General features: G+C 64.6%; 105 protein-coding genes, 1 tRNA gene, 6 pseudogenes and 3 riboswitches. Of the genes and pseudogenes, 45 read left to right on the plus strand and 67 right to left on the minus strand.

Annotated features, from left to right (window positions below; translation table 11 throughout):
* Nucleotides 1–2 precede the first annotated feature (2 nt).
* The 5 genes from NVV79_RS00240 to gcvPB all read left to right on the plus strand — a co-directional run bounded on the left by NVV79_RS00240 (nucleotide 3) and on the right by gcvPB (nucleotide 5287).
* Nucleotides 3–467: an ATP F0F1 synthase subunit B gene (locus tag NVV79_RS00240; protein WP_303985089.1), complete on the plus strand. Its 465-nt coding sequence runs from the start codon at nucleotides 3–5 to the stop codon at nucleotides 465–467.
* A gap of 132 nt (nucleotides 468–599) precedes the next feature.
* A riboswitch (glycine riboswitch) is annotated at nucleotides 600–688 on the plus strand.
* Nucleotides 689–786: riboswitch (glycine riboswitch) on the plus strand. It abuts the riboswitch before it with no gap.
* A gap of 59 nt (nucleotides 787–845) precedes the next feature.
* On the plus strand, nucleotides 846–2015 hold the full coding sequence (gcvT, locus tag NVV79_RS00245; RefSeq protein WP_303985092.1) for a glycine cleavage system aminomethyltransferase GcvT: 1170 nt from the start codon (nucleotides 846–848) through the stop codon (nucleotides 2013–2015).
* Nucleotides 2016–2025: 10 nt separating this feature from the next.
* Nucleotides 2026–2391 (plus strand): glycine cleavage system protein GcvH, encoded by a 366-nt coding sequence (gcvH, locus tag NVV79_RS00250; RefSeq protein WP_303985094.1) that lies wholly within the window; start codon nucleotides 2026–2028, stop codon nucleotides 2389–2391.
* A gap of 8 nt (nucleotides 2392–2399) precedes the next feature.
* Entirely contained in the window at nucleotides 2400–3743 is a 1344-nt protein-coding gene (gene gcvPA / locus NVV79_RS00255; protein ID WP_303985096.1) for an aminomethyl-transferring glycine dehydrogenase subunit GcvPA, read from the plus strand.
* Nucleotides 3740–5287, plus strand: coding sequence for an aminomethyl-transferring glycine dehydrogenase subunit GcvPB (gene gcvPB, locus NVV79_RS00260; protein ID WP_303985098.1), 1548 nt, complete (start codon nucleotides 3740–3742; stop codon nucleotides 5285–5287). The genes gcvPA and gcvPB overlap by 4 nt, the downstream gene beginning before the upstream one ends.
* Nucleotides 5288–5396: 109 nt before the next feature.
* Here the strand turns inward: gcvPB and NVV79_RS00265 are convergent, their stop codons facing one another.
* The 4 genes from NVV79_RS00265 to NVV79_RS00280 form a co-directional block, all read right to left on the minus strand.
* A complete protein-coding gene (locus tag NVV79_RS00265; protein WP_303985100.1) occupies nucleotides 5397–6089 on the minus strand; it encodes a class I SAM-dependent methyltransferase in 693 nt (230 codons plus the stop codon).
* 231 nt (nucleotides 6090–6320) lie between these two features.
* Nucleotides 6321–6908: a hypothetical protein gene (locus NVV79_RS00270; protein ID WP_303985102.1), complete on the minus strand. Its 588-nt coding sequence runs from the start codon at nucleotides 6906–6908 to the stop codon at nucleotides 6321–6323.
* A 23-nt stretch (nucleotides 6909–6931) separates the two neighbouring features.
* Nucleotides 6932–7426 (minus strand): peroxiredoxin, encoded by a 495-nt coding sequence (locus tag NVV79_RS00275; protein ID WP_303985104.1) that lies wholly within the window; start codon nucleotides 7424–7426, stop codon nucleotides 6932–6934.
* Between the two features lie 123 nt (nucleotides 7427–7549).
* Nucleotides 7550–8365, minus strand: a complete 816-nt coding sequence (locus NVV79_RS00280) for a protein-disulfide reductase DsbD domain-containing protein (RefSeq protein WP_303985106.1) — start codon at nucleotides 8363–8365, stop codon at nucleotides 7550–7552.
* Nucleotides 8366–8489: 124 nt separating this feature from the next.
* Between NVV79_RS00280 and NVV79_RS00285 the strand changes: the two genes are divergently transcribed.
* A complete protein-coding gene (locus NVV79_RS00285) occupies nucleotides 8490–9065 on the plus strand; it encodes a YqgE/AlgH family protein (protein WP_303985108.1) in 576 nt (191 codons plus the stop codon).
* On the opposite strand, the gene NVV79_RS00290 is transcribed toward NVV79_RS00285, so the two are convergent.
* The 13 genes from NVV79_RS00290 to coxB form a co-directional block, all read right to left on the minus strand.
* A complete protein-coding gene (locus NVV79_RS00290) occupies nucleotides 9062–10078 on the minus strand; it encodes a bifunctional diguanylate cyclase/phosphodiesterase (protein ID WP_303985110.1) in 1017 nt (338 codons plus the stop codon). The genes NVV79_RS00285 and NVV79_RS00290 overlap by 4 nt on opposite strands.
* Complete coding sequence (locus NVV79_RS00295; RefSeq protein ID WP_303985112.1) at nucleotides 9975–11942, minus strand: diguanylate cyclase; 1968 nt, start codon at nucleotides 11940–11942, stop codon at nucleotides 9975–9977. Before NVV79_RS00295 ends, NVV79_RS00290 begins: the two co-directional genes overlap by 104 nt.
* A gap of 754 nt (nucleotides 11943–12696) precedes the next feature.
* On the minus strand, nucleotides 12697–13275 hold the full coding sequence (locus NVV79_RS00300) for a GNAT family N-acetyltransferase (protein WP_303985113.1): 579 nt from the start codon (nucleotides 13273–13275) through the stop codon (nucleotides 12697–12699).
* A gap of 43 nt (nucleotides 13276–13318) precedes the next feature.
* Nucleotides 13319–14548: a pitrilysin family protein gene (locus tag NVV79_RS00305; protein ID WP_303985286.1), complete on the minus strand. Its 1230-nt coding sequence runs from the start codon at nucleotides 14546–14548 to the stop codon at nucleotides 13319–13321.
* An 87-nt stretch (nucleotides 14549–14635) separates the two neighbouring features.
* Nucleotides 14636–16027, minus strand: coding sequence for a threonine synthase (gene thrC / locus NVV79_RS00310; RefSeq protein WP_303985115.1), 1392 nt, complete (start codon nucleotides 16025–16027; stop codon nucleotides 14636–14638).
* Nucleotides 16028–16096: 69 nt separating this feature from the next.
* Nucleotides 16097–16855: an SURF1 family protein gene (locus NVV79_RS00315; protein WP_303985118.1), complete on the minus strand. Its 759-nt coding sequence runs from the start codon at nucleotides 16853–16855 to the stop codon at nucleotides 16097–16099.
* The gene (locus tag NVV79_RS00320) at nucleotides 16852–17205 is read right to left on the minus strand and encodes a DUF983 domain-containing protein (RefSeq protein ID WP_303985119.1); all 354 of its coding nucleotides are present in this window, start codon (nucleotides 17203–17205) and stop codon (nucleotides 16852–16854) included. Before NVV79_RS00320 ends, NVV79_RS00315 begins: the two co-directional genes overlap by 4 nt.
* Before the next feature lie 65 nt (nucleotides 17206–17270).
* The gene (locus tag NVV79_RS00325) at nucleotides 17271–18104 is read right to left on the minus strand and encodes a cytochrome c oxidase subunit 3 (RefSeq protein WP_303985123.1); all 834 of its coding nucleotides are present in this window, start codon (nucleotides 18102–18104) and stop codon (nucleotides 17271–17273) included.
* 2 nt (nucleotides 18105–18106) lie between these two features.
* On the minus strand, nucleotides 18107–18673 hold the full coding sequence (locus NVV79_RS00330; RefSeq protein ID WP_303985125.1) for a cytochrome c oxidase assembly protein: 567 nt from the start codon (nucleotides 18671–18673) through the stop codon (nucleotides 18107–18109).
* Complete coding sequence (locus tag NVV79_RS00335; RefSeq protein ID WP_303985127.1) at nucleotides 18673–18855, minus strand: hypothetical protein; 183 nt, start codon at nucleotides 18853–18855, stop codon at nucleotides 18673–18675. Before NVV79_RS00335 ends, NVV79_RS00330 begins: the two co-directional genes overlap by 1 nt.
* On the minus strand, nucleotides 18855–19751 hold the full coding sequence (locus tag NVV79_RS00340) for a heme o synthase (RefSeq protein ID WP_303985289.1): 897 nt from the start codon (nucleotides 19749–19751) through the stop codon (nucleotides 18855–18857). The genes NVV79_RS00335 and NVV79_RS00340 overlap by 1 nt, the downstream gene beginning before the upstream one ends.
* A gap of 89 nt (nucleotides 19752–19840) precedes the next feature.
* Nucleotides 19841–21538, minus strand: coding sequence for a cytochrome c oxidase subunit I (gene ctaD / locus NVV79_RS00345; protein ID WP_303985129.1), 1698 nt, complete (start codon nucleotides 21536–21538; stop codon nucleotides 19841–19843).
* 21 nt (nucleotides 21539–21559) lie between these two features.
* Entirely contained in the window at nucleotides 21560–22435 is an 876-nt protein-coding gene (coxB, locus tag NVV79_RS00350; RefSeq protein WP_303985131.1) for a cytochrome c oxidase subunit II, read from the minus strand.
* Between the two features lie 435 nt (nucleotides 22436–22870).
* Between coxB and NVV79_RS00355 the strand changes: the two genes are divergently transcribed.
* Both NVV79_RS00355 and NVV79_RS00360 read left to right on the plus strand, forming a co-directional pair.
* Nucleotides 22871–23320, plus strand: coding sequence for an invasion associated locus B family protein (locus tag NVV79_RS00355; protein WP_303985291.1), 450 nt, complete (start codon nucleotides 22871–22873; stop codon nucleotides 23318–23320).
* Between the two features lie 18 nt (nucleotides 23321–23338).
* Nucleotides 23339–23593 carry a PilZ domain-containing protein gene (locus NVV79_RS00360; protein ID WP_303985133.1) on the plus strand — a complete coding sequence of 85 codons (255 nt, stop codon included), beginning with the start codon at nucleotides 23339–23341 and terminating at the stop codon, nucleotides 23591–23593.
* Between the two features lie 221 nt (nucleotides 23594–23814).
* Here the strand turns inward: NVV79_RS00360 and NVV79_RS00365 are convergent, their stop codons facing one another.
* Complete coding sequence (locus NVV79_RS00365; protein WP_303985135.1) at nucleotides 23815–24072, minus strand: DUF1127 domain-containing protein; 258 nt, start codon at nucleotides 24070–24072, stop codon at nucleotides 23815–23817.
* Between the two features lie 149 nt (nucleotides 24073–24221).
* Here NVV79_RS00365 and NVV79_RS00370 point away from each other — a divergent pair, with 149 nt between their 5' ends.
* The 4 genes from NVV79_RS00370 (at nucleotide 24222) to NVV79_RS00385 (ending at nucleotide 28313) form a co-directional block, all read left to right on the plus strand.
* The gene (locus tag NVV79_RS00370) at nucleotides 24222–25109 is read left to right on the plus strand and encodes a LysR family transcriptional regulator (RefSeq protein ID WP_303985136.1); all 888 of its coding nucleotides are present in this window, start codon (nucleotides 24222–24224) and stop codon (nucleotides 25107–25109) included.
* A gap of 168 nt (nucleotides 25110–25277) precedes the next feature.
* Entirely contained in the window at nucleotides 25278–26891 is a 1614-nt protein-coding gene (gene xseA / locus NVV79_RS00375) for an exodeoxyribonuclease VII large subunit (RefSeq protein ID WP_303985138.1), read from the plus strand.
* 49 nt (nucleotides 26892–26940) lie between these two features.
* Nucleotides 26941–27162, plus strand: a complete 222-nt coding sequence (locus tag NVV79_RS00380) for a DUF2093 domain-containing protein (RefSeq protein WP_146288209.1) — start codon at nucleotides 26941–26943, stop codon at nucleotides 27160–27162.
* 2 nt (nucleotides 27163–27164) lie between these two features.
* Entirely contained in the window at nucleotides 27165–28313 is a 1149-nt protein-coding gene (locus NVV79_RS00385; RefSeq protein ID WP_303985144.1) for a hypothetical protein, read from the plus strand.
* 140 nt (nucleotides 28314–28453) lie between these two features.
* Here the strand turns inward: NVV79_RS00385 and NVV79_RS00390 are convergent, their stop codons facing one another.
* Both NVV79_RS00390 and NVV79_RS00395 read right to left on the minus strand, forming a co-directional pair.
* Nucleotides 28454–28699 (minus strand): DUF4170 domain-containing protein, encoded by a 246-nt coding sequence (locus tag NVV79_RS00390; protein ID WP_303985146.1) that lies wholly within the window; start codon nucleotides 28697–28699, stop codon nucleotides 28454–28456.
* Nucleotides 28692–29552 (minus strand): 3'(2'),5'-bisphosphate nucleotidase CysQ, encoded by an 861-nt coding sequence (locus NVV79_RS00395; RefSeq protein ID WP_303985148.1) that lies wholly within the window; start codon nucleotides 29550–29552, stop codon nucleotides 28692–28694. The genes NVV79_RS00390 and NVV79_RS00395 overlap by 8 nt, the downstream gene beginning before the upstream one ends.
* Nucleotides 29553–29820: 268 nt before the next feature.
* On the opposite strand from NVV79_RS00395, the gene NVV79_RS00400 reads away from it, so the two are divergent.
* Nucleotides 29821–30336, plus strand: a complete 516-nt coding sequence (locus NVV79_RS00400; RefSeq protein ID WP_303985150.1) for a DUF6101 family protein — start codon at nucleotides 29821–29823, stop codon at nucleotides 30334–30336.
* A 142-nt stretch (nucleotides 30337–30478) separates the two neighbouring features.
* Here NVV79_RS00400 and ubiA read toward each other — a convergent pair whose 3' ends face one another.
* Nucleotides 30479–31417, minus strand: coding sequence for a 4-hydroxybenzoate octaprenyltransferase (ubiA, locus tag NVV79_RS00405; RefSeq protein ID WP_303985152.1), 939 nt, complete (start codon nucleotides 31415–31417; stop codon nucleotides 30479–30481).
* A 155-nt stretch (nucleotides 31418–31572) separates the two neighbouring features.
* Between ubiA and NVV79_RS00410 the strand changes: the two genes are divergently transcribed.
* Both NVV79_RS00410 and NVV79_RS00415 read left to right on the plus strand, forming a co-directional pair.
* Entirely contained in the window at nucleotides 31573–32313 is a 741-nt protein-coding gene (locus tag NVV79_RS00410) for a 16S rRNA (uracil(1498)-N(3))-methyltransferase (protein ID WP_303985155.1), read from the plus strand.
* Between the two features lie 63 nt (nucleotides 32314–32376).
* The gene (locus tag NVV79_RS00415; protein ID WP_303985157.1) at nucleotides 32377–33747 is read left to right on the plus strand and encodes a glutamate--cysteine ligase; all 1371 of its coding nucleotides are present in this window, start codon (nucleotides 32377–32379) and stop codon (nucleotides 33745–33747) included.
* Nucleotides 33748–33756: 9 nt separating this feature from the next.
* On the opposite strand, the gene dmeF is transcribed toward NVV79_RS00415, so the two are convergent.
* Both dmeF and NVV79_RS00425 read right to left on the minus strand, forming a co-directional pair.
* A complete protein-coding gene (gene dmeF, locus NVV79_RS00420; RefSeq protein WP_303985159.1) occupies nucleotides 33757–34743 on the minus strand; it encodes a CDF family Co(II)/Ni(II) efflux transporter DmeF in 987 nt (328 codons plus the stop codon).
* Nucleotides 34740–35018, minus strand: coding sequence for a metal/formaldehyde-sensitive transcriptional repressor (locus NVV79_RS00425; RefSeq protein ID WP_303985161.1), 279 nt, complete (start codon nucleotides 35016–35018; stop codon nucleotides 34740–34742). The genes dmeF and NVV79_RS00425 overlap by 4 nt, the downstream gene beginning before the upstream one ends.
* Nucleotides 35019–35175: 157 nt before the next feature.
* On the opposite strand from NVV79_RS00425, the gene purD reads away from it, so the two are divergent.
* From purD to NVV79_RS00440, 3 genes are all read left to right on the plus strand, one after another.
* The gene (gene purD / locus NVV79_RS00430) at nucleotides 35176–36480 is read left to right on the plus strand and encodes a phosphoribosylamine--glycine ligase (RefSeq protein ID WP_303985293.1); all 1305 of its coding nucleotides are present in this window, start codon (nucleotides 35176–35178) and stop codon (nucleotides 36478–36480) included.
* Nucleotides 36413–37501: a patatin-like phospholipase family protein gene (locus NVV79_RS00435; RefSeq protein WP_303985163.1), complete on the plus strand. Its 1089-nt coding sequence runs from the start codon at nucleotides 36413–36415 to the stop codon at nucleotides 37499–37501. Before purD ends, NVV79_RS00435 begins: the two co-directional genes overlap by 68 nt.
* Before the next feature lie 62 nt (nucleotides 37502–37563).
* Nucleotides 37564–38070 (plus strand): GFA family protein, encoded by a 507-nt coding sequence (locus NVV79_RS00440; protein ID WP_303985165.1) that lies wholly within the window; start codon nucleotides 37564–37566, stop codon nucleotides 38068–38070.
* Here NVV79_RS00440 and NVV79_RS00445 read toward each other — a convergent pair.
* Nucleotides 38067–38513, minus strand: a complete 447-nt coding sequence (locus tag NVV79_RS00445; RefSeq protein WP_303985295.1) for a nucleoside deaminase — start codon at nucleotides 38511–38513, stop codon at nucleotides 38067–38069. The genes NVV79_RS00440 and NVV79_RS00445 overlap by 4 nt on opposite strands.
* Before the next feature lie 318 nt (nucleotides 38514–38831).
* On the opposite strand from NVV79_RS00445, the gene mutL reads away from it, so the two are divergent.
* Together mutL and NVV79_RS00455 are read left to right on the plus strand one after the other, a co-directional pair.
* Nucleotides 38832–40652 carry a DNA mismatch repair endonuclease MutL gene (gene mutL / locus NVV79_RS00450; protein WP_303985167.1) on the plus strand — a complete coding sequence of 607 codons (1821 nt, stop codon included), beginning with the start codon at nucleotides 38832–38834 and terminating at the stop codon, nucleotides 40650–40652.
* Between the two features lie 230 nt (nucleotides 40653–40882).
* Nucleotides 40883–41188, plus strand: coding sequence for a HigA family addiction module antitoxin (locus NVV79_RS00455; protein WP_303985169.1), 306 nt, complete (start codon nucleotides 40883–40885; stop codon nucleotides 41186–41188).
* A 130-nt stretch (nucleotides 41189–41318) separates the two neighbouring features.
* Here NVV79_RS00455 and edd read toward each other — a convergent pair whose 3' ends face one another.
* The 4 genes from edd to NVV79_RS00475 all read right to left on the minus strand — a co-directional run bounded on the left by edd (nucleotide 41319) and on the right by NVV79_RS00475 (nucleotide 46683).
* Complete coding sequence (gene edd, locus NVV79_RS00460; protein WP_303985170.1) at nucleotides 41319–43133, minus strand: phosphogluconate dehydratase; 1815 nt, start codon at nucleotides 43131–43133, stop codon at nucleotides 41319–41321.
* A gap of 269 nt (nucleotides 43134–43402) precedes the next feature.
* A complete protein-coding gene (pgl, locus tag NVV79_RS00465; protein WP_303985172.1) occupies nucleotides 43403–44098 on the minus strand; it encodes a 6-phosphogluconolactonase in 696 nt (231 codons plus the stop codon).
* A 149-nt stretch (nucleotides 44099–44247) separates the two neighbouring features.
* Nucleotides 44248–45729: a glucose-6-phosphate dehydrogenase gene (gene zwf / locus NVV79_RS00470; protein ID WP_303985173.1), complete on the minus strand. Its 1482-nt coding sequence runs from the start codon at nucleotides 45727–45729 to the stop codon at nucleotides 44248–44250.
* A 12-nt stretch (nucleotides 45730–45741) separates the two neighbouring features.
* Entirely contained in the window at nucleotides 45742–46683 is a 942-nt protein-coding gene (locus NVV79_RS00475; protein WP_303985176.1) for a BadF/BadG/BcrA/BcrD ATPase family protein, read from the minus strand.
* Nucleotides 46684–46894: 211 nt separating this feature from the next.
* Here NVV79_RS00475 and cobU point away from each other — a divergent pair, with 211 nt between their 5' ends.
* The gene (cobU, locus tag NVV79_RS00480) at nucleotides 46895–47446 is read left to right on the plus strand and encodes a bifunctional adenosylcobinamide kinase/adenosylcobinamide-phosphate guanylyltransferase (RefSeq protein WP_303985179.1); all 552 of its coding nucleotides are present in this window, start codon (nucleotides 46895–46897) and stop codon (nucleotides 47444–47446) included.
* A 340-nt stretch (nucleotides 47447–47786) separates the two neighbouring features.
* Here cobU and NVV79_RS00485 read toward each other — a convergent pair whose 3' ends face one another.
* The 5 genes and pseudogenes from NVV79_RS00485 to cobA form a co-directional block, all read right to left on the minus strand.
* Nucleotides 47787–48446 (minus strand): TylF/MycF/NovP-related O-methyltransferase, encoded by a 660-nt coding sequence (locus NVV79_RS00485; protein ID WP_303985182.1) that lies wholly within the window; start codon nucleotides 48444–48446, stop codon nucleotides 47787–47789.
* Between the two features lie 104 nt (nucleotides 48447–48550).
* The gene (gene cbiB, locus NVV79_RS00490) at nucleotides 48551–49516 is read right to left on the minus strand and encodes an adenosylcobinamide-phosphate synthase CbiB (protein WP_303985184.1); all 966 of its coding nucleotides are present in this window, start codon (nucleotides 49514–49516) and stop codon (nucleotides 48551–48553) included.
* 219 nt (nucleotides 49517–49735) lie between these two features.
* Entirely contained in the window at nucleotides 49736–51169 is a 1434-nt protein-coding gene (locus NVV79_RS00495) for a cobyric acid synthase (RefSeq protein ID WP_303985297.1), read from the minus strand.
* Between the two features lie 79 nt (nucleotides 51170–51248).
* Nucleotides 51249–52543, minus strand: a pseudogene (locus tag NVV79_RS00500) (cobyrinate a,c-diamide synthase).
* Nucleotides 52530–53339, minus strand: a complete 810-nt coding sequence (gene cobA / locus NVV79_RS00505) for a uroporphyrinogen-III C-methyltransferase (protein ID WP_303985186.1) — start codon at nucleotides 53337–53339, stop codon at nucleotides 52530–52532. The pseudogene NVV79_RS00500 and the gene cobA overlap by 14 nt, the downstream one beginning before the upstream one ends.
* A 261-nt stretch (nucleotides 53340–53600) precedes the next feature.
* Here cobA and NVV79_RS00510 point away from each other — a divergent pair, with 261 nt between their 5' ends.
* A complete protein-coding gene (locus NVV79_RS00510; RefSeq protein ID WP_303985188.1) occupies nucleotides 53601–54329 on the plus strand; it encodes a cobalt-precorrin-6A reductase in 729 nt (242 codons plus the stop codon).
* Here the strand turns inward: NVV79_RS00510 and NVV79_RS00515 are convergent.
* Complete coding sequence (locus tag NVV79_RS00515; RefSeq protein ID WP_303985190.1) at nucleotides 54263–54682, minus strand: cobalamin biosynthesis protein; 420 nt, start codon at nucleotides 54680–54682, stop codon at nucleotides 54263–54265. The two genes, NVV79_RS00510 and NVV79_RS00515, sit on opposite strands and share 67 nt — an antisense overlap.
* A 245-nt stretch (nucleotides 54683–54927) precedes the next feature.
* Between NVV79_RS00515 and NVV79_RS00520 the strand changes: the two genes are divergently transcribed.
* Together NVV79_RS00520 and NVV79_RS00525 are read left to right on the plus strand one after the other, a co-directional pair.
* Complete coding sequence (locus NVV79_RS00520) at nucleotides 54928–55827, plus strand: cation diffusion facilitator family transporter (protein WP_303985192.1); 900 nt, start codon at nucleotides 54928–54930, stop codon at nucleotides 55825–55827.
* A gap of 184 nt (nucleotides 55828–56011) precedes the next feature.
* On the plus strand, nucleotides 56012–56479 hold the full coding sequence (locus NVV79_RS00525; RefSeq protein ID WP_303985194.1) for a hypothetical protein: 468 nt from the start codon (nucleotides 56012–56014) through the stop codon (nucleotides 56477–56479).
* 248 nt (nucleotides 56480–56727) lie between these two features.
* On the opposite strand, the gene cobO is transcribed toward NVV79_RS00525, so the two are convergent.
* The 7 genes and pseudogenes from cobO to NVV79_RS00560 all read right to left on the minus strand — a co-directional run bounded on the left by cobO (nucleotide 56728) and on the right by NVV79_RS00560 (nucleotide 64803).
* On the minus strand, nucleotides 56728–57369 hold the full coding sequence (gene cobO, locus NVV79_RS00530) for a cob(I)yrinic acid a,c-diamide adenosyltransferase (protein WP_303985196.1): 642 nt from the start codon (nucleotides 57367–57369) through the stop codon (nucleotides 56728–56730).
* A pseudogene (gene cobN, locus NVV79_RS00535) lies at nucleotides 57366–59842 on the minus strand (cobaltochelatase subunit CobN); the annotation flags it as partial. The gene cobO and the pseudogene cobN, both read right to left, overlap by 4 nt.
* A gap of 159 nt (nucleotides 59843–60001) precedes the next feature.
* Nucleotides 60002–60982, minus strand: a pseudogene (locus tag NVV79_RS00540) (cobaltochelatase subunit CobN); the annotation flags it as partial.
* A gap of 908 nt (nucleotides 60983–61890) precedes the next feature.
* Nucleotides 61891–62946, minus strand: coding sequence for a cobalamin biosynthesis protein CobW (cobW, locus tag NVV79_RS00545; protein WP_303985198.1), 1056 nt, complete (start codon nucleotides 62944–62946; stop codon nucleotides 61891–61893).
* Complete coding sequence (locus NVV79_RS00550; RefSeq protein WP_303985200.1) at nucleotides 62943–63710, minus strand: CbtA family protein; 768 nt, start codon at nucleotides 63708–63710, stop codon at nucleotides 62943–62945. The genes cobW and NVV79_RS00550 overlap by 4 nt, the downstream gene beginning before the upstream one ends.
* A gap of 24 nt (nucleotides 63711–63734) precedes the next feature.
* Entirely contained in the window at nucleotides 63735–63917 is a 183-nt protein-coding gene (locus NVV79_RS00555) for a CbtB domain-containing protein (RefSeq protein ID WP_303985202.1), read from the minus strand.
* A 55-nt stretch (nucleotides 63918–63972) separates the two neighbouring features.
* Nucleotides 63973–64183: riboswitch (cobalamin riboswitch) on the minus strand.
* Between the two features lie 20 nt (nucleotides 64184–64203).
* The gene (locus tag NVV79_RS00560; protein WP_303985203.1) at nucleotides 64204–64803 is read right to left on the minus strand and encodes a hypothetical protein; all 600 of its coding nucleotides are present in this window, start codon (nucleotides 64801–64803) and stop codon (nucleotides 64204–64206) included.
* A 92-nt stretch (nucleotides 64804–64895) separates the two neighbouring features.
* On the opposite strand from NVV79_RS00560, the gene NVV79_RS00565 reads away from it, so the two are divergent.
* The gene (locus NVV79_RS00565) at nucleotides 64896–65150 is read left to right on the plus strand and encodes a DUF2164 domain-containing protein (RefSeq protein WP_303985205.1); all 255 of its coding nucleotides are present in this window, start codon (nucleotides 64896–64898) and stop codon (nucleotides 65148–65150) included.
* Nucleotides 65151–65252: 102 nt separating this feature from the next.
* Nucleotides 65253–65609, plus strand: a complete 357-nt coding sequence (locus NVV79_RS00570; RefSeq protein WP_303985207.1) for a DMT family protein — start codon at nucleotides 65253–65255, stop codon at nucleotides 65607–65609.
* Between the two features lie 142 nt (nucleotides 65610–65751).
* Here NVV79_RS00570 and NVV79_RS00575 read toward each other — a convergent pair whose 3' ends face one another.
* Nucleotides 65752–66720, minus strand: coding sequence for a zinc ABC transporter substrate-binding protein (locus tag NVV79_RS00575; protein WP_303985209.1), 969 nt, complete (start codon nucleotides 66718–66720; stop codon nucleotides 65752–65754).
* A gap of 161 nt (nucleotides 66721–66881) precedes the next feature.
* Between NVV79_RS00575 and NVV79_RS00580 the strand changes: the two genes are divergently transcribed.
* The 3 genes from NVV79_RS00580 to NVV79_RS00590 are packed head-to-tail and all read left to right on the plus strand — an operon-like array spanning nucleotide 66882 to nucleotide 68905.
* The gene (locus NVV79_RS00580; protein WP_303985212.1) at nucleotides 66882–67691 is read left to right on the plus strand and encodes a metal ABC transporter ATP-binding protein; all 810 of its coding nucleotides are present in this window, start codon (nucleotides 66882–66884) and stop codon (nucleotides 67689–67691) included.
* Nucleotides 67681–68499 (plus strand): metal ABC transporter permease, encoded by an 819-nt coding sequence (locus tag NVV79_RS00585; RefSeq protein WP_303985299.1) that lies wholly within the window; start codon nucleotides 67681–67683, stop codon nucleotides 68497–68499. The genes NVV79_RS00580 and NVV79_RS00585 overlap by 11 nt, the downstream gene beginning before the upstream one ends.
* The gene (locus NVV79_RS00590) at nucleotides 68489–68905 is read left to right on the plus strand and encodes a Fur family transcriptional regulator (RefSeq protein WP_303985214.1); all 417 of its coding nucleotides are present in this window, start codon (nucleotides 68489–68491) and stop codon (nucleotides 68903–68905) included. Before NVV79_RS00585 ends, NVV79_RS00590 begins: the two co-directional genes overlap by 11 nt.
* A 119-nt stretch (nucleotides 68906–69024) precedes the next feature.
* On the opposite strand, the gene rsmD is transcribed toward NVV79_RS00590, so the two are convergent.
* The 10 genes and pseudogenes from rsmD to NVV79_RS00640 all read right to left on the minus strand — a co-directional run bounded on the left by rsmD (nucleotide 69025) and on the right by NVV79_RS00640 (nucleotide 80720).
* On the minus strand, nucleotides 69025–69588 hold the full coding sequence (gene rsmD, locus NVV79_RS00595) for a 16S rRNA (guanine(966)-N(2))-methyltransferase RsmD (protein ID WP_303985216.1): 564 nt from the start codon (nucleotides 69586–69588) through the stop codon (nucleotides 69025–69027).
* Nucleotides 69589–69591: 3 nt separating this feature from the next.
* Nucleotides 69592–71325: a pseudouridine synthase gene (locus tag NVV79_RS00600; RefSeq protein WP_303985217.1), complete on the minus strand. Its 1734-nt coding sequence runs from the start codon at nucleotides 71323–71325 to the stop codon at nucleotides 69592–69594.
* Nucleotides 71326–71425: 100 nt separating this feature from the next.
* Nucleotides 71426–72142, minus strand: a complete 717-nt coding sequence (locus NVV79_RS00605) for a hypothetical protein (RefSeq protein ID WP_303985219.1) — start codon at nucleotides 72140–72142, stop codon at nucleotides 71426–71428.
* Between the two features lie 82 nt (nucleotides 72143–72224).
* Nucleotides 72225–72785 carry a signal peptidase II gene (gene lspA / locus NVV79_RS00610; RefSeq protein ID WP_303985221.1) on the minus strand — a complete coding sequence of 187 codons (561 nt, stop codon included), beginning with the start codon at nucleotides 72783–72785 and terminating at the stop codon, nucleotides 72225–72227.
* Between the two features lie 181 nt (nucleotides 72786–72966).
* On the minus strand, nucleotides 72967–75951 hold the full coding sequence (gene ileS / locus NVV79_RS00615; RefSeq protein ID WP_303985223.1) for an isoleucine--tRNA ligase: 2985 nt from the start codon (nucleotides 75949–75951) through the stop codon (nucleotides 72967–72969).
* Nucleotides 75952–76196: 245 nt separating this feature from the next.
* Complete coding sequence (gene ribF, locus NVV79_RS00620; RefSeq protein WP_303985224.1) at nucleotides 76197–76946, minus strand: riboflavin biosynthesis protein RibF; 750 nt, start codon at nucleotides 76944–76946, stop codon at nucleotides 76197–76199.
* Between the two features lie 31 nt (nucleotides 76947–76977).
* Nucleotides 76978–77271: pseudogene (locus tag NVV79_RS22475) on the minus strand (hypothetical protein); the annotation flags it as partial.
* The gene (locus NVV79_RS00630; RefSeq protein ID WP_303985227.1) at nucleotides 77177–78043 is read right to left on the minus strand and encodes a TIGR01459 family HAD-type hydrolase; all 867 of its coding nucleotides are present in this window, start codon (nucleotides 78041–78043) and stop codon (nucleotides 77177–77179) included. The gene NVV79_RS00630 and the pseudogene NVV79_RS22475, both read right to left, overlap by 95 nt.
* Before the next feature lie 176 nt (nucleotides 78044–78219).
* A complete protein-coding gene (locus NVV79_RS00635) occupies nucleotides 78220–79446 on the minus strand; it encodes an EAL domain-containing protein (protein WP_303985229.1) in 1227 nt (408 codons plus the stop codon).
* A 101-nt stretch (nucleotides 79447–79547) separates the two neighbouring features.
* Nucleotides 79548–80720, minus strand: coding sequence for an ROK family transcriptional regulator (locus NVV79_RS00640; RefSeq protein ID WP_303985231.1), 1173 nt, complete (start codon nucleotides 80718–80720; stop codon nucleotides 79548–79550).
* Nucleotides 80721–80940: 220 nt separating this feature from the next.
* Between NVV79_RS00640 and NVV79_RS00645 the strand changes: the two genes are divergently transcribed.
* Nucleotides 80941–82368 carry a sigma-54 dependent transcriptional regulator gene (locus tag NVV79_RS00645; protein ID WP_303985232.1) on the plus strand — a complete coding sequence of 476 codons (1428 nt, stop codon included), beginning with the start codon at nucleotides 80941–80943 and terminating at the stop codon, nucleotides 82366–82368.
* Nucleotides 82369–82502: 134 nt separating this feature from the next.
* On the opposite strand, the gene NVV79_RS00650 is transcribed toward NVV79_RS00645, so the two are convergent.
* From NVV79_RS00650 to NVV79_RS00660, 3 genes are all read right to left on the minus strand, one after another.
* Complete coding sequence (locus NVV79_RS00650; protein WP_303985234.1) at nucleotides 82503–83468, minus strand: DMT family transporter; 966 nt, start codon at nucleotides 83466–83468, stop codon at nucleotides 82503–82505.
* A 24-nt stretch (nucleotides 83469–83492) separates the two neighbouring features.
* On the minus strand, nucleotides 83493–83687 hold the full coding sequence (locus tag NVV79_RS00655; RefSeq protein WP_303985236.1) for a hypothetical protein: 195 nt from the start codon (nucleotides 83685–83687) through the stop codon (nucleotides 83493–83495).
* A 265-nt stretch (nucleotides 83688–83952) separates the two neighbouring features.
* Nucleotides 83953–84315, minus strand: coding sequence for a DUF427 domain-containing protein (locus NVV79_RS00660; protein ID WP_303985238.1), 363 nt, complete (start codon nucleotides 84313–84315; stop codon nucleotides 83953–83955).
* A gap of 180 nt (nucleotides 84316–84495) precedes the next feature.
* Between NVV79_RS00660 and NVV79_RS00665 the strand changes: the two genes are divergently transcribed.
* The 4 genes from NVV79_RS00665 (at nucleotide 84496) to NVV79_RS00680 (ending at nucleotide 87939) form a co-directional block, all read left to right on the plus strand.
* A complete protein-coding gene (locus tag NVV79_RS00665; protein WP_303985240.1) occupies nucleotides 84496–84786 on the plus strand; it encodes a co-chaperone GroES in 291 nt (96 codons plus the stop codon).
* 51 nt (nucleotides 84787–84837) lie between these two features.
* On the plus strand, nucleotides 84838–86478 hold the full coding sequence (gene groL / locus NVV79_RS00670) for a chaperonin GroEL (RefSeq protein WP_303985242.1): 1641 nt from the start codon (nucleotides 84838–84840) through the stop codon (nucleotides 86476–86478).
* A gap of 263 nt (nucleotides 86479–86741) precedes the next feature.
* Nucleotides 86742–86975 carry a BrnA antitoxin family protein gene (locus tag NVV79_RS00675; protein WP_303985244.1) on the plus strand — a complete coding sequence of 78 codons (234 nt, stop codon included), beginning with the start codon at nucleotides 86742–86744 and terminating at the stop codon, nucleotides 86973–86975.
* Nucleotides 86976–87066: 91 nt separating this feature from the next.
* A complete protein-coding gene (locus NVV79_RS00680; RefSeq protein ID WP_303985246.1) occupies nucleotides 87067–87939 on the plus strand; it encodes an SEL1-like repeat protein in 873 nt (290 codons plus the stop codon).
* Between the two features lies 1 nt (nucleotide 87940).
* On the opposite strand, the gene NVV79_RS00685 is transcribed toward NVV79_RS00680, so the two are convergent.
* The 9 genes from NVV79_RS00685 to NVV79_RS00725 form a co-directional block, all read right to left on the minus strand.
* Nucleotides 87941–88690 carry a TSUP family transporter gene (locus NVV79_RS00685; protein WP_303985248.1) on the minus strand — a complete coding sequence of 250 codons (750 nt, stop codon included), beginning with the start codon at nucleotides 88688–88690 and terminating at the stop codon, nucleotides 87941–87943.
* A gap of 14 nt (nucleotides 88691–88704) precedes the next feature.
* A complete protein-coding gene (locus tag NVV79_RS00690) occupies nucleotides 88705–89904 on the minus strand; it encodes a glycosyltransferase family 2 protein (RefSeq protein WP_303985250.1) in 1200 nt (399 codons plus the stop codon).
* A 65-nt stretch (nucleotides 89905–89969) separates the two neighbouring features.
* Nucleotides 89970–90191, minus strand: a complete 222-nt coding sequence (locus NVV79_RS00695; protein WP_303985252.1) for a hypothetical protein — start codon at nucleotides 90189–90191, stop codon at nucleotides 89970–89972.
* Between the two features lie 13 nt (nucleotides 90192–90204).
* Nucleotides 90205–90912, minus strand: a complete 708-nt coding sequence (hisG, locus tag NVV79_RS00700) for an ATP phosphoribosyltransferase (protein ID WP_303985253.1) — start codon at nucleotides 90910–90912, stop codon at nucleotides 90205–90207.
* The gene (locus NVV79_RS00705) at nucleotides 90909–91973 is read right to left on the minus strand and encodes an ATP phosphoribosyltransferase regulatory subunit (RefSeq protein ID WP_303985255.1); all 1065 of its coding nucleotides are present in this window, start codon (nucleotides 91971–91973) and stop codon (nucleotides 90909–90911) included. The genes hisG and NVV79_RS00705 overlap by 4 nt, the downstream gene beginning before the upstream one ends.
* Entirely contained in the window at nucleotides 91970–93466 is a 1497-nt protein-coding gene (gene hisS / locus NVV79_RS00710; RefSeq protein ID WP_303985257.1) for a histidine--tRNA ligase, read from the minus strand. The genes NVV79_RS00705 and hisS overlap by 4 nt, the downstream gene beginning before the upstream one ends.
* Before the next feature lie 102 nt (nucleotides 93467–93568).
* Nucleotides 93569–93829, minus strand: coding sequence for a hypothetical protein (locus NVV79_RS00715; RefSeq protein WP_303985259.1), 261 nt, complete (start codon nucleotides 93827–93829; stop codon nucleotides 93569–93571).
* A gap of 103 nt (nucleotides 93830–93932) precedes the next feature.
* Nucleotides 93933–94193, minus strand: a complete 261-nt coding sequence (locus NVV79_RS00720) for a hypothetical protein (protein ID WP_303985261.1) — start codon at nucleotides 94191–94193, stop codon at nucleotides 93933–93935.
* 342 nt (nucleotides 94194–94535) lie between these two features.
* Complete coding sequence (locus NVV79_RS00725) at nucleotides 94536–95162, minus strand: DNA-3-methyladenine glycosylase I (protein WP_303985263.1); 627 nt, start codon at nucleotides 95160–95162, stop codon at nucleotides 94536–94538.
* A gap of 175 nt (nucleotides 95163–95337) precedes the next feature.
* Between NVV79_RS00725 and NVV79_RS00730 the strand changes: the two genes are divergently transcribed.
* From NVV79_RS00730 to NVV79_RS00745, 4 genes and pseudogenes are all read left to right on the plus strand, one after another.
* Nucleotides 95338–95754, plus strand: a complete 417-nt coding sequence (locus NVV79_RS00730) for a response regulator (RefSeq protein ID WP_303985264.1) — start codon at nucleotides 95338–95340, stop codon at nucleotides 95752–95754.
* 296 nt (nucleotides 95755–96050) lie between these two features.
* Nucleotides 96051–96500 (plus strand): annotated as a pseudogene (locus NVV79_RS00735) (L,D-transpeptidase); the annotation flags it as partial.
* Nucleotides 96501–96566: 66 nt separating this feature from the next.
* Nucleotides 96567–97775, plus strand: a complete 1209-nt coding sequence (locus tag NVV79_RS00740) for a pilus assembly protein TadG-related protein (protein WP_303985266.1) — start codon at nucleotides 96567–96569, stop codon at nucleotides 97773–97775.
* A gap of 41 nt (nucleotides 97776–97816) precedes the next feature.
* Nucleotides 97817–98356 carry a hypothetical protein gene (locus tag NVV79_RS00745; RefSeq protein ID WP_303985268.1) on the plus strand — a complete coding sequence of 180 codons (540 nt, stop codon included), beginning with the start codon at nucleotides 97817–97819 and terminating at the stop codon, nucleotides 98354–98356.
* Between the two features lie 20 nt (nucleotides 98357–98376).
* On the opposite strand, the gene NVV79_RS00750 is transcribed toward NVV79_RS00745, so the two are convergent.
* A tRNA-His gene (locus NVV79_RS00750) sits at nucleotides 98377–98453 on the minus strand.
* A gap of 279 nt (nucleotides 98454–98732) precedes the next feature.
* Here NVV79_RS00750 and NVV79_RS00755 point away from each other — a divergent pair.
* The 7 genes from NVV79_RS00755 to NVV79_RS00785 all read left to right on the plus strand — a co-directional run bounded on the left by NVV79_RS00755 (nucleotide 98733) and on the right by NVV79_RS00785 (nucleotide 109502).
* Nucleotides 98733–101294: a histidine kinase dimerization/phospho-acceptor domain-containing protein gene (locus NVV79_RS00755; protein WP_303985270.1), complete on the plus strand. Its 2562-nt coding sequence runs from the start codon at nucleotides 98733–98735 to the stop codon at nucleotides 101292–101294.
* A 199-nt stretch (nucleotides 101295–101493) separates the two neighbouring features.
* The gene (locus tag NVV79_RS00760; RefSeq protein WP_303985272.1) at nucleotides 101494–102540 is read left to right on the plus strand and encodes an extracellular solute-binding protein; all 1047 of its coding nucleotides are present in this window, start codon (nucleotides 101494–101496) and stop codon (nucleotides 102538–102540) included.
* 207 nt (nucleotides 102541–102747) lie between these two features.
* Nucleotides 102748–104319, plus strand: a complete 1572-nt coding sequence (locus NVV79_RS00765) for an iron ABC transporter permease (protein WP_303985274.1) — start codon at nucleotides 102748–102750, stop codon at nucleotides 104317–104319.
* A 156-nt stretch (nucleotides 104320–104475) separates the two neighbouring features.
* Nucleotides 104476–105957, plus strand: coding sequence for an ABC transporter substrate-binding protein (locus tag NVV79_RS00770; protein ID WP_303985276.1), 1482 nt, complete (start codon nucleotides 104476–104478; stop codon nucleotides 105955–105957).
* Nucleotides 105958–106127: 170 nt separating this feature from the next.
* Nucleotides 106128–107081 (plus strand): ABC transporter permease, encoded by a 954-nt coding sequence (locus tag NVV79_RS00775; RefSeq protein WP_303985278.1) that lies wholly within the window; start codon nucleotides 106128–106130, stop codon nucleotides 107079–107081.
* Nucleotides 107078–107917 (plus strand): ABC transporter permease, encoded by an 840-nt coding sequence (locus tag NVV79_RS00780; RefSeq protein ID WP_303985280.1) that lies wholly within the window; start codon nucleotides 107078–107080, stop codon nucleotides 107915–107917. Before NVV79_RS00775 ends, NVV79_RS00780 begins: the two co-directional genes overlap by 4 nt.
* Nucleotides 107904–109502, plus strand: coding sequence for an ABC transporter ATP-binding protein (locus NVV79_RS00785; RefSeq protein WP_303985282.1), 1599 nt, complete (start codon nucleotides 107904–107906; stop codon nucleotides 109500–109502). Before NVV79_RS00780 ends, NVV79_RS00785 begins: the two co-directional genes overlap by 14 nt.
* 107 nt (nucleotides 109503–109609) lie before the next feature.
* Here the strand turns inward: NVV79_RS00785 and NVV79_RS00790 are convergent.
* Nucleotides 109610–111261, minus strand: a pseudogene (locus NVV79_RS00790) (alpha-glucosidase family protein).
* A 79-nt stretch (nucleotides 111262–111340) separates the two neighbouring features.
* A complete protein-coding gene (locus tag NVV79_RS00795; RefSeq protein WP_303985284.1) occupies nucleotides 111341–112654 on the minus strand; it encodes a GH1 family beta-glucosidase in 1314 nt (437 codons plus the stop codon).
* Nucleotides 112655–112871 lie beyond the last annotated feature (217 nt).

Consider the following 112871-nt stretch of genomic DNA (forward strand, 5'->3'; position numbering starts at 1 on the left):
CGATCTGGGCGACCATTTCGCTGGTTATCTTCATCGGTATCGTCATCTATTTCGGCGTGCCGAAGATGATCACCAAGATGCTCGACCAGCGCATCGCGCAGATCGAAACCGACCTGGCCGAAGCCAAACGCCTGCGTGAAGAAGCCGAAGCCCTGCTGGTCGAATATGAGCGCAAGCGCGTCAGCGCCGAGGGCGAGGCCGAAAGCATCGTCACCGCCGCCAGGGAAGAAGCCAAGCGCCTGGCCGACGACGCCAGCGTCAAGCTGGCCGACCTGATCGCCCGCCGGACCAAGGCCGTCGAGGACAAGATCGCCCAGGCCGAGGCTCAGGCACTCGGTGAAGTGCGCGCCAGCGCCGCCGAACTCACCGTCTCGGCTGCCCGCATCGTGCTGAACCAGCAGATGGCCAGCAAGGGTGACGACCTCGTCGCCAAGGCCATCGAGGATGTCGGCGCCAAGCTCAACTGAGCGGCAACGCAGAACAGATCAAAGGGCGGGCATTTATGCCCGCCCTTTTCGTTTGCGCTACAATCGCCGTCGAGCGCCGCAAGGGGACAAGCATAAAGGCACGTTGACGCGCCCCGGAATCTCGACCATGTTGCGGCCACTGCGGGAGAGATTGGATTTTCTCCAGCGCCGAAGGAGCAACCGCCCCGGAAACTCTCAGGCAAAAGGACCGCAGCACACTACAACTCTGGAAAGCGGACCGGCACGTTGCACGGTCCCACCGAAGGAGCAACCGGCGCTCAGCCGGGAAATCTCTCAGGTGAGGAGGACAGAGGGGGCACGATTTCGCCGTATGGCGAAACCAGTCGTGTCGCCTTGTTCAGTTTCCAGGATGTGTTGATGGCCGAAACCTCAGCCGAAAACCTCAAGACCACCCCGCTTTTCGAGCGCCATCAGGCTGCAGGCGGCCGCATGGTGCCGTTCGGGGGCTATTCGCTCCCCGTGCAATATCCGTCCGGCATCATGGCCGAACACAAATGGACCCGCGAACAGGCCGGCCTGTTCGACGTCTCCCATATGGGACCGAGCTTCCTGGTACTCGACAATCCCAGCGGCAACGCCGAGGCCGATCATGCCGCCATATCAGCCGTCATCGAACCGCTGATTTCAAGCGACATTGCCGGCCTCAAGCCTGGCCAGATCCGCTATTCGCTGCTGCTCAACGACAATGGCGGCGTGCTGGACGACCTGATGGTCGCCCGTTCGCCGCTGGTCGCAGGAGGGCTCTATATCGTTGTCAATGCCGGCACCAAGGATGCCGATTTTGCACGCATCGAAGCGGCGGCGGTCGGCAAGGCCCGCCTGATCCGGGCCGATAGCAATTATGCCCTGCTCGCCCTGCAGGGGCCGGAAGCGGTCAATGTCATGGCGCAGATCGCGCCCGGCGCGACCGATCTCGGCTTCATGACCTACAATGCCTTCGACTGGGGCAGCGACAAGATCGTGGTCTCGCGTTGCGGCTATACCGGCGAAGACGGGTTCGAAATTCTGGTCGTCTCGCGTGACGCCGTCGCGCTGTGGGATGCCCTGCTCGCCGATCCTCGCGTCAAGCCGGTCGGGCTCGGCGCCCGCGACAGCCTGCGACTCGAGGCTGGCCTGCCGCTCTATGGCCACGACCTGGACGAAACCGTCTCCCCCGTCGAAGCCGATCTCGGCTTCGCCATCTCCAAGCGCCGCCGCGAGGTCGGTGATTTCCCCGGCGCCGCCAGAATTCTCGCCGAACGCGAAAACGGCCCGTCGCGCATCCGCATCGGGCTGATCGTCGAAGGCGCCCCGGCCCGCGAAGGCGCCGAAATCCTCGATGCCTCGGGCAATGCCATCGGCGTCGTCACCAGCGGTGGTTTCGCCCCGTCGCTGGGCAAGGCCATTGCGCTGGGCTTCGTGCCACCCGCCCATTCCACCCAGGGCAGCAAACTCCAGGTGTCGGTCCGTGGCCGCGCCCAGCCGGCCGAAGTGGTTCCCACCCCCTTCGTGCCGCATCGCTATTTCCGCAAAGCCAAAGCCAGTTGAGAGGCCAGCCATGACCACCAAATTCACCCCTGACCACGAATATATCCGCGTCGAGGGCTCGACCGGCATTGTCGGTATCACCAATTATGCCCAGGAAGCCCTGGGCGACATCGTCTTCGTCGAGCTGCCCAGCGTCGGCAAGGTGCTGAAGAAGGGCGACGAAGCTGCCGTGGTTGAAAGCGTCAAGGCTGCCTCGGAAATCTATGCCCCCGTCGCCGGCACCGTGACCGAGGTCAACGAAGCCCTTTCGAGCGAACCAGGCCTCATCAATGCCGATCCGGAAGCCGGCGGCTGGATCTACAAGATCGCCATATCAAATGCCGGCGAGCTCGATGGCCTGCTCGACGCCGCCGGCTATGCGGACCTGACGAAGTAAGAGGCATCATGCGCTACCTCCCCCATTCCGACCATGAACGCGCCGAAATGCTCGGCGTCATCGGCGCTGCCGATATCGACGCACTGTTCAGTGCCGTCCCCAAATCGGCGCTCAAGAGCTTCGATCTCGGCCTGCCCGCCCATAGCCCCGAATTCCTGGTCGAAGCCCATATGCGGGCTCTGGCCGGCAAGAACCGCGCGGGCGCCGATGGCCCGTTCTTCGTCGGTGCCGGCGCCTATCGCCACCATGTGCCGGCCACGGTCGATCACCTGATTCAGCGCTCGGAATGGCTCACCGCCTATACGCCCTACCAGCCGGAAATCTCGCAGGGCACCCTGCAGATGCTGTTCGAGTTCCAGACCCAGGTAGCCAAACTCACCGGCATGGATGTGGCCAATGCCTCCATGTATGACGGCTCCACCGGAACGGCCGAGGCCGTGCTGATGGCCCGCCGCCTGACGCGCCGCAACAAGATCGTGCTGTCGGGCGGTCTCCATCCGCATTACCGCGACGTGGTTCGCGCCTATCTCAAGGACGATGCCGATCTGCAATGTCTTTCCGCCTCGCCGGAAGGCCAGGGCGACATTCTCGACCATATCGACGAACAGACCGCTGCCATCGTCATCCAGACACCGGACTTCTATGGCCATCTGCGCAATCTCAAGGTCGCGGCCGATGCCGCCCATGCCAAGGGCGCGCTGCTGATCGTGGTCATCACCGAAGTGGTGTCGCTCGGCCTGCTCGAGGCGCCGGGCGCCTATGGCGCCGATATCGTGGTGGCCGAGGGGCAGTCCATCGGCAATGCACTCAATTTCGGCGGGCCCTATCTCGGCCTCATGGCGACCCGCAAGGAATTCATCCGCCAGATGCCAGGCCGGCTCTGCGGGGAAACCGTCGATGCCGAAGGCCAGCGCGGCTTTGTGCTGACGCTCTCGACCCGTGAGCAGCATATCCGCCGCGAGAAGGCGACATCAAATATCTGCACCAATTCGGGCCTCTGCGCCCTCGCCTTCTCCATCCATATGGCGCTGCTGGGCGAAGCCGGCTTCACCCGCCTCGCCCGCCTCAATCATGAGCGCGCCTGCAAGCTGGCCGATGCGCTGGCCGCGGTACCGGGCGTCACCCTGCTCAACAAGAGCTTCTTCAACGAGATGACCATCCGCGTGGCCAAGCCGGCGGTGGAGGTTGTCGAAGCGCTTGCCGCCCGCGGCATCCTGGCCGGTGTGCCCGCCAGCCGCCTTGAGCCTGACGACCAGAACACCGCCAACCTCATCATTCTGGCCGCCACCGAACTCACCACCGATGCCGACATCGCCGCGCTCTGCGCCGCCCTTGCGGAGGAACTGCAATGAGCATGAACAATCAGGGCCGCCCCACTGGCACCGGCACATCGAGCTTTGCGGCCTCTACCGGATCGGCCCTGCTGCCCAACGAACCGCTGCTGTTCGAAATCGGCGACACCGAGCATTCGGGCGTCGATCTACCGGATGTCAGCATCTCGACCAGCCGTCTCGGCGGCTTCGAACGCAAGATGCAGCTCGACCTGGCCGGGCTCACCGAGCCCGAGGCGATGCGCCATTATGTGCGCCTGTCGCGCCTCAACCACTCGATCGACAGCGGCATGTATCCGCTCGGCTCGTGCACGATGAAACACAATCCGCGCCTCAACGAGAAGATGGCCCGCCTGCCCGGCTTTGCCGATATCCATCCGCTACAGCCGGTTTCGACCGTGCAGGGTGCGCTGGAGTTGATGGAGCAACTCAGCCACTGGCTGATGACGCTCACCAATACGGCCGCCGTGGCGTTGACGCCCAAGGCCGGCGCCCATGGCGAGCTGCTGGGCATGATGGCCATCAAGGCGGCGCAGGATGCGGCCGGCCAGGCCCACCGCAGGATCGTGTTGGTGCCGGAAAGCGCCCATGGCACCAATCCGGCCACCGCAGCTTTCCTCGGCTATACCGTGAAGGCCATCCCCGCCCGTGACGACGGTACGGTGGATGTGCAAGCCGTCAAGGATGCGCTGTCATCAGACGTGGCGGCGATCATGCTGACCAATCCCAATACCTGCGGCCTGTTCGAGCCTCAGGTGATCGAGATTGCCGAGGCGGTGCATGCGGCCGGGGCGTTCTTCTACTGCGATGGCGCCAATTTCAACGCCATCATGGGTGTCGTCCGCCCGGGCGATCTCGGCATCGACGCCATGCATATCAATCTGCACAAGACCTTCTCGACGCCCCATGGCGGCGGCGGTCCCGGTGCCGGCCCAGTGGTGCTGTCGAAAGCGCTGGCGCCATTCGCGCCGGTTCCGTTCGTCCGCAAGGGCGATAACGGCCTCGAACTGGTCGAGCATGCCGAGGGCGATGCGTTGGGCCGTATCACCGCCTTCCAGGGCCAGATGGGCATGTATGTCCGTGCGTTAACCTACATGCTCAGCCATGGCGGCGACGGGCTGGCCCAGGCGGCGCAGGATGCGGTGCTCAACGCCAACTATATCAAGGCCCGCCTCGCCCACGCCTTCTCGGTGCCCTTTGGCGATTATCCGACCATGCATGAAGCCCTGTTCGATGACAGTTTCCTTGCCGGGACTGGAGTCACCACGCTCGACTTCGCCAAAGCGCTGATCGACGAGGGCTTCCACCCGATGACCATGTATTTCCCGCTGGTCGTGCATGGCGCCATGCTGATCGAACCCACCGAAAGCGAGAGCAAACAGACGCTCGACCACTTCTGTGCCGTGATGGAAGAGCTGGCCGCCGACGCCAAGGCCGGCAATGCCGCGCGTTTCACCTCGGCCCCGCTCAAGGCGCCACGGCGCCGGCTGGACGAAACCCGCGCCGCGCGCTCGCCGATCCTGAAATGGGAGCGGGTGGAGGAATTGCCGCAGGCAGCGGAATAGTTCGAAGGGCGGCAGGTGACTGCCGCCCTTCTCCCTTCAAGCCAGCTTCACCGCCTGTAGCCCCAGGAACAGCGGAAATTCCCCCGCTGCGCGCCTGTCGGCCTTGCTCTCACCCTGCGCCGGCAAGTCGCCGATCTCTCTTATCCCCGTCAGCGCCATCCCTGCCATACTCAACGCCTCGGCATAGGCACCGAGCGGCCGGTGGTAGCTGCGCGTGGTGCCCTTGCCATGGCTCTGCATCGGCACGGCCAGCGGTGTCAGATAGGAGTCGAGCCTGCGGAACTTGAGCCCCCCTGCCCTCGTCCCAGCCCCAGCCGCTCTGCCGCGGCACGCGGAAGCAGGGATGCAGCATCACGATGGCCAGCCGCCCGCCGGGCTTCAGCAGGCTCGCGGCACTGGCCATAGCTGCATCGAGCGGATTGATATCCTGGATCGAGAGCAGGAAGCAGGCCGCGTCGAACCCGCTCGCCGGCAGATTGGCGTGGCGCGGCAGGCGCGTCACGTCGCCCACCAGAAAGCGGCCGCTGTCGCCATGGTTCTTCCGCGCCTCGGCGATCAGCCGGGGCGACAGGTCCACGCCGACGAAGCGGGCGCCCCGTTCCGCGACCGGCGGCGCCAGTATGCCCGGCCCGCAGCCCAGGTCGGCGATATGCTCGCCGGCTCGCGGATCGAGCATTTCCAGCAGCAAGGGCACGGCGAGGGTGCGGTGGTAGCGGCTGCCATTGCTGCCGGTCCAGCCGGCATACCAGTGCGCCACGGCGTCCCAGCTCTGCGAGCGGGCACGATTGATGTTTCGTTTCATGATTGGTCTCGGTGTCTCGAAAGCTGTTTCGAGAAGCGAGACGGCGTCGGTTTCGGAGATCGGCCTCACAGCCTTGCGGCCGGAACCCCGCATGCGCGCTCACACCGGCTGCACGGCAGCCGGATCAGCGGTCATGGATCGACACCGCCCTCAGGCGGTGCGGATACGAATGAAGTAGATCGCGGTTCTGGTCATACCGGCTCCATAGCCTGCCTAAGGCGGCAAACGCAACTAGCCCCTGGTATCGAAGCCAACCCAGATGGTGATTTCTTCGCCGCCCAGATAAGGAATGGCGACGTTTTCGATGACCTTGACGAATTCGGCCGAGCGGGCCGGCGCGGTAATGGAAACCGGCAGAGTGTATTTCTCGGAGAACACCGCCTGCCCGTCACGCTCGACGGCAAAGCGGATCGGGGCATTGACCGAGGACTGGTTGCCGGCAGGGCCGAGCAGCACACGGCCGACGACGCCCATATTGACCGTGATCAGCCCGTTGGACACCACGCAATTGCGCGAGGTTTCGTCGATCACACCCTGATATTGCAGCGTCCGGGCGTCGCCCACGCGACCGCTGCCATAGTAGAACATGGCCTCGCCGCCAGGGCGGATACGGATCGGGGGGCACTGCGTGGCGATGGCGGGCAAGGCGCTGCTTTGCGCCTGGGCCACCGCGGCCGGCGTGGCCGTAGCGTTCTGCAATTGCTGGTTCTGCGTGGCATTACCGCCGCCAAACAGGCCGCCCATCGAGCATGCTGCTAGCAGCGTCGCGGTGGCGCAGGCGGCAGTCAGACGCAGCGTCAGGGAAAGGAACTGGTTCATGAGGCTATCTCCTGACGCAAACACTAGCTTCTGGCGGCTTCGAGCGCCATGAGAATGGCGGGCGCACCGCTGGCATTCACGCCCGGCGCGTCTTCGACGAAAACGGCATCGACGACGCCGTTGCGGATCAACATGGCCGAGCGCGCGAAGCGCTTGCCCATGCCGGAGCCCGACATGTCCTTGGCGAGCCCGAGGGCTTCGGCGAATTCGGCATTGCCATCGGCGATGAAGTCGATCTTGCCCAGTGCGCCGGAGGCTTCCGCCCAGGCTTTGATCACATGATGATCGTTGGCCGCGGCGCAGACAATGCGATCGACGCCGGCGGCGCGCAGCTTGGCCTCGTTGGCGATGAAGCCGGGGAGATGATTGACATGGCAGGTGGGCGTGAAGGCGCCCGGCACGGCGAAGAATACCACGAGCCCCGTTCCGAGAACGGCATCGCTGGTCGTGTCCGTCGCCCCTTCGGCATCTACAAGCTTTACCCGCACGGACGGAACCGGACTGCCGCGTTCGATCATAAAAGGATGCGCCCCATGATTCAGGCCACCGGGCGGCGGCCATTGCTCGGTCTCAAGTGCAATCGGGATAAGCGGCTTTGGCGCCGCCGACAAGGCCTATTGCCCCTTTCCCCCTCACACCGTTCAGTCGGCCCGGGGTACCGCAATGGTACGCCTGACCTCGAAAGCCCCCATATCCGTCAGGAATGTGAGCTGAACAGCCTGGTTTTCCAAGTCAAATTCATCGGCCTTGCCCAGGATGGGAATGAGCACTAGGTGCGGTTCCGGGCTTTTTTGCGGCGTGCCGAACAGCGGCTCGCCACCATCCGTCGCGGCGATCAGCGAGGCGGGGTCGACGCCGGGATCGTCAATCCGCACCGCCAGCATGCCGGCGTCGCTCCACAATTCGACATCGCCAATGGGCTGCCGGTCCTCCGCCCATTCCATAGGCGTCGTAGCCAGGGCCTGGCGAAGGCGCAGCCCATTGGGACGATCCGGCGCGGCATCGGCCAGCGGCAGGGAGAAACGCGCCTGGGCCGGCACGCAGATATCCGAGCAAATGCCAAGGACGGCGCTGAGTTCGGCATTGGGCGACCCCGGCTGCACCGTCAGTTCCACCGGCAGGACGGTGGGGCCGAAATAGGCGTAGTCGAGATAGTCGGCGGTTTCCTGCCGGGTCGGGTAAGGCCAGAGAATCCGGTTGCCGAGCACGCCCGTCGAGCCGGCAAAGTCCAGTTCGGTCGGCAGGCCCGTATCGCCGGGAACGCGCCAATAGGTCTTGTCGGTCTCGGGCATGTCGATTTCGAGCCCAATCAGCGTCGTGCCATCGGGCTTGATTTGCCCGGTGCTGATCAACCGCAACTTCACGCCGGGCGCGACCTCCTGCCAGGCGGTTTCGCCCGCATGGACGGGACCGGCAAGCAAGGCAAGGCTGAGGGCAAGCAATATGGGATGACGCATGGGAAAGGGATTAGCGCAGGAACGGGTTTAGAAATAGCTGATGGTCCATCATGCCTTCGTGAAGCGCGGCCCGATCAGGCCAACGTAACTTGGCAGGGGAGCCGACCATGCCTACAATTAGCGCATGAATTCGCTCGAAGGACAATTTCTTGTCGCCATGCCTGACATGAGTGACGAGCGCTTCGCGGAAAGCGTCATCCTGCTCGTCGGCCATGGCGACGAGGGCGCCATGGGTATCGTGGTCAATCAGGAACTGGCCAATCTGCGCTTTGCCGACATTCTGGACGAGCTCGACCTGGGCGATCCCGATGCGGTCATCCGCCTGCCCGATTCCATCCGCCAGCGCATGGTTATGCGTGGCGGGCCGGTGGAAAAGGGCCGCGGCTTCGTGCTGCATTCGCCGGACTATCGCAGCGGCAATACCTATCCGGTGACCGAGGGCATCTGCCTTACCGCGACGCTCGATATTCTCAAGGCCATGGCCTTCGGGCCGGCGCCGCGCGCGTCGCTGTTCGCCCTGGGCTGCTGCGGCTGGAGCGCCGGCCAGCTCGAAGGCGAGATCGGCGACAATGGCTGGCTGACCGCGCCGTTCAGCCCGGCTTTGCTGTTCGAAACCCCGGTGGAAGAGCGCTATGATGCGGCCCTGGCCAGCCTGCGGATCACCCGGGCGAGCCTGAGCCCCGACGCTGGCCACGCCTAGCGACCGAGCTGGGTCGCCAGCTTCTTGCCGAACTCGGCTCCGGTCATGGCCGCGCCGAAGGCGAAGCCCTGGGCATAGCGGCAGTTGAGCTGGCGCAGCCGTTCGATCTCGTCCAGCGTCTCGACGCCTTCGGCAATCACCATCAGGTCGAGGTCGGCAGCCAGCGCCACCACCGCCTTGATGATCGGCCCCTGCGTATGGGCAATGCCGGTCGTGCCGCCCATGCTGACGAAAGCCGCTGGAATCTTGATGGTGTCGAACGGGAAGCGGTGCAGGTAGCTCAGCGACGAGTGGCCGGTGCCGAAATCGTCGAGCGCCAGGCCCAGGCCCAGATTGCGCAGGGCCTGCAGCATATAGGCGGAATGCTCGGGATTGGTCATCACCTGGCTCTCGGTAATTTCGAGCTTGAGGTGGCTGGCCAGTTCCTTGTCCTGGCTGACCAGGCTGCGCATGTCGTTGAGCAGGGTCTCGGTCGCCAGTTGGGTGGGCGACAGGTTGACCGAGATGAAGAATTCCTCGGGCAGGCCAAAGGTGGTCATCCAGTCCTTTGCCTGTGCCGCCGATTGCTCGAAGGCCAGCCGGCCGAGCTTCTCGATCTGACCCGACCGTTCGGCCAGCGGCACGAATTCATCGGGATTGACCACGCCACGCGTCGGATGAATCCAGCGCATCAGCGCTTCCGCCCCGGCGATCTGGCCGGTCTGGATATCGGTCACCGGCTGGAACTGCACATGCAGTTCGCCCTGCTTCATGCCGCGCTCGAGATCTTCCTCGCTGGCGCGGTTATAGGCCGCGATGGAGCGGGCCGAGGCGCGATAGGCCTCGATACGGTCGCCGCCCAGGCGCTTGGCATAGTACATGGCCAGTTCGGCATCGCGCAGTACATCGGCCGCCTCGGCCGGATTGCTGTCATAGATGGTGACGCCGATGGAGGCCGACAGCGATAGATCGTGGTCGCCGAAGTTGAACGGGGCCTTCAGCGCCTTGCGAGATCTGTTCGGCGGTTTCGGCAATCTTGCCGGCGGCCTGTTCGGAGGCGAGAATCACCGCGAACTGATCGCCGGTGATACGGGCCACCGTATCGAGCGGACGCATGATGCGGGCGATGCGGCGGGATATGGCGAGCAGCACCGAATCGGCGGCCGAATGGCCGATACGCTCTTCGAGCTCCATGAAACGGTCGATATCGATGAGGAACACTGCCGGTTTGGTGCCACCCGGCGTCCGCGCCCGGACAAGGGCGCGCTCTAGCCGATCGAGGAAGAGTTGTCGATTGGGCAGGCCGGTCAGGCTGTCATGCACGGCGTCATGCAACAGGCGCTCGCGGGCCGCGCGATCCTCGGTCACGTCCTGCAGAGTGCCGACGATGCGGTTGACCTGACCGTCGCCGCCCAGCACCGGTTTCACCCGCATGCGGAAGCTGCGATAGCTGCCATCGTGTCCGGCCACGCGCATATCGGCCGAAACCTTGCCACGGCGCAGTTCGACCAGTGTGTCGAAGGCGGTGCGGAAGCGGTCGCGGTCATCGGGATGCACGCGATCGAGCCAGCGCTTGATGGCGCCGCGCAGCGCGCCGCGCTTTTCGCCGAGGCGGGTGGCCAGTTCGTCGCTGACCGAGACGCGGTCGCGCTCGATATTCCAGTCGAAAACGAAGTCGCCCGAACCGGTGAGGGCCAAAGCGCGCCGCTCCACCTCGGACAAGGTGCCGATAGAGACCTGCCCCTCCGAAAAGGCGTGCTGCACGGCGGTAAAGCCGAGCAGCATGACGATGAGTACGAGGCCACCGCCCACGGCCGGCTGCGCCACGTCATTGGAGACCTGCCCCGTCACTACCAGCCAGGAATAGAACAGCCAGGAAATCAGGATGATCCAGGTGGGCACCAGCAGCACGGCGCGGTCATAGCCGCGCAAAGCCAGCAGCAGGATGAGGAAGAAGCCGGAGACGCCGAGCAAAGCCAGCACGAGCCGGGCGATGGTTGCGGCTATGGCGGGCTGGAAGAAGGCAAAGGCGAACAAGGCCAGGAACAAGGCTGCAAGGCCGAGCGCCAGATGGATGAAGCGCAGGTGCCAGCGATGCAGGTTCAGATAAATGAACAGGAACCCCGCTAACGTCGTCGCTATGCCCGCCTCCGCTGCGGCGCGCAATGGCTGCATACCGCCCGCCGGCAGGCCGAGGACGCGTCCGAGCACACCGAAATCGATCAGCAGGTAAATGAGCACCGCCCAGGCAAAGGCGGCAGTGGCCGGAAAGATGCCGCGTCCCTTGACCACGAACATGATGGTGAGGAAGACCGCCGCGAGCGAAGCGACACCCAGCACCACGCCACGGAACAGGGTGAAGGAGTTCACGTAGTCGCGGTAGCCGTTGGGCTGCCACAGATAGAGTTCGGGCAGTTGCGCGCCTGCCAGTTCGGCCACGAAGGTCACGGTGGCGCCGGGGTCCAGCGTCACTTCGAAAACGTCGGCCTCGCTGTCGGTGAGGCGGACGGGACGAATGCCGGCGCTCGGCGTCAGCGCCTTGAGGCGGTCATCGCCGAGATCGGGCTGGAAAATGCCCGAGCCCGGCAAGCGGAAAAAGGGCGCCACAAGCAGGCGCTCGATCTGCTGGTCACTCTCGTTGCGCAGCGCAAACAGCGCGAAATTCGGGTTGGTGTCCTGCTCGCTCGCCAGCACCTCGATGCGGCGAATGATGCCATCTTCCCCCGGGGCGGTGGACAATTGCACACGACCGTTGGTGCCCGGCTGGATCTCGATCACCTCGGACAGATTGACAGCATTGACGTCTTCGGGGACCGAAATGACTTCGAAGGCGGCGGACGGAGCAAGGGTGGTCAGCGCGAAGGCAAGCCACACCGCGAGTGCAAAGAGATGACGCATCAGGGGCGATTATATCCTGCGGTAGGCTTCATTGTGGCAGCGTTCCGGCGAAAGAGTGCAAGCGCATCAGACGCTGAACGGCATCCTCTTGGCGGGAGCGCCCTTTGGTAGCGGGGAATGGCCCGTGCGACAAGGCTGGCGGCATGTTGCTGAACCGCAACAGTTATGACGGCGGGACACGCGAAAGCGCCGCCTGCAATGCGGTTTTCACGGGAGATGGGCGGCCTTTGGACCAAGAACTGTCGACATAGAACGGACCAAAGGCCGCCCATCACGGGTCTGGAGTTTCCTCACCGGGTCCGGACTCAGGTGGGACTGTATCGCAAGCCCAGCTGCCGACTTTCTGCCCGGCCAAACGGGCGCCCCCGTCTCCAGCCTCCCCGCCCGGCCCTGCGTCGGGGCCGCGTGAATGGTGGGGATGGGTGGCAGTATGCAGCAGGTTTTGGGGGCGGGGATAAGATGGATAAGTCGGGGCGCCCTCGACACCCCCACCCTGCTCGATTCAACGGACTTAGCGAAGGGCTAAGTCCTATCTCGCTTCCCTCCCCACAAGGGGGAGGGTGGGGCCGGTGGACGCTGAAGCACTGAGCGACGCACGGAATGTGGTCATGCGCCTCCCTCCCCCTTGTGGCGAGGGAATGAGGGTGGGTGTTTGGCCCGACCTACCTTGCGGCCGTGGCGCGATCTCGGGATGGATCCCGGTTCGAGGTCGGGATGACGTCGGGCGGGATCGTGCCTTTCCCAATCACGCCGCCTATACCCGGCGCAGGTAACGGTCCATTTCGTAGCGTTCCTTGGTCAGACCGAACAGGACATGGTCTTCCCAGCGGCCGTTGATCTGCAGATATTTTTCGGCAAAACCTTCTTCGGCAAAGCCATTTTTCTCCAGCACGCGGCGGGAGGCGGTGTTGCCGGGCAGGAAGGCGGCGTGGACACGGTGCAGGTCCAGCGTATCGAATATGAAAGGCAGGCTGACGCCCACCGCCTCGCTCATCAGGCCCTGGCCGGCGAATTGCTGGCCCATCCAATAGCCGAGATTGACGAATTGCGCGGCGCGACGGCGGATGTTGGACAGCGTAATTCCGCCCACCAGGGTCTCGCGCTGGCCATCCGCGAGGAAGATGAAGAAGGAGTAATCGGTGCCCTCCTCCGCCTCCTCTCGGGCCCGCTTCACACGGGTCACGAAAACGCGGCGGCCCAGATCGGCCTCGGTCCAGCGCGGCTCGAACGGCCGCAGGAAATCCCGGCTGGAGTGGCGCAAAGTGTACCAGGGCTCAAAATCGGCCATCTGCGGCAGGCGCAGCAGCACGCGCGGCCCACGCAAAGCGATCAAAGGAGCGGGGGATGTCCAGGGCCACAGCATGGCGTTCCGGGCCTCAACGCTTGAGATGGTCGCCAATGGCACCGACATCGGCCAGATTGCCGATCGGCCCGATGCCCGCCAGCGTGGGCGTGCCCTGCGTGAAGATCTGTTCGGCTACATCCTGCACGCGCCTCGCGGTGATGGCATTGATGCGATCCACCGTCTCCTGCATGGGAATGGGGCGGCCCCACAGGATTTGCTGGCGCGCCAGTTGACCGGCGCGGGCGGACGGACTTTCCAGCGACATGAGCAGGCCGGCCCTGATCTGATTGCGGACGCGGATCACCTCGTCATCGGTGATGCTCTCAGTGGCGCGCTTCAGCTCGTCCAGCACGACGGGCACCAGTTCGCCCACTTCATCCTCGCCGGTGGCCGCGGCAACGCCGAACACGCCGCTATCGGCGAAAGCCCAGTGGAAGGAATAGACCGAATAGCAGAGGCCACGCTTCTCGCGGATTTCCTGGAACAGGCGCGAACTCATGCCGCCGCCCAGAATCGAGGCCAGGACCTGCGCGGCATAGAAACCATCAGCATTATAGGCGCGACCCTCGAAGCCGACGACGATATGGGCCTGTTCGTGGTCGGAGATCAGCCGTTCCTCGCCGCCGTGATATTCGGCGCGCTGCGGCGCCGGGGCGCCATTGGGCTTGAGGTCGGCAAAGCGCTGGCGGGCGACATCGACCAGTTCGTCATGGTCCACATTGCCCGCCGCTGCCATGACCATATGGTCGCCGACATAGTTGCGGCCCATATATTTGCGGATGGTGTCGGGATTGAATTCGCGCACCGAATCCACCGTACCGAGAATGGTGCGGCCGATGGGTTGCACGGGAAAGGCTGCGGCCTGGAACAGGTCGAAGACGTGATCGTCAGGATTGTCGCGTGCGGCGCCGATCTCCTGGACGATGACCTGTTTCTCGCGGGCGAGTTCGTCATCCTCGAACAGGGAATTCTGCAGGATGTCCGCCAGAATATCGGCCGCGAGAACCACGTCTTCCTTGAGGACGCGGGCGAAATAGCCGGTATGTTCGATGGAGGTGGCGGCGTTGAGATCGCCCCCGACATTCTCGATAGCCTCGGCAATCTGCAGCGCCGTCCGCGAGGTGGTGCCCTTGAAGGCCATGTGTTCAAGCAGGTGCGAGATGCCGTGCTCGGCCTTGCGCTCGCTGCGCGCCCCGGCCTTGACCCAGACGCCAAGAGAAGCACTTTCGAGATGCGGCATGTCGTCAGTCAGGACCACCATGCCGTTATCAAGGGTTGTCGATCGTACGCTCACGCTAGGCTCCTCCAAGAGGCCTGGCGGTCGGGCGACCACCTGGCCCCCGTTTCGTCAGGCAGCGCGCGTACGCGCTGCAATGAAGTCTTCGACCGCATTCTGGTCGTTGGCAAGGACGCTGAGGCGCTCCTCGCGGGAATGAAGATCGGCCAGCCAGGCCGGCAAAGCCGGTTCCACGCCGGCCGCATCCTTGACGGCGGCGGGGAATTTGGCCGGGTGGGCCGTGGCCAGCGTCACCATGGGCGTGGCGCCGAGATGCGCGCGCGCCACATGAACGCCGACGGCGGTATGCGGATCGAGCAGGTAGCCGGACGCCTTGAGCGTGGCGGCGATGGTCGTCCTGGTTTCGGCTTCGCCCGTGGTGCCGGCGGCAAAATCGCGGCGGATGGCGCTGAGAGTATTGTCCGGCAAGGCGAAGCCGCCTGACTGCTTGAGGCCATCCATCATGCGGACCACGGCGCCGGCATCGCGCCCCGCGCTCTCGAACAGCAGGCGTTCGAAATTGGACGAAATCTGGATATCCATGGAGGGGCTGATGGTGGGGGCAACGCCGTCCATTTCGTAGCGACCGGTATCCATGGTCCGCCGCAGGATGTCATTGGCGTTGGTGGCAATGATCAGCCGGTCGATCGGCAGGCCCATGGCCTTGGCGCAATAGCCGGCGAAGATGTCGCCGAAATTGCCTGTCGGCACGGTGAAGCTGACCTTGCGGTGCGGACTGCCGAGGGAAACGGCGGCGGTGAAGTAATAGACGATCTGCGCGACGATGCGGCCCCAATTGATGGAGTTGACGCCCGACAGGCGCACGCCATCGCGGAATTTGTGATTGTTGAACAGCGCCTTGACGATGTTCTGGCAGTCATCGAACGTGCCTTCGAGAGCGATATTGTAGACATTGGCGTCGAGCACGGTCGTCATCTGCAGGCGCTGCACCGGCGAGGTGCGGCCCTGCGGGTGCAGGATGAAGATGTCCGTCGTGTCGCGGCCGCGGAAGGCCTCGATGGCGGCCGAGCCGGTGTCGCCCGAGGTGGCGCCGACAATGGTGGCCCGGAGGCCGCGTTCGGCCAGGATATGATCCATCACCCGGCTCAGGAACTGCATGGCCACGTCCTTGAAGGCCAAAGTGGGCCCGTGGAACAGTTCCAGCACGAAATGATTGGGCTCGATTTCGAGCAAAGGCGTCACCGAGGGGTGGCGGAAGGCGGCATATGCCTCGTCCACGATGGCCTTGAGCTTGCGCGGCGCAATCTCGTCGCCGGTGAAGCGGCTGATGATGGCATAGGCGACATCGGCATAGGGCTTGCCGGCGAAACCCGATATCTCGGCGGGGCTGACCTGGGGCCAGCTCTGCGGCACGTAAAGCCCACCATCGGAAGCCAGGCCAGCGAGAACCGCGTCAGAGAAGCCGAGCACGGGCGCCTGGCCGCGCGTTGAAACAAACTGCATTCGGGGGAAGAGCCCTTTTAGAATTGTTGCAACCTAGTCAAACAGGGACCGAACCGCAAGTTTGCCGGCTCAGCCCTTGGTGCCGGCGCGCTGGCGGGCGAACCAGAAGCCGAGCATGACGACGGCCACGATGGCAAAGCCGTACCAGGTATAGGCATAGCCGAGATGGTTGTTGGGAAATTCGACCACGGTTTCGCCGCCCTGGGGCAGTTCGCCGGCGGGGCCGGCCGGCAGGTCGATATAGAAGGGCGCGATAGGCGCCAAAGCCGGATCGACCATGGCGGCGAGCCGGGCCGGATCGCGCACCCAGTCGATGCGGTCGGACATGTTGGGGTCCGGCGTCATGAAGCCGGCCGCTTCGCCGGGGCGCAGCAGACCGGTAATGGTGACCTGGCTTTCGTCGCCCTCCCCGTCGGTAACCGCCGCTTCCTGGAAATCCTGCGGGATGAAGCCGCGATTGACGAAGACGGTGCCGCCATCGGCCAGCACGAAGGGCGTCACGACCCAATAGCCGGGACCGGAGGCCGGGCCGCGCGCATTGGCGAGGCTGGTGAAGACCGTGACTGTCTGGTTGTAACGAAAGGCGCCGGTCAGCGAGAAGGGCTGGAAATTGAGTGCCTGCAGGTCGAGCGTGGCCCATTGGTCGGCGGGCGGGACGGGAACCGGATCGGCGCCGAGCCGGGCATCCACCGCAGCGATCAAGGCTTCCTTTTCGCCGAGCCGCTGCAATTGCCACGTGCCCAGCCAGACGCAGACGACGGCCAGGGCCAGCATCAGCACCACGAAGGACCAGGTCATGATCGGCCCGAGGCTGCGACGCTCGCTCATTGATGGCCCTCATGCGCATCGTGCCGGTATTGCTGGGACACCAGCACGCCCTTGAACGGCGGCAGCAATGCCAGCGACAGGACCAGGGTCGTGGGGATCCACAGGATCAGGTGGATATAGGGCGGCGGATTGAACAGCGCGCCGACCAGCAGGGCCAAAGCGATGACGATGGGCGCAACGATGAAGATGACAAAGACCGCCGGGCCGTCACCACTATCGGCAAATTTCAGATCGAGCCCGCAGACCGGGCAGGCAGGCGCCACTTTCAGGTAACCGGCGAACAGCTTGCCCTTGCCGCAGCGTGGGCAGCGGCACAGCAGGCCGGTCAATATGGGCGACGACTGGGCCAATCCGGGCTCCAAAAAAGTCGGGGCGCAGCTTGCGGCCGCGCCCCGAGAAAAATGTCCGGGCGACCCTAGTGGTGGATCGCCACGCCCCAGCTGCCCCAGACATAGATCGAGGCAAACAGGAACAGCCAGACCACGTCCACGAAGTGCCAGTACCAGGCGGCGAATTCGAAGCCGATATGGCGTTCGGGGGTAAAATCACCGCGCATCGCACGCAGCAGGCAGACCAGCAGGAAGATGGTACCGATCAGCACGTGGAAGCCATGCAGGCCCGTGGCCATGAAGAAGGTGGCGCCATACATGTTGCCGGCGAAGCTGAAGCCGGCTTCCATATATTCGATGGCCTGGACGCAGGTGAAAACAGCGCCCAGCAGCACGGTAAGGATCAGGCCCCACTTGAGGCCTTCGCGATCGCCTTCGAGCAGCGCATGGTGCGCCCAGGTGACGGTCGTGCCCGAGGTCAGCAGCAGCAGCGTATTGAACAGCGGCAGATGGAACGGGTCGAACAGCTCCACGCCGGTCGGCGGCCAGATGCCGCCGGTGGCGGCGACGCGGGCATATTGCTCGACGTCATCGAGGCGGAAGAAGCCATCGAAATAGGCCCAGAAGAAGCCGAAGAACACCATCACCTCGGAGGCGATGAACAGCATCATGCCGTAACGGTGGTGCATCTGCACGACGGGCGTGTGATCGCCGCCGTTAGCTTCCTTGATGACGTCGCTCCACCACGCATACATGGTGTAGAGCACACCGGCCAGGCCGATGAAGAACACGAACGGAGTCCAGTGGTGCATCCAGGAGATGATGCCTATGGCAAGCACGAGTACGGCGACCGACATAACGAACGGCCACGGGCTCGGTTCGACCATGTGGTAATCGTGGTTCTTGGCTATTCCGGCCATGGTCAGCTTCCCTCATTGTCTGAAGCGTAGAAAGTGTAAGAGAGCGTGATCTCTTTGATGGTGTCGAGCTCTTGGTTATCGTCGAGCTCGGGATCGACGAAGAACACGATCGGCATGTCCACGGTTTCGCCGGGCTGCAGCGTCTGCTCGGTGAAGCAGAAGCATTCGATCTTGTTGAAATAGACGCCGGCCCGCTCGGGCGAGACGTTGAACACGGCCATGCCGGTGATCGGCCTGTCCGAATTGTTGGTCGCCACATAGCTGACGGTATCGACCTTGCCGATGTTGTCGGTGACAAGCGCGGCGGGCGTTACCGTCCAGGCCAGATCATTGGCGACGTTGGAGTCGAAGCGTACCGTCATCTGCCGGTCGATAAAGCCCTTGGGGGCTTCGCTGGCGGTCTGCGGCGTGCCACCAAAGCCGGTCACCTGGCAGAACAACTGGTAGAGCGGCACCGAGGCATAGGCCAGCCCCACCATGCCAGCGGCGACGAACATGCCGATAAGGGCGACCCGCCGGTTGCGGCGGGCCATTGCGGGGTCAATGCCGGGATGGTGCAATTCAGTCATCAGAGAGCCCGATCAAATAGAGCCGGACCCATCTTGATGATGGTCAGCACGTAGAAGGTAAGGGCGAAAAGCGCCAGGGCGACACCAAGCGCGATAGAGCGGCGGCGGCGGACCTTTGCCCGCGCAGCAGCAATCTCGGCCGACTCCGTCTCGACGCTGCGGATTTCGTCCGGGGCGCTCATCAGGCAAAACTCCCGAAGCGGGTCAGCAGGTTGTCGGTCATGAAGGCGAAAAACACGATGAACAGATAGCTCAGCGAGTAGTTGAAGAGCGTGCGGGCGGCCTTGCGCATGGCTACGTCCTCATCCGTCCGCAGCAGCCGCCAGGCCAGCAACACGAAGGATGCGCCAGTAATCACGGCAACGGTGGTGTAGATCCAGCCGGCGAAACCGAACCAGGTCGGCAGCATGGCGGATGCAGCCAGGATCAGGGTGTAGACGAAGATCTGAACCTTGGTCGATGCATTGCCCACGACATTGGGCATCATCGGCACGCCGGCAGCGCCATAGTCGGACTGCTTGTAGAGCGCCAGCGCCCAGAAATGCGGCGGGGTCCACAGGAAGATGATGAGGAACAGCACGACGCTCTCGAAGGAGACCGTGCCGGTAACAGCGGCCCAGCCGACGACCGGCGGGAAGGCGCCGGCAGCGCCGCCGATGACGATGTTCTGCGGCGTCGAGCGCTTGAGCCACATCGTATAGATGACGGCATAGAAGAAAATGGTGAAGGCCAGGAGGCCCGCAGCGACCCAGTTGGTCGCCAGGCCCAGCAGCGCTACCGAGAAGACCGACAGCACCAGGCCGAAAACCAGTGCCTCTTCCTTGGCCATGCGGCCGGCCGGAATGGGGCGGTTCTGGGTGCGGCTCATGATGGCGTCGATATCGGCGTCGTACCACATGTTCAGCGCGCCGGAGGCGCCGGCACCGATGGCGATGCAGGCGATGGCGATGATGCCGATAAACGGATTGATGCCACCAGGCGCCACCACCAGACCGACGATGGCGGTAAACACGACCAGCTGCATGACCGATGGCTTCAGCAGCGCAAGGTAATCCTCCACGCGTGCTTCGCCGGCCATGCCGGGCAGGTTCCTGCTATCGTCGATCAGAGCCAATGGGCTTGCTTTCCTGCTGGTTGGCGGGCCGCGCGGACGCGGCCCGGATGGTCTTAATGCGCGTTGGTCGAGTCGATCCTGGGCAGAGTGGTGAACTGGTGGAACGGCGGCGGGCTGGACAGGGTCCATTCCAGCGTGGTCGCACCTTCACCCCACGGATTGTCACCGGCCGGGCGCTTCTTACGGGCGGCTTCCCAGGTCGCGTAGAAGAAGATGACCATGGCGACAAAGGTGATGTAGTAGCCGATCGAAGACACGCGATTGAACATGCCGAACGCGTCGGGATAGTCGATGTAACGACGCGGCATGCCGGCGAGGCCGAGGAAGTGCTGCGGGAAGAAGATCAGGTTCACACCAACGAACATGATCCAGAAATGCGCCTGGGCCAGGAACTCGTTGTACATGTAGCCGAACATCTTGGGGTACCAGTAGTACCAACCCGCAAAGATCGAGAACACGGCGCCCAGCGACAGCACGTAGTGGAAGTGGGCAACCACATAATAGGTGTCGTGCAGGGCACGGTCGGCACCGGCATTGGCGAGCACCACACCGGTCACACCACCAACGGTGAACAGGAAGATGAAGCCGATGGCCCAGAGCATGGGCGACTTGAAGGTGATCGAGCCGCCCCACATGGTGGCGATCCAACTGAAGATCTTGATGCCGGTCGGCACCGCGATCACCATGGTGGCAGCCACGAAGTAGCGCTGCACATCAAGGCTGAGGCCGGTCGTGTACATGTGGTGCGCCCACACGACGAAACCGACGAAGCCGATGGCCACCATGGCATAGGCCATGGCCATGTAGCCGAAGATCGGCTTGCGGCTGAAGGTCGACACGATGTGGCTGACCATGCCGAAGCCCGGCAGGATCATGATGTACACTTCGGGGTGACCGAAGAACCAGAACAGGTGCTGGAACAGTACCGGATCACCACCCTCGGCCGGCCGGAAGAAGGCCGTGCCGAAATTGCGGTCGGTCAGCAGCATGGTGATGCCACCAGCCAGAACAGGCAGCGACAGCAGCAGCAGGAAGGCCGTGACCAGCACGGACCAGGCAAAGAGCGGCATCTTGTGCAGCGTCATGCCCGGCGCGCGCATATTGAAGATGGTGGTGATCAGGTTGATCGACCCCAGGATCGAGCTGATACCCGCGATGTGCAGCGACAGGATGACGAAATCCATGGCCGGGCCGGGATGGCCGGTGGTCGACAGCGGCGGATAGGCCGTCCAGCCGCCACCGAAGCCCAGCGCGCCGGGGCCAGCGCCCTCGAAGAACATGGAGGCGATCAGCAGGAGGAAGGACGGAGGCAGCAGCCAGAACGCGATATTGTTGATACGCGGGAAGGCCGTATCCGGCGCACCGATCATCAGCGGCGCGAAATAGTTGGCAAAGCCGCCCATAGTGGCAGGCATCACCGCGAAGAAGATCATGATCAGGGCGTGCGCACTGGTGAACACATTGTACATGTGCTTGCCGGCGTCGAGCGCTTCGCCGCCTTCCACGCCATAGGCCATGCTGGCCAGGCCATGGAAAATCTGGATGCCGGGCTCCTGCAGCTCCATGCGCATGAAGCCGGACAGGATGCCGCCAACCACCCCCGCCACGATGGCGAAGATCAGGTACATCACGCCGATGTCCTTGTGATTGGTCGAATAGACCCAGCGGCGCCAGCCAGTGGGCTCGTGAGCATGCGCGGCGTGGTCGTGTCCAGTCGCGTGGGCTTCGAGGTGAGCGGTAGTATCAGCCATGATTAAGTCCCCTGACCCTTCTTACTGCACAGCCGCGAGGGTGGCGTTGGCAGCGTCGTAGTCGCCGCCCTCGAACGCCGCCATGTAGGTTGCGAATTCTTCCTTGGTGACGACGCGCACGGCGATCGGCATGAAGGCATGATCCTTGCCGCAAAGCTCGGAGCACTGACCGTAATAGATGCCGGTCTCGCGGGCGTTGAACCAGGTTTCGTTCAGGCGGCCGGGCACGGCATCGATCTTGATGCCGAAGGACGGAACGGCAAAGGCATGGATAACGCCGGTCGGATCGGCGGTGATCTGCATGCGCACGGTAGTATCGACCGGCACGACGAGCTCGTTATCGACGGCCAACAGGCGCGGCTGGCCCGGCTTGCTGGCAGCACGATCTTCTTCGTTCAGCATCAGCGAGGTCAGGGCCACGCCCTGGTCGACATATTCATAGTCCCAATACCACTGCTGGCCGGTGGCCTTGACGGTGAGTTCGGGGGCAGGAACCTCGACTTCGCCGAAGGAGAAGATGTTCGAGCCGAGATATTTGCGCTCGCCATCGGGCGTCGTGAGCTGGTCGCTCAACACGCCGAAAGAGGGGATGGCGATGATGATGAGGATAACGACAGGCAGGACCGTCCAGACGATCTCGACCAGGGTATTGTGGGTGAAGGCAGCCGGCACCGGGTTCCGCTTGGCATTGTAGCGGAAGACGATCCACAGGATCAGCGCCAGCACGAGGATGACGATGAAGCTGATGGTCCACATCAGGATGCCATCATGGAAGACCGTGATGGAGTCCATGATCGGCGTCACCGAACGCTGCAGGTGGAACTGCCCGGGAAGCGGATGGCCGGCGGTGTAGCCGGCTTCTTCCTGCGCGACGGCCAGAGCCGGACTCAGCGCCATTGCGGCCGCCGAAAGAGCCCCCATCTTTTTCAAGAACTGCCCGGTCACCTAAACCCCCTGTCGACTTCAATTGGTGCATCCACACCGGGATTGAGGGGCAAAAACAGCGGCATAGCAAACGCCGCCCCGACTCAACCTCGGAGCGAAAAACTCTTCTCCGACCTAAATCACATCGGAAACGCCAAGTCCATTGCAGCAAGCGGGGCGGCAACTGCGTCATATTGCGCGGCCCTATCTGGCCCATGCCTCACCGCTGCCGCAGTTTGGCCGGCATATCCCCAGCAAATCCGGGCCTTGGTTGACTTGGTCCCCTGCCTGTCGGAAACAGGAAAAGCCTCGCGTTGGCGCGCGATTCGTCGGGAGAATTGTAGAGTGAAGCGGATTGTGAAGCACTGTCTGGCCGGGCTGGGCCTTGCCCTGGCGGTTGTCGGGACAATGGCCGGTACCAGCTCCGGCCAGGGCGTGGTGCGCGCCCAGTATGGTGACTGGCAGATGAGCTGCGATACGCCGCCCGGCGCCAGTTTCGAGCAATGCGCCATCATCCAGAATGTGATGGCGGAAGATCAGCCCAATGTGGGCCTGTCGGTCATCGTGCTGCGCACGGCCGACCGCGAGGCGCGCCTGCTGCGCGTGCTGGCGCCGCTCGGCGTGCTGCTGCCCAACGGGCTCGGACTTAATGTCGACGGACAGGATATGGGGCGCGTCGCCTTCGTGCGCTGCCTGCCCAATGGCTGCATCGCCGAGGTCGTGCTGGATGACAGCCTGATCGAGACACTGTCCAATGGCACCGACGCGATCTTCGTCGTGTTCAAGACGCCGGAGGAAGGCATCGGCATTCCGGTGTCGCTCAATGGCTTCAAGGACGGGTTTGCCCAGCTCCCCTGATCGCGGAGGGATTGTCCATTGACCGAGGAAGAACGTCGCGCCGTCATTCGCCACCGCACCCTCAAGGGCGGGCGTATCGTCACCAATGGCGGCTTTTCAACGCTGCAATGCACCGTCCGCAACCTGTCCGAAGCCGGAGCAAGACTGCGGATAGCCAGCATTATCGGCATTCCCGATACGTTCGAGCTGCTGCTGGATGACGGCCAGAAATTTGCCTGCCGGGCGATCTGGAAGACCGAGACCGAGATGGGCGTCAGTTTCGAGCAAACCTGACAAAAAAGCCGGACAAGCGCGCAAGGCGCCGGTCCGGCAAGTCATCAGGAAACGGGATCGGCAGAAGGCCGACCCAGGGGACCGGCGGCAAACCGGTCCGAACGGGATCGACCACGGGTCGACCCGGGAGATGGCACGAGCGCTCGCAAGGATTGTCCGTACCAACAAGAAAGCGCCAGCTGGAGGTCGGGCCGGCGCAAGCTCGAAATTCGTGGCGCCGATCAGGCGTAGGCGTTGCGGGCGCGCGCAGCGTTGAGGATCGGGCCGGCATGGGCTCCGGAGGCCAGTGCGGCGACCACATCGTCGCGCGAGACGCCCAGATCGTTCAGTTGTTCATGATCGAGGTCCAGCAAGGCCGACAACGCTGCCCGACGGGCACGAGCGGCCTGCGCCTTGGCGATCCAGCGCGCGAAGGCGACAAATGGATTGGCGGGCGTGGCGGGCGCAAGTGACCGCTCGCCGGGAAGCGAGAGAGCCATGATAGTCTCCAGTCATGTGGTTGTGCCGAAGGGAGGTCGGCGGGATTCGACGCTATTGCGCCGATGCTGTTGAGTTAGCGCTCTGGACATCCATTCGTCCAACAAATAGATTTCATTCGCTCTATCAATTTGGGTGATGGAAGAACGCCATGACGGCCCCCCTCGATCTCGACCAGCTCCAGAGCTTCTGTGCCATCGCCGATTGCGGCAGCTTCACCGAGGCCGCGCGGCGCGTGAACAAGACCCAGTCCGCCGTGTCGATGCAGATCAAGCGGCTTGAGGAACGGCTCGGCCAAGCCCTGCTGACCCGCGACGGGCGCAGCGTGACGCTGACCCTGCATGGCGAGGCGCTCTATTCCCGCGCCCGCAAGATGCTGCGCACCAATGCCGAGATTCTCGACCATTTCTCTGATGGCGACCTGGCGGGTTCGATCCGCTTCGGCGTGCCTGACGATTATGCGGTGCGCCTGCTGCCGGTGATCCTGTCCAGCTTCCAGCGCACGCATCCGAAAATCGCGGTCGACGTGGCCTGCATGGCCTCCGAGCACCTGCTCGAGGGCATGCGCGCCGGGCGCTATGACCTGATCGTCTTCACGCAGGGGACCGAGCAGAATTACGGTGAGCTGTTCCGCACCGAAAAGATGTTCTGGGTGGCCAGCCATGGCGGACGGGCGTTGGCGAGCGAGCCGTTGGCGATTGCCTGCGGGCCGCAATATTGCATCTGGCGCAAGGACGCGATGGAAGCGCTGGACCGCAGCAACAAGGACTATCGCGTGGCCTATACCTCGTCCAACGCCACGGCCATATCGAGCGCCGTGCTGTCCGACCTGGCCGTGGGCTTTCTGCCGGAAAGCGCCTTGCAGCCGGGGATGCGCGTGGTCAATGACGAAATCGGCCTGCCCCGGCTCGACGATGCCCAGATCGCGCTCAAGCGCGCCAGCCATGCCTATGGCGGCATCTATGATGCGCTGGCCAACCATATCGTGCAGTCGATGGGGAACCTGGATACGCCCAAGTCGGCGGAAGCGGCGGAGTAGATCCTTACCCAAACTCGATCGTCACCCTCGGGCTTGACCCGAGGGCTCTTCACTTATGGAGCCCCCGGTAAGTATAGAGCCCTCGGGTCAAGCCCGAGGGTGACGGCCGGTGGGTATAGCGAGGCACCCGGCCCTTGACCGGACTCAGCAATTGCCGCACCAGAGGGCATGGCCGATACCCTGACCAATGCCGCCGAATTTTCCGTCAGCGAGATCGCTCAGGCGGTCAAGCGCACGGTCGAGGACGAATTCGGCCATGTGCGCGTGCGCGGCGAGATTTCGGGCTTTCGCGGCCAGCACGCCTCGGGCCACGCCTATTTCACGCTGAAGGACGAGAATGCGGCGATCGACGCCGTGGTGTGGAAGACCAGCTATGCCCGCCTGACCTTCAAGCCGCAGGAAGGGCTCGAAGTCATTGCCACCGGACGACTGACAACCTTTCCACGCTCGTCGAAATACCAGATCGTCATCGACAATATCGAGCCGGCCGGCGCCGGGGCGCTCATGGCGCTGCTGGAAGAGCGGCGGCGCAAGCTTCATGCCGAGGGACTGTTCGCCCGCGAGCGCAAGCGGCCCCTGCCCTATCTGCCGCGCGTCATCGGGGTGATCACCTCGCCGACCGGGGCCGTCATCCGCGATATCCTCCATCGCCTGGCGGACCGCTTTCCCAGCCATGTGCTCGTGTGGCCGGTGCGGGTGCAGGGCGATACCTGTGCGCCCGAAGTGGTCAATGCCATCGAGGGCTTCAACGCGCTGCTGCCCGATGGGCCGATCCCCCGGCCCGACCTGCTGATCGTGGCGCGCGGGGGCGGCTCCATCGAGGACCTCTGGGGCTTCAATGAGGAAGCGGTGGTGCGGGCGGTTGCGGCCAGCGGCATTCCCATCATTTCCGCCGTGGGGCACGAGACCGACACGACGCTGGTGGACTATGCCTCGGATATGCGGGCACCGACGCCGACGGCTGCCGCCGAGGCGGCGGTGCCGGTGCGTATCGAGCTGATCGGCTATGTCGATGACCTTGGCTCGCGTCAGCGGCAGGGCGCGCGGCGCATTGCCGGCAGCGCCCGCGACCGGCTGCGTGCCGCCAGTGCCGGCCTGCCGCGGCCGGCCGACCTGGTGTCCACCCAACGCCAGCGGCTCGACCATGCGGCGAGCAATCTCTTTGCCGGGCTGCGCCATTCGGTGCAGGACCACCGCGTGCGGCTGTCGCGCGTCGAACCGCGGCTGGCGCCGCAATTGCTGGCGCGGCGGCAGTCGGAATTCGGCGAGCGGCTGGCCAACCTCTCGCTGCGCGCCGATGCTGGCCTGCGCAAGACGGTGGACCGGGCGCGGCTGACCTATGATCCGCGCGCCGAACGGCTGGGGAACTCGGCGCTTCGGCTGGTTGAGCGCAAGCGCGCGCAGCTCGACGCCGTCGGACCGAAGCTGTCGGCCAATACGCTGCGGGCGGAACTGCGCCACGGGCAGACGCGGCTGGGACCGCTAGGGACACGGCTTTACGCGAGCATGTTGCAAGGGCTGAGCCTGCGCGGGGCGGCTCTCGCCCAGGCCGGCAAGCTGCTCGACTCGCTCAGCTACAAGAGCGTGCTGGCGCGGGGCTATGCCGTCATCAAGGATGCCGAAGGCAACCTGGTGCATGAACGGGCCGGCCTGCTGCCGGGCGCGCCCATCGCCATCGAATTTGCCGATGGCGAGGTCGGGGCGACGATTTCGGGCAGCCCCGTCATAAAGAAGAAGCCACGTCCGCAATCGGACAGCGACGCGCAGGAAAGCCTCTTTTGATCTGACCCGTAGATCGCTATATCGGGGCGAAGGTTGAAGGGATGCCAGAATGAACATCTTCGACAAAGGCTTTGCACCCACCGAGGCGGTCATCCGTTATCTCGACGGCGACTATGTGGTGCTCAAACCCGGCAGTTTCGTGCGCTGCGCCATCACGCAGAAGCCCATTCCGCTCGATGAGCTGTTCTACTGGAGCGTCGACCGACAGGAACCCTATGCCGATGCCGTGGCGGCCCATACCGCCTTCGAGCGCTTCGGCCGCGGAGCCTGACGGTGGAGGCCGAAGCGTCGGGCCCAAGCCGGTTCCTGTTCATTTCCAATGGCCATGGCGAGGACGCCATTGCGGCCGCCATCGTGGCCAAGATGCCCAAGACGGTCGTGGTGGAAGCCTATCCGATGATCGGGGCGGGCAATGCCTATGCCGGTATCTGCCCTGTCGTGGGGCCACGGGCCACCCTGGCCTCGGAAGGCTGGCGCAACGTCAAGGGGTCGCTGCGGCGTGACATCATCACCGGAGGGCTCGGCACGGTGCCGCCGGCCCTCAATTTCCTGCGCAGGATCAACGGCAAGTATGATCGCGTGGTGGTGGTGGGCGACATGGTGGGCGTGCTGGCATGCTATTTCACCGGGCATCGCGGGCTCTATTATCTGGATGTCTACAAGACGGGCTCGGCACGGCTCTATTCCGCCGCCGAGCGCTGGACCATCAAGCAGGCCTGCAAGACCGTGTTCTGCCGCGCCGACAACCTGGCGCGCTCGCTCGAGCATATCGGCGTCGATGCCCGCTCGGCCGGCAATGTAATGATGGATGCCATTCCCCACGGGGATTATGACGCGCAGGCGCGGCGGCAGCGGCCGCTGGCGGTGACGCTGCTGCCGGGCAGCCGGGCGCTGACATCAGAGAGCTTTGCGCTGCAGGTGGCGGCCCTGCGCGCCCTGCCCGCCGAGCTGCGGCCCGACATGTTCCTGGCGGTTGCCGGCAGTATCAGTGTCGACGAGCTGGCCCGGAAGGCCGGGCTCAAGCGCACCACCATGCTGAGCGTCGAATCCGCCGATCTGGGGGAATTGTCGGATGGAGACATCACCATCCACATGGCCCGGGGCGGAGCGATGGGCAATCTGCTGGCGGTTTCCGACCTGGTGCTGTCGCAGGCCGGCACGGCCACGGTGCAGGCGCTGGGGCTGGGCAAGCCCGCCATCACCTTCGTCAATCCGCGCGACCGCCGCTCCCGCTTCAACGATGAGCAGATGCTGTTCGGGGACGCGCGGACGGTGGTTGCGGCAGAGGCTCCGGCCGTTGGGGCGGCGTTGCGCAAGCTGCTTGATGATGACGAGGAACGGCGGCGGCTGGCCAATATCGGGCGTCAGAGGATTGGCGGGCCGGGGGCGATGGCCGCGATTGTCGAGACGCTGGCGGGGTAAGTGCCACGCCCTCGTGGTTCGAGGCTCGCAAGAGCTCGCACCTCACCATGAGGGCTACTGGGAGTGCTGAGTTTACAGTAGCCCTCATGGTGAGGTGCGCTTCTTCAGCGCCTCGAACCACGAGGGCGTGGCATGATGCCTTACGGCTTGTGGGTTTCGGGCTCCAGCAGGCGGTGCAGGTGGACGATGAAGTAGCGTGTCTGGGCGCTGTCCACGGTCATCTGGGCCTTCTGCTTCCACACCGCATAGGCCGCGGCATAGTTGGGATAGAGGCCGACGATATCGACCTTGTCGAGGTCGGTGAAGGTCACGCCTTCGAGGCTCGACAGCTCGCCGCCGATGACGAGATGCAGCAACTGCTTGGAGGGAACTTCTTTTTCAGCCATCGGTCAGGTCCGTGTGTGAAGGAGCAATCAGTTCGGCGTCCGCATCTGCAGCCGGGCAGCCGTAGACCTTGATCAGCGCCGCGTGGACAAGGGGTTTTAGGCTCATGTCACCAAGCGCCGCAAGCGCCCCGTGGCGCACATCTCGTCTGTTGAAAAGGGGGAACCCGGTGCAGACATCGGCGAAATCGATGCCGGCTTCCTCGAGGATCACGGCGGCCCCGGCAATATCCCAGTCCTGGCTGCCACGGCGGGCGACGGCGCCGTCGAGCTTGCCGGTGGCCACCTGTACCAGCCGATAGGCCAGCGAGGGATAGGCCGGGCCGCGGGTATAGTGGAGGCCGGCCGCCTGCATTTCCTGATGCACGGCCCCGGGCGCGGGGATCAGCGGGGCAGCGCCGGCGCGGCGGCTGCGCTGGAGCGGCCGACCGTTAAGGCGGGCGCCCTCGCCGCGGGCGGCCTCATACATTTCATCGCGCACGGGGGCGTAGACCACCCCGGCGACGGGAATGCCATGTTCGACTACGGCCAGCGATACGGTCCAGCTATCCTCGCCGCGCAGGAAGCCGCGGGTGCCATCGATTGGGTCGACGACGAAGACGCGGTCGCAATCGAGGCGGCTGGGATTGTCGGCGGTTTCCTCGCTGAGCCAGCCATAGTCGGGGCGGGCCTGCAGGAGGGAAGAGGCCAGGTAACGGTCGACCAGGATATCGGCTTCGCTGACCGGGGAGGCATTGTCCTTGGTCCAGCTCTTGACGTCGCGGCGGAAGAAGCCGCTGGCAATGATGCCGGCCGCAACCGCCGAGGAGCGGAGCAGTTCGAGATCATCGCTATAGGTCGTTGCGGGCGCTGGCATAGGCGCGCCTTTTAGGCTTGGCGCCGGTCTTGGGCAAGGGCTGCGCCGGATGGCGTGATCGCGGGAGCAAATATGGCAGGGTTAATGCCCCCGCACCGGGCGCGGTTAACCGGTCCCTACCCTATGCAAGACCCTGCTAACCCTCTCGGAAAACAAGATAAACTTAACCGAACCGATTAAGGGGGCAGGTAAGGCGGGCGGGTATGGTGGACCTACAAAAGAGAGCGCCAAAAATCAGCTCTCGAAGTTGACAGGAAGGCGAATTCAAATGGTTCATGGTGTCGCGATGGAAGGAACCTCGGTCGTACTCGCATTCGGCCGCCCGACGCTGGCAGACCGCCGCTTCGTGGCGGCGAACGACAACGGTCCCAAGGATCCCGTCAAGACCGTTACCGTGCGCCGCATGCTCGAACAGAGCGGCGTGGCCATCAAGGTGAAGGTGCCGGTGACCGAATTCATCGGTGTCGCCGTGGCGACGCGGATTTCCGAGGACGGCGTGCTGGTCAGCTCGATCGAACTGGTCCATTCGGACAGCGAATTGAACTACCGGGTGTTCGAGGAAGAGGGCAATCACAACGTCGTTGCCGAGTGGCAGAACTGGGGCAAGAAGCTCCGTTTGCCGCTGTTCATCAAGGCCGGCGACGGCGCCTATATGCCCTATAGCCAGCAGGTCGACGGGGTGATGGTGGGCCATACGCAGAGCCGCCGCAAGCTGGTGGCCGAGGCCGGTCGTCGCCCGCGTTTCCTCAATCGCCGCAAGCCGGGCATGCAGCCCGAAGCGTAAGTTTCTGCTCTCCAAAGCACGTTTGAGGGGTCGACCGGTGGTGCGGTCGGCCCTTTTGACGTTTGGGCGTGAACTGGTTGGCGGACTGTTAGCATCTGGCGTCACCAACAGGGCGAAAGCCACAGCATTTCGCTAGCGCGAACTACCAGACCCACTCAGCCAGGAGCGCGAGGGCCAGGACTATTCCGACATATTTGTTGCTGTCGAAGCGGAAGCGGGGATTATCCGGCACGGCGGCATCGACGGTCCAGACCTGCCAGGCCAGCATGGCCGCGGCCACGAGGGACAGGGTGGCGAAGACGAGGCCACCGCCCGCCAGCAAGGCCGCCGCATTCCAGAGCACGAAGGCCCCGGCATAGAGCGTGGCGACCGCGGGCTTCACCTGGTCGCCGAACAGGCGCGCCGTGGATTTGACGCCGACCAGCGCGTCATCCTCGATATCCTGCAGGGCGTAGATGGTATCATAGCCGATGACCCAGAGGATTGTTCCGGCATAGAGCAGGACGGGCGGCCAGGCGAGACCGCCGGTCTGGCTGGTCCAGCCGACCAGGGCGCCATAGGAGAAGGCGAGGCCCAAAAAGGCCTGCGGCCACCAGGTGACGCGCTTCATGAACGGATAGATGGCGACCAGGACCAGCGAGGCGACACCGGCCCAGACGGTGAAGCGGTTGAACTGGAACAGGATGACCGAGCCGAGCAGGGCCTGCGCGACGAGGAAGGCCAATGCATCGCGCGCGGTGACAGCGCCTGACGGAATCGGACGGAGGCGGGTGCGGGCGACCTGCATGTCGATGTCGCGATCGACAATGTCGTTGAAGGTGCAGCCGGCGCCGCGCATGAGGATGGCGCCTGCCAACATGAGCACCGCGCCCCACCAGTCGAAGCCCTGGGCCGGGTTGGCGACGGCGGCGAGGCCGAGGCCCCAGGCGCAGGGCCAGAACAGCAGGTAGAAACCGATGGGGCGGTCCCAGCGGGCGAGACGCCCATAGGGCTTGAGCCAGGCGGGGGCGTAGCGATCGAGCCAGTTGCCCTGCTTGGCGTCGGGGACGGTGGCGGAGGGGGATTGGTTCATATCGGACATGGTGCCACGACCTCGTGGTTCGACAGGCTCACCATGAGGTCTACTCTAAACGCCGGACAGCTAGTAGACCTCTTCTCGACCGCAATTGTCACAGTCGACACCCTTCCCCTCGCGGGGAGGGTTGCGCAAGATAGTGCCGCAAACTGGAAGTTCCCATGCCCCGCACCCATGCCGCCCTGCCCCGTCTGTTCGTCGAACCCGATCTGGCTGGGGGTGGCCAGGTTGCGCTGGGCAAGGAGCAGTCGCTTTATCTGGCGGCCGTGCTGCGCAAGGCGGTGGGCGACGAGGTGGTGCTGTTCAATGGGCGGGATGGGGCGTGGCTGGCGCGGCTGGTCAGCGACGCCAAGAAATCGGTGGTGCTGGAGCCGGTGGAGAGAATCGCTGTCCAGACGCCGGTTTCGGACCTCTGGTATGGCTTTGCGCCATTGAAAACCGAGCGGCTGGATTATGTGATCCAGAAAGCAGTGGAAATGGGGGTCGGCACGATCCAGCCGGTGCTGACGCGGTTTACCCAGGTCGGCCGGCTCAAGCATGAGCGGCTGGTGGCCAATGCCGTGGAGGCGGCCGAACAATGCGAGGTGCTCAGCGTACCCAAGGTGGAGCAGGAAGTGACGCTGGAGCGGCTGCTCGATGCCTGGCCGGCGGAGCGGGCGCTGATTTTTGCCGATGAGGGCGAGGCCTCGTCGTCGCCAGTCGCGGCGCTGGAAAAGCTCAAGGGAAGGAAGGTGGGTCTGTTGATCGGACCGGAGGGCGGATTTTCCGATGAGGAACGCGCCAGATTGCGCGCCCTGCCCTATGTGGTGCCGATCAGTCTGGGGCCACGAATCCTGCGGGCAGACACGGCCGCGGTGGCTGCGCTGGCCGTGATTCAGGCTACCATCGGCGATTGGCGATAAAACGCGATTGCTTTCGGCTCGCGCAACGTTATGTTCCCCGCCAGTATTTCCAGAGGACTGCCTATGGCCGGTGCCGACACCTATTCGCCCCTGATCGAGACGCGGGCTGACCTGATCGAGGCCATGGCGCGCGGGGCCAAGCCCGAGAGCGAATGGCGCATCGGCACCGAGCATGAAAAGCATGTGTTCCACACCAACCCACTGCGGCCGGTGGCCTATGAGGGGCCGGATGGCATCCGCGCGCTGATCGAAGGCATCGAGAAGGAAACCGGCTGGCACCCCTTCTATGACGGCGACAACCCGATCGGGCTGCGCAATGACGAAGTGGCCGGCGGGATTTCGCTGGAACCCGGCGGGCAGTTTGAACTGTCGGGCTCGCCGCAGGTGGACCTGCATGGCACCGCGGCAGAGCTGGCCGAGCATATGCGCGTCAGCAAGAAGGTGGCGGCGCCGCTCGATATTCATTTCCTCGGGCTGGGCGTGACGCCGCTATGGTCGGTGGACCAGATCTGCGCCATGCCGAAATCGCGCTACGGCATCATGAAGCCCTATATGGAAAAGGTCGGCACGCTGGGCACGTCGATGATGTTCCGCTCGGCGACGGTGCAGGCCAATCTCGATTTTTCCAGCGAAGCCGACATGGTCAGGAAGCTGCGCGTAGCGGTGGCGCTGCAGCCGGTGGCGACGGCTTTGTTTGCCAATTCGCCCTTCTCGGAAGGCCGGGACAGCGGCTATCTGAGTTTCCGCAGCCATATCTGGCTCAACACCGATGATGACCGCACCGGCATGCTGCCCTTTGCCTTCGACGAGGGGTTCGGCTTCGAGCAATATGCCGACTATGCGCTTGATGTGCCGATGTATTTCGTCATCCGCAACAAGCAATATGTGAACGTGGCGGGCGAGAGCTTCCGGGCCTTCCTGCGCGGGGAACTGCCGCAATTGCCGGGCGAGAAACCCACGATCAAGGACTGGGAAGACCACCTGTCGACGATTTTCCCGGAAGTGCGGCTGAAACAGTTCCTGGAAATGCGCGGCGCCGATATGGGCGACGAAAAGTCGGTGACGGCGCTGTCGGCCTTCTGGACCGGGCTGCTCTATGACTCGGTGTCGCTGGAAGCGGCCTATGAGCTGATCGAGCCCTGGACGCGCGAGGAGCGCGACGAGATGCGCCGCGAAGTGCCCCGGCTGGCGCTGATGACGCCGCATGACCGGTCCAACCTCTATGACGTGGCGGCGCAGGCCGTGGGCATTGCCGAGGCCGGGTTGGTGCGGCGGGGCCGCCGCAATGCACAGAGCAAGGACGAAACCATCCACCTCGCCCCGCTGGAAGAGACGATCAGGCTGGCCAAATCGCCGGCCCAGCGCTGGGTCGACAAGTTCCGTGGGGAGTGGAACGGGGATGTGACGCGGGTGTTCAAGGAAGCCGAGATGTAGTTGCTTGCCTCACCCGGCACTACGCCGACCTTCCCCCAGGGGAGCAGTCTGTTCGACCTCGATCGTTACGTGCGAGAGATCGTGGATGTGAGCCAGCCTGGCGCGATAGGCGGCGGGGTCCTGCGGGGCGGGCGAGGCGATGGATATGATGGCGCCGTGGTGGCCAGGACCGAGTTGCCAGACATGCAGGTCGGTGATGGTGTCGCCGCCCACCGCGATAGCGGAGCGGATTTCATCCGGCAGATCTTCGCCGGCAGGGACGTAATCGACCAGCACGCCGCCGGCATCGCGGATCAGACCCCATGACCAGCGGGCGATGACAAGGCCGCCGACAATGCCCATGGCCGGGTCCATCCAGTTCCAGCCATAGAGGCCGCCGAGAACCAGCGCGACGATGGCCAGCACCGATGTCAGGGCATCTGCCAGGACATGCAGATAGGCGGCACGGAGATTGTTGTCGCCGGTATGGTGGGCATGGTCGTGGCCGTGAGCATGGTCATGGCTGTGGGCGTGACGGTGATGGCCATGGTGACTGTGTTCGTCGCGCAGTAGCCAGGCACAAACCAGGTTGACCGCAAGCCCGAGCACGGCAACGGTGACGGCTTGCTGGAAATTGATGGTCACAGGATTAGCGAAGCGGAGCAGGCTTTCCCAGCCAATGAGCAGCGCGATCAGTGCCAGAACGACCGCGCTGGCGAAGGCGGCCAAATCCCCGAACTTGCCGGTGCCGAAGGTGAAGCGCGGATTGTTGGCCTGGCGACGGGCGAACATGTAGGCCAGAGCCGCAATCAGCATGGCGGCGGCGTGGGTCGACATATGCCAGCCGTCGGCAACCAGTGCCATGGAACCATAAATGGTTCCGGCCGCAATCTCGATGACCATCATGGTCGCCGTGATGGCGATGACGAGCCAGGTACGGCGCTCGTTGCGCGCATGGTCCTGGCCAAGGAAGACATGCGCGTAGGGGCTGGACAGTCGGGCGGCGGCATCACTCATTTCAGATACATCCTGACTGCTTCAATCAATTCGGCAGCGCCTTGTGCCCGGGCTGGATCATGGTCCTTGTCCGGGTTGGAGATGTGTTCGCGGATATGATCCTCGATCAGCTCAGCCGTCAGGCCGGTGATGGCGCCGCGAACCGACGCCGTGAGGTTCAAAATCTCCCCGCAGGGCGCCTCCGCCTCGAGCGCCCGCTCGATCGCTTCGACCTGGCCCTTGAGGCGGCGAATACGGGCAAGGAGTTTGGTCTTGTTTCTGGTGAGATGGGACATAGTATAGGGGGGTATCCTATCTTAAAGTCTGTCGCAAGATCCAAATCGCTCTCCTGCCGCGCTCGGCCGCGCTCCGATGCTTGCGTATAAAGCGGCGCCCCCTCCTCGCCTGAAGAGCGATATGAGAAGAGCCTTGCCTCTCCTGCCTCACTCGTGCATCACGCCTTCACAAGCACGGAGGGCGGTTCATGCGGGTTCTGGTGATCGGGTCGGGGGGCGTGAGCATGCGCTGGCGTGGAAGATCGCGCAGTCGCCTAAGCTGACCAAGCTGTTCATCGCGCCGGGCAATGGCGGGACCGGGGCGGTGGCGGAGAATGTCGTGATCGACATTACCGACCATAAGGCGGTGGTGGATTTCTGCAGGCTGATGGCCATCGATTTCGTGGTGGTGGGACCCGATGCGCAGGTGGTGGCGGGGCTGGGCGACGACGTGCGCGCAGCCGGGATCGCCTGCTTCTGCCCGAGCAAGGCGGCGGGGCAATTGGAGGGGTCGAAGGGCTTTACCAAGGCGCTGTGCGACGAGATGGGCATTCCCACCGCCGGTTACGGGCGCTTCAACAATGAGGCGGCGGCTTTGGCGTATCTTTATACGCAGGGCGCACCCATCGTCATCAAGGCGGATGGGCTGGCGGCGGGCAAGGGCGTGACCGTGGCGATGAGCGTGGAAGAGGCCGAGGAGGCTATTGTCGACTGCTTTGCCGGGGCGTTCGGGGCGTCGGGCGCCGAAGTGGTGGTCGAGGAGTTCATGGAAGGCGAGGAGGTGAGCCTGTTCGTGCTCTGCGACGGCACCAGCATCCTGCCGCTGACCACGGCGCAGGATCACAAGCGCGCCTTCGATGGCGATACCGGGCCCAATACCGGGGGGATGGGCGCCTATTCGCCGGCGCCGGTGATGACGCGCGAGATTTACGAGGATGTGCTGGAACGGGTGATCTGGCCGACGGTGCGGGGGCTGGCGGCGCGGGGAACGCCGTATCAGGGCGTGCTTTATGCCGGGCTGATGCTGACCGCGGATGGGCCGAAACTGGTGGAATATAATGCGCGGTTCGGGGACCCGGAAACGCAGGTGATGATGCTGCGCATAGAGAGCGACCTGCTGCCGCTGCTGCATGCCACGGCGACCGGGTCGCTTGCGGGGCATGACGTGGCCTGGAAGGACCAATATGCGCTGACGGTCATCATGGCGACCGAGGGTTATCCGGGCAGCTATGACAAGGGCAGCGAAATCCGCGGCGCCGAGGGACTGGATAGCGACATATTGCAGGTGTTTCATGCCGGAACGCGTCGGGAGGGTGCGCGTTTACTTGCTGCCGGCGGGCGCGTGCTCAACGTCACCGCGCTGGGCGGAAGTGTGAAAGAGGCGCAAAGCCGTGCTTACGCAGGCGTGGACCAGATTGTTTGGCCAGAAGGCTTTTGCCGCCGAGACATCGGCTGGCGCGAAATCGCCCGAACAGCGTCCTGAACCCTTCCTAAACCTGGCCGGCGTACCCTTCCTCAAGACCGTCTTTGACGAGACGCCGCCGCAACGCCCGCTGACGCCGCTGCAACTGCGCGGCCAGGCGCTGGCCGACCGGCTGCGCTCGAAAGGCAAGGAGCGGGGCGGGATGGAGACGATATCTGGACCTCGGATCGGTGTGGCACTGGGCGGCGGCTCGGCGCGCGGGCTGACGCATATTCCCTATATCGAGGCCATGGACGAGCTGGGGCTGAAGCCTTCGGTCATCGCGGGCACGTCCATCGGCGCGCTGATCGGTTCGGGCTGGGCCGCGGGCATGACAGGCAAGGAATTGCGCGAGCATTCCTACGAGGTGCTGGGGACGATGCGCATCATCGCCACCAAGCTGTGGGCGACGCAGATCCGCGGCATCAGCGGGATATTGAAGAACGGCATCTCGATGCAGCTCGACGCGACCAGCATCGTCGACACATTCACGCCGGAGAATTTTCCGCTCGAATTTGCGGATCTCAAGGTGCCGCTCTATGTGGTGGCGACCGATTTCCAGAGCTGGCACCAGGTGGTGTTCAATTCGGGATTGCTGCGGCCAGCCATCGCCGGGTCGATCGCCATTCCGAGCCTGTTCAAGCCGGTGGTCTATGCCAACCACATCCTGGTCGATGGCGGGGTGGTCAATCCGCTGCCGCTGGACCAGGCCGATATCGACACCGACTTCCTGATCGGCATCGACGTCAATGGCGACCCGTCGGAAGGCATTTCCAAGACCGACCACAAGGCGATCGACATCTGGTTCGGCTCGGCCCAGATCATGATGCATTCGCTGACGGCGCATATGATGGCGGCCTATCCGCCCGACATCTACGTGCGGCCGCATGTCGCCAATTTCGGGGCGCTGGAATTCTGGCGCGTGCGCGAGATCGTGGCGCATGCCGAGGCGGAAAAGGAGCGCTTCAAGCGTATCCTGGCCGACAAGGTGGAGGCCTATATCGCCGGCAAGGTGCCTGTGGTGGAGAGCAATCCGGACTAACTGACGATTGGCTTGTCGAATCCCCGTCGATCCGTTCGTCTGGCCTGTAACAAGGAGGCCGGATGAAGGACAAACAGGTGATGGCACGCTGCAGTTGCGGGCAGGTGGAAATCGAGGCGTGGGGCAAGCCGATTGCCAGCGTGATCTGCCATTGCGACGATTGCCAGGCGGCGGGACGGGCGCTGGGCGCCCTGCCCGAGGCGCCGCCGCTGCTCGATGCGGCGGGCGGCACGGGTAACGTGCTTTATCGCAAGGACCGGGTGAAGCCGATCAGGGGTTGGCACCTGCTGGAGGCGCACAAGCTGACGCCGGATTCCAAGACCAACCGCATGGTGGCGACCTGCTGCAATACGCCCATGGCCATCACCTTCAACGATGCGCGGCACTGGGTGCCGCTCTATCGCGACCGGCTGGAGGGCGCGGTGCCACCGGTGCAGTGGCGCATCTGCACGAAGTTCGTACCGGAGGGCGTGGCGCTGCCGGACGACACGCCGAGATATGAGATGTATCCCTTCGGCATGATGGCGGGGCTGGCGCTGTCGGCGGTGGCGATGCTGGTGGAGCGTTAGCGCAGGGCGCGGAAGAAGGTGCGCAGCAGGGCCTCCGACCGGGAGGCGCCGAGGCCGGAAATGACTTCGGGGGCGTGATGGCAGGTAGGCTGCGTGAAAAGGCGGATGCCGTTTTCGACGGCGCCGGCCTTGATATCCTCGGCGGCGAAATAGATGCGGCGCAGGCGCGTATGGGCGATGGCGCCGGCGCACATGGCGCAGGGTTCGAGCGTGACATAGAGGTCGCAGCCATCGAGGCGGCCGGTGGCGCGGGTTTTCAGTGCGGTGCGGATGGCCAGCATTTCGGCATGGGCGGTGGGATCGGCGAGCGCCTTCATGCGGTTGCGCTCGGCGGCGAGGATGGTGTCGCCTTCCATGACCACGGCGCCCACCGGGGCTTCGCCATTGGCGGCGGCCTCTTCGGCGAGGGTGAGGGCGAGATCCATGGGGGACTGGCTGGGCATGGGGGAGATGTAGCGCTGCCGGGTGGATAGGGGCAACCGGGTTTTGTGGGCGGCGCAACCTCAGTCGTCTCCCTCCCCTTGTTGGGAGGGATCAAGGGTGGGGATGTTCGCGGCTCCAACTGCATCGGATTCAGGGAGGGTCCGACACCCCCACCCGGCTCGATCACGGACTTAGCAAGCTAAGTCCTATCTCGCTTCCCTCCCCACAAGGGGGAGGGAGGCAGACTGAGAGATTGGCGCAGAGCATTGCAAAAGCGCAGGAATCGGGTCGGAAACCGGCCTCCCCTCCCCTATATTGCTCCCTCAGGAGAATCGCCCTTGCCCATCCGCCAGCTACCCGAAGACCTGATCAACCGCATCGCCGCCGGCGAGGTGGTGGAGCGGCCTGCCAGCGTGGTCAAGGAACTGGTGGAGAATGCCATCGACGCGGGGGCGAGCCGGATCGTCGTCACCACGGCGGCGGGCGGCAAGGGGCTTGTTCGTATCGAGGATGACGGGCACGGCATGGACCGGGCCGACCTGGTGCTGTCGGTGGAGCGGCATGCGACATCCAAGCTCAGCGAGGATGAGCTGGATGATATCCGTACGCTGGGATTCCGGGGCGAGGCTTTGGCCTCGATCGGATCGGTGGCGGAGCTGAGCATTGCCTCGCGGACGGCAGAGGCGGAGAGTGGGCTGCGGATCGACGTGCGCAATGGCGTGCGCGCGGGGCCGGTGCCGCAGGCGATGAACCGGGGCACGATCGTGGAGGTGAAGAACCTCTTCGCCAAGGTGCCGGCACGGCTGAAATTCCTCAAGAGCGACCGGGCCGAGGCCGGGGCAATCACCGATGTGGTCAAGCGCCTCGCCATGGCCAATCCTTCCGTGCATTTCGTGCTCAACGGCAGCGACCGGACGGCGAGCAACTGGCCTGCGGTGACGGGGACCGGGGCGCTGCAGGCGCGGCTGGGCCAGGTGATCGGGGACGATTTCGCGCGCAATGCGGTGACGCTGGCGACGAGCCGGCACGGCGTTGACGTGGCGGGGCTGGCGGGACTGCCGACCTATACGCGGGCGAACTCGCTGAGCCAGTTCTATTTCGTCAATGGAAGGTCGGTGAAGGACAAGGTGCTGGTGGGCGCGGTGCGCGCGGCCTATGCCGACTATGTGTTCCGCGACCGCTTTCCTGTCGTGGCGCTCTATATCGCCATCGACCCCGGCGAGGTGGATGTGAATGTGCATCCGGCCAAGGCGGAGCTGCGCTTTCGCGATGCCGGGGCGGTGCGCAGCGCGGTGATCCGGGCTATCGGCGAAGCGCTGGCTGCCGCGGGGTTCAAGGCTTCGGGCACGGTGGCCGAGGATGTGCTGGGAGCGTTCACCGCGCCGGCTTATGCGGCGCCCTCGCCGACCCCTGCCCCGGCCTATCGGGCGGATGCCATGGCGCCGTTTGCCGGTTATGAGCGGGTGGGCGCGGGCAGCGGCAATTCGTTTGCGCCAGATTTCGGGCAGGCCGCAATGGATGGCCTCAACGAGCCCAGCGCGCGGGTGGAAGCCGAAGCGGCGCCGGCTTTGATGGATTACCCGCTTGGCACGGCGCGGGCGCAGATGTTCGACAATTTCATCATCGCGCAGAATGGCGAGGGCCTGCTGCTGGTGGATCAGCATGCCGCGCATGAGCGGCTGGTCTATGAGCGGTTCAAGGCGCAACTGGCGTCCGGACCGGTGGCGAGCCAGGCGCAATTGATCCCGCTGGTGGTGGAACTGCCGGAAGAAGATTGCGCGCGGCTGGAAGAGGCCGCGGAGGAGCTGGAGCGGTTCGGGCTTTATCTCGAACGGTTCGGGCCGCGGGCCGTGGCGGTGCGCGAAACCCCGGCCTTGCTGGGCAATTCGGACATAGACGGGCTGGTGCGTGACGTGGCTGACGGGCTGGCGGAATGGGAGAGCATTGCCGCTGTTTCGGACCGGATGGAGGCCATCATCGCCCGCATGGCCTGCCACGGCTCGGTGCGTTCGGGGCGGCGGCTGCGGGTGGACGAGATGAATGCGCTGCTGCGCGACATGGAAGCAACGCCGCATTCGGGGCAATGCATCCATGGGCGGCCGACTTATGTCGAACTCAAGAAGAAGGATATCGAGCGGCTGTTCGGAAGAAGTCGATGATGCAATCCATCAGTCTGCCTCCCTCCCCTTGTGGGGAGGGACCGCGAGATAAGACTTAGCCCTTGCTAAGTCCGTGATCGAGCCGGGTGAGGGTATGGTTCCGCAGACTCAGAGTGAGTGGCCCACCCCCACCCTTGATCCCTCCCCACAAGGGGGAGGGAGACGACTGCAACATCTAGTGCAATACTGGCTGAATACTGCATCTCAGAACATCCGGTAAAAGGGACGACATGGCTATCAGGATCACGCCGCCAGTGCATCCGGGTGAGTATCTGCGCGAGGAATTGCTGGAACCACCGGGCCTGACGCCCTATGCACTTGCGGCCCGGCTTGGTGTGCCGCGCACACGGATCGAGCGGCTGGTGCGGGAAGAGACGGGTGTAACCCCCGACACGGCGCTGCGGCTCGGACGGTTCTTTTCGATGACGCCGGAATTCTGGATCAACATGCAGGGGCTTTATGACCTGACGCTGGCGGAGGCACAGGTGGATGAGGCATTAAGCTCGATCGAGCCTATGGTGCTACCGGCCGCTTGAGGTTTGTTAGGATACCCCCTCCTAGCCCCTCCCCTGATAGGGGGAGGAACAGATCGGGGATTTGGCGGCATTGTGCCACACCCACTGCGCGGCTCCTCCCCCTATCAGGGGAGGTTGGGAGGGGGGTATCCTACTGGAACACACTCGCCCCCCGGTCGGCCACGCCGACCAGGCTTCTGAAGCCGGCGAAGAGTTCGCGGCCCATGCCGTAATGCTGGGGACGGAGGTCTTCGGTGGCGGGGGTGCGGGAGAGGAATTCGCGTTCGTCGCCGAGGAAGGTCAGGGTGCCTTCATTGGCGTCGAGGCGGATCATGTCGCCGTCGCGAATTTTGCTGATGGGGCCGCCGTCGATGGCTTCGGGGGTCATGTGGATGGCGGCGGGGACCTTGCCCGAGGCGCCGGACATGCGGCCGTCGGTGAGCAGGGCAACCTTGAAGCCGCGATCCTGCAGGATGCCAAGGGACGGGGTGAGCTTGTGCAGTTCGGGCATGCCGAGGGCGCGGGGGCCGGAGAAGCGGACGACGGCGATCATGTCGCCGGTGAGTTCGCCGGCCTTGAAGGCGGCCTGGAGGCCCTCCTGGCCATGGAAGACACGGGCGGGGGCTTCGACGACGCGATGTTCGGGCTTCACCGCCGAGACCTTGATGACCGAGCGGCCGAGATTGCCTGAGAGCAGCTTGAGGCCGCCCGAGGTCTGGAACGGGGTCCTGGTCGAGGTCAGCACCTTGGGGAGTGCGGATTCCTTGGGGGCGGGCTCGAAGGTGAGCTTGTCCTCGATGAGCTTGGCTTCGACCTTGTAGCCGGAGAGGCCCTCGCCCCAGACGGTCTTGACGTCTTCATGCAGGTGCCCGGATTCGAGCAGTTCCTGGATGAGGAAGCCCATGCCGCCGGCGGCGTGGAAATGGTTCACATCGGCCACGCCATTGGGATAGACGCGGGCGAGGAGGGGCGTCGCGTCGGAGAGATCGCTCATGTCGTCCCAGGTGACCTGGAGGCCGGCGGCGGCGGCGATGGCGATGAGATGCATGGTGTGGTTGGTGGAGCCGCCCGTGGCGTGCAGGCCGACGAGGCCATTGACGATGGCCTTTTCGTCGATGACGTGGCCGACCGGGGTATAGTGGTTGCCCTGGGCTGTGAGCGAGAGGGCGCGAACGGTGGCTTCGCGGGTCAGCGCGTCGCGCAGGGGCGTGCCGGGATTGACGAAGCTGGCGCCGGGCAGATGCAGGCCCATGATTTCCATGAGCATCTGGTTGGAATTAGCGGTGCCGTAGAAGGTGCACGTGCCGGCGGAATGGTAGGACTTGGATTCGGCTTCGAGCAGTTCGGCGCGACCGACCTTGCCTTCCATATAGAGCTGGCGGACCTTGCTCTTTTCGTCATTGGGCAGGCCCGAAGGCATGGGGCCGGCGGGGACGAAGACGGCCGGCAGGTGGCCGAAAGTCAGCGCGCCGATGAGCAGGCCGGGGACGATCTTGTCGCAGATGCCGAGATAGACCGCGGCGTCGAACATGTTGTGGCTCAGTGCAATGGCCGTCGACATGGCGATGACGTCGCGGGAGAAGAGACTGAGGTCCATGCCCGGCTGGCCCTGGGTCACGCCATCGCACATGGCGGGCACGCCGCCGGCGACCTGGGCGGTGGCGCCAATGGAGCGGGCAGCTTCCTTGATGATGTCGGGGTAGAATTGATAGGGCTGGTGGGCCGAGAGCATGTCGTTATAGCTGGTGACGATGCCCAGATTGAGGCTCTTGGTGCCGGCGAGCTGGGCCTTTTCGGCGGGCGAACAGGCCGCGAAGGCATGGGCGAGGTTGCCGCAGGAGAGGACGGCGCGGTTGACGCCGGCCTCTCGGGCGGCTTCGAGGCGGGCGAGATAGTCACGGCGACTGTCGCGGCTGCGCGCCGCAATGCGATTGGTGACATCCTGGATGGCCTGGCGGACAGACATGGTCGAGCTCCTACTCTTTAGGGCACGTTCACGCGGCGAAAGGCGGGAGCACCTTTTCGCAGGAACGCGCCGGCTGGAGCCCTTTCGTGGCCAGGGCGGTCGATTGGGGACCGCCTAGGGGACTTGGAGACCCTTTGTGAACTCTACTCTGGCGGCCATCTGACGCAATTTTCTGCGCTTCCGGTGCTCACGTACCAAACGTACGCTGCGCTCCGGTTCTCGAAAAATCACGCCATCTGACGCGCCAGAGCGAGTTCTCAAACAGTCTCCTAGGGGCACCAGTAGACAGTGACGGCGTGGCCGGACCGCAGGACGGCACGAATGGGCATGTCCGCGACGGGACCATCGCCCAGAGCCGTGTCGAGCACGTCGGCCTTTTCCTCCCCTTCGATGTGAAGGTACAGCCCATCCGTGCGGAGGAGACGCGGAAGGGTAAAGGTGATGCGCGGCTCGCCGGCGCCGGGCGCGCTTATGGCAAGAGCCGGGCCTTCCGAGGTCAGCGCCTGATCGAGCGTGTCGCCGCCGGGGAAGAAGCTGGCCGTGTGGCCGTCATTGCCCATGCCGAGAATGACGGCGGCGAAGGTATCGGGCAGGTCGGCGAGGAGCGCATTGGTCTTGGCGACGGCGGCGGCGTCGGGCTCGCTGCCGCCCGAATAGAGCGGGAAGAAGCGGGCGGTGGCGGCGGGGCCCTGCAGCATGCGCTCGTTGACGAGGAGCGCATTGGAGCGGTCGTTGGTTTCATCGACCCAGCGTTCGTCGACCAGAGTGACGATGACCTTGGACCAGTCGATGTCCTTGGTCTTGCCCAGGGCCTGGAAGAAACGGGCCGGGGTGGAGCCGCCGCTGACCGCGATTGCCGCAGTGCCGCGCGCTTCGATGGCGGCGCGGATGCGGTCGGCCACGGACTCGGCCAATTCCTTGGCGAGGGTGGGCTTATCGGCGAAGCTGCGGCGGGTAATGGTCATCTTGTTCCTTTGTGCCACGCCCTCGTGGTTCGAGGCGCTGAAGAAGCGCACCTCACCATGAGGGATACTTATAGCCCGGTGCTCCAGTAGCCCTCATGGTGAGGCGGGAGCGAAGCGACCCTCGAACCACTGACGCGTGGCAATATTTATCACACGTCATCCTCATACCATGTCCGGCCGTCGCGTTCGATCAACGCAATCGCGCCTGATGGGCCCCAGGTGCCGGCCACATAGGCTTGCGGGGGCTCGCTGGAGCGGTCCCAGGCCTCGCGGATCGGGTCGACCCATTTCCAGGCGGCTTCGAGTTCGTCGCGGCGCATGAACAGGGTCTGGTTGCCGCGCACCACGTCGAGCAGCAGGCGCTCATAGGCTTCGGGGGTGCGTTCGGAGAAGGTCTGGGCGAAGCTCAGGTTCAGCGGCACTTCGCGCAGGCGCATGCCGCCGGGGCCCGGATCCTTGATCATCATCATCAGCTTGACGCCCTCGTCGGGCTGCAGGCGGATGATGAGCTTGTTGGCCTTGGGCGCGCCTTCGGCGTGATCGAAGATGGAGTGTGGGATCGGCTTGAACTGGATGCAGATTTCGGAGACGCGGTTGGCCATGCGCTTGCCGGTGCGGAAATAGAAGGGCACGCCGGACCAGCGCCAGTTTTCGACCTCGGCCTTGAGGGCGACGAAGGTTTCGGTGCGGCTGCCCTTCTTGTCGTCGGGCAATTCGTCCTGATAGCCGGCGACCGAGGTGGTCTCGGACTTCACGCCCTTATACTGGCCGCGCACGGTGTTGCGGGCCACGTCGCCATTGCTGATGGGCTTGAGGGCGCGCAAAACCTTGAGCTTTTCGTCGCGCAGGGCATTGGCGTCGTCGCTGGCGGGCGGTTCCATGGCCACGAGGCAGAGCAGTTGCAGCATGTGGTTCTGGATCATGTCACGCAGGGCGCCGCTCTCGTCGTAATAGCCGCGCGTGCCGGCGCCGACCGATTCAGCCACGGTCAGTTGGACATGGTCGATATGGGCCGAATTCCAGATGGGCTCGAAGAGCGTATTGGCGAAGCGCAAAGCCAGCAGGTTCTGGACCGTCTCTTTGCCGAGATAGTGGTCGATGCGGTAGACCTGATCTTCCTTGAAAATCTTGGCGACGCCGTCGTTGATTTCGACCGAGCTGGCCAGATCGTGGCCGAGCGGCTTTTCGATGACGACGCGGGCGTCGCGGCGATAGAGCTTCTTGGAGTGCAGATATTCGGCGATGGGCTCGAACAGGTCGGGCGCGACGGCAAGGTAGAAGGCGCGGACCACTTCGGGATCGTCGCGCAGCTTGCTGCCGAGATCGCCCGATTCCTCGGGCTTGCTGGCATCGACCGGGACATAGGAGAAAATCTTGACGAAACGGTCGATGACCTTGGCGTCCTGATATTCCTTTTCGACGAAAGCGGTGATGGCATCGCGGGCCGATTGCTGGAAATCGGCATCGGACAGCTTGGAGCGCGAGGCACCGATGATGCGGCTATTCTCGTCGAACTGGCCATCCTTGAAACGGTGATACAGCGCCGGGATCAGCTTGCGCTTGGTCAGGTCGCCCGTGGCGCCGAACACCACATAGTCGAAAGGCTGGACAGGAATGATACGGCTGGACACTGGGGCAGTCCCTTAGTTTGACGCGAAGTTCTGCTTGGCGAGGATGACGGCCCCGTGCAGAGGCTCGAATTTGGGAAGGGCGACGAAGGTGCCGTAGCGCTCCACGAGGATCGGGAACAGGCGCTGGCCGAAGCCGCCGACAATAGCCATGACCTGGGCATTGTGCGCCTTGAACCAGTTCACATAGGTGTCGATGTAGCCCAACTGGATATCGAGCATCTTGCGGGCGACCGGATCGCCCTTTTCGAGATAGTCGATGAACAGGGGCATGAGCTTGCCGAACTCGGCCGGGGCGCGGCCGATCAGGGCATCGTCGCAGCCTTCGCTGCCATCGCGGCTGAGCAGCTTGAGGTCCATCTCGGTGGCGAAGGACCAGGTCATGATGGCCTGGTTGTCGCCGCCCAGTTGCGCGGTGATGGCCCTGGTCAGCGGGGAGGCTTCGACCAGCCCGTCCTCGGCTTCCACGGCATAGCGGGCCAGTTCGCGACCCAGGATGGCGCCACTCATCTGGTCGCCGATGTGAAAGCCCCAGCCGCCGGCCTGGTGGCGCTGGCCATCGACAATGGCAAGGGCGGCCGAGCCGGTGCCGACGATGATGACGCCACCTTCTTCGCCGCCCAGGGCGCCGGCATGAGCGATATCGATATCGTCATAGACCTTCACGCCGGCAAAAGGCCAGGGGCGCGCCGCGAATTCGGCGCGGGCCGTATCCATGCGGCCGCCGGCCATGCCGAAGCAGGCATAGGTATTGGCGGTTTCGGCATAATCGAGGCCGGCGGCCTTGAAGACGTCGCGCGTGCCGTCGCTAATGGCCTTCCAGGCCGGCTCGCCATCGTCGATCTGCAGATTGGAGCGGCCGTTCTTGACTTCGGCGAGCGTTTTCAGATTCTCATCGGCCAGACGCACGCGGCAATTGGTGCCGCCGCCATCGACGCCAAGATAATATCTGGTCACGCGAGGATGCTCCGAGGTTTAGACGGATTCTAGGGTGTCGTTTCGGCGCGGACCATAATGCGAAAGATGCTAAGACGAAAGTAGAATAAGGCACAAAAACGCCCAGTGAGAGGGCGATGGGCATCGCTGACCTGCACAAGCGGCGCAACCGGTTCGGCGCTCGCGCTTTTTGAACCCAGAGGCCGCGGCGGGCGGCTACGGAGAGGATGCAATGACGGGACATGTGCTGGTGCTGGGCGGGGCGCGCTCGGGCAAGACGGCCTTTGCCGAACAATTGGCCATTCGCAGTGGCAAAAAGCCGGCTTATCTGGCTACGGCCGAAGCGCTGGATGCGGAAATGCGCGACCGGGTGGCGACCCACAAGGCCGGCCGCGGGGATCGCTTCACCACCATAGAGGAGCCATTGGCGCTGTCGGACGCGCTGATGGCGGCAGCGAAAAAGCACGATGTGATCCTGGTGGATTGCCTGACGCTGTGGATCACCAACCTCCTGGTGGCCAATGAGGATGTGGCCAAGGCGGTGAGCGAGCTGGGGGCAACGCTGGTGCAGCTCAAGACTGCCAGAGTGATCCTGGTGAGCAACGAGGTTGGGCTGGGCATCGTGCCCGACAATGCAATGGCGCGGACATTCCGCGACCTGGCGGGATCGGCGCATCAGCGGCTGGCGGAGATCTGCGAGGAAGTGCATTTCATCGTGGCCGGACTGCCGATGACACTGAAGGGGGCGACGGGACGGAGTGCGGGGCGAATACACGAGGCTTGAGGGGAAGAACTTGACCTCCGAGGGGGTGTTCACCTGAAGCTCCTATGGCTCCCGACACCCCACCCTCATTCCCTCCCCATCAAGGGGAGGGAGGCGCCAGATCGACCCTCAAGGGTCATCCCAATATCCCGCCAACCGCGGAGCGGACTTCCCTCCCCCTTGTGGGGAGGGATTGAGGGTGGGGGTGTCGCGTCCCCCAACGATTTCGGTGCCAGATGAGCCCTCGACACCCCCTCCCCAGCTTTGCCAAGGCCCTGAGGGCCAGGCGTCGCTACCCCTCCCCTCAAGGGGGAGGGTGGGCAGGAGCCGAGGACGTTGTGCTCCGGCGGTCTGGCCGGACTTAGGCCTTGCGGATCAGGCCGCCTTTGTGGCCGGCGCGGATGAAGGGGAGGCCGTGTTTGTCGATGAACTCCTGATAGGCCTGCAGAGAACCGTCCCAGGGGGAGTCGGCCAGGCAATCATCGACCACGATGCCGCCGCCCGGCACGATATGGGGGTAGATGGCGTCGAGAATGGCGATGGTGGGCTGATAGAGGTCGATGTCGAGCAGGACGGCACCGATCGGCCCCAGAGAGCCCCAATCGAAGCGGGCGGCATCGCCCTTGATGGTGCGGAAGCGGTCATAGCCCGCATTGGTCAGGTTGCGATTGAAGCGGGCTTCGTCGCCATATCTGAACTTGTCGTAATCCTGCGCATTCTTCTGGCGGTTGGCCACTTCGAACGAAATGCTTTCGTCGGTGAAACCGGAAAACGTGTCGAACAACAGCAGTTCCCTGCTATCGCCGACCGATTTCAGATGTTCCAGCAAAAACACCGAGGTATCGCCCTGGGCCACGCCGATCTCGGCGACGGCGGCGCCAGTCGACCTTGTGCTGTCGATCAGCTCGACCATGGCGGCCAATTGGCCGGGATTGATCTTGTAGGGATAGGACGGCGCCATCAGACGCGAGACGAACGGCGTCCGGTAGATAATGGATTTGGCAATTTCCCTGACGTTCAACTGTGACCCCTGCCCCTGACTTGCTGTCGGCAACAGTCATGGCACAGGCAATTCAGTCATGCCAGATCAAGACGGCCGTTCGACTGATGGCAATCGGCCGAAGTTCATCCAGCGGCGAAGATCAGCAGGGCTATGACTATGCTGAAGCCGAGAAGCATGTTGAGGGTGCTGCGATAGAGCACCAAAGCGCGCAGGATGTCGCTGGCGACGAGGTCGGCCTTGCCGGTGCCGAAGCTGGGGAGATCGACCAGTTCGCCATCATAGAAGCGGGGGCCGCCCAGCTTGAAGCCGAGAGCGCCGGCAAAGGCGGCTTCGGGCCAGCCGGCATTGGGGGATTCGTGCTTGCGCGCATCTCTGATGGCGGTGGCCCAGGCGGCGCCGGGGCTGGCATGGGGGGTGATGAAGCAGGCGGCAGTGATGAGCACGGCGGTGAGGCGGGCGGGGAGCCAGTTCACCAGATCGTCGAGCTTGGCGGCGGCCCAGCCGTAATCGCGGTAGCGGGTGTTCATGTGGCCGATCATGGAATCGGCGGTGTTGATGGCCTTGTAGAGCGCGATACCTGGCAGGCCGAAAATGACCAGCCAGAACCAGGGGGCGACGACGCCATCGGAGGTGCTTTCGGCCAGGGTTTCGATGGCGGCGCGGGCGACGCCGGCTTCATCGAGCGCCTGAGGATCGCGGCCGACAATGTGGCTGACGGATTCGCGGCCGGCATCGAGCGAGGTGCGGAGCGTGGTAGCGACGGCTTCGACGGCGCGGCCGAGTTCCTTTTGCGCGAGGAAGGGGGTGGCGACGAGGATTTCGAGCACCCAGCCGAAGGGAAGGTTGCGCAGGGTCTGCTGCACCAGCAGGGTGATGACAAGGGTGACCAGCAGCAGCACGGCGAGGGTGAAAATGCCGGCATCGCGGCGCTGGCGCGGGGTGCGCTGGCGCTTGTCGATGCCCTTTTCCATGAAGGTGATGAACCGGCCGATCCAGATGACGGGATGGCCGATGGCGTCGGTGAGGCGCTGCGGGTAGCCGAGCCAGCGTTCCAGCAGCAGCGCGAGAGGGGCAATGAAGGCGTGCATGGTTCGAACCTGTTTTTGCTTTCCTAAACCACAGTGTCATTCCCGCGAAAGCGGGAACCTCATATCGAGGCCAAACCACCCCCACCCTCAATCCCTCCCCACAAGGGGGAGGGAAGCCTGTTCCGTGTCTGCGGAGACATTTGATATGACCCTTGAAGATCGATCTGGCGCTTCCCTGGGTGCCGGCGCCTCCGCAAACCCAGCGCGTGGCGGGTTCGACTACTCAGCCAGCGCCAGCAGGGCGTCGATATCGAGGTGGTTTTCGAGGTGCGCGGCGAGATCGTCAAGGGTTTGTTCGATGCTGGCTTCGTAGGCGAGGTCGGGGCTGGCGGCGTTGCCGAGGACGGCTCGGCGGAAGGGATCGGCGGCGAAGAGGCCGTGCAGATAGGTGCCGGTGACGCGGCCATCGGGGCTGGTGGCGCCTTCGGGCGTGGCGTCGACTTGGGCGAAGGGGCGGGCTGTGTCGGGGCCCGATGTGGTGCCCATATGCATGTGATAGCCGGATATGGCCGTGCCTGAGGCGGCATGGGTGGCGTGTTCGACGCGGAGCTGTTTGGTCGGGGTGAGGACGGTTTCGACGTCGAGCAGGCCCAGACCGGGGCTGGTGCCGGGGGCGCCCTCTATGCCGTCGGGGTCGGCGATGGTGCGGCCGAGCATCTGGTAGCCGCCGCAGATGCCGAGGATGCGGGTGCCGGCGCGGTGATGGGCGGATATGTCGATATCCCAGCCGTTGTGGCGGAGGGCGGCGAGGTCGCTGCGCGTGGCCTTGGATCCGGGCAGGATGATCAGGTCGGCATTGCGGGGGAGCGGCTGGCCGGGCTCGACCAGGACGAGGCTGACGCCTGGTTCGGCGCGTAGGGGATCGAGATCGTCGAAATTGGCGATGCGCGGCAGACGGGGCACGGCGATGGTGAAGGCCCCTGCCCTGTCAGCGGTGTATGATTCGAGGGCGAGGACGTCTTCGGCGGGGAGCTTGGCCGCGTCGGCGAACCAGGGGACGGGGCCGAAACAGGGGGTGCCAGTGCGGGTTTCAAGGAAGCGGATGCCGTCGGCGAAGAGGGCCGGGTCGCCCTGGAACTTGTTGACCATTGTGGCGCGGATGCGGGCGGCGTCGGCGGGGTCGATGGTGGCGAAAGTGCCGACGAGAGAGGCGATAACGCCGCCGCGATGGATGTCGCCGACCAGCACGACAGGGACATTGGCGGCCTGGGCGAAGCCGAAATTGGCGAGATCATTGGCGCGCAGATTGACCTCGGAGGCGCTGCCGGCGCCTTCGACAAGGACGATATCGGCGGTGGCGGCCAGTTCGTGAAAGGCGGCGAGGACTTCGGGCATGAGCTTGCCGCGTTCCTGCCAGTAGGTGCGGGCAGACATGGAGGCGCGGCGCTGGCCGCGGACCACGACCTGGGAGCCGGTTTCCTGCTCTGGCTTGAGGAGAACCGGGTTCATTGCGGTGATCAGCTCACGGCGGGCGGCGCGGGCCTGGAGGGCCTGGGCACGGCCGATTTCGCCGCCATCGGATGTGACGGCAGCATTGTTGCTCATGTTCTGCGGCTTGAAGGGCGCGACGCGGAGGCCACGATTGGCCAGGGCGCGGCAGAGGCCGGCGACGAGGAGGGATTTGCCGACATCGGAGCCGGTGCCCATGAACATCAGGGATTTAGCTGGCAAAAGGCTAGCTCCGTGTTACCCGACCTCGTGGTTCGACAAGCTCACCATGAGGTCTCACTTTCTATGCCGCATCGACGACATGGGCGTAAGAGCCCATGACGCGGTTGATGGCGGCGCCCATGGGGGGAGCGGGGTGCCGGTGGCGTCGGTGGCGGCGAAGAGGGGTGGCAGGCGGGACTGTCTGGCCGAGGAATAGTGGAATTCGTGGCCGTTGAGCTGGCCGGGCCAGGGCAAGGCGCCGGACTGGGTGAGGCGGCGATAACCGAGGATGCGCTTGGGACGGTCGATGCGGGTGGTGACGGGGAGCAGGCCAGTCATGGGGTGGCCCTGCCCTGCCTTGTCGACAAGGACCTCGCCGAGGACCATGAAGCCACCGCATTCGCCGTAGAGCAGCGCGTTGCGGTCTCGGGCGGTGGTGAGGCCGGACTTGAAGTTCGTCGCATTCGCCAGGGTGGCGGCGTGGAGTTCGGGATAGCCGCCGGGGAGGTAGATGGCATCGGCGGTGGCTGATGGGGCTTCATCGGCGAGGGGCGAGAAGAAGCTGAGCTCGGCGCCCAGGCTGCGCCAGCCGTCGAGGATATGCGGGTAGAAGAAGGCGAAGGCGTCGTCGCGGGCGATGGCGATATGCTGGCCGAGGGGTGGCAGCGGCGTGGGGGCGGTATCCGGCGGCGCGACGGGGATGGCGAGGGCGGTGAGGCGGGGGAGATCGATATAGGAGGCGACGGCTTCGGCGGCGGCATCGAGGAAGGTATCGAAAGCGGCGACTTCGGCCGGCAGGACGAGGCCGAGATGGCGCTCGGGGATGGCGAGGGCGGCGTCGCGGGGGATGGCGCCGAGGCAGGGAATGCCTGTGGCAGTGAGGGCGTCGAGCAGCATGCGCTCATGCTTCATGGAGGCGACGCGATTGAGAATGGTGCCGGCGACGCGGACGCCGGGGCGCCAGTGGGCGAAGCCGGCCACGAGGGGGGCGACGGACTGGCTCTGGCTGGTGGCATCGACGACGAGAATGACGGGGAGTTCAAGCAGTTCGGCCAGGTCGGCGGTGGAGCCGGTATGGTCGGCGGCGCCATCGAACAGGCCCATGACGCCTTCGACCAGCAGGAGATCGGCGCCGGTGGACTGGGTGGCGGCGAGGGATTTGAGACGGGCTGCGGACATCGACCAGGGGTCGAGATTGACCGCCTCACGCAGGGCAGCGCGGGCGAGGAAGGCGGGGTCGATATAGTCGGGGCCGGTCTTGGCGGGGGCGACGGCGAGCCCCTGCCGGCGCAGGGCGGCGAGCAGACCGAGGGTGATGGTGGTCTTGCCCGAGCCGGAGCGCGGAGCGGATATGACGAGGCCGCTAGCCAAAGACATGCCTCCTGGCTTCATCGACATACCAGTCCAGCGACTGGCGATAGGCGCTGACGGGGCCGATGACGACGATGGCGGGGGTGGGTACTTCGGTGAGGGTGTGGGCCTGGACCAGGGTGGTTTCGATGACGGACTGGGCCGGAGTGGCGGCGTGGGAGACCACGGCGAGGCGGTCAGTGGCGGGGCGGCCGGCGGCGAGGAGCTTTTGGGCGATGGAACCGAGATGCTTGACCGCCATGAACATGACGATGACGGGGGCGGCATTGGCGACGGCGGCCCAATCGACGCCCTGCGGCACGGCGCCGGTTTCGTCGTGGCCGGTGAGGAAAATCACGGCGTGATTGGTATCGCGATGGGTGACCGGGATGCCGGCATAGGCCAGGCCCCCGAGGCCGGCGGAAATGCCGGGGACGATGCGGAAGGGCACGCCTGCCCGGGCCAGGGCGCCGGCTTCTTCGCCGCCGCGGCCGAACATGAAGGGATCGCCGCCCTTGAGGCGGAGGACGCGCTTGCCTGACCGGGCGAGGTCGATCAGTTGCAGGGTGATGTCGGCCTGCTTGGGCGAGGGCTTGCCACCGCGCTTGCCGGCAAACACACGTTGTGTGTGTTTTGGCGCCATGGCGAGGAGATCGGGCGAGACCAGCGCGTCATGCACGATGACGTCGGCCTGGCCGAGGGCGTGATAGGCGAGCAGCGAGACGAGGCCAGGGCCGCCGGGGCCGGCGCCGACGAGCCAGACCGTGCCGGGTTCCAGCGGGGGGAAATCGGCGTGATCGAGGGCGGCGAAATGGCCGGACATCAGCGATAACTCCGGCGGACTGGACCGCCTTCAACGCACCACAGGATTACCCCCTCCCCAGCTCTGCTAAGGCCCTTCGGGCCTAGCGACGCTACCCCTCCCCTCAAGGGGGAGGGTGGGCAGGAGCTGGTAGTTGAACGTTTGCTGGAGCCACGACACCCCCACCCCAACCCCTCCCCTCAAGGGGGAAGGGTTTTTCGGCTCAGCGTGTGCTTGAGACTTCGGGCTCGAATGGGCACATTGAGCGGCAGGAGGATACACATGAAAATCCTGATCCTGGGCGGTACGGGCGAGGCGCGGGAGCTGGCCAATCGGCTGGTGGCAATGGGGCATGACGTGACGACCTCGCTGGCGGGGCGCACGCAGGACCCCAAGCTTCCCCTGGGCAGGATGCGGATGGGCAAGTTCGGCGGGATTCCGGGGCTGGCGGCCTATCTCAAGATCGCGGGCATCGAGCGGCTGGTGGATGCGACGCACCCCTATGCGGGGCTGATTTCCATCAATGCGGTGGCGGCGGCGCAGCAGGCCGGCGTGAAGCTGGTGCGCTATATGCGGCCGGAATGGGAGCAGCAGATCGGCGCCGACTGGGTGACGGTGGAGACCGTGGCCGAGGCGGCGGCGGCTTTGCCTCCCAATGCCGATGTGTTGCTGACCACGGGCCATGCGGGGCTCAGCCATTTTCTCGAGCGGGACGATTGCCAGTTCGTGGTGCGGACCATCGAGGTGCCGGACATGGACCTGCCGCGCCATGCCAGCCTGCTGCAGACGCGGCCGCCCTATTCGCTGAGCGACGAAATGGCGCTGATGCAGCGTGAAGGCATTACTCATCTGGTCACCAAGAATTCGGGCGGCGGACAGACCGCGGCCAAGCTGGAAGCGGCGCAGAAACTGGGGGTCAAGGTGATCATGATCGCGCGGCCGGTCTATGGCCCGGCCAATGAAGTGTCGAGCCTGGACGAGGCCATCGCGGCGCTGGATATCGGCGGCTGACCGAAGGCGGCAACGGAAAAGCCGGGGCCGCAATCGGCCAGGGCGCAGGTGGCATAGCGCGATTTGCGCTTGCGCAGACGCAGCGGGCCGGCGGCGGCGGCGGCCCCTTCGGCAAGACCGAGCATCGCCAGGTCCCCATCATCGAGCAGGCGCAGGGGCACGCCGAAATGGGCGGCGACATGCAGCGGGATTGCGGTGCCCAGCTTGCGCTTGTGGGTGGCTATAGCGGCTAGATGGGTGGCGGCAAGGCCGGCTTCAGCCAGGCTGGCCTCGATCAGGTCGATCAGTTCCTGCGCCGTGGCGGCGCTGGCAAAGCCGATTCCGGCGACGATGCGTCCCGATATTTGCGTCATCTCTCGCCTCATGCAGTTCGGAATTGGTCCCCTGATGGGTAGACCGCACCGAATTCTGTTTCAGTTCCATCGCGGGAACTCTGCGCGGACTGGTTCTAGGCGGGGGGAAGCGCGTGGTCAATCAATGGCTTGCGGCAAAGCATGGCCAGATCAGAATGCTTCTGAAAATGATTTGCAAATTCAAGGACTTGCCGCGTTGCGGGCTTGGGTCTATGGGCTGGGAACAGCCAAACCGGAACACCACCTTGAGCATTACCGCAAACAGAACGCTGGCCATTGCCGGAGCGAGCCTTTTGGTCGGGCTGATCGTGCTCGGGCTGAAATTCCTCGCCTGGTACATTACCGGGTCGATCGCGCTTTATTCCGATGCGCTGGAATCGATCGTCAATGTGGTGACGGCCATCGTGGCGCTGATCGCGGTGCGGCTGGCGCAGAAGCCGGCCGATGCCGCCCTGCCCTATGGCTATCACAAGGCGGAATATTTCTCGGCGGTGATCGTGGGCGTGATGATCATCGTGGCGGCCATCCTGATCTTCCGCGAGGCGGTGCTGGGCTTCCTGACGCCGGAACTGCCGGAGGCGCCGGTTCAGGGGCTGATGGTCAGCGGCGTGGCAACCGTCATCAACGTGATCTGGGCCTTCGTGCTGATCCGGCATGGCCGGGCGGTGCGTTCGCCGGCGCTGGAGGCCGATGGCAAGCACCTGCTGACCGACGTGGTTTCGACCATCGGCGTGCTGGTGGGGCTGGGGCTGGTGTTCCTGACCGGCTGGGCCGCGCTCGACGCCGTGCTGGCGGGGCTGGTGGCGCTCAATATATTGTGGTCGGGCTGGGGCGTGATCTGGCAGAGCGTGGGCGGACTGATGGATGTGGCCGTGCCGGTCGATACGCAGAAAACCATCCGCGAGGTGATCGCCACCAATGCCGATGGCGCCATCGAGGCGCATGATATCCGCACACGGCAGGCGGGGAAGATGACCTTCATCGATTTTCACCTCGTGGTGCCGGGGGCGATGAGCGTGGATGCGGCGCATGCGATCTGCGACGCCATCGAGGCCAAGCTGCGCGAGGCGGTGGAGGATGTGCAGGTCACCATCCATGTGGAGCCGGAGGAGAAGGCCAAACATGCGGGAATCGTGGTGGTCTAGGATTATCCCGAGATCGGAGTACCCCCCTCCTAGCCTCCCCCTGATAGGGGGAGGAACAGATTGGGGTTTGTTGCACGATATTGCCCAAGCACCAGCCGGATTCCTCCCCCTATCAGGGGGATGCCAGGAGGGGGTATGGTCAATGTGACTTGCACCTAGTCCGCGACGCAGGCAGGCTTGGGGCATGCGTATTTTGCTCATTGCCCTGTTCGCCCTGATCGCCGCCCCCGCTTTCGCGCAAGGCTGGGACCGCTATGAAAATGGCCGGTTCGGCTATGGCGTGGATATTCCGCCCGGCTTCGGCAACCAGAATTTCAGTGACAATGGCGACGGCGCGAGTTTCGCGGCCGGGGGCAATCCGACCTTTCTGACGGTGTGGGGCGGCAACCTGACGGACAGCTTCGAAGAAGAAGTGAGTCAGCGCATGGCATGGAGCGAGTCGGAGGCGTGGAACACCACCTATCAGGCCACGACGCCGCGCTGGGCGAGCTGGTCGGCGATCAAGGGATTTCGGATTCTCTACCAGCGCATGGTGCTGCTATGCGACGGGACGAGTTATGCGGCCTTCCGCATGGAATATTCGGTGACGGATGCGTCGAAGATGGACCCGGTGGTGGAGCGGCTGGTGCAGTCGCTGCGGGGGAATTGCTGAGGGCGGCGCTGAGCGATTCCGCAAACTCGGTGTCATCCCCGCGAAGGCGGGGATCCATCCTGAGATAGTTCTGCCATCGCAGAGCGTTGAAAAATCTCAGGATGGGCCCCGGCTCAAGGCCGGGGTGACATCGTGGGTGGGGTAGCATCGATGCCACGCCCTCCTTCGACAAGCTCAGGATGAGGGTGGTTCGAGGCTCGCAAGGGCTCGCGCCTCACCATGAGGGCTACTGGGGCATGGTGGCTGATTTAGAACTCGATGCCCTTCTGGGCTTTCACGCCGGCACGGAAGTGGTGCTTGATTTCGGTCATTTCGGTGACGAGGTCGGCGATGTCGATGATTTCGTCCTTGGCGTTGCGGCCGGTGACGATGACATGCTTGTCGGCGGGCTTGGCCTTGAGGAACTCGACCACCTCCTCGAGCGGGAGATAGTCGTAGCGCAGGACGATGTTGAGCTCGTCGAGCAGGACCAGCTTGTAGCTGGGGTCCGAGATCAGCGCCTTGGCCTGGTCCCAGGCCTTGCGGGCGGCGGCGAGGTCGCGCTGGCGGTCGGCCACGTCCCAGGTGAAGCCTTCGCCCATGGCGTTGATGGTGACCAGCTCGGGGAATTTGTCGAGCACGTCGCGCTCGCCGGTTTCCCAGACGCCCTTGACGAATTGCACCACGCCGACTTTGAAGCCATGGCCGAGCGCCCGGAACACCATGCCGAAGGCGGCGGTGGATTTGCCCTTGCCCTTGCCGGTATGGACGATCAGCAGGCCCTTTTCCTGGGTCTTGGTGGCGAGAATCTTGTTCCGCGCCTCGCGCTTCTTCCGCATCTTTTCGGCGTGATAGGCGTCGCGCTCCGCCTCGGTCATCAGGTCGGTCTTCTTGGCGGGCTTGTCGGTCATGGCGTGTCCTCAAGATAGGCGAAGGCGGAATTGGAGCGCGGCACCCAGAGACCCCGCCTGATAGCATCGTTGAATTTGGCGATCAGTTCGGCATAGCCGTGGGCATTGGCGGATTTGAGCCAGTCGCGGACGGCATCGTCCTCGACGAAGGCTTCGAAGGCCAGGTCGAAATGATGGGTCTTCACAGCGCCTGTCGTGGCGGCGAAGGCGAACATGAAATCGACGGTGGCGATGATCTCGAAGGCGCCGCGATAGCCGTGGCGCTGCATGCCGGCGATCCATTTCGGATTGACCACGCGGGAGCGCATGACATGGGAGATTTCCTCGTCCAGCGTGCGGATCAGCGGGCGTTCGGGGCGGGAATGGTCGTTGTGATAGGCGGCGAGCTTGTGGCCGGTGAGGCTCTCGGCGGCGGCGGCGAGGCCGCCTTCGAACTGGTAGTAATTGTCGCTGTCGAGCAGGTCGTGCTCGCGATTGTCCTGATTGTGGATGACAGCGTCGATATCGCTGAGGCGCGCAGCGAAGCGGTCGCGCTCGGGGGTGCCGGCGTGCTTTGCGCCATAGGCATATTGGCCCCAATCGAGGGCGCGATTGGCGAGGTCGGCCTTGGTGGACCAGGCGCCGGAATCCAGCATGACATTGAGGCCGGCGCCATAGGTGCCGGGCTTGGAGCCGAAGATGCGGTGGCCAGCGGCGGCTTCGTCCTGGCCTGACGCGATGAGGCCAAGGGCGTCTGCGCGCATGGCGGCGGCGATGGGGTTGTCCTCGGTGGGCTCATCGAGGGCGCCGATGGCGCGGATGGCACGGTCGAACAGGGCGATCTGGGCCGGGAAGGCGTCGCGGAAGAAACCGGATATGCGCAGGGTGACGTCGACGCGGGGGCGGCCGAGTTTTGCCAGCGGAATGATCTCATAGCCGGAGACGCGGAGGGAGCCCGGGTCCCAGGTGGGGCGGGCGCCGATCAGGGCCAGGGCCTGGGCGATGTCGTCGCCGCCGGTGCGCATATTGGCCGTGCCCCAGACGGAGAGGGCGACCGAACGAAGATGATGGCCATGATCCTGCAGGTGGCGGAGGACGAGGCTTTCGGCGGACTTCTTGCCGAGCTCCCAGGCCGATGGCGTGGGCACGGCGCGGTTGTCGATGGAGTAGAAATTGCGGCCGGTGGGGAGCACGTCGAGGCGTCCGCGCGAGGGGGCGCCGGAGGGGCCGGGAGCGATGAACCTGCCATCGAGGCCGGCGAGGAGGGCCGAGATTTCGGCGGGTCCGGAGGCGGCGAGGCGGGGGCGGATGATGGACTGCACCGTTTCCAGCACAGCCGCGGTGGCGGTCCAGTCGGGGGGAGTTCGAGGGTGCCGTCGACGAGGGCGGCGGCGAGATTTTCCAAGTACTCAACCACGTCGCCCAGAGTGCGTGGCCCCACCCCACCCTTGATCCCTCCCCATCGAGGGGAGGGAGACGACTGATGGTTCGGCGGGACTGTGGGGGTTGGGCCGCTCCACGGCGTCCCGAGCTTTGCGGTCAGCGGATCGAAGACCAGCTTGAGGTCATCGGCCAGGGCGCGGATGAGGGAATTGTCCCCTGCCCCGTCGCCGCGCGGGACGCGGGCCAGGGCGACGGTGAGGTCGCGTTCGAGGGTGCCTGTTGGCGATTGGCCGAAGATGTGGAGGCCGCCGCGGATCTGGGCTTCCTTGAGGTCGCAGAGGAAGTTGTCGATCTTGATCAGGGCCTGGGTTTCGTCCTCGGGCAGACCGATATCGCGGTCCAGCCTGGTGTCGCTGACGAAATCGAGGATGCGGCGCTTGAGGTCGGTGAGGCGGCGGCGGTCCATGCCGGAGGCGGCATAGTATTCGTCGAGCAGGGCTTCGAGTTCCCTGAGGGGGCCATAGGTTTCGGCGCGGGTGAGCGGCGGCACGAGATGGTCGATGATGACCGCGCCCGTACGGCGCTTGGCCTGTGTGCCCTCACCGGGGTCGTTGACGATGAAGGGATAGAGATGCGGGAGTTGGCCCCAGAGGGCGTCGGGATAGCTGGCCTCGTCCAGCGCCGTGGCCTTGCCGGGGAGCCATTCGAGCGTGCCATGCTTGCCGTTGTGCATCAGGGCATGAGCACCAAAATCGTGGCGCAACCAGAGATAGGCGGCGAGATAGGCGTGGGGCGGGACGAGGGCCGGATCGTGATAGGACGCGGTCTCGTCGAGCTGATAGCCGCGGGCGGGCTGGAGCAGGATGGCGATATTGCCGAAGACGAGCGCGGGGAGGTGGAACACCTGATTTGTAATCAGGGGGTCTGGGCCTGCCTCTGTACGCACGAATGGATCGGTGGCTGGATCGCCCCAGCGGGCGGTGACTTCGGTGCGGATTTTTTCGGGCAGGGTGGCGAAGAGTTCGCGATAACGGGCGAGCGGAAGCGTGGCGGGGGATGAGCCGCGCTGGGGATTGGCGTTGGTGGGGCCGGATTGGAGGGCGTGGATCAGTTCGACCGAGGTCATTGGGAATGCGGCTCGCTCGACACCCCTACCCTCAATTCCTCCCCTCAAGGGGGAGGGAGGCGAAGGGAGCGCGATCGCCGGTTCCCCTCCCCCTTGAGGGGAGGGGTTAGGGGTGGGGGTGTCGGAGCCATTCAAGTGCGCTGAGATTACGGTCCATACGCCATCAGGATTGTGCATGGCTTCGTGATTGCCAATGCGCAAAACACGATAACCTGCTGACATGAGAAACCGATCGCGCGCAGCGTCATGCCGCTGAGCCGCAGGCGTTCCATGTGTATCGCCGTCCAGTTCGATGACCAGCTTAGCGCTATGGGAGGCAAAATCCGCGAAATACCGGTCGATCGGCACCTGACGGCGAAAGTGGTGCTGGGCAAACGATTCCCGCAGCATCGCCCAAAGCACGCGCTCTGGTTGGGGAGGATTCGAACGAAACGTTCGTGCTCGCTCAATATTTTTCGCGGGACGTGAGAAGCGGGTGTTGTCGTGGCCGATGCCCCAGTTTTTCTGGGCACCGGAGAGTTCGACACCCCCACCCCTAACCCCTCCCCTCAAGGGGGAGGGGGATTGGCTCAGCGTGTAGCCCGCCTTTTCCAGTTCCTGCAGCATCCGTATCGTGGATTCCGGGGCGTCGTAGCCGACGCCGTTGGCGAGGCGGCCGTCGCGGATGGGGTAGTTGGCCAGGACGATGGCGAGTTTGCGGTCGGCGCGGGAGGTGGTGCGGAGGCGGGACCAGTTTCTGGCCAACGCCACGGCGCGGGTTATGCCCGAATGGTCGGGGGTGTAGGCGGTGAGGGGGACCTGGCAGGCTTCGTGCCAGACGGCGTCGGCCTTGTGGCCGACGATGAGGCCGCCGAGGCGCCCGTCGACTTCGGGCATGACGAGGAACATCGCCATGTCCTTGGGGGACAGGCCCTGGCTGTCGGCCAGCCATTGGGTTTCGGAGCGGCCGGACTGGATGAGCTGGATGACGGGAGCGTCACTGGTCGCGAAGGGATTGGCCTTAGCGTCGATTCTGTCGAGGCCGAGGGCGAAGCCGGTGAGGTTGAAGATGGCTGATGGCGGAAAGGCAGCGAGCGCGTTCTGCACGAAGCGGGCGCAGGGGGCTTCCTTGAGGGAGGAGACGAGGAGCGGGACCGGGGGCGAGACCCTGCGCTTCGAGTTCGGTTATGAGGGCGGCGATGGTGGCGGTGCCGGCGCCTTCGAGGGCGGCGCGGTAGAAGAGGATGGGGATGTAGGGCGGAGTCTTTGTGGGGTACCCCCCTCCTAGCCTCCCCCTGACAGGCGGAGGAATCCGGCTGGTGCGTGGGCGGCATCGCGGCGTGGAGCGCGCGCAGGCCGGGTTCGTCGGTCATCCCGGTGGCTGGGTGCCAGAGGCCGAAGCGGGCGAAGGGGGTTGGCACAGGCGAAGACAAGACCCCCTCATCCGCCCTTCGGGCACCTTCTCCCACGAGGGGAGAAGGGGAGCCGGTGGGTGGGCTGGATTCCGCCAAAGATACCGGATCACCCTTCTCCCCTCGTGGGAGAAGGTGGCCCGAAGGGCCGGATGAGGGGGTTGCGAGCGCGTGAAACGCCTCCAGGATCGTGTCGGCGTTGTCGGGGCCGCCTGCGGTGAAGAGGCTGTGGAGTCTCGTCCAGTCATCGGGGTGGATGGTGGAGCGGGATTGCAGGATCGGGTCGGGATTGGCGTCGCCGGGGAGCAGGACGAGCGGGATTTTGCGGTTGGCGCAGAGGGCGGTGAGTTCGTCGACGCCGTATTGGAAATAGGCGGCGCCGCCGATGAGGCGCAGGGTGACGAGGCGTGCATGCGCCACCGTCTTTTCCAGCCAGAGATCGACCGAGAGATTGTTGGAGAGGCGCAGTGTATTGGCGAGGCGGAGTTCATCCTCCCCTGCCCGGTCGGCGGCGCCGGCCAGCATGGCCAGTTCGCTATCGGCCGAACTGGCAAAGACCAGCGCCCCGGGGCGCTGGTTGAGATCGATGGCTTCGCCTTCCTGCTGGATGGCGCCGGCCTGGGCGGAGAGGAGGTGCATGTGTCAGGCGGCGAGCGCCGCTGCCTTCTGCAGGCTCCGGGTGATCGCCGCACGGTCGAGCGGTTGTTCGCCGATGACGACCAACGCCGTGTCGCGGATTTCTCCATCCTTCCAGGGACGGTCGAAATAGGCGGTGACGCGCGGGCCGACGGCCTGGATGGCCAGGCGGGCGGCGGCGCCGGGCACGGCGGCGAAGCCCTTGAGGCGGAGGACGTCGTGGTCGCGGATGGTCTGTTCGATCACGGCGAGGAGGTCGTCCTTGCTGTTCACCGAGGGGATGCGGATCGAGAAGCTGTCGAAATCGTCGTGCTCATGGGTCTGGTCGCCATGCTCAAGCTCGTGGTGGCTGGGGCGGTTGGCGATATCGTCTTCGCTGCCCATGCCCATGCCGAGCAGGGCCGCGATATCGACATGGCCGTTACGGGCGCGGATGAGGCCGACGCCGGGGCGCATTTCGGCGCGGAGATTGGCTTCGACCTTGTCGAGGGTCGCTTCATCGACGAGGTCGGCCTTGTTGACGACGACGAGATCGGCCACCGAAAGCTGGTCCTCGAAGAGTTCGCCCAAGGGCGTTTCGTGGTCGAGCATTTCGTCCTGGCGGCGCTGGGCATCGACGGCGGCTTCGTCGGACGCGAACCGGCCCTCGGCCAGGGCCGAGGCGTCGGCGACGGTGACGACGCCGTCAATGGTGACCTGGGCCTTGATCTCGGGCCAATTGAAGGCCCGGATCAGCGGTTGGGGCAGAGCGAGACCCGAGGTTTCGATGACGATGTGATCGAACTTTTCCGGGCGCGCGAGGAGAGCCTGCATGGTGGGGATGAACTCGTCGGCCACGGTGCAGCAGATGCAGCCGTTGGAGAGTTCGACCATGTCCTCTTCGCGGCAGGTCTCGTCGCCGCAGCCGGCGAGAATGTCCTTGTCGACGCCGAGATCACCGAATTCGTTGATGATCAGGGCGATGCGCTTGCCCTTGGGGGCGTGCGCCAGCAGATGGCGCACGAGGGTGGTCTTGCCGGCGCCGAGGAAGCCGGTGATGACGGTGGTCGGGATCTTGCTCATGCGGTGGCTCCTGCAGGAATGGTGGCGCTTCTGCCGGCAAAGACATCGTTGAGCTTGCCGAAGATGGTGCCGAGGATGAGCCAGAAGACCAGCGAGGTGCCCAAGGTGATCGCCGCGAATTCGGTGGCGAGGTGAGCGGGGACGGCGCTCGGCTTATCGGGGGCGGCGGGCGCGCCGATGATGTGGGGGATGGCGACCAAAGCGATGGCAACGGCAAAGGCCCAGCCGGCGCGGGTCCTGGCCAGCAGCAGGCAGGCGGCGCCGGTGGCCAGCGCCGTGCCGACCCACCAGACCTGGCGGGCGAAGAGATCGGCGGCGGGCATGCCGGGCAGTTCGGGGGCGAGGCCATAGGCCGGGGCCAGCGAGAAGGTGACGAAGCCGGCAATGCCCCAGAGGAAACCATTGGCGAAGGTGATGGGCAGGCCAGCAAACATCGAGACGGCGCCGATGACCAGCGCGAAGCCGGCAGCGGCGAGGACGGTGGCGAGGGTTGTATAGGCGGTGCGCTCGAAGCCATCTGCCGGAGCCCATTCTTCGGGCTCGGCTTCGGTGGCGGCGACGGCATCATGCTCATGCTCGGGCGTGCCGGCGGCGTGGTCGTGATCGGCAGCGACGGCTTCGGCGCCGTGGCTGTGGCCGCCCTCACCCTCGAAGGTTTCGGCATGGAGAATCAGCGGGGTGACGCGGAAATGCTGGATGGCGGCCGTGATGAGGCCAGCACAAAGGGCTGCGAGAAGCGCAGCGGCAAACAGATTGCGGATCATTTTTTGTCTTTCTCGAAACCTGCCTCAGTGGCAGGGGAAGCCCATGGCGTGGCGGGTGTCGTGGGCGCCGTTATGCAGGCGGAAATCGCCGGCAAAGCCGGTGCCGACCAGAAGGGTCAGACCAAGCAGAAGCGCCAGCGAACCGGCAATGATGCGCTGGGAAATCGAGAGAGACTGGAGACCAGTCGAGGCGGTCGTCGTATTCATGTGGCACCCTCCGTGCACGGAATAGAATGGGCTCTTCACCCGGCTGTTCAGTGGGACTGATCCCAAGGGTGTCGGCAGGTCTCCTGGCTCGCGGTGAAGACAGAGCCCTCGCCTTCCCGGCTTGCGCCAGTGGCATGAGAGGGTTCGCACCGCTTACAGTTGCGGGGGCAGCCACGGTTTTGCGCCCTGATGGGTACGTCGCACCGTGTTCCCTTTTGATCCTTCCGGCACAGCGGCCTTCGGGAACCAACACGGGTCCAGAGTTACCCCTGTGGAGGGGTCGGGGTCAATCGCGGAAATCGGGGTGGGGATAGCCGATGGACATGGCGTAGACCGCTACCGGCATCTGCGCCAGAAGCGGATCGTCGGAGGACAGTTCCTTGTCGCCCATGACGGGCATGGTATCGACGCCGGCGGGGGGCGGGCCGGGGTCGAAGAGCAGGTTGAGACGGCAGCCGCCCGGCAGGTCGGACAGTGCGCCGGTTTCAAAGCCGGCGGAGCCGCCATAGTCCCAGCCGAAGCCGAGCAGCGTGAACGCCTCGCCGTTGAGGGCCTCGACCTCGGCCAGCGACAGGCCGATGCGGACGCCGCCGGGAGCGGTCCTGGTGGCGGGCAGCTCGATATAACTGGGACCGGTCAGGCTATCCTCGTCCCACCAGGTGAATTGCAGCGTGGCTTCCGGATCGTCCGGGAAGACGGATGTGGCCAGCATTTCGGTGCCTTCCGGCCCCGGCACGATGCCGGTGACGACATTTTCGGCGCCGTAAAGCGCGATGAGGCGGGCTTCGGAACTGTCGATGCCAAAGGCGCCTTCGCAGGCGATCTCCTCGGCCAAAGCGGGCGCGGCAAGGGCGATTGCTACGAGAAATGATGCAGGGGCAAGCATGATTTTCTCCTCGATGGCTCAGTTTGCCCTGACGGGCTGCCACCCGCAATCAGCGACTCGCGCTATGAACGGGACCTGAAGGAGACGCCGCCATGAAGCCGATCAAGTTCGACAAGGAAGAAACCAAGGCCATTGTCGGGGAAATCCAGGACTATTTCCGTGAGGAACTGGACCAGCAGATCGGCGCGATTCCGGCGGAAATGCTGATGATGTTCTTCGTCGACAAGATGGGCGCCTATTTCTACAACCGCGGCATCTATGACGCGCAAGCTCTGATCCGCGAGCGGATGGACAGCCTGACAGACGACATTTTCGGGCTGGAGCAGCCAACCAAGCACCTGCGCTGAGCAGGATGGCGGGCGGGCGCAGAATCCTGCTTTCGCAGAAGCGCGGGGACCGGTAAAAGGCGCGGCCGGGATGGACCCGGTTTTCCGTTTTCGGAGGAAGCCTTGGGCTTCAATGTCGCCACGCTGGCGCCCATCGGGCTGCTGATCGCGTCCAATCTCTTCATGACCTTCGCCTGGTATGGGCACCTGAAATTTCCCGGCGTGGCCCTGTGGGTGGTGGTGCTGGCGAGTTGGGGCATCGCCTTTTTCGAATACTGGCTGGCCGTGCCGGCCAACCGGATCGGCTATGGCACCTATTCCGGGGCCGAGCTCAAGACCATCCAGGAAGTGATTTCGCTCTCGGTCTTCGTGCTGTTCGCGGTGTTCTATCTGGGCGAGAAGTTCACCTGGAACCACGGCATCGGCTTCGCCATGATCGCGCTGGGGGCGTTCTTCATTTTCAAGGGGCCGCTGAAGTAGCGGCCTGGTGGATACCCCCTCCTAGCCTCCCCCTGATAGGGGGAGGAACAGATCGGGGATGGGCAACATGTTGCTTGCACCCGGATCGTCACGCTCGGCTTGAGCCGAGGGTGACTGGCGGTGGGTGGGGGCGCTGTGAGAGCTAGTCCAAGCAATCCACCAGGTTGGTGGCGAGGCCGCGCAGGAGGTTGGGATAGAGGTCGACGCCTTCGGTGAGGGCGCCGCCTTCGGGGTCCAGGGTGCCGGACTTGGCGGGGCTGCCTTCGGTGATGGCGGCGATGATGGTGGGTTCGAAATTGGGTTCGGCGAAGACGCAGGTGGCGCCGAGTTCGGCGACCTTGGCCTTGAGCTCGTCAATGCGGGCGGCGCCGGGCATGACATCGGGCGTGACGGTGACCGAGCCGGCCAGGGTCAGGCCGAAACGAGCTTCGAAATATTGATAGGCATCGTGGAAGACGATGAAGGGCTTGTCGGCGACGGGGGCCAGGACGGTAGCGAGTTCGGCTTCGAGCTCGTCGAGCTTGACCAGCTCGGCTTCGGCATTGGCCTGGTAGATGGTGGCGTTGTCGGGGTCGGCCTCGGCCAGGGTGGTGGCGATCTGGGTGACCATCAGCTTGGCATTTTCCGGATCGAGCCAGAAATGCATGTCGCCTTCGCCATGCTCGTCATGGGCGTGATCGTGGTCTTCTTCGTGGTCATGATCATGGTCATGGCCCTCGTGATCGTGATCCTCGCCTGCATGGGAATGGGCCTCGAAGGCACCGCCTTCGCGAACGGGAAGCAGGGTGAGGCCGGGGGAATCGGCGAGTTCGACCACGGTGGCGCCGGTGGCGAGGGTACCGAGGGCGTCGCCGAGGAAGAGTTCCATGCCGTGGCCGGTCCAGAACACGATATTGGCGGCTTCGAGGGCGCCGGCATCGGAGGGCCTGAGGGCGTAGGTATGCGGCGAGGCGGAGCCCTTGACGATGAGGGTGGGTTCGCCCACGCCGGCCATGACTGAGGCGACGAGCGAATGGACCGGCTTGATGGAGGCCACGACGCTGGGCGCGGCCATGGACGTGGTGGTGAGGAGCGCGGTGGTCAGCAGGGCGAAGGGGGCGAGCAGTTTCATCGGCAACCTCGTGATATGTTATGTTATTACGCTTGCCGCGATGTTATGCTATAACGTATTGGAGTGGGTCAAGGGGTGGCGACGAGTTTTTCACCGGGCTCGCAACCCCCACCCTTGATCCCTCCCCACAAGGGGAGGGAGACGATGGAGCCGATGGTTTTATGAATGCGGTAGTTCCGAGAGACATTCTCATCACCCTCGCCAATGCCGGCGTTACGCGTGGCGGGCGGACATTGGTCAGCGGGGTGGATCTGACGATTGCGCGTGGCGAGATCGTGACGCTGATCGGGCCGAACGGGTCGGGCAAGTCGACCACGGCCAAGCTGGCGACGGGCGTGTTGAAGCCGACCACGGGGACGGTGACGCGACAGCCGGGGCTCAAGATCGGCTATGTGCCGCAGAAGCTGAGCATCGACTGGACGCTGCCGCTGACGGTGGAGCGGCTGATGACGCTGACCGGACGGCATGCGCCTGCCGATATCGACGCGGCGCTGGAAGCGGTGGGGGCAAGGCGGCTGCTCAAGGCGGCAGTGCAGGAACTGTCGGGCGGGGAATTCCAGCGCGTGCTGTTTGCCCGGGCGATGATCCGCAAGCCCGACCTGCTGGTGCTGGACGAGCCGGTGCAGGGCGTCGATTTTTCCGGAGAAGTGGCGCTGTATGAGCTGGTGCGGCAGATCCGGGATACGACGCGGAGCGGCATTCTCATGATCAGCCACGACCTGCATGTGGTGATGGCCGAGACCGATACGGTGATCTGCCTCAACGGGCATGTCTGCTGCCGGGGCACGCCGAGCGCGGTGAAACGGAGCCCGGAGTACCTGAAACTGTTCGGCGAGCGGGCGGCGCATACGCTGGCGATCTATGAACACCATCACGACCACGAGCATCATGACGATGGCTGCGTGGTGCCCGAGGGGCATGAGCACGGGCATGATGGACACGACCATGAGGGGCATAGCCATGTTCGGTGATTATTTCTCCCGGGCGCTGATCGCCGGCATCGGGCTGGCGCTGGTGGCGGGGCCGCTGGGCTGTTTCGTCGTGTGGCGGCGGATGGCCTATTTCGGGGATACGATGGCGCATTCGGCGCTGCTCGGGGTGGCGCTCAGCATCATCCTCTCGATGAACATGACGCTGGGCGTGTTCGCGGTGGCCGCCCTGGTGGCCGGGGCGCTGATCGTGCTGCAACGGCAGGCGACGCTGTCGACCGATGCCCTGCTGGGCATATTGAGCCATTCGACGCTAGCGGTGGGGCTGGTGCTGGTGGGTTTTTTGACCACTGTCCGCATCGACCTGATGGGGTTCCTGTTCGGGGATATCCTGGCCGTTTCGGTGGAGGATATCGTGATCATCTATGGCGGCGGGGTGGCTATTCTCGCCATCCTGATCCTCGCGTGGCGGCCGCTGCTGGCATCGACGGTAAGCCCGGAACTGGCGGAGGCCGAGGGGTTGCGGCCGGAGGCGAGCCGGCTGGTGCTGATGATCCTGATGGCATCGGTCATCGCCATCGCCATGAAGCTGGTGGGCGTGCTGCTCATCACTTCGCTGCTGATCATACCCGCGGCGACGGCGCGGCGGCTGAGCGCGACGCCGGAAATGATGGCCGTTGTGGCGGCGGTGCTCGGCGCGATCGCGGTGGTTGGCGGGCTGTTCGGATCACGAACGTGGGATACGGCGTCCGGTCCCTCGATTGTGGTCATGGCCCTGGTCATATTCCTATTATCGCTGACGGTTCCCGTCACGCGGCTGTTCGGCAGGAGAGAAACCCATGGCGCATAGTCACGATGTTCCCGGCGACCTGACCCGCAATCAGGGGCTGGTGCTTGGGGCGCTCAACCATTCCACAGGGCCGCTGAGCGCCTATGACATTCTCGACAAGCTGCGAGCCGATGGCCTGCGGGCGCCGCTGCAGGTCTATCGGGCGCTGGACAAGCTGGTGGAGCGCGGCTTGGCACACCGGCTGGAGAGCCTCAATGCGTTTGTGGCCTGCGCGGACGAGCATTGCCACCGCAAGGGGCTGATCGCGTTCGCCATCTGCGAGGGCTGCGGCAAGGTGGATGAATTCGCCGATGCCGTCATCGAGGAGCGGCTGGGGGATTGGGCCGGGGCCAAGGGCTTCAAGGTGGAGCGGACGACAATGGAGATTCGCGGGAAGTGCGCAGTGTGTTTGAAGGCGGCCGCGTGAAGAGTACCCCCCTCCTAACCTCCCCCTGAAAAGGGGAGGAATCCGGCCGGTGGCTGTCGTAGGTCGCGCTTCAAACTCGATCTGTTCCTCCCCCTATCAGGGGAGGCTAGAAGGATCCGCTAGGACTCTTCTCCGAATGTCAGGAAATGCACTGCCGCAGCGCCGTATTCGCGGCGGTCGCCCAAGGTGAAGCCGGCAGGGATTTCCACCGCCGCATCGACGCTTTCCTCGAAGACGATAGTGGCGCCGGGCGCCAGCCAGCCATTAGCGGCGATACTCGCTAGCGCCTGTTCGCCCAGGCCCTTGCCATAGGGCGGATCGAGGAAGACCAGGTTGAACTGACCGAAGGTTCCCGGCTTGCCCAGGTCGGTGGCGTCGCGGCGCAGGAGCTTGGTGATGCCCCCTGCCCCGAAGGCTTCGATATGATCGCGGATGAGGCCGCGGGCCTCGGCGCCGGTATCGACGAAGGTGACGTGGGCCGCGCCGCGCGACAGGGCTTCGAGGCCTAGCGCGCCGGTGCCGGCGAACAGATCGAGCACGCGAATGCCGGAAAAGACCGGGCCGAGGCGACTGGCGAGGATGTTGAACATCGATTCGCGCACGCGGTCGGCCGTCGGCCGGATGGATTCGTCCGACGGCGAGGTCAGTTGCTTGCCGCGGAATTTGCCGGCGACGATACGCATCGCCTATGCCTTGGGGCGACGCGGGCCGGTGGGGCGCCCTGCCCCGGCGGTGGGACGGCCACCGGGCTTGGGCGCGCGCTGAGGGGCGGCACCGTTGCGCTTGGGCATGGGCTTGCCATCGGCGCGCATGCGAGGCTTGCCATAGGTCTTGGCTTCGGAGCCGAGTTCGTCGCGGCCGGGACGGGGCGGGCGCGCGCCGGCGGGACGGGCGGGCTTGCCGTCGGGACGGAAGCTTTTGGGCTTGTCGGAGAAATTGCGGCCGGGGCGCTTGGCCTCGCCCTTGAAGGCGGCGGCTTCGCCGCGTTCGCTGTCGGGACGGAGACGCGGCGCGTAGGCTGGACGTTCGGCGGCAGCTTCGCCCCGACGCGGGCCGCGCGGCGTGCCGGTGAATTCGCGATCACGCGGGGGACGGCCACCTTCGGCCCGACCGCTACGCGGGCGCTCGGCACCAGCGCCGGCGGGGCGGCGATCATCGTCGCGGCGCGGACCACGGGGCTTGTCGCCAAAGGGCCGTTTCTCGAACGGCTTCTTGTCGCCGAAGCTCTTCTTTTCACCAAAAGGCTTCTTGTCGCCGAATGACTTGCCGCCGCCGGCCAGGCGCGGCGCGCGCTTGCCAAAGGTGCTGGCGGGCTGGTCGTCGGGGTCGCGGCGGGCGAAGGATTTGGGGCCGCGCTTGGCGACGAATTCCTCGGGCGCGCGGCCTTCCTCGTCGAAATGGATGCGGCGGGGCGGCGGAGCATATTCGTCGTCGCGGGCTTCGTCGCGCCTGGGCGCGGGCTTGCGGCTGTCGAAGCGGCCCGGCCGATCCTGGCGGGGGCGCTCGGCGCGCAGTTCTTCCTCGGTCTTTTCGGCGCCGTCGGTGAAGCGGAAACGCTGGCGGGCGATCTCGACCGTATTGGTGCCGCGGCCGGTGAGGCGGTCGCGCGTGGGCTTGCCTTCCAGCGCGTTGGCCTCGGGCATTTCGCTGTCGAAATCGACATCGGCGGCATCGGCGAGTTTCTTGCCGAGCTGGTCGCGCAGCATCTTGGCCTTGATGGTTTCGACGCCGCCCACGGGAATATCGCCGAGCTGGAACGGGCCGTAGCTGACGCGGATCAGCCGGTTCACCTCGAGGCCGAGGGCGCCCAGGACATTCTTGACCTCGCGGTTCTTGCCTTCGCGCAAAGCGAGGACAAGCCAGACATTGGCGCCCTGTTCGCGCTCCAGCGTGGCTTCGATCGAACCGTATTTGATGCCGTCGATCTCGATGCCGTCCTTGAGCTTGTCGAGCGCCGCCTGGGTGACGGTGCCGTGGGCGCGCACACGATAGCGGCGCAGCCAGCCGGTGGCGGGCAGTTCGAGGACGCGCTTGAGGCCGCCATCATTGGTCAGCAGCAGCAGGCCTTCGGTATTGATATCGAGGCGGCCGACGGTGACGACACGCGGCAGGCCGTGGGTTTCGAGATGCTCGAAAATGGTCTCGCGGCCTTCGGGGTCCTTCTCGGTGACAACAAGGCCCGCGGGCTTGTGATAGAGCCAGACGCGGGTGCCCTGGCGGGCGGCGAGCGGGGCGCCGTCGACCATGATCTTGTCGCGGTCGGTGACGTTGAAGGCGGGGGTCAGCACCTTCTTGCCGTTGACGATGACACGGCCCTCGGTGATCCACACTTCGGCGTCGCGGCGGGAGCAAAGCCCGGAGCGGGCGATGACCTTGGCGAGCCGGTCACCGGTCGAGGGTTTGGCTGGGGTGTCGCTCATAGGGCGTACTTTCATGTCATGCGGGACCGAAAACGGCGGCGCGGAAAAGGCGAAGCGGCCGGATGATCCGGCCGCTTGCAAGAGCAGAAACGAGAAACCTTCAGTCGAGCGTGGTTTCTTTCTCGGACAGGCCGACACCCGGAGCGGAGATGCCGGTGGCCGTGGAGCTGTTAGGCCCATTGAGGGTGGAGCGGATGGCCTTGCGCACCGATTCGGGGCATTTCGGATCGTTGAGCGAAACCAGTTCGCCTGATGGCGTGGCGCAGACCAGATCGGCATTGCCGACGCGGATGAAATATTCCTCGGGCGGCAGGTAAAGCGGACGCTTGCCATTGACCGTGGTGACATCGGCATTGGCGGCCTGCATGCGGGCAACCAGAGTGCGGGTTTCCTGCTCGGTCAGCGGGCGGCCCGAAACCGAGGTCAAATCCACGACCTTGGCATTGCGCAGGCGCTGGATATCGGCCTGGGTGAGGTTGGTGGTATCGATCTGGACGCTGTCGCTATTTGTGGGCAGTTGGGCAACCGAAGCCTCAGGTGCCGGCGGCGGCAACGCCTGGCCGGAAGCCGGCAGCACCAGCGGTGCACGCGCGCTGGTAATATCTTCCTTGGGCGTTTCGCCGGGGAGCAGGCCGACACCGCGCGCGGTGGTCGTCATGACCTCACGCTCGAACGTGCCGAAATCGGTCAGGGCGTTGGTGCCTTCCACGGTGGTGCAGGCACCCAGCGCAAGCGCCAGCACCAGACCCAGCGACGCCAATCCAGTCCGGGTGACTGCCTGAAGAGCAGAATGCTGCCCGGTCAATCCAATACGCATGAAACGTCCTTCGAGATGTCGGCGGCGCTTATAACTCATTCCGGCCTCTAAGACCAGATTCTGGCTGTAAAGTGTTCGCACCCTAGTCCGCAGGCTTGCGCGGACGCCCCAGGCCGATGAGATCGGCGATGAGCAGGATGACGCCGATGGTTATGGCGACGTCGGCCAGGTTGAAGATGTAGAAGGACCACGTGCCCCAATGGAAGTGGAAGAAATCGGCCACCGCACCGTAGATCAGGCGGTCGATGGCGTTGGACAGCGCCCCGCCAATGCAGAAGGCGAGGCCGAGCCGGATCAGGCCTGAATCGGCGCGCAGCCACCAGATGGAGAGGGCCACGATGGCGATCAGCATGACGAGGCCGAGCGCCCAGACCGGCAAGCCATCGAGCATGCCGTAGGAAATGCCGGTGTTCCAGACGAGGACGTAGTCGAAGAAATCGGTGATGCGGAGAATTTCGCCACCGCGCCAGTCGGTCATCGCGAAGGGCACGTAGCTGGTGAAGATTTCGACGCAGGGCGCCGCGCCGATGGCGATGCAGTCGGACGAGACCTGGAACGCCTTGTGGGCGCGGTCGATGCCGAAGGCGAGGACGGCCATGGTGAGGGAGGTGTAGATGGAGGGGTTGGCCCAGCGCGGGTTCATGACGCAGCACCCCTTCCCTTCTCCCCTTGTGGGAGAAGGTGCCCGAAGGGCGGATGAGGGGGTACCCCCACCGGCATTGAAGCATGGGATGACGCAGCACCCCTCACCCTCGAAAATCTGCTGAACGCAGATTTTCTGTCCCTCTCCCACAAGGGGAGAGGGGGAGTGCCCTGCTCTGCCATCACAGCCCCGCCGCGGCGCGTTCGCGCAGGGCTTGTGCGTCGCGCGGGGAGACGTCGGGGTAGTCCGCGTCGCTGCCGACTTCGGGAAGGATTTTCCACGAACGGGCGCAACGGGTGCCCTGGGCCAGAGCCGGAACGACCGCGACACCGGGAACGTCGTCGAGGGTGAAGCCCTCGCCGGTGCCGGGGAGCAGGTCGATAGCCGAAGTAATGGCGATTTCGGCGAGGTCCTGCCCCTCAAGGGCGGTCAGGTAGCGCTCGTCTGATATGAACACCTTTGGCGCGGCTTCCAGGGACGAACCGATCCGCTTTTCGCGGCGCTCGATTTCCAGCGCCCCGGTGACGACGCGGCGCACGGCGCGGATCAGCACCCATTTGGCGGCCAGATCGTCGTTGAGCCAGTCGCGCGGCACTTCGGGGAAGAGGCGCAGGTGGACGGACGAACCGGCTTCGGGGTGACGCTCCAGCCAGACCTCTTCCATGGTGAAGACCAAGATTGGGGCGAGCCAGGCGGTGAGGCAATCGAAGAGGTGATTGAGCACCGTGAGCGAAGCCTTGCGCTTTACCGAGGAGATCGGGTCGCAATAGAGCGCGTCCTTGCGGATGTCGAAATAGAAGGCCGAGAGCTCGATATTCATGAAGTTGGTCAGCAGGGTGACGATCTTGCGATAGTCATATTCCTTGTAGGCCGTGCGGACCTGCTCATCGAGCTGGGCGAGGCGATGCAGGATGAGCTGCTCGAGCTCGGGCATATCGCGGAAGTCGACGACATCGGACGGCTGATAATGGGCGAGGTTGCCCAGCAGCCAGCGCAGGGTGTTGCGCAGCTTGCGGTAGCTATCGACCGTGGTCTGGATGATCTCCTTGCCCAGGCGCAGGTCTTCCGAATAATCGGACGAAGCGACCCAGAGGCGCAGGATATCGGCGCCATACTGCTTGATGACATCCTGCGGGGCCACGGTATTGCCCAGCGACTTGCTCATCTTGCGGCCTTCGCCATCCATGGTGAAGCCGTGCGTCAGCACGCTGTCATAGGGGGCGAAGCCGTTGGTGGCGCAGGATTCGAGCAGGCTGGAATGGAACCAGCCGCGATGCTGGTCGGAGCCTTCGAGATACATCGAGGCCGGGAATTTGAGATTGGGCCACTTCTGCTTGTTGCGCAAAACCCAGGAATGGGTGGTGCCGCTGTCGAACCAGACATCGAGCACGTCGGTGACCATCTCGTAGTCATCGGGATTGCGGCCTTCGCCGAGATAGCGGGCGGCGGCGCCGGGCTTGTACCAGGCGTCAGCGCCTTCTTCCTCGAAGGACTGGGCGATGCGGTGATTGACCGCGTCATCCTTCAGGATTTCGTTGGTCTTTTTATCCACGAAGACAGTGATCGGCACACCCCAGGCGCGCTGGCGGCTGAGGACCCAATCGGGGCGGTCAGCGATCATGGCGCGCAGGCGGTTCTGGCCGGCGGGGGGATAGAATTTGGTGGCGTCGATAGCGCGCAAGGCACGGTTTCTCAGCGTATCCGGCAAGACCCCCTCATCCGCCCTTCGGGCACCTTCTCCCACGAGGGGAGAAGGGGAAGAACCGATGGGCCGGTCCATGTAGACGAACCATTGCGGCGTGTTGCGGAAGATGACCGGCTTCTTGGAGCGCCAGGAATGGGGATATTGATGCTTGACGCGGCCGCGCGCGACCATGGCACCGGCCTCGGCCAGGGCGGTGATGACGCGCTGGTTGGCATCGCCTTTCTTGCCATTGTCGTCGATGACGCGAGCGCCGTCGAAGCCGGGGGCTTCGGACGTGTAGAAGCCGTCGTCGCCGACGACATAGGGGATGGCAGTGTCGATCTTGCGGTCGTTCAGCAGACGGGCTGAATCCATCCAGATGCCGAAGTCGTCGAGACCGTGGCCGGGCGCGGTGTGGACGAAGCCGGTGCCGGCATCGTCGGTGACGTGTTCGCCATCTAGCAGGGGAACCGAGAAGTTATAGCCGCCACCGAAACCGTGCAGCGGATGGGCGCAGGTGATCGCGGCCAGCTCCTCGGCCGTCACGGTTGCGCGCTTCTCGAAACCCGTAACCTTGGCCTTGGCGAAGACTTCGGCAGCGAGGTTGTCAGCAAGGATCAGCTTGTCGCCGACCTTGGCCCAATTCTCGGCTGGCGCCTCGGTGACTTCGTAGAGGCCGTATCCGATACGGCTGGAGAAGGAGATGGCGCGGTTGGCAGGGATCGTCCAGGGCGTGGTGGTCCAGATGACAACCGAGGCGCCGACCATCTTATGCATATGATCTTGCAGACCGGCCCTGACCGGAAACTTCACCCAGATCGTGTCGCTCTCGTAATCGGCATATTCGATCTCGGCTTCGGCCAGAGCGGTGCGCTCGACGACCGACCACATCACCGGCTTACTGCCGCGATAGAGCTGGCCGGTGCTGGCGACTTTCATCAGTTCGCGGGCGATCTGGGCTTCGGCGTCGAAGCTCATGGTGAGGTAGGGATTGTCCCATTCTCCGAGCACGCCGAGGCGCTTGAATTCCTCGCGCTGGATATCGACCCATTGCTCGGCGAAGGTGCGGCATTCCTGGCGGAATTCGACCACCGGGACGTCGTTCTTGTCCTTGCCGCGGGCGCGGTACTGTTCCTCGATCTTCCATTCGATGGGCAGGCCGTGGCAGTCCCAGCCCGGCACATAGGCCGAATTGTAGCCCAGCATCTGCATGGAGCGGGACACGAGGTCCTTCAGCGTCTTGTTGAGGGCGTGGCCGATATGGATGTTGCCATTGGCATAGGGCGGGCCGTCATGCAGGGTGAAGAGCGGGCGATCCTTGGCCTGCTCGCGCTGCAGGGCATAAATATCCATCTCTTCCCAGCGCTTGAGCCAGCCCGGCTCGCGCTCGGGCAGCCCGGCGCGCATGGGGAAATTGGTTTCCGGCAGGAAAAGCGTAGCCGAATAATCGGTTTCGGTGGCGCCCGTGGCGGTATCGGTCATGAAAACGGCAATCGGTAAGGGAGGATTTGCGGCGCGTTGTAGCAAGGGGAGGCGCAGGGGGCAAAGGGTGATTTGGGCTCTTCCCTTCTCCCCTTGCGGGAGAAGGTGCCCGAAGGGCGGATGAGGGGGCTACAGCGCTATCCACCGCATTGAAAGCATGGGAGGGCGCAGGACCCCTCACCCTGGCCTTCCGCTGAACGCGTCAGGCCGTCCCTCTCCCGCAAGGGGAGAGGGGAAGAGGTGCCCTACCCCAGAAAACCCAGTTTCTTATCCAGCGCGCTCAGCGGCTCGACCTTGGCCAGGGCTTCGCGGGCCTTGCGACTGTCGCGGTCCATGGCGGATATCAGTTGCTCGAGGCCGGAAAAGACTTCCTGGCCGCGGATATGGGCGACGAGCGCTACCGTGATGGTCTGGCCGTAAATATCTTCGTCGAAATCGAAGAGGTGGGTTTCGAAGGGCGGAAGCTGGTTATTGAACATGGGCTTGCCATAGGCGGCGACGCCGTCGAAGACGCGGCTGCCCAGCCGGGCGCGGACGGCGTAGACGCCCTGGGCGAGCTGGAAATTGGCATGGGTCATGGTGTTGGCGGTGGGGTAGCCGAGCTCCCTGCCCCGCTGGTCGCCCTTGACCACGCAGCCATCGAAAAACCAGTGATAGCCGAGCAGCCGGTTGGCGGCGGTGACGGCGCCTTCCGAAAGAGCGGCGCGAATGCGCGAGGAGGAAATGACCTCGTCGCTCTCGTCCATCAGGTCCAGGGTTTCGACGGCGAAGCCCTGCGCTTCGCCCGCGGCCTTGAGGAAGGTCGGTGTGCCGCGGCGCTGGCGGCCAAAATGGAAATCGGCGCCGACGATGACCCCGGTGACATCGAGAGCTTCGATCAGGAAGCGGGAGACGAAATCCTCGGCCTCGATCTGGGAGAAGGCGCGATCGAAATGGAGGATGGCGATGGCGTCGAGCCCGAGGGGCCTCGGCCAGGCGCGCCTTGGCATCGCCATCGGTGAGGCGGAACATAAAGGGCGTGGGCGCGAAAACATCGCGCGGATGGGGCTCGAAGGTGAGGACCATGGCCGGGACGCCGGCTTCGGCGGCGCGGGCCTTGAGCTTGGTCAGCACGGTCTGGTGGCCGCGATGCATGCCATCGAAATTGCCGATGGCGACATAGGCGCCGCGCAGGGCGGCAGGAACGGCGTCGAGAGAATCGAGGCGGATGAATGCGGTCATCGGGCTACCAAGACAGGCGCGGCAGGAAGCCGGCCAGGTGGGCGCGGCTGGGTGCGACGAGATCGGCAATGGCTTGCGGATCGGGCTTGCCGAAGGCATCGAGCTCGGCGGCGTGAATGGAGCCGGTGACGAAGAGCAGGTCGATGCCGAACTGAGCCGCGCCCGTGGCGTCGGTGCGCACGCTATCGCCAATGGCGAGGACGCGGGATTTGTCGAGTGGCTTGCCGGCGGCTTCTTCGGCGAGGCGGAAGGCCTCCTCGTAGATCGGCTGATAGGGTTTGCCGGCCATCAGCACCATGCCGCCCATGGCGGCGTAGAGGTCGCCCAGCGCGCCGCCGCAATAGATGATCTTGTCGCCATGCTCGACCACGCGGTCGGGATTGGCGCAGATCATGGGCAGCTTGCGGGCGAGCCAGAGTTTTGCGCGCTCGCGGTACATTTCGGGCGTGTCGTCATCGGTATCGAGATCGGTGACGATGATGGCTTCGGCCTCGTCGGGGCCGGCCCGGCGCACGCCCAGGCCTTCATAGAGCGAGTCATCGTCGGTGGCGGGGCCGACATGGTGGATGGCCTTGCCGCGATATTTGGCGATCATCGAGCGGGTGGCATCGCCCGAGGAGACGATGGCGTCATAGGCGCCGCGATGGACGCCGAGGCGATCGAGCATGGCGATGATGGGGCCTGAGGGGCGCGGGGCATTGGTGATGAACACCACCTTGCCACCGGATTTGCGGAAATCGGCCAGCGCCTCGACCGCACTGGGGAAGGCCTCGACGCCGTTATGGACGACGCCCCACACATCGCTCAGCACGGCATCGTAGCGGCCGGCGAGGTCGGCTAGGCCGGAGATGGAAGGCAGCGGGCTGGTCATCGCGATATTCCGATGCAAACAGGATGGGCGTTCTATGTGGCAGCTTGGGGTGCGGATCAAGGGGAAACGGACATGTGCATTGGTATCATACGCACCTGGCGGAGGCGCTGGAAACGCCAGTGCCACGCCCTCGTGGTTCGACAGGCTCACCATGAGGGCTGCCGGATGAGCAGCGACTAAAGCTCGACCCGGCGCAGTTGGGGCGCCTGGCGGGCGGGTTCGGTCATCAGGTCGGGACGGACCGGGCCGGGGGCGGCGATGTAGGGGCCCTGGACCAGGGCGATGCCATCTTCGAGCAGTTCGACGATCTGGCTTTCGCTGGCAATGCCGGTGCCGAGCAGGCGGACATCGAAGCGGGCGATGTAATTGGCGATATCGGAAGCGTGGAAGTCGGTGAAGACTTCGGGCTCCTCGATGAAGCGGGCGGCATCGATGCGCAGCGAACGCACACCCTGGGCCGCGAGTTCGGCAATATCGACGCGCAGCGACTTGACGTTGGCGATGGAGAAGCCGGCGCCCTTCCTGGCCACGGCATCGGCAATGGCGCGTTCGCCGGTGGTGAGGGAGCGCCAGTCGGTCTCGCTGATGGTGAAGATCAGGCCGGCGGCGATAGCGCGGTTGGCTTCGAGCGAGACGATCAGTTGTTCGGAGGCCGTGGAATCGCCGAGCGTGGCGCGGGACAGGGGAATGTAGAGCGTGACGGGCTGGCCGCCGGTGCGCGAGCGGCGGGAGATGGTGATGGCTTCGACCAGTCCGGCGCCTTCGATATGGCGCAGCACATCCTCGCCGCCGCGACGGGGCAGGAAATCGGCGCGGTCGGCCAGATCGCCATCCTCCAGCATCAGGCGCGGCACGAGGTCATAACCCTGCGGGCGGCGCTGGGGCAGCGTGACGACGGGCTGGATGTGATAGATCAGCCGGTTTTCGGCGATGGCCTGACGCAGCATTTCGAGCGGGATGATCGGCTCGGGCTCGCGGGCCGCCGGCTGGGGTGCGGGGGCGGCGATCATGCGCTCGCGGCCGGCCGGCTTGGCAGCACGATCTTCCATTTCGGCCACCGCTTCGGCGACCTGGCGGATGACGGTGCCGAGCACGGAAATATCGGCTTCGACGCCTTCGAGCCGCGCGCCGGCATTGAGATCGGCCATGGCGTTGATGCGCTGGCCGAGCACGGCGCCGGCCTGGGCATCGGTGGCGAGCAGGCGGGACAGGTCCTCGATGGCCTTTTCGAGCCGGTTTTCGGCGCGCTGGCGCAGGGTGCGCTCGAGCAGCACGACGCAGACGCAACCGAAGACGACAGCCGCCAGGATGGCCTCGGCCGGCGTGAAGGTCAGGCCAAAATAGGCTGCGGCGCCAATAGCGGCAGCGGAAAGGGCGATGAACGTGTAGACCAATGCCTGCACGGGCGAACCTTCTGGAAGCCGGGATTCGGCCCTACCCTCTTAGCATCGCACAAGAGGGTGCAAAAGCGCCGAGCCGCGGCTCTCCCAAGCCTATTTGGGGGTCAGGTGGCGAAAATGTTCCAGGCGCGCGAAAAGAAGCGGTGGAACAGCAGCAGTTGAGCGGCGCCGGCCGCCGCCGCACCGCCCCCGAGATGGCCCATGACCACTGCAGGCCGGTCGGTGCGGAAATGGGGCATGGCGGCTAGATGATGTTGGACCCGTTCGAACAGACGCCGCACGACGGGGCGCGGCATGACGCCATCGATGATGGCAAGATCGAGCTCCATCACCGCGCGCGTATTGAGGACGGCGCCGGCAAGCGCCCTGCCCGCATCGTCCAGCCAGGCGCCCGCCACCGGCTCGAGCGAAGCCCAGTCCCAGTTCATCGGATCGCCCGGCGGCAGCCTGGTACCGGCGGCCTCGAGCCGCTGCTGCAGCGCCAGTATGGAGGCGATCGTATGCACGTAATTGGGCTGTCCCTTGATATCGGGCACCAGGATGGCGCCCAGATTGGCGGCATTACCGGTGCGACCCTGCCAGAGCTGGCCGTCAATGGCGACGCCCGCCCCCACCATGGTTCCGACCTGGAAATAGGCCAGGCCCGATGGGCGCGGTTCCGGCCGGGAGAGAAACTCGGCCCAGCAACCGGCATTGCCATCGTTGAACCATTCGACCGGCTGGTCGATGGCCTGAGCCAGTTCCGCGGCCGGGTCGGCGGTGCGCCACAGCTCCACCTGTTCGGCGGGTGCGCCGACGCGGCCCAGATGGCGCGCGATATTGGAGGGGGTGGCCAGGCCGATGCCGGTGAGCCGACCCGCCTGCTGCTCGGTCATGCCGGCGCGGATCGTGGCGATTTCGGCCGCGACATCTACGAAGATGGTGTGGAAGTCTGGCCAGGCATAGCTGCGGCGGATGCTGGCCAGGGTCTGGCCGGCCATTCTGAACAGCAGGACTTCGAAATGCCGCCAGCCGATCTCGACGCCGATGGCAAAGGCGCCATCGGGATTGAGAAAGAGCGGGGTCGCCGGTTGGCCGCGCCGGCCGCGCAATACTTCGCCGCGCAGCACCAGCGCGCGGGTTTCAAGATCGACGACGATGCGCGAAGTGGTCTGCGGGCCGAGGCCGGACAGGCGGGCGAGGTCGGCATTGGATGCGCCCGGGTTGAGGGCGATCAGCGTCATTATCGTGCGTTCATTGGCGATGCGCACGCCGGACTGGGCGAAGCCGCGTGCCATTGGCCCGATGCCATCGTCAACTGATACCCTCTGCATGCGGCAGACTTAATAGGCAGAACGCGGCGCAAACAAGCCGCAAACTCCATCGCATTCGCGCAAAATGCAAATGTCCGGAACGGTTTATTTACCCTGTTGGGGAACAATCGACAGAACACCGGGACAGAGCGGCAATGCCGGACAACCGGCACAAAGACTAATCGGAACGCGAGGGCCGAGCCGCATGGCGATGCAAAACCGAAACGATAGCGAGCCGCATGGGCGGCTGCTGCTGATCGATGGGGATGAGCCGCATGCCCAGGTCGTGGCCGAGACTCTGGGCCAGAGCCTGGGTGGCCGCATGCGCATCGCCGTGGCCATGGGCGGCAAGCAGGCCGTCGAGCTGCTGCGCGATACCGGCTTCGACATCATACTGGCCGATCTTTCCTGCCTGCGCGATCTCAGCGAACGCAGCGATGATGCCGTGGCGCGGCTGGTGCGCCTGGCCGATGGCGCGCTGTTCGTGGCCGTTTCGGACGGGGCTTCGGTTTCGGCGGCGGTCGGGGCGATGCGTGCGGGCGCGCATGATTATGTGGTCAAACCACTGAACGGGCCGGCCATGGCCGCCCGCATCGGCGAGCTGGCGCAGCGGCACGGCAAGGGCCGGTCGCTGAGCATCGAACCGCAGGCACAGGGCCGCTCGGACTATGCCGGCTTCATCGGCGCATCGAGCGCCATGCAATTCGTCTATGAGCAGATCGGGCGCGTGGCGACCTCGTCGGCGCCGGTCTTCATCACCGGGGAAAGCGGCACCGGCAAGGATGTGTGCGCCGAGGCGCTGCATGAAGAAGGTCCGCGCCGGGGCAAGCGGCTGGTGGCGATCAACTGCGCGGCGATTCCGCGCGACCTGATGGAAAGCGAGCTGTTCGGCGTGGCGCGCGGGGCCTTTACCGGCGCGCATGACGACCGCAAGGGCGCGGCGGAGCTGGCCGATGGCGGCACGCTGTTCCTCGACGAGATCGGGGAAATGGACCTGTCGCTGCAAAGCAAGCTGCTGCGGTTCCTACAGACCGGCACGTTGAGCCGCGTCGGGGAATCGGGTGTGCGACATGTGGATGTGCGCGTCATCTGCGCCACCAACCGCAATCCGATGCAACTGATCAGCGAGAAGAAGTTCCGCGAGGATCTGTTCTACCGGCTGCATGTGCTGCCCATCCACCTGCCGCCGCTGCGGCAGCGGCCCACCGACATCATGGTTCTGGCGCAGCATTTCCTGGCGCGCTATTCCGCCGAGGAACACAAGCATTTCAACGGCTTCGCGCCAGATGTCGCAAGCCTGCTGACCTCGGCCGAATGGCCGGGCAATGTGCGGCAATTGCAGAATCTGGTGCGGCGGCTGGTGGTGATGTGCGATGGCGGCGACATTACCATGCCGATGCTTGTCGCGGCCGATATCGAATCGCGCGGTGTGGTGACACCGGTCGAGCCGCAGCCGCGCATCGAGCGCCGGCCGGCGATCCTGCCGATGTGGCAGCAGGAGCAGCGCATCATCGAGGACGCCATTGCCAGTTTCGGGGGCAATGTGTCGCTCGCGGCGGCGGCGCTGGAGATCAGTCCCTCGACGATCTATCGCAAGCGCCAGGGTTGGGCCGAAATGGCGGCGGCCAGCTAGGGGCGCCTTCCAAGACCTCATGGTGAGCTTGTCGAACCATGGGATCGAGCGAGTGGAGCTACTGTGCCACGCCCTCGTGGTTCGACGAGCTCACCATGAGGGCTACTTTTAGTGCCGTGGCCGCCCAGCCGACGCTAAGGCGTATTGGCTTCCCGTGCCTTTACCCGGTCCAGCCCCAGATAGTGTTCGCGCAGGATGACGGCGATGCCGGAGGCGACGATGATCACGGCGCCCATGACCATGGCCAGGGTGGGGATGTCGCCGAATACGGCGAAGCCGATGACCAGGGTCAGCAGCAGCGACACATATTCGAAGGGCGCGATGACCGACATGTCGGCATAGCGGTAGCACGCGGTCAGCAGCAACTGGCCGATGCCGCCGAAAAAGCCGGCGCCGATGAGCAAAGCGGCCTGGGCCGGCGTGGGCATGGCCCAGCCGAAGGGGATGGTGGCCAGCGACATGACGCTGGCGCTGATGAAGAAATAGACCACGATGGCTTCGGTGCGCTCGGTCCGCGTCAGCTTGCGCACCTGCATCATGGCGAAGGCCGAAAGGACGGCGCCGCCGAAGGCCGCCATGGCGCCGATAGCCTCGCTGTTGCCGAGCATCTGGCCACCGGAAAACAGCGTGAGCCGCGGCCAGAGAATGATGACGACGCCGACCAGTCCCAGAAGGACGGCCGTCCAGCGGAAGACGTGGACGCTTTCCTTGAGCAGCAATGCGCTGAACACCACGATCAGCAGCGGCGCGGCATAGCCGATGGCCGTGGCCTCGGGCAGCGGCAGGCGAGTGAGCGCGAAGAAACCCAGCCCCATGGAGGAGGTGCCGATGATGGCCCGCACCACATGGCCGACGGGATTTGCGGTGTGCAGCGCCGCGCGCAACTGGCCGCGCCAGACGAGCCAGGCCAGGACCGGCAGGATGGCGAAAAAGCAGCGGAAGAAGACCAGTTCCCCTGAGGGAATGGATTCGGTGGCCTTGAGCAGGGTCGCCATGACGACGAAACAGCAGACCGAGGCCACCTTGAGCGTAACGCCGCGCAGCGGTCCGCCGCGATATTGCACAAAACCGACAACAGCTTCAGATGCGGGGGCGGTCACTGACGTCTCGCGGTGCAGCCGGGATCAGCGGCCGGAGGATTGCTCCAGCTTTTCCTTGGCGATGCGCGCGGTGGCGAACGCCTTGTGCTCGGGGCCGACGGCCGAACCAGTCTTGACCACCTTGCCGGCGGCGTCGTGGATTTCCCAATGCCAGTTGGCATTCGGGCCGCTGCCGCCCTTGAGGCGCAGCTTGATCTGAAGCGAGTTATCCTGGGTCATGCTGGCCTTATGCCGGAGGTTTGCGCGTGGGGGAAGGGGCTGGGCGAAAAAGATCGACCTTTGGGAAGGCGGCAATCCCGCCGCATCCACAATGTCATCCCGGCCTTGAGCCGGGATCCATCCTGAGATGGAGGGGCTTGTCCGGCGGACGAACGATCCACCTTGCGGCTGTGGCGCGATCTCGAGATGGGTCCCGGCTCAAGGCCGGGATGACACCGAGTGAGAGGATCGCGCAACGCACAAGTCCCCCACTTTGTCACTGCCTCTACACCTCGGAATAGCGATACTCGATCCTGTCGCCCCAGAAGGCGAGGTGGTCGCGGATGGGTTCGACCAGGGGGCACGGGTCGGGATAGTACCAGACCTGGTCGGGGCCATCGGCGGTGAGGGTCTTGAGCGTGTAGTAATGCACCTCGCCCTTATAGGGGCAGGTGGTGCGGGTTTCGGAGCGTTCCAGAACATCCTCGCGCACATCCTCGCGCGGCAGATAGATCCGCAAAGGCGCGCCGGGCTCGTCGAGTTCGAGCGCATTGAGCGAACTGCCGATCTCGGCATCGTCGAACAGCACATGGACCCGGCCCTTGGCCGGCCTGATCTTGATATCCTTGTCCAGACATTGACGCGTCATGATGTCCTGCCATGAGGGAAGTGAACGATCTCGATCAACGCGCGAAACGAAAGCCGGTTCACCGGACCTTGACTCGCAAGGGGGCCAGCCATATATCCCCATCACCTTGTTAGCACTCTATAATGGTGAGTGCTAACAGGCCAGAAATTGCATTAGAACATGCTGCCATAGGAGCAAAACATGGGCTTCCGTCCTCTGCACGACCGCGTGGTCGTCCGTCGCCTCGACAGCGAAGAAAAGACCAAAGGCGGGATCATCATCCCCGACACCGCCAAGGAAAAGCCCTCCGAGGGCGTGATCGTCTCTGTGGGCCCCGGCGCCCGCGACGATAACGGCAAGATCACCGCGCCAGACGTCAAGGCCGGCGACCGCGTGCTGTTCGGCAAGTGGAGCGGCACCGAGGTCAAGGTCGACGGCGAAGACCTGCTGATCATGAAGGAATCCGACATCATGGGCGTGATCGAAGCCTAAGGCTTCCTCCACCCTTCGTCGTTTCAACCCACTCTTTAAGGAGCGCCTCACATGGCTGCCAAAGAAGTAAAGTTCTCTACCGATGCCCGCGACAAGATGCTGCGCGGCGTCAACATCCTCGCCAATGCGGTGAAGGTGACCCTCGGCCCCAAGGGCCGCAACGTCGTGATCGAAAAGTCGTTCGGCGCCCCGCGCATCACCAAGGACGGCGTGACCGTCGCCAAGGAAATCGAACTGGAAGACAAGTTCGAAAACCTGGGCGCCCAGTTGCTGCGTTCGGTCGCCTCCAAGACCAACGACATTGCCGGTGACGGCACCACCACCGCGACCGTGCTCGGCCAGTCCATTGTCGTCGAAGGCGTCAAGGCCGTCGCCGCCGGCTTCAACCCGATGGATCTGAAGCGCGGCATCGACCTTGCCGTCGAAGAAGTCGTCGCCTCGCTGCAGGCCGCTTCGTCCAAGATCAAGTCGTCGTCCGAAGTTGCCCAGGTCGGCACCATTTCGGCCAACGGCGAATCCGCCATTGGCGACATGATCGCCGAGGCCATGCAGAAGGTCGGCAACGAGGGTGTCATCACCGTCGAGGAAGCCAAGACCGCCGAGACCGAACTCGATGTCGTCGAAGGCATGCAGTTCGACCGCGGCTACCTCAGCCCCTACTTCGTCACCAATGCCGAGAAGATGACCGCCGTCCTCGAGGACCCGGTGATCCTGCTGCACGAAAAGAAGCTCTCGAACCTGCAGTCGCTGCTGCCGCTGCTCGAATCGGTCGTGCAGTCGCAGCGCCCGCTGCTGATCATTGCTGAAGACGTCGATGGCGAGGCCCTGCCGACCCTGGTCGTCAACCGCCTGCGCGCCGGCCTCAAGGTCGCCGCCGTCAAGGCCCCGGGCTTCGGCGACCGCCGCAAGGCCATGCTCGAAGACATCGCCATCCTGACCGGTGGCCAGGTGATCTCCGAAGATCTCGGCATCAAGCTCGAGAACGTGACCATCGACATGCTGGGCACGGCCAAGCGCGTCGAGATCACCAAGGAAAACACCACGATCGTCGATGGTGCCGGCACCCAGGAAGACATCCAGGGCCGCGTTGGCCAGATCAAGGCGCAGATCGAAGAGACCACGTCGGACTACGACAAGGAAAAGCTGCAGGAACGCCTGGCCAAGCTCGCCGGTGGCGTTGCGGTGATCAAGGTCGGCGGCTCGACGGAAGTCGAAGTCAAGGAGCGCAAGGACCGCGTCGACGACGCGCTGAACGCGACCCGCGCCGCCGTTGAAGAAGGCATCGTGGCTGGCGGCGGCGTTGCGCTGCTGCGCGCTTCGAACGCCATGAAGGTCAAGGGCGCCAATGCCGACCAGGACGCCGGCATCGCCATCGTTCGCCGCGCTCTGCAGGAGCCGGTGCGCACGATCGCCAACAATGCCGGTGCCGAAGGCTCCGTCGTCGTCGGCAAGATCCTCGAGAACTCGTCGATCACCTTCGGCTACAATGCCGCGACCGGTGAATATGGCGACCTCGTCGCCCTCGGCGTCATCGACCCGGTGAAGGTGGTTCGCACGGCCCTCCAGGATGCGGCTTCGGTCGCTTCGCTGCTGATCACCACCGAAGCCCTCATCGTCGAGGCCCCCAAGGAAGCTGCGCCGGCAATGCCGGGCGGCGGCGGCATGGGCGGCATGGGCGGCATGGACTTCTAAGGCTGACGCCTTAGACTTCTTTCGCTCACGGGCCGTTTCGCAATTGGCCCGACGCGCTAAAACCGCGCTGGGCCAATTGCTGGCCCTGCGCGAGCGCGGCAGACGACTGCCGGGCGGCGTTGCCGCCTAAAAGAACAGGCTTCGAGGTTCGTTTCTTCCCAGTCACGAACTTCGTGGAAAGGCGCAGTGGAAACACTGCGCCTTTTTCTTATGCATGGCGGCCGGGCGGGCGTATTATTGCCGGGCAAACCAGCGAGGATTCGATGCGGACACCCCGACGCGGCAGCGCGTTCGACCAGGCGGAGGCAGCTTTCAAGGCTGCGACCAGCAAGCCGGTGGAAACACCGGCGAAGAAGGTGACGCCGCCGGAAGGCAAGGAGATGGTGACGTTGCGGCTGGACCGGGCCGTGCTGGAGCATTTCCAGGAGGATGGTCCCGGCTGGCAGGAGCGGGTCAACGCCGCCTTGCGCGCCGCGGCAGGGCTCGACCCGGCCTGACACCCCGCAACAGGGGGTGCCCCTCGCGGCATTTGACAGCAACATGCCGACGTTTCATTTTCCCCCGAGGAAAACGGATAGAGGGTCCGAAATGTCGATGCGTATCGTTCTAGCTGCGGCTCTTTTGCTGGCGTTCAACCTGACCACTGCTGGCGACGCCTTTGCGCAAAAGACCAAGACCAAAGGCAACACGCCCGAGGTCACCCAGCCGCAGGGCAATACACTCGACCCTCATGATCCCGACGATCTCGAGGAAATCCTCGACGAAGGCGACGCCGCCTATTTCGTGGAAGACGGGCAGGACCCCGACTTCGAATATGCCTTCGAAATGTATTCGCTCGCGGCCGAGGCGGGCGATGGCTATGCGATGAACCGCGTGGCGCTGATGTATGACCGTGGTGAGTTCGTGGCGCAGGACTACAGCAAGGCCTTCGACTGGTATCTGAAGGCGGCCGAGGCCGGACTGCCCGCCGGGCAGAGCAATGTGGGCAGCATGTATCATTCCGGCGACGGGGTGCGGCAGAACTATGCCGAGGCCCTGCACTGGTATCGCCTGGCCGCCGGCAATGGCTATGGCTATGCCATGTATGCGCTGGGCGACATGTATCTGGCCGGCGATGGCGTGACCAAGGATGCCGAGGAGGCAACGGCCTGGTACCAGAAGGCCTCGGATGCCGGCGAAGCCAACGGGCATTGGTCGCTTTCGCTGCGCTATCTCTATGGCGACGGCGTGGGCAAGGATACGCAGCGGGCGGCGGAGCTGGCCTATCTGGCACTGACCAATGGATTGCAGGTGGCCTGGGACGAGTTCAAGGACATCCGCAATGCCGATACCTCGCCGAATTATCGCCGGGCCATCCAGGAAATGCTGAAGCGCGACGGCTTCTATAGCGGCACGATCGACGGCAGCTTCGGGCCGGCGACGCAGCGGGCCATCGAATCGGCGTTCGGCTCGGCGCTGTAGCTTAGCGGAAGAACAGCAGCCGCAAGGCCAGGGCGATCGACACCACGACCACCAACGGGCGGATGACCTTCGCGCCGTAACGGATGCCGGTGCGCGCACCGATATAGCCGCCGACAATCTGCCCGATGGCCATGGCGATGGCGGCGGGCCACACCACGTCGCCGGCCGGAATGAAGATGGTCAGCGCCGCCAGGTTCGATACCAGGTTGAGGATCTTGGTATTGCCCGAGGCGCGGGTGAGCCCGAGGCCGAACAGCATGACGAAGCCGATGGTGAAGAACGAGCCGGTGCCTGGCCCGAAAATGCCGTCATAGAAGCCGATGAGCAGGCCCATGACCGGGACGAAAAGCCCGAAGGGCAGCCGGGCGGCCTTGTCGGCGTCGGACAGGTTGGGCGCGAACAGGAAATAGAGCGCGATGCCGATCAGCGCCACCGGCACGGCGACATCGAGCAGGGTGATATCAATCTGCCTGACGACCAGAGCCCCGACGAGGCTGCCGGCATAGGTCAGGATAAGGGCAGGAAGCAGCGCCTTGAGGGAGATGAAACCGCGGCGCCAATAGGTCGCGGCGGCCATGGCGGTGCCGACCACCGACTGCATCTTGTTGGTAGCAAGCGCGGCGACCGGCGGCAGGCCGGCCGAGAGCAGCGCGGGCACACCGATCATCCCGCCACCGCCGGCTATCGCATCGACGAAACCAGCCAGCATGCCGGCGCCGGCAAGTGCGAGGAGAGTAAGGGGATCGAGCATGGGGTCCGGTGGGTTCAGGGCGCCGTATTGTCAGGCTGCGGGGGTTCGGCGAGCCGCCGCTCATAGATCGGAATATTGATCATGGAGGACATGAAGCCGCTCATCATGAGCTGGAAGCCCGAGACCAGGGCCGTCATGGCGAGAATGACCGGGCGCAGGGTGCGGCTGGCATTGAGGGGGCCGAAATCGCGGGCGGCCCATTGCCCCACGCCCCAGACCAAAGCGGCAATGCCGATCAGCATCAGGAGAATGGCGATCAGCAGGATGCGTTCGAGCGTGAGGGCTTCGAGCAAGCGATCATAGGTGCCGGAACGCGGAATGAAGCCATAGCGCGAGGCAAAGCGGCGGCCGATAATGGCGAAGGCAACCGACTGCAGGCCGACAATGATGCAGAGCGCGGCGACGAGGAAGGTGTGAACATCGAAGGACACCCGTCCGAAATGCGCCGGGCCGGGCAGCAGGACGGCGCCCACCACCAGCCCTACGGCCAGCAGCGCAATGCCGGGATAGAGAAACAGCCAGCGCGGCGAGAACAGCAGCAGGAAGCGCAAATGCCGCCAGCCATCGCGGATGGAGCGCAGATGGGGTCGGCGGGAGCGGCCGTCCTTGGCGAGGGTGGTCGGCACTTCGCGCAGGTCGAGTTGCGCCAGGGTGGCCTTGACCACCATTTCGGAGGCGAATTCCATGCCCGACGTGCGCAGGTTGAGCGCCAAGATCGCGGCGCGGGAAAAACCGCGCAACCCGCAATGGAAATCGCCGATCGGCGTGCGGAAGAACAGGCGCCCGACCGCGCTCAGCACCGGATTGCCGATATAACGATGGTGCCAGGGCATGGCGCCGGGGGCGATGCCGCCGGCGAAGCGATTGCCCATGACCAGATCGGCACCATTGCGCAGCTCGGCAATGAAGGCGTCGAGATTGGCGAAATCGTAGCTGTCGTCGGCATCACCCATGATGATGAAGCGACCGCGCGCTGCCTGGATGCCACCGGCAAGGGCTGCGCCATAGCCACGCTCGGGAACCGCCACAACGCGAGCGCCGAGGCCTCTCGCTATGTCCTGCGAGCCATCGGTGGATCCGTTATCGGCAATGACGATCTCGCCGGCAATGCCGGTGCGATCAAGGAAGCCGCGCGCCTTGCCGATGCAGGCGGCGAGCGTTTCGGCTTCGTTGAGGCACGGCATCAGGATGGTGAGTTCGAGTTCGTCAGCCAAGTGTGGCCCTCCCCCCGAGCCTGCGGGCATTTGTGTCGTGAATCGGTGCAAGTGGCAATGGCCGGTCAGTCGCCGCCGCCACCGTCGCCACCACCGCCATCCGAGCCACCATTCGAGCCGCCGTCGTCACCATCGGTATCGCGCGCATGGCCCCCGCTGGTGGTGCCGCCTCCGCCCTCGCCCCCGGCGACGGTCGTGCGGCTACGATGGCGGTTAGCGCTCCAGATGATGAAGACAATCGCGGCGACGGCGAGAATGATCAGGAGGCCTTCAACCAGTTCGCTCATGATCGCCCCTGCTTCAGAACCCTGCCGCACAACCCAGGCGCGCCAGCACCGCGTCGAGCCTGGCCTTGCGCCTGGATGACCAGCCGGCGGTGCGCGAGACGATGAGGCAGGCTTCGCTGTGCAGCATCACGCCATCCTCCAGCACGCGCAGGCCGTTGGCGGCCAGGGTCGAGCCGGTGCTGGTGATGTCGACCACGATATCGGCGACCCCTGAGGCCGGAGCGGCCTCGGTGGCGCCGAGGCTTTCGACGGTGCGGTATTCGGCGATGCCGGCCCTGGCGAAATGCTGGCGGGTGATGGTGATGTATTTAGTGGCGATGCGCAGCCAGCGGCCATGGCGGCTGCGGAAATCGGAGGCAACATCGGCAAGGTCGTGCATGTGAGTGACGTCGATCCAGGCATCGGGCACGGCGACGACGACATCGGCATTGCCGAAGCCAAGGGGCTTGGCGATGGACACCGAGGCCGGGCCGGTTTCGCTGGTCTCGTGGATCAGGTCACGCCCGGTGACGCCGAAATCGATGGTGCCGCGGATGAGTTCGCGGGCAATTTCGGAGGCCGGGAAGAAGCGCACGGTGACGTCGGGCAAGCCTTCGATGGCCCCGAGATAGGAGCGCGCGCCGCCGGGGCGGGTGATGACGAGGCCATTGGCGGCGAACCATTCGCGGGTGAGCTCTTCGAGGCGGCCCTTGGAGGGCACGGCGAGCGTAATGCCACTCATGGGGCCACCTCCGCTTCGAGGCGGTCGACCCAGACGGAGCAACCGGAGGCGGCGATGGGGGCAGTGGCGCCGAGGCGCTCCAGCAGGCGGTCATATTGGCCACCGGAGGCCAGCACTTCGCCATTAGGGCCGGTCATTTCGAAGACGATGCCGGTGTAATAGTCGAGCCGCGGGGAGAAGCCGGCATCGAAGGTGACGCGGGCTTCGCCCAAGCCATTGAGATGACGCCTGATCGTGCGGATCGGCACGCCGAGCATCAGCTTGTGCCGGGCGGCCAGCGCCTCGATCCTGGTCAGCGCCTGGAGGACCGGGCCGGAAATGGCGAGATAGTCGCGCAGGAGCTTCAGCGTGGCCGATGGCACCTGGGCGGCGTCGAGCGCCTGCTGCTCGAGGTAGCGATCGGCGATTTCCTCGGGGGAGCGGCTTTCCGAGAGGCTGAGGCCTGATGCCACCATCTGCTCAGTGATATCTTCGACCAAAGCCTTGCGGCTGGGCTGCTTGTCGCGCGGCGCATCGGGGGCGGCTTCGAGGCGGGTCAGCAAGCGGTTCATCGCCTCGGTATGGCCGAAGCGATTGCGAATGCGGGGACGCCAGGCATCGGGCATGTCGGCCTGCACCAAGAGCGCCTCGAAGAGGCCGACGCCGCCGAGGCGGATGTCGGGAGCGACGCCGAAGATAGAAAGCGCGGCGCGGGCAAAGGTCAGCACCTGATCGAGTGCCACATCGCCATCGGGCTGGGCGAGAAGCTCGATGCCGGCCTGGTCGAATTCGGCGGGGCCGTTTTCACGCTGGCGGAAGATGGGGCCCATATAGGAGAAGGCCGCCGGCTCGCCCACGCCGTCCTCGATGTAAGAGGCAACGATGGGCAGGGTGAAATCGGGACGCAGGCAGTATTCGGCGCCCGTCGTGTCCGTGGTCAGCAGCAGGCGGCGGCCGAACTCCTCGCCGGCGAGGTCGAAGTAGGGGTCGGCTGATAGCAGCAGCGGCGGCGTGGCCCGACAGGCACCCTGGGCTTCGACCAGGGATTCGAGATTGGCGCGGCGGAGGGCGGCGCCGGTCATTGCTCGCTCAGCAGTTTCGTGACGGCGGCGACCAGCTCGGAGCGCTTGATTTCGAACTGGCCGGGCCTGGCGGCTTTCCATTCGGCATTGTCCGAAATGGCTGATGCGGCCTGCTTGCCGGCGATCAGGTCCTTGATCTGCAGGATCCCCTGCTCGCGCTCCTGGCTGCCTTCGATGACGACGATGGGCGAATTGCGCTTGTCGGCATAGGCGACCTGCTTGCCGAAATTCTTGGTGTTGCCGAGGAACATTTCGGCGCGGATGCCGGCATTGCGCAACTCGGCGACCATGGCCTGGTAGCCGGCCATCTGGTCCTTGTCCATGACGAGGACGACGACGGGACCTGATGGTTCGGTGGCGCCGAGATTGCCGGTGAGTTTCAGCGCATTGGCGAGGCGCGAGACGCCGATGGAAAAGCCGGTGGCGGGCACCGGCTCGCGGCGGAAGCGGGAGACGAGGCCATCGTAACGGCCACCGCCGCCGACCGAGCCGAACACCACGTCCTGACCCTTCTCGTTCTGCACCTTGAAGGTCAGTTCGATCTCGAAGACCGGGCCGGTGTAATATTCGAGGCCGCGGACGACGGAGGGGTCGAGGATGACGCGGCCACCGAAGCCGGCAGCGCTGACGAGGCCAAAGATGGACGCCAGTTCCTGTACGCCGGCAAGGCCGGTTTCGGAACCGCCGATGAGACCGGCAAGGGTGTTGATGGTCGAAACGACATGGGCATTGCTGCCGCGCTCCACGCCGGCGGCGGGCGTGCCGCTATCGACATAGGCCAGGATGGGTTCGATCTGGGCCGGGGTGAGGCCGGCGCCCTTGGTGAAATCGCCGCTTTCGTCCTTGCGACCGGCGCCGAGCAGGAGCTTGACGCCCTCGGTGCCGAACTTGTCGAGCTTGTCGATGGCGCGAAGCACGGTGAGCTTCTGCTCGTCACTGGTGACGCCGGCCGTAGCGAGAACACCATCCAGCACCTTGCGGTTGTTCACCCGGACAACGTACTTCCCCGCCAAACCCAGTGCATCCATGACGTCGGCCATCATCATGCACATTTCGGCGTCGGCTTCCGGGCCCCCTGCCCCAACGGTATCGGCGTCGAACTGCATGAACTGGCGGAAGCGGCCAGGGCCGGGCTTTTCGTTGCGGAAGACGTAGCCCTGGCGATAGGAACGGTAGGGCTTGGGCAGGGTCTCGAAATTCTCGGCGAAATAGCGGGCGAGTGGCGCAGTGAGATCGTAGCGCAGGCTCATCCACTGCTCGTCCTCATCCTGCAGGGAGAAAACGCCGGCATTGGGCCGGTCAGTATCGGGCAGGAATTTTCCCAGGGTCTCGGTATATTCGAAGAGCGGGGTTTCGACCGGATCGAAGCCATAGCGCTCATAGACCGCCTTGATCTTGTCGATCATGGCGCCCACCGCAGCGATTTCGCCGGGCGTGCGATCCTCGAAGCCGCGCGGCAGGCGCGGCGTGATCAGTCTGGTCTTTTCGGTCATCTGGCAGTCCTGAGAAGTCGCGCCGTTGTTAGCGGATCGGCGGGATTGAGACAACAGGCAGGGATAGATCGGGAGACCGGGATTTCCCCGGCCTCCCTGACGTCATGGTCCGGGCTTCCACATGGGCACCGGAAGGGGCCAATAGTCGTCCGGCTCGGGCCAGAAGATCGATTTGGGTGCCGGTGGCAGGCCCATATCGGCCCGCAGACGGGGCGACAGGTCGGGCGGGATGCGGGGACGATTCCACCAGGCAGCGAGCACGACGCGCAGGACGGCGCCGAGACCGCGCTGGTGAACTGCCTTGGCGGCGTAAAATTCAAGGCGCAGCAACACGCTGCCATCTTCATGAACATTGATCGACATGGAGGTATCCGGCGGTGATCGCACCAGCCGGCCTTCTGAAATTGAAATGCCTCGAATGAGGCCCGGATGGGGAGACCGCGGCTTTCGCAGCCTCCCCTGGCGGTTACATGCTGGGCCTCCGCAGAGGCCCCGGGATGCCCTTGCTGGCCGAGATTTCGAGCCAATGGGCGGGTGTTGCTTCCGGCGGCAGGCCGAGATCGGCCCGCAGATAGGCGGGCAGGTTGGACGGCAACTGCGGACGGTTCCACCAGGCGCTGATCGCGGCCCCGATGACGGCGAGCAGGCCACGCTGATGCACGGCATCGGCGATGGAGAATTCAAGGCGCAGAACGATGCTGCCCTGGGGCAGGGAATTGTACGACATGACGGTTTCCGGACGCGCCAAGACGCAGACCGGCCTCTATTGGGTTTGGGGAGATGACGGAATCGGGGACGCAAAACGGCCCGGTTCAGAACATCAGGGTTGGGAAGTCAGGAGTGTCCGGAGGCACGAAGCGTGCCGGGGGCGACAAAAGACCGGGCGTCAGGCCTGGTGATGATGTCGCGGCATGGAACCCTGGCGGAGTTCAAATACGATGGTCATGTATTGCCTCCCTCGGGTTGGCGTTGATGGACGATTGGCTTCTAGCTCGCGATTCCGTGATCCGCAAGCGATGATGTGGCGGGTTGTCGCACACGGGTCGAATTGTTGCGCGAAAGCAACAGGCTAGCGCGTCGGGCGCACCAGCGCGTTACGTTCGGCCTCGACCTCGCCGCGGCAGAAGCAACCTTCGATATGGTCGTTGACCAGGCCCATGGCCTGCATAAAGGCGTAGCAGGTGGTGGGGCCGACGAAGTTGAAGCCGCGCTTGCGCAAATCCTTGCTGAGGCGGACGGAAGCCTCGGTCTGGGCCAGGCGGCGCAGGTTTTCCCAGCTCAGGTCATCGGGGCGATGTTCGGGGCGGGTTTCGAAGCGCCAGATATAGGCGGCGAGCGAGCCGAATTCCTGCTGGATGGCGAGCGTACGGCGGGCATTGTTGATGGTAGCGGCGATCTTGCCGCGATGGCGGATGATGCCGGGATCGAGCAACAGGCGCTCGATATCGGTTTCGTCCATGGCGGCAACCTTGGGGATATCGAAACCGTGGAAGACTTCGCGGAAGCGCTCGCGCTTGCGCAGGATGGTGATCCAGGAGAGGCCCGACTGGAAACCTTCGAGGCAGATCTTTTCGAACAGGCGCGTATCCGAAGTGACCGGGCGGCCCCATTCGCGGTCGTGATAGTGGCGATAGAGTGCGTCATCACCGGCCCAGGGGCAGCGCAGCAGGGTATCGGCAGCCGACTCAATTGACATCAGCGATGCTCCTTCACTATCGAGAACGTGGGAATGCTTAGACTGAAGCTCACTTATTTGGAATCGCCACCGGCGATATTTGACACAAGACTTTGAGACGATAGCCGCCGTGGCTTGAAGCGGTGCAGTTTTCGAGGGCCAAGCTGTGATCATTCCGGGACGCCTGCGAGCGCTGGTGGCAGACGACAACGCCTATGCGCGCGCCATTTCGTCGGCCAGCCTGACCAAGCTGGGCGTGGGCGAAGTGGTGGAGGCCGATGGCGGAGCGGCCGCCCTGCTCCACCTGATGAGCGCACCGTTCGACCTTGTGCTGATGGACTGGTACATGCCCGATGTGAGCGGCGCGGGCGTGATGACGGTGCTGCGCGACCCACGATTCGGGGCGGCGGCGGCCACCCCTGTCATCCTGATGACGGCCTATGCCAGCCGGGACAATGTCCTGCGGGCGCGCCAGCTCGGTGTCAACGAAGTGCTGGTGAAGCCCTTCCCACCGACCAGTTGGGAACGGCGCTTGGCCGCGTGCTGGGCGAGGCCAGCCGGGCGGCGGGCGATGACTCGGTGTATCTGTAGCACGCGATCTCCCGACCTTTAGAATTCCGCTAACCAACACTGAGATCAGTGGCTTAACCATGCCGCTTCACGGCGTGTTGGCCCTTTTGCGGCAGTCTTGCAGCCAAAGCCGGTGAGGGCCGGCGCAGAATGTGGGGATTGCCATGAACGGAATGAAAGCAGCCGGCAAGGGTGTGCTGGCGCTGGTGGTTTCGCTGTCGGCGCTGCTGCCGGCATAGGGCGCGGGATTGCAGCCGGGCTGGCGCTTCCGCGCCGCCGCCCGGCGTCATCATCACCCAGGGCACGCCGCGCCATGCGCTGGCGCTGCAGGCCAATATGCAGGTCAACCCGATCTATCTGCGCCAGATCGTGCCCTACGAGACCCGTGAGCGCAGTGGCACTGTGGTCATCGATACGGGGGCGCATTTCCTCTATTTCGTGCTCGGCGGCGGACGGGCGCTGCGCTATGGCATCGGGGTAGCGCGATCGGGATTTGAATGGCGCGGCACGCACCAGATCACCCGCAAGGCCGAATGGCCGGGCTGGACTCCGCCGGCCGAAATGCTGAAGCGCCAGCCGGACCTGCCGCGCCACATGGAAGGCGGGCCGAACAATCCGCTGGGCGCGCGGGCGCTCTATATCGGCTCGACCCTCTATCGCATCCACGGCACGACCGAGCCATGGACCATCGGGCAGAATGTGTCGTCGGGCTGCATAAGGCTGACTAACGCCGATGTGATCGACCTTTACGAACGCGTCCAACTTTATACGAAGGTGGTGGTCCTTTAATAAGGATTTTCCAGCAGAGTCAGCCCGCCTCGCCAAGGGGCAGAGAATTCATGGGTGCTCCGCGTCATGTACCGATTCCTCGCACTGGCCAGCCGCTTCACGCGGGATGAGCGCGGCGCTTTCGCCGTGGTTTTCGGGCTCATGGCCATCGTGCTCATCGCGCTGGGTGGCGCGGTGGTGGATTATGTGGCGCTGCAGCAGGCCAAGAGCCGGGCCCAGGTCGCTCTCGACGCGGCAGCGCTGGCGTTGCAACCGCTGATTTTTAACGAACCTGTCAATGAAGCGGATATCATGTCCAAGGCGCAGGACCTGTTGCGGGACCGGATCGGCACCGACTTCGACGTCGCATCCGAAGTGACCGACGTGCAGGTCAATGTCGATGCCGGGGCGCTGGCCATCGATGCCGAAATCAGCATGCCGACCATGTTCGTGACGCTGGTCGGAGTAGATCAATTGAACGCCCATTTGCGGTCGCAGGCCACCCGCAGGATGCTGGATGTTGAGGTGGTCATGGTGCTCGACAATTCGGGCTCCATGAGCGGCACGCCGATGAACAACCTCAAGACCGCTGCGTGCAATGCGGTCAATATCCTGTTCTTCGACCGCGATGGGTTGGGCTGTTATGTGCCGGCAGGGGCGACAGCAAATCCCAACGTGCGCATCGGCATCGTGCCGTTTACGTCGCTGGTCAATATTGGCACCCAGTTTTCCAATGCGCTCTGGCTGGACTGGAAGAGCGAGTCGCATCTGGCCGCCATGGGCTATATCCCGAATTTCGACGATGACGACGACGACACGACGCCCTTTACCGGCCCCGTGGATCGCCGGACGCTGTTTTCGGAAACGAACACGTCATGGCAAGGCTGCGTGGAAGCCCGCATTTCACCCTACGACACCACGGACGATCCGCCGGACATGGTATCGCGTCACTTCGTACCGCTCTTCTCACCGGATACGTACAACACCAACAACAACTATATCTCGAACGACAGCGGCTCAGCCTGTTTTGCCAAAACCTGCACCCAGGTCGTGCAACGCAGTTGCAGCGGCAACAAGACCAACTGCAACGGCCCGCAATCCTACAGCTACACGAAGTCGGTAGCCGGCGTCAGCACGGCGGTCGCCACGAGCTGTATCCCCTCGGGCGCCTCGGCAGCTTCGACCACGACGACCTACCCCAACAACAGCACGCAGGTCATCACGCGCGTCTACAATATCCCGCTGACCAACCGCGAGCGCCAGGATCGCCTCTGCAAGTACGAGGGGAAAACCTGAGCGGTTCCAACACGAATTATGGCTGCCCCAGCGCGGCATTGTTGCCGCTGACCGACAATGCAGGCGCAATCCTGGCGCGCATCAACGCAATGGTAGCCAGTGGCAATACCAACATACAGCAGGGTACGGTCTGGGGCATGCATGCCCTTACCCCCGGAGAGCCACTGACCGAGGCCCTGCCCCAGGCTCCCGGGCGCGTTGCCAAAATTCTGATCGTGATGACCGACGGCAAGAACGAACCGCAATTGATATCATCGTCATCCGACATGAATGGCAGCGCCTATTATTCGTGGGGCTTCCGCTATGATGGACGGCTCGGACCGAAAAGCAGCGTGGATACGAGCGGCGAGGTGACCACCATCATGGATGAGCGCACCAAAGCGGCCTGCCAATATGCCAAGGAACATCGCGGGATCGAGGTCTATTCAATCGGGCTGGGTGCCAGCACGGCGACCAAGGTGATGCTGACCGCATGCGCCTCCAGTACCAGCCACGCCTATTTTCCCAACAATGCCAGCCAGCTCAACGAGGTGTTCCGCTCCATCGCGGCAAAGCTGTCGGCTCTGCGCCTGTCGCAGTAACAATGCAATGCTGTGGGGAATGGTACCGCCTCCCCGGATTGAACGGGGGACCTCTAGATCCACAATCTAGCGCTCTAACCAACTGAGCTAAGGCGGCAAAGGCTCTGCGAGGGATGGCGATAGGCCCGTCCCGAAAGCGGGCGGAACATAGGTCGAGAATCCCGGGATGACAAGCACCGATTTTGCCCATGGATGACTGGCCACATCCCGGCCACGGTTTAACCATCCCATTGGAAGGAGCGGCCCTGGCGCAGTGCCGCACTGGACCCTGGGGGATGCACCCTATATTGAAGAAACCCTGAGGTTCCGGGCACAAATTGTGCCGGAATGGCACGGAAAAGCCGGCCGCATCCCGAACGGAGAGACTTGAGCCTATATGGATGCTGACTGGATCACATCGCCAAGCGCCCGCCGCGTGCTGCAGCACGCCGAGGATTCGCGACCGGCCTGGCTGTGGTCGCAGGACGGGCAGCTCTTGCTCTGGCAGAATGCGGCGGCGCCGCTGTTCCTGGCCAAGCTGAAGAAGCATGGGCTGAAGCTGGCGCCACCGGCCGTACCGATCAAGGGGCAGGTTGCCCGCAATATAAGGCTCGGTTCGACCGGCCGCACCAGCCTGGCGCGCATCCAGTTCATCGCGGGCGACAAGCCGGCCTCGAGCACCTGCGCCACCACGCCATTGACCTGGCAGGACGGGCAGGCGGTGCTGCTGATCGTGGGCGTGGACCCTATCGCACCGGAAATCCTGGACGCAGCGCGTGGGCAGGAATCCGAGGACAGGCCGGATCAAGCCGACGAGCTCATGCCCCCTGCCCCGCATGATGACCTTGCGGCGGCGCAGGATGCGTTGAGCGAGCCATCCGTAGAGCTGCCCGAACCGCGTGAGGTGGCGGCCGAACCGGCCGTTCCCGACGAGAATGCCTTCGTGCGCGAGCTGGAAAACTGGCGCGATCCTGAACACGATGGCGAGCCAGCCCCTGAGGTTGCGGAAACCGCGGAACCGACGCCTGATGCTTCTGTTGCGCCCGAGAGCGCGGCACCGACGCTGAGCCGGCTGAGCCAACTGGTTGACCGGCTGGCATCTGACGATGCGCTATTCGCGCCGCTGACCGCGGCTGACGATGCGCCACCTGCCCCGTCGGAAGAGCCGGAGACCGACATCGCGCCGGAAGCCGGGACCATATTCAAGGTCACCGGACGCGGCTTTGCGGCCACGGAGACCGGACCTGAACTGGACGAGGCGGAAGCCGATCTCCCCGATCTGGCAAGGCTCGATGGTGAAGCCGAGCCGGACATACCGGCCACCGAGCCTGCCGAGGAAACCGAGGCGGTGGAACGGCTGGCGCGCGAAATGGCGGAGCTGGCGCCTCAACCTGCTGCCGATGCGGAAGCCGTCGAGCGGGTGTCGCGCTACAATTTCGACGAGCTGTCGCGCATCCTCAACGATCGGGTCGGCGAACCGGCGCAGGCGCCCAAGCCACCGGCGGAAGCGCCCCGCAGCGGTGCGCTGATCAACCTGGGCGGGGAAACGCTGGTGCTCAACCGGCTGCCGCTGGGCATATTGGTGTTCCGCGACCAGCAGGTGCTGTTCGCCAATCGCGCCATTACCGAAATGGTGGGTTATGACTCGGTGGAAAGCCTGCGCGCGGCTGGGTTGGCAGCCGTATTTCCCGCCGCCGGGCCGGGCGAGCAGGATGCCGGGCCGGTCAACCATCTGGTGCAGCGTGACGGCACGCTGGTGCCGGTGACGGCGCGGTTGCAGTCCATTTCCTGGCAGGGCAAGCCGGCCCTGATGCTGTCGGCGAGCACGACCGAGGTCCGCACCGGACATGAAGCGGCGGTCAGCGCCTTTGCCCAGACCTTTGCCGAAATGCGCGGCGACGGCTTTTTCGAGGCGACGCGCGCCGGGATCATCAGCGCCATAACCCCGCGCAGCGCCAATCTGCTGCGGATCGATGGCATGCTGGAAGGCAAGGCGCTATCGGCGCTGGTGACGGGCGACGAAGTGGAGGCGCTGCGCGCCTTCCTCGAGCGGCCGGCCCGCTTCGCCGAAACCGCCCGCCCCTGCCTGACATTGCGTTCGGCCTCGGGCGCGGCCGAGATCACGCTGTTCGCCCAGGGCCAGGCCGGGGTGATTGCCGGCTATTTCGGCTTCATCCGAGCGCGCGAGACGGCGCCGGCGCGACTGACCGGCCCGGCCGAAGCCGACCCGGCGCTGCTGGCGCGCATCAGCCGTGGCGTGCGCCGGCCGCTCAATACCATTATAGGCTTTTCGGACCTGATCCGCTCGGAAGCCTTCGGTGCGCTGAAGAACGAGCGCTATGAAAGCTATGCGCAGGACATCACCACTGCCGGGCACGAGATTGCCGCGCTGGTGGACGAGCTGGACGATTATGCGCGGCTGCGCGACGGGCGCTACCTGCCGCAGCGCGCCAGCATCGAATTGACCAGCCTGCTGGAAAGCTGCGTGCTCCGTATCCGCCAGCAGGCGAGCGGCGCCCGCGTCATCGTGCGCAATGCCATTTCCGAAAACCTACCACGCATCACCGCCGATCGCGCATCGCTGGCGCAGGCGGTGCTGAACCTGCTGGCCAGCGCCATCGACCAGACGCCGACCGGCGGCGCGGTGGTGATTTCAGCGCAGCGCGAGGACGATGGCGGCATTGCCGTGCATGTGCGCGACAGTTCGACCAATGCGGTGGATATGGCCGAGCGGTTCGTGGTGTTCCGCGACGGCATCGGCCGCGACGGGCAGATGATGACCCCGGTCCGATCCAGCGTCGGGCTGGCGCTGACGCGGTCCTTGCTGGCGGTCAACGCCTTCTCGCTTTCGGTCGACCCCGCGGGGGAACAGGGCATGCTGTTCACGCTGATCATCCCCGCCGACCTGGTGGAACGGCCAGCCCTGCCACCGGCATCGACGGATAATCCCCAAGTCTGACGCTGCTTTTTGCCGCAGGCAAAAAACTGGATCGGGGCGATCAGCTAATCACCTGATTTTGCTGGGATAAGCACTTCCTCATTTGAACGGTTCTAGACTTCAAGTCTTTGATATCGTTGAGCAATATTGACTCCGACAGGCTTTGAGTGGCAATGCCCGATGGCCGCGGGACCTTGACCCCGCTTTTGGAGAAACGAACATGACCAAGACCACGCGCCTTGCCGTCGCCCTGCTCAGCTCTGTTGTCCTGACCGGGGTCGCCGCCCCGGCCTTTGCCCAGAGCGGGGAAGTGAACATCTACAGCTATCGCGAACAAAGCCTGCTGCAGCCGCTGCTGGACCGGTTCAGTGCCGAAACCGGGACCAAGGTCAATGTGCTCTATGCCGGCGACGGATTGCTGGAACGCGTCGCGGCCGAGGGCGAGCTGTCGCCCGCCGACGTGGTGCTGACTGTCGATATCGGCAACCTGGTCGGCGCCGAGGAACAGGGCCTGACCCAGCCGATCACCACGCCTGTGCTCGATGAGCGCGTGCCGGAAGCCTTCCGCGACGATGACGATAACTGGACCGCGCTGTCGCTGCGCGCCCGCGTGTTCTACGTGTCCAAGGATCGCGTCGACGCCACGGCGCTGAGCTATGACGACATCACCAAGCCGGAATGGAAGGGCCGCATCTGCACCCGTGCCGGCGACCATGCCTACAATATCGGGCTTATTGCGCAACGGATTGCTGAACACGGACTGGACGAGACCCGCACCTGGCTGACCGCCGTGCGTGACAACCTGGCCTATCCGCCGACCGGCGGCGACCGCGAAGGCGTCAAGAACATCCTGGCCGGCACCTGCGATCTCTCCATCACCAACACCTATTACATGGGTGCGATGCTCAACAACGAAGCCGAGCCGGAACAGAAGGAATGGGCTGCCTCGGCACGCATCATCTATCCCGACTTCGACGGTGACGGCACACAGGTCAACGTGGCGGGCGGCTTCATCGCCAAATATGCGCCCAACCCGGCGAATGCCAATGCGCTGATCGCCTTCCTGCTGTCGGACGAGGCCCAGGGCATCTATGCCGACACCAATTACGAATTCCCGGTGGTGCCGTCGGTGTCGCCGTCCGAACTGACGCTGAGCTGGGGCGAGTTGAAGCCGGTGAGCACGCCGCTGGTGGACGTCGCCGCCCACCGCGCCGAAGCCGCCGCGCTTGTCGATGAACTCAAGTTCAACGAAGGTGCGCAGAACTAGGACTTGCAATTTCCAACACTCTCGGTGTCACCCCGGCGAAGGCCGGGGTCCATCCTGAGATCTATTCGTTGGACAACATCTCAGGATGGATTCCGGCCTGCGCCGGAATGACATGGTGGTTGTTTGACGGTTCGGAAAACAGCAAGAGGTAAAAAAACCGGCGGGGCAGTTGCCCTGCCGGTCGTTGCGTTTCTGCTGGCCGGCCTGATGGGCCTGCCGATCATCTGGCTCGGCTGGTCGGCGCTGGCTTCCGTGGGCGGCAGCAATGGGCTGGCGGCCAATATGCTGCCGACGGCCCTGCGCGAGACCGGCTTGCTGATGGTGTCGGTCGGGGTGGTGACCGGCTGCGTCGGGCTGGTCGCGGCCTGGCTCGTGACGCATTACGATTTTCCCCTGCGGCGGCTGTTCGACTGGGCGCTGGTGCTGCCGCTGGCGGTGCCGACCTATCTCGCGGCTTATAGCTATGTGGAATTCCTCGGCTTTCCGGGGCCGATCCAGACGCTGTTGCGCACCTTCAATGGCGCCAAAACCCTGCAGGATTACTGGTTTCCCGACATCAGGAGCGACTGGGGGGCGGTGATCGTGCTGTCCAGCGTGCTCTACCCCTATGTCTATGTGGCCTGCCGGGCGTTTTTCCTGATGCAGTCGGCCAGCCTCAATATCGCCGCCCGCACGCTGGGGGCCGGCGGCATGCGCACCTTTTTCGCCGTAACGCTGCCGCTGTCGCGGCCGGCGCTGGTGGTGGGGGTGACGCTGGCGATGATGGAGGTGGTCAACGATCTGGGCGCGGTGCAGTATTTCGGCATCAACGCCATCACGGCCATCATCTATTCGACATGGATCAACCGTTCGGATTTCGGCGGGGCGGCACAACTGGCGGTGACGGTCGTGCTGGTCATCGGCCTGCTGATCGCGGCCGAGCAGCGGGCGCGGCGGGACCGGGTCTATCTGGCGCATCGCGACAGCCGCGTGCCGCCGGCGCGCGAGCCGTTGCAGGGCGGACGGCGCTGGGCGGCCTTCGGCTTCTGCCTGCTGCTGCTGGCGCTGGGCTTCGGCATTCCAGTGGGACAACTGACCTATCTGGCCTTCCGGATCGTGCTGCCCGAAACCGTCGCCATGACCGTGGCGGCTCTGGTGCCCACGGTGATCCTGGCCGGGCTGGGTGCGCTGATTACCGTGATCGCGGGGCTGATTGCGGCCAAGCTCGCGCATCGTTCGGGCACAGGCGCCAGGGGCGCCATACGGCTGGCGACGCTGGGCTATGCCATTCCCGGCACGGTGCTGGCGCTGGGGCTGCTGCAACCGCTGGGCCAGGCGGACCTGTGGTTCAACCGCCTGACCATGGCGCTATGGGACTGGCGGCCGGGGCTGATCCTGTCGGGCTCGATGGCGGCCCTGCTCTATGTCTATGCCATCAGGTTCCTCGCCGTGAGCCACTCGACCATCGACGCGGCGATGAAGAAGCGCGGCGATTCCATGCTGCATGCCGGGCGGGTGCTGGGCGTGCGTGGGCCGGGACTGCTGTTCAGGATCGACCTGCCGACGCTGATGCCGGCTTTGCTGAGCGCGGCGACGCTGGTTTTCGTCGAAATCGTCAAGGAATTGCCGGCCACGCTGCTGCTGCGGCCGCTCGGCGTCGATACGCTGGCGACACTGGTCTATATGCGGGCAAATGTGGGGCTTTTTGCCCAGGCAGCGCTGCCGGCGCTGTTTATCGTGCTGGCGGGGCTGATCCCGGTCATTCTTGCTACGCGGCTGGGTGATCGTAGGAAAGTATAACAACGCGACCTGCTGCCATGTTAGTGGCGATCCCCTATATCTCGCGCCATGGGAGCCGGAGCCTCATGCGCCGGCGGGTTCGACGTCTATCGGATGCGCAGAAATCCGGGCGACGAACTGACTGGCGGCGCGGCCGCCAAAATCGGGAGTTATCCTATGGACAAGACGTTGAAGGCATTCGGACTGGCGCTGGCGCTGACGACGGCAATAGCCGGCGCAGCCATGGCGCAGCCGACCGAAGTGCGGATCGGCGTGGCGCTGGAGCCCCCTGCGCTCGACCCCACGGCCGGAGCTGCCGAGGCCATCGACATCGTGGTCTACCAGAACGTGTTCGAGGGCCTCGTCCGCATCGACCAGAACGGCGCGGTGCAGCCGGGCCTGGCCGAGAGCTGGACCATTTCCGAGGACGGGCTGACCTATACGTTCAAGCTGCATGACGGGGTGACCTTCCATGACGGCACCACGTTCGATGCCGAAGACGTCAAGTTCACCTTCGACCGCATCCTCTCCGAAGACAGCGTCAACGCCCACCGCGAATTCTACGAGCCGATCACCAGCATATCAGTCATCGACCCGCTGACCATCGAGCTCAAGCTCGACCGGCAGATCGGCCGCTTCCTGTTCGATCTCGGCCGCGGCGACGCTGTCATCGTGGCGCCGGAAAGCGCCGACAACAATGCCAATGAGCCGATCGGCACCGGTCCCTTCGCCTTCGTGCAGTGGGACAAGGGCAGTCGGGTCGTGCTGGAAGCCTATGGCCCCTATTGGGGCGAGCCGGTGCACCTGACCAAGGCGAGCTATGTGTTCATCGGCGATACCGCGACGATGACCAATGCGCTGCTGGCCGGCGATATCGACGGCACCAACAATTTCTCCACCGAGGCGCTGGCCGTGTTCGAGGGCAATCCGCAGTTCAACGTGCTTGTTGGCACGACCGAGGGTGAGACCATCCTTTCGACCAACAACAAGCGCGAGCCCTTCGACAATCTCAAGGTGCGCCAGGCCATGGCCCATGCGCTGGATCGCCAGGCGATCATCGACGGCACCACCAACGGCTATGGCGTACCGATCGGGGCGCCCTTTGCGCCGCACAATCCCTATTATGTCGACCTGACCGGCACCTATCCCTACGACCCGGACGCGGCCAGGGCACTGCTGGCGGAAGCCGGCTATCCCGACGGGTTCAGCGCAACGTTGAAGCTGCCGCCGGTGGGCTATGCCCGCACGTCGGGGCAGATCATCGCCAGCCAGTTCGCCGCCGTCGGCATCAAGCTGCAACTGATCAATGTGGAATGGGCGCAGTGGCTGGAAGACGTCTATGCCAACAAGGACTTCGACCTCACCATCATCAGCCATGTCGAGCCGTTCGACATTGGCAACTACGCCAACCCCGATTACTACTTCGGCTATGACAACCCCGATTTCCAGGCGCTTATCACGACCCTCAACGGCACGACCGATGAAGCCAAGCGCAAGGAGCTGGCCATCGAGGCGCAGACCATTCTCGCCAATGATGCGGTCAACGGTTACCTGTTCGAACTGGCACAGACCGGGGTGTGGAATGCCAAGCTCACTGGCATGTGGCAGAATTCGCCCATCGAAGGCCTGGTGCTGCGGGATATCCACTGGACTGAGTAGCCACCTCAACATCCACCGTGTGAGTACCCCCACCTTCATTCCCTCCCCACAAGGGGGAGGGAGGCGATGGGGGCTCGTTCGGTGGCATAATCTCAACCGCGCACCGACCAGACTTCCCTCCCCTTGTGGGGAGGGAATGAGGGTGGGGGTGTTCGGCCCCGATCCTTCGCATGATCCTCTTCGCCCTCCGCCGCTTGCTTGGCTTTGCCGCGACACTGCTGGTCGCTGCGCTGGTCATTTTCTGGTTGCTCGACCTGCTGCCGGGGGATCCGGCGCAGTTCATTCTCGGCATCAATGCCACGCCGGAATCGGTGGCGCGGCTGCGCATGCAGATGGGGCTCGATGCGCCGGCGCATGAGCGGTTCCTCGGCTGGATCTGGGGCATGCTGCAGGGCGATTTCGGGGTGAGTTATACCCAGCGCGCGCCGGTGGCAGAGCTGATCTGGGGACGGCTGGGCGTAACGCTGCCGCTCTCGGTGCTGGCCATGGTCATTTCCATCGTGGTCGGGCTCCCGTTGGGCATTCTGGCGGCGCGGCGGCGGGGCAAGCTGCTGGACACGGCCATCATGGTCACGGCGCAGACCGGCGTGGCCATTCCCAATTTCTGGTTCGGCATGCTGCTGACGCTGGTCTTCGCCGTCGGCCTGCGCTGGTTGCCGCCGGGCGGCTTCACGCCGTGGAACGAGGATGGCTGGGCATCGCTACGCGGGCTGATCCTGCCCAGCCTGGCGCTGGCGCTGCCACAGGCGTCGATCCTGGCGCGGGTGATGCGCACGGCCTTGGTGGATGTGACGGGGCAGGACTATATCCGCACCGCGCGGGCCAAGGGCCTGACAATGGGCGAGGCCGTGTGGCGGCATGGCGTGCGCAATGCACTGCTGCCTGTGCTGACCATCCTCGGGCTGCAATTCGCCTATCTCGTCGCCGGCACGATCATCGTCGAGAACGTGTTCTACCTGCCGGGGCTGGGACGGCTGATCTTCACCGCCATTTCCGAGCGCGACCTGATCCTGGTGCGGGGCGCGACCATCATCCTCATCGTGGCGGTCACGGCGACGATGCTGCTGACCGACATTACCTATGCACTGGTCGATCCGCGCCTGCGGGAAAGGAGCACGCCGTGAAGCGCCTGCTCAGCCATCCCAGCCTGGTCATCGGGCTCAGCGCTACGCTGGTCTTCCTCGTGGTCGGCATCGTATCGCTGATCTGGACGCCCTACCCCATCGAACAGATCGACATACCGCGCCGGTTCCTGGCACCGAGCGCGGCCCACTGGCTAGGCACCGACAATCTGGGGCGGGACATGATGAGCCTCGTCATGGCCGGCACCTGGACGAGTTTCCTCGTGGCGGCGGTTGCGGTGGCCATCGGTGTCGGCGTCGGCGTGCCGCTGGGGCTGGCCGCGGCGGCGTGGGGCGGGCCGGTGGAGTGGCTGGTGCTGCGGCTCACCGATTTCGTCTTCGCCTTCCCGGCTGTCATCGTCGCCATTCTCATCACGACCTTGCTCGGTCCAAGCGCAATCAACGCGATCGTGGCCATCGGCGTCTTCAACATTCCGGTATTTGCCCGGGTGGCGCGGGGCGGGGCACTCGGCGTCGCGACGCTCGATTTCGTGGCGGCGGGGCGGCTGGCTGGGCTGGGCAATGCGCTGATCGCCTGGCGGCACCTGCTGCCCAATATCATGAGCCTCATCATCGTGCAGGGCACCATCCAGATGTCGCTGGGCATCCTGGCCGAAGCGGGCCTGTCCTATATCGGACTGGGCACGCAGCCGCCGGAAACCAGCCTGGGGCTGATGCTGCGCGACGCACAGGGCGTGTTCCTGATCCATCCCTGGCTGACGCTGGTGCCGGGAATTTCCATCGTGCTCATCGTCATTGCGCTCAACATTGCCGGCGACGGGCTGCGCGACGCCATCGATCCACGGCTGCGGCAGGGAAATCCCAATGTCCTTGCTTGAGGTTTCCGGCCTTTCCGTGCGCTTCGGAGACACCGAAGTGGTCAGTGATGTGAGCTTCTCGCTGCAGCGCGGCGAGCGCTTCGGTATTATCGGGGAAAGCGGCTCGGGCAAGACGCTGACCGCGCTGGCCGTCACCGGGCTGCTGCCGGAAGGCGCTGTCATGACAGGCAGCATCAGCCTCGATGGCGCGCCCCTGCCCCAGCAGGAACGCGCCATGGCGCGGCTGCGCGGCAAGCGGGTCGGCATGGTGTTCCAGGAGCCGATGACAGCACTCAATCCCTTGATGCGGGTCAACGACCAGATCGAAGAGAGCATCCGCCTCAACGAAACGCATGGCGCGACGCAGATCGAGGTGCCCTACCTGCTCAAGGAAGTGGGGCTGGAACTCAAGCATGGCGACCGCTTTCCGCACCAGCTTTCGGGTGGGCAGCGCCAGCGCGTGATGATCGCCATGGCGCTGGCCAGCCGGCCGGACATCTTGATCGCGGACGAGCCGACCTCGGCGCTCGACCTCATCACCCAGCGCAAGGTGCTCGACCTGATCGCCGATATCTGCGCGCGGCGGCAGATGGCTTTGCTGTTCATCAGCCACGACCTCAAGGCGGTGGGGGCTTTGTGCAACCGGGTCGCCGTGATGCATCGCGGCCGGCTGGTGGAAACCGGCAGGGCGGCGACCACGTTCTCGGCGCCCCAGCAGGCCTATACGCAGAAACTGGTGGCCGCCTCGCGCTTCGATGTGCGGCCGCTGTCGCGTCCACCGATCGGCAATACGCTGCTGGAGGTGAATGGCGTGACGCGGGACTACCGGCAGGGCGGAATGCTGTTCTGGGCCGACAAGCCGCTGCGGGCAGTGAACGAGGTCAGCTTTTCCATCGCCAGCGCCGAATGCCTGGCGCTGGTCGGCCCGTCGGGCTGCGGCAAGACCACCCTGGCCAAGATCATCGTCGGGCTGGACAAGGCCACTTCCGGTACTGTGCGACTGGCGGGCACGGAATATCGCGGCTCCGACCTGCCCAAGGCGCTGCGGCGCGATGTCTCGCTAGTGTTCCAGGACCCGTTCGGCAGCTTCAATCCGCGGCTGAGCATCGCCGATTCCGTGGCGGAACCGCTGCGGCTGGAGCCAGGCCTGAGCCAGGAGACGATACAGGCGCGGCTGGTGGAGGCGGTTGAGGCCGTGGGGCTCGATGCCGGCATGCTGACGCGCTACCCGCATGAATTTTCCGGCGGGCAGCGGCAGCGGCTGGCCATTGCCCGGGCGCTGGTGACGCGGCCCAAGCTGGTAGTGCTGGACGAGCCGGTTTCGGCGCTGGACGTTTCGGTGCGCGGCGAGGTGCTGGCCTTGCTGGCGCGGCTGCAGGCCGATTTCGGGCTGACCTACCTGATCATCAGCCACGATCTCGACATGGTGCGGGCCATGGCCGACCGCGTGCTGGTGATGGATGCCGGCCGGATTGTCGAAGAGGGCAAGCCGGAGCAGATCTTTGCCGAACCGCAGCACCGGCTGACGCGAGATCTGATGGCGGCAAGACTGCCGGATGTGGGCATCGTTGCTTCAACCACCCCGGATCGTCACCCTCGGGCTTGACCCGAGGGCCCTAAACTTACCAACGCTCCGCAAGTACAGAGCCCTCGGGTCAAGCCCGAGGGTGACGCGCGGTGGGTGGGGACCAATCGAGACCCCATACCGACGTGCTAAAGCAGGCCTACATAGCTCCCAAACGGCTCCAGATCGAGCTCGCCATCGATGGGGGCAGCGGTGACGCCGGGACAGCCGGCATCGTGGGGGAGCAGCTCAGCCGGCAGCTTATATTCGGCGGCGCTTTCGCCCATATTGAAGACGCAGAGCAGGCGCTGGGTGCCGTCGTCGCGGATGAAGGCGAGGATATTGGCCGGCGTATCGAGCAGGCGGATACTCCCCTTGGCCAGAGCCGGGTGGGCGCGGCGGAAAGCCAGCATGGAACGGTAGAATTCGAGCACCGAACCATCGACATTGTCCTGGGTGTCGACGGCATGGGTCAGGTGTTCGGCCGGCACCGGCAGCCAGGTGCGGTTGGCGGTGGAGAAGGCGCCGTTGGTAGCGTGGGATTGCCAGACCATGGGCGTGCGGCAGCCGTCGCGACCCTTGAATTCGGGCCAGAATTCGATGCCGTAGGGATCGACCAGGTCGGAGAAGGACAATTCGGCTTCCTTGAGGCCGAGTTCCTCGCCCTGATAGAGGCAGACCGAGCCGCGCATGCAGAGGATCAGCGTGGCGGCCAGGCGCGTGAAGGCCGCTTCCTGCCCGTGGACCGCCCAGCGGCTGACATGGCGCACCACGTCGTGGTTGGAAAAGCCAGGCAAATCCAGCCGTCGGGCGCCTCGGATTCGGTGGCGGCGATGGATTTGCGGAAATGCTCGGCCGAAAATTCGCCGCCGAGATAATCGAACGTATAGGCCATGTGCAGGTGGTCGTCGCCCGACGTGTATTGGGCCATGATTTCGAGCTGGTGCTGGCTGTCACCGATCTCGCCGACCGTGGTGCGGCCGGGATATTCGTCCATCAGGGCGCGCAGGCGCTTGAGGAAGGCGAGGTTTTCCGGGCGCGACTTGTCGTAGATATGCTCCTGGAAATTATAGGGGTTCACGGCCGGGGCGGTCGACGCATTGAAGTCGTCGGGGCGTACCACCGGGTTGTTCTCGAAGCCCAGCGAGCAGAAGTAGAAGTTGACGGTATCGAGCCGGAAGCCATCGACGCCGCGCTCCAGCCAGAAGCGCATTTCGGCCAGCAGCGCATCCTGCACTTCGGTGCTGTGGAAGTTGAGGTCGGGCTGGGAGACCAGGAAATTGTGCTGGTAATATTGCATGCGCCTGGAGTCCCACTGCCAGGCGGAGCCGCCGAAGATGGAGAGCCAGTTATTGGGCGGGGTGCCGTCGGGCTTGGGGTCGGCCCAGACATACCAGTCGGATTTGGGATTGGTGCGCGACTGCCGGCTTTCCGAGAACCAGGCATGCTTGTCGGATGAATGGGAAATCACCTGGTCGATGATGACCTTGAGGCCCAGCGAATGGGCCTTGCGCACCAGATTGTCGAAATCCTCCAGCGTGCCGAAGCTGGGATCGATGTCGCGATAATTGGAGACGTCGTAGCCGAAATCCTTCATCGGCGAGGTGAAGACCGGCGACAGCCAGATGGCGTCCACACCCAGATCGGCGACGTAGTCCAGCCGGCTGGTGATGCCGACCAGATCGCCGACGCCATCGCCGTTCTGGTCCTGGAAGGAGCGCGGATAGATCTGGTAGATCACCGCGCCGCGCCACCAGTCCTTGTCCACCGTGGTTTCGTCCGGCGTCTTGGCTTCGGTCATCAGCGACGTGGCGGTCATGGTTGGCTCCCGTGAAGTGGGAGCCAGTTAACCCGGCGGTCGGGAGCGAGGCAAGGCGGCTTCAACGCGTGTTGTGCAGCATGCCCTGGAAGGCGCGATAGCTGGATTTGGGCGTGCGCTGCTGGGTCTCGTAATCGACATGCACGATGCCGAAGCGCTTGTTGTAACCCTCGGCCCATTCGTAATTGTCGAGCAGCGACCAGGCGAAATAGCCGCGCACATCGGCGCCCTGCTGCCGGGCAGTCAGCACGGCCTTGAGGTGATCCTCGTAATATTTGACGCGGCGCGGATCGTCGTCGCCCTCGACCTCGGCCATGCCGTTCTCGGTCACGTAGAGGGGGAGCTTGGTATAGTCGTTGGAGACGCGGACCAGCAGGTCGCTGAGCCCCTTGGGGTATATTTCCCAGCCGATATCGGTGCGTTCCAGATCGCCCTTGACCTGCTCGATCGGGTTGCCGCCCGGCTCGCCCGCCTTGTAGAGGCCGCGCGTATAGTAGTTGATGCCCAGCCAGTCGATGGGGCGCGAGACGACGGCCATGTCGTTCTGGTAACCCCTGGGCAGGTTGTCGCCGAGCCAGGCCGTGACCTCCTCGGGATATTGCCCCTTGAGCACGCCGTCGAGATACCAGCGGTTGAACAGGGCGTCGCCCATATTCATGGCGGCGATATCTTCCGGCTTGTCGCTGGCGGCTTCGGATTTTTCGAGGTTCAGCACAATGCCGAGATTCTTCGCGCCGTTGGCGCGCAGCGCATCGATGGCCGCGCCATGGGCGAAGAGCACGTGATGCATGGCGCGGGCGGCGGCGCGGATATCGCGATAACCGGGGGCGTGAATGCCGAGGAAATGGCTGAGGAAGGCAACGCACCAGGGCTCGTTGATGGTCGCCGTGGCTTCGAGGCGATCACCGAATTTCTGCGCGACCAAAGCCGCGTAGTCGGCGAACCAGCCTGCGATGTCGCGGTTCATCCAGCCGCCCTTGTCCTGCAGGGGCGAAGGCAGGTCCCAGTGATAGAGGGTGGCGTAAGGCTTGATGCCACGCTGCAGCATGCCGTCGATCAGGCGATCGTAGAAATCGATGCCGGCCTGATTGATCGCGCCCGTGCCCTCGGGGATGAGGCGCGGCCAGGCGAAGGAAAAGCGATAGCCGTCAAAGCCGCCATCGCGGATCAGGTCGAGGTCATCAGGCCAGAGTTCGTAGTGATTGCAGGCCTCGCGGCCGGTATCGCCGTTATGCACATTGCCCGGCGTGGCCGAGAACGTGTCCCAGATGGAGGAGCCGCGACCATCCTGCTGGCCGCCTTCGATCTGGTAGGCCGCCGTGGCGACGCCAAACGTGAAACCCGGACCGAAGTCCTTGCGGTCGATTGAGAACATGAAGGCTCCTCTGGCCGGCCATTCGCCGTGATTGGGTTCAGCCGAATAGCCGATGCAGAGGATTTATGCAATCGATTGCAGGGGGGGGGTGCCTAGGATCGCAGTCGAGGTGTGGTTTCGAGAATTCGCCGGGCAATTGCCCGGTAGGCTGCCGCCTCTGCTCCATCGGGCGTGGCGGCGACCGGAGGCTGGCCGGCGTCGGAGCCTTCGCGGATGG

Source organism: Devosia ginsengisoli (genome assembly GCF_024707105.1).
In the GTDB taxonomy this organism is placed as follows: domain Bacteria; phylum Pseudomonadota; class Alphaproteobacteria; order Rhizobiales; family Devosiaceae; genus Devosia; species Devosia ginsengisoli_A.

Bases quoted from the DNA above. Each gene is read 5' to 3' on its own strand.
- gcvT (WP_303985092.1), top strand. From the start codon at position 846: ATGGCCGAAACCTCAGCCGAAAACCTCAAGACCACCCCGCTTTTCGAG.
- gcvH (WP_303985094.1), top strand. From the start codon at position 2,026: ATGACCACCAAATTCACCCCTGACCACGAATATATCCGCGTCGAGGGC.
- gcvPA (WP_303985096.1), top strand. From the start codon at position 2,400: ATGCGCTACCTCCCCCATTCCGACCATGAACGCGCCGAAATGCTCGGC.
- gcvPB (WP_303985098.1), top strand. From the start codon at position 3,740: ATGAGCATGAACAATCAGGGCCGCCCCACTGGCACCGGCACATCGAGC.
- NVV79_RS00265 (WP_303985100.1), bottom strand. From the start codon at position 6,089: ATGAAACGAAACATCAATCGTGCCCGCTCGCAGAGCTGGGACGCCGTG.
- NVV79_RS00270 (WP_303985102.1), bottom strand. From the start codon at position 6,908: ATGAACCAGTTCCTTTCCCTGACGCTGCGTCTGACTGCCGCCTGCGCC.
- NVV79_RS00275 (WP_303985104.1), bottom strand. From the start codon at position 7,426: ATGATCGAACGCGGCAGTCCGGTTCCGTCCGTGCGGGTAAAGCTTGTA.
- NVV79_RS00280 (WP_303985106.1), bottom strand. From the start codon at position 8,365: ATGCGTCATCCCATATTGCTTGCCCTCAGCCTTGCCTTGCTTGCCGGT.
- NVV79_RS00285 (WP_303985108.1), top strand. From the start codon at position 8,490: ATGAATTCGCTCGAAGGACAATTTCTTGTCGCCATGCCTGACATGAGT.
- NVV79_RS00295 (WP_303985112.1), bottom strand. From the start codon at position 11,942: ATGCGTCATCTCTTTGCACTCGCGGTGTGGCTTGCCTTCGCGCTGACC.
- NVV79_RS00305 (WP_303985286.1), bottom strand. From the start codon at position 14,548: ATGGTGGTCCTGACTGACGACATGCCGCATCTCGAAAGTGCTTCTCTT.
- thrC (WP_303985115.1), bottom strand. From the start codon at position 16,027: ATGCAGTTTGTTTCAACGCGCGGCCAGGCGCCCGTGCTCGGCTTCTCT.
- NVV79_RS00315 (WP_303985118.1), bottom strand. From the start codon at position 16,855: ATGAGCGAGCGTCGCAGCCTCGGGCCGATCATGACCTGGTCCTTCGTG.
- NVV79_RS00325 (WP_303985123.1), bottom strand. From the start codon at position 18,104: ATGGCCGGAATAGCCAAGAACCACGATTACCACATGGTCGAACCGAGC.
- NVV79_RS00330 (WP_303985125.1), bottom strand. From the start codon at position 18,673: ATGACTGAATTGCACCATCCCGGCATTGACCCCGCAATGGCCCGCCGC.
- NVV79_RS00335 (WP_303985127.1), bottom strand. From the start codon at position 18,855: ATGAGCGCCCCGGACGAAATCCGCAGCGTCGAGACGGAGTCGGCCGAG.
- NVV79_RS00340 (WP_303985289.1), bottom strand. From the start codon at position 19,751: ATGGCCGGCGAAGCACGCGTGGAGGATTACCTTGCGCTGCTGAAGCCA.
- ctaD (WP_303985129.1), bottom strand. From the start codon at position 21,538: ATGGCTGATACTACCGCTCACCTCGAAGCCCACGCGACTGGACACGAC.
- coxB (WP_303985131.1), bottom strand. From the start codon at position 22,435: ATGGCGCTGAGTCCGGCTCTGGCCGTCGCGCAGGAAGAAGCCGGCTAC.
- NVV79_RS00355 (WP_303985291.1), top strand. From the start codon at position 22,871: ATGGCCGGTACCAGCTCCGGCCAGGGCGTGGTGCGCGCCCAGTATGGT.
- NVV79_RS00365 (WP_303985135.1), bottom strand. From the start codon at position 24,072: ATGGCTCTCTCGCTTCCCGGCGAGCGGTCACTTGCGCCCGCCACGCCC.
- NVV79_RS00370 (WP_303985136.1), top strand. From the start codon at position 24,222: ATGACGGCCCCCCTCGATCTCGACCAGCTCCAGAGCTTCTGTGCCATC.
- xseA (WP_303985138.1), top strand. From the start codon at position 25,278: ATGGCCGATACCCTGACCAATGCCGCCGAATTTTCCGTCAGCGAGATC.
- NVV79_RS00380 (WP_146288209.1), top strand. From the start codon at position 26,941: ATGAACATCTTCGACAAAGGCTTTGCACCCACCGAGGCGGTCATCCGT.
- NVV79_RS00390 (WP_303985146.1), bottom strand. From the start codon at position 28,699: ATGGCTGAAAAAGAAGTTCCCTCCAAGCAGTTGCTGCATCTCGTCATC.
- NVV79_RS00395 (WP_303985148.1), bottom strand. From the start codon at position 29,552: ATGCCAGCGCCCGCAACGACCTATAGCGATGATCTCGAACTGCTCCGC.
- NVV79_RS00400 (WP_303985150.1), top strand. From the start codon at position 29,821: ATGGTTCATGGTGTCGCGATGGAAGGAACCTCGGTCGTACTCGCATTC.
- ubiA (WP_303985152.1), bottom strand. From the start codon at position 31,417: ATGTCCGATATGAACCAATCCCCCTCCGCCACCGTCCCCGACGCCAAG.
- NVV79_RS00410 (WP_303985155.1), top strand. From the start codon at position 31,573: ATGCCCCGCACCCATGCCGCCCTGCCCCGTCTGTTCGTCGAACCCGAT.
- NVV79_RS00415 (WP_303985157.1), top strand. From the start codon at position 32,377: ATGGCCGGTGCCGACACCTATTCGCCCCTGATCGAGACGCGGGCTGAC.
- dmeF (WP_303985159.1), bottom strand. From the start codon at position 34,743: ATGAGTGATGCCGCCGCCCGACTGTCCAGCCCCTACGCGCATGTCTTC.
- NVV79_RS00425 (WP_303985161.1), bottom strand. From the start codon at position 35,018: ATGTCCCATCTCACCAGAAACAAGACCAAACTCCTTGCCCGTATTCGC.
- NVV79_RS00440 (WP_303985165.1), top strand. From the start codon at position 37,564: ATGAAGGACAAACAGGTGATGGCACGCTGCAGTTGCGGGCAGGTGGAA.
- NVV79_RS00445 (WP_303985295.1), bottom strand. From the start codon at position 38,513: ATGCCCAGCCAGTCCCCCATGGATCTCGCCCTCACCCTCGCCGAAGAG.
- NVV79_RS00455 (WP_303985169.1), top strand. From the start codon at position 40,883: ATGGCTATCAGGATCACGCCGCCAGTGCATCCGGGTGAGTATCTGCGC.
- edd (WP_303985170.1), bottom strand. From the start codon at position 43,133: ATGTCTGTCCGCCAGGCCATCCAGGATGTCACCAATCGCATTGCGGCG.
- pgl (WP_303985172.1), bottom strand. From the start codon at position 44,098: ATGACCATTACCCGCCGCAGCTTCGCCGATAAGCCCACCCTCGCCAAG.
- cobU (WP_303985179.1), top strand. From the start codon at position 46,895: ATGACGGGACATGTGCTGGTGCTGGGCGGGGCGCGCTCGGGCAAGACG.
- cbiB (WP_303985184.1), bottom strand. From the start codon at position 49,516: ATGCACGCCTTCATTGCCCCTCTCGCGCTGCTGCTGGAACGCTGGCTC.
- NVV79_RS00495 (WP_303985297.1), bottom strand. From the start codon at position 51,169: ATGTTCATGGGCACCGGCTCCGATGTCGGCAAATCCCTCCTCGTCGCC.
- cobA (WP_303985186.1), bottom strand. From the start codon at position 53,339: ATGTCCGGCCATTTCGCCGCCCTCGATCACGCCGATTTCCCCCCGCTG.
- NVV79_RS00510 (WP_303985188.1), top strand. From the start codon at position 53,601: ATGAAAATCCTGATCCTGGGCGGTACGGGCGAGGCGCGGGAGCTGGCC.
- NVV79_RS00515 (WP_303985190.1), bottom strand. From the start codon at position 54,682: ATGACGCAAATATCGGGACGCATCGTCGCCGGAATCGGCTTTGCCAGC.
- NVV79_RS00525 (WP_303985194.1), top strand. From the start codon at position 56,012: ATGCGTATTTTGCTCATTGCCCTGTTCGCCCTGATCGCCGCCCCCGCT.
- cobO (WP_303985196.1), bottom strand. From the start codon at position 57,369: ATGACCGACAAGCCCGCCAAGAAGACCGACCTGATGACCGAGGCGGAG.
- cobW (WP_303985198.1), bottom strand. From the start codon at position 62,946: ATGAGCAAGATCCCGACCACCGTCATCACCGGCTTCCTCGGCGCCGGC.
- NVV79_RS00550 (WP_303985200.1), bottom strand. From the start codon at position 63,710: ATGATCCGCAATCTGTTTGCCGCTGCGCTTCTCGCAGCCCTTTGTGCT.
- NVV79_RS00555 (WP_303985202.1), bottom strand. From the start codon at position 63,917: ATGAATACGACGACCGCCTCGACTGGTCTCCAGTCTCTCTCGATTTCC.
- NVV79_RS00560 (WP_303985203.1), bottom strand. From the start codon at position 64,803: ATGCTTGCCCCTGCATCATTTCTCGTAGCAATCGCCCTTGCCGCGCCC.
- NVV79_RS00565 (WP_303985205.1), top strand. From the start codon at position 64,896: ATGAAGCCGATCAAGTTCGACAAGGAAGAAACCAAGGCCATTGTCGGG.
- NVV79_RS00575 (WP_303985209.1), bottom strand. From the start codon at position 66,720: ATGAAACTGCTCGCCCCCTTCGCCCTGCTGACCACCGCGCTCCTCACC.
- NVV79_RS00580 (WP_303985212.1), top strand. From the start codon at position 66,882: ATGAATGCGGTAGTTCCGAGAGACATTCTCATCACCCTCGCCAATGCC.
- NVV79_RS00585 (WP_303985299.1), top strand. From the start codon at position 67,681: ATGTTCGGTGATTATTTCTCCCGGGCGCTGATCGCCGGCATCGGGCTG.
- NVV79_RS00590 (WP_303985214.1), top strand. From the start codon at position 68,489: ATGGCGCATAGTCACGATGTTCCCGGCGACCTGACCCGCAATCAGGGG.
- rsmD (WP_303985216.1), bottom strand. From the start codon at position 69,588: ATGCGTATCGTCGCCGGCAAATTCCGCGGCAAGCAACTGACCTCGCCG.
- NVV79_RS00600 (WP_303985217.1), bottom strand. From the start codon at position 71,325: ATGAGCGACACCCCAGCCAAACCCTCGACCGGTGACCGGCTCGCCAAG.
- NVV79_RS00605 (WP_303985219.1), bottom strand. From the start codon at position 72,142: ATGCGTATTGGATTGACCGGGCAGCATTCTGCTCTTCAGGCAGTCACC.
- lspA (WP_303985221.1), bottom strand. From the start codon at position 72,785: ATGAACCCGCGCTGGGCCAACCCCTCCATCTACACCTCCCTCACCATG.
- ileS (WP_303985223.1), bottom strand. From the start codon at position 75,951: ATGACCGATACCGCCACGGGCGCCACCGAAACCGATTATTCGGCTACG.
- ribF (WP_303985224.1), bottom strand. From the start codon at position 76,946: ATGGCGATGCCAAGGCGCGCCTGGCCGAGGCCCCTCGGGCTCGACGCC.
- NVV79_RS00630 (WP_303985227.1), bottom strand. From the start codon at position 78,043: ATGACCAGCCCGCTGCCTTCCATCTCCGGCCTAGCCGACCTCGCCGGC.
- NVV79_RS00640 (WP_303985231.1), bottom strand. From the start codon at position 80,720: ATGGCACGCGGCTTCGCCCAGTCCGGCGTGCGCATCGCCAATGAACGC.
- NVV79_RS00645 (WP_303985232.1), top strand. From the start codon at position 80,941: ATGGCGATGCAAAACCGAAACGATAGCGAGCCGCATGGGCGGCTGCTG.
- NVV79_RS00655 (WP_303985236.1), bottom strand. From the start codon at position 83,687: ATGACCCAGGATAACTCGCTTCAGATCAAGCTGCGCCTCAAGGGCGGC.
- NVV79_RS00660 (WP_303985238.1), bottom strand. From the start codon at position 84,315: ATGACGCGTCAATGTCTGGACAAGGATATCAAGATCAGGCCGGCCAAG.
- NVV79_RS00665 (WP_303985240.1), top strand. From the start codon at position 84,496: ATGGGCTTCCGTCCTCTGCACGACCGCGTGGTCGTCCGTCGCCTCGAC.
- groL (WP_303985242.1), top strand. From the start codon at position 84,838: ATGGCTGCCAAAGAAGTAAAGTTCTCTACCGATGCCCGCGACAAGATG.
- NVV79_RS00675 (WP_303985244.1), top strand. From the start codon at position 86,742: ATGCGGACACCCCGACGCGGCAGCGCGTTCGACCAGGCGGAGGCAGCT.
- NVV79_RS00680 (WP_303985246.1), top strand. From the start codon at position 87,067: ATGTCGATGCGTATCGTTCTAGCTGCGGCTCTTTTGCTGGCGTTCAAC.
- NVV79_RS00685 (WP_303985248.1), bottom strand. From the start codon at position 88,690: ATGCTCGATCCCCTTACTCTCCTCGCACTTGCCGGCGCCGGCATGCTG.
- NVV79_RS00695 (WP_303985252.1), bottom strand. From the start codon at position 90,191: ATGAGCGAACTGGTTGAAGGCCTCCTGATCATTCTCGCCGTCGCCGCG.
- hisG (WP_303985253.1), bottom strand. From the start codon at position 90,912: ATGAGTGGCATTACGCTCGCCGTGCCCTCCAAGGGCCGCCTCGAAGAG.
- NVV79_RS00705 (WP_303985255.1), bottom strand. From the start codon at position 91,973: ATGACCGGCGCCGCCCTCCGCCGCGCCAATCTCGAATCCCTGGTCGAA.
- hisS (WP_303985257.1), bottom strand. From the start codon at position 93,466: ATGACCGAAAAGACCAGACTGATCACGCCGCGCCTGCCGCGCGGCTTC.
- NVV79_RS00715 (WP_303985259.1), bottom strand. From the start codon at position 93,829: ATGTCGATCAATGTTCATGAAGATGGCAGCGTGTTGCTGCGCCTTGAA.
- NVV79_RS00720 (WP_303985261.1), bottom strand. From the start codon at position 94,193: ATGTCGTACAATTCCCTGCCCCAGGGCAGCATCGTTCTGCGCCTTGAA.
- NVV79_RS00725 (WP_303985263.1), bottom strand. From the start codon at position 95,162: ATGTCAATTGAGTCGGCTGCCGATACCCTGCTGCGCTGCCCCTGGGCC.
- NVV79_RS00740 (WP_303985266.1), top strand. From the start codon at position 96,567: ATGTACCGATTCCTCGCACTGGCCAGCCGCTTCACGCGGGATGAGCGC.
- NVV79_RS00755 (WP_303985270.1), top strand. From the start codon at position 98,733: ATGGATGCTGACTGGATCACATCGCCAAGCGCCCGCCGCGTGCTGCAG.
- NVV79_RS00760 (WP_303985272.1), top strand. From the start codon at position 101,494: ATGACCAAGACCACGCGCCTTGCCGTCGCCCTGCTCAGCTCTGTTGTC.
- NVV79_RS00765 (WP_303985274.1), top strand. From the start codon at position 102,748: ATGGGCCTGCCGATCATCTGGCTCGGCTGGTCGGCGCTGGCTTCCGTG.
- NVV79_RS00770 (WP_303985276.1), top strand. From the start codon at position 104,476: ATGGACAAGACGTTGAAGGCATTCGGACTGGCGCTGGCGCTGACGACG.
- NVV79_RS00775 (WP_303985278.1), top strand. From the start codon at position 106,128: ATGATCCTCTTCGCCCTCCGCCGCTTGCTTGGCTTTGCCGCGACACTG.
- NVV79_RS00785 (WP_303985282.1), top strand. From the start codon at position 107,904: ATGTCCTTGCTTGAGGTTTCCGGCCTTTCCGTGCGCTTCGGAGACACC.
- NVV79_RS00795 (WP_303985284.1), bottom strand. From the start codon at position 112,654: ATGTTCTCAATCGACCGCAAGGACTTCGGTCCGGGTTTCACGTTTGGC.